We start from the raw sequence: 112973 nt of genomic DNA on the forward strand, positions 1-112973 counted from the left end.
GCTTGACCTTGTCGACGATGGACATTCCCGATCCCCCCGGATCCCTCGTCTCGATCGGTGCGGCGCGGTTGGCGCGCACAGGGGGTTGGCCGGGGATTGGTTGGCCGGGGGGTTGGCCGAGGGTCGGTTGGCCGAGGGTCGGTTGGCCGAGGGTCGGTCGGCCGGGGGTGGGTTACATGGTGAAGGCTTCTATGAGCGTCCAGATGGCGAGGCCGGCCATGCACAGGCCGCCGATGCGCTGGACGGTCTTCAGCGGGACCCTGTTCGCGATGAAGCGGCCCGCCAGGAGGGCCAGGGCCGAGACCGACATGAGGGCGGCGGCGGAGCCGATCGCCGTCGGCAGCCATCCGTTGGTGGCGGCCAGGTTGGCGGTGGTGATCTGGGTCAGGTCGCCCCACTCGCTGATGAACACGGCCGTGAAGGCGGCCACGTAGGACGGCCAGAACCGGGTGACCGTCTGGCCGGCCTTGTCGTCCTCGTCGTCGTCCCCTCCGCCGCGCATCAGCACGATGGCGCCGAAGGCGAACAGGGCGGCCGACACGAGCTTGACGGCCATGCCCGGCAGCAGGCTGAGCAGGCTGCCGGCCCCCACGGCGATCGCGACGTGCACGATGAACGCCGTGGACGTGCCGAACCACACGTAGAGCGGACGCATGCGCGTGCCCATGGCCAGTGAGGCGAACATCGTCTTGTCGGGCAGCTCGGCGAGGAAGATCAAGCCGAACGCGGTGAGGATCGCGAGCGGGTCCAGGGTCATGGGCGGTGCCTTCTTACGGGGCCGGGCCGCGGACTTCGGCCGGCACCCTGGCGGGCGACGGGAGGACCACTCGGCCCGGCACGATCGGACGGCCCGCACGGTCGCACGGGCCACGTCATGCCGTGGCCGAAGGTCTCGTCCACCCCTTCGCGGGGCCCGATGGCCGGGACGTCCAAGGACGTCCAGCGTGTCGACCAGCGGTATTACAGGACTACTCCCCTTCGCCGGGCCCCAGTGTAGCCAAAACATCCGGCAAGGCACTCGACCGGCGTGGCAAAGGAGCCGGTCCCTGAATGGAAGCGTCCCCGTCACCCGGGACGGGTGGCGGGGACGCCGGTCGGGGGAAGCGTGTCAGGCGACGCGGACGCCGCCGGCGAAGGGCCGTCCGGCGAGCGGGCTGATCTTGACCACGTCGCCGGTCTGCGGAGCGTGGACCATCTTGCCGTTGCCGATGTAAAGCCCCATGTGGTGCAGGTCGGCGTGGAAGAACACCAGGTCGCCGGGCCTGAGCTGTGACATGGACACGTGCGTGCCCGCGTTGTACTGGGCGCCGGTGTAGTGCGGGAGGTTGATCCCGACCTGGGCGTAGGCGTACAGGGTCAGGCCGGAGCAGTCGAAGCCCTTGATGTTGGCGCCCTGCGCGGTGCCGTAGGACGGGCCGGACGCGGTGCCGCCGCCCCAGGAGTAGGGCACGCCGAGCTGGCTCAGGGCGGCCCGAACGGCGGTCATGGCCTTGGCGGAGGCGCCGCCCGGGTCCACGTTGGGGATGGGCCCGCCGTTGCCTCGGATGGGAGTGCCGACGCCCAGCTTGGCTTCGACCTTCTTGAGCCTGGCCTGGAGCTCCTTGCGCTTCTTCTTGGCCTCGTCGGTGAGTTCGCGCACCTGCTTCGCGCGCGCTTCGGCCGATTTGCGGGAGCGCTCGGCGGCCTGCATGGTCTGGAGCAGGTGGGCGACGCGGTCGCCGTCCTGGCGGGCGAAGTAGTTGAGCGTGGCCGACCGGTCAAGGACGCTCTGCGGGTCCTTGGCGGAGGCGAAGGCGACGGCAGGGTCCGCCGGGCCGTTCTTGTAGCTGTCCGCTGCGAGCTTGACGATCCTGGCGCGGGCGTCGTCCAGCGCCTTCTTCTGGCGGGCGGCGTTGCCCTCGGCCACCTTGGCGGCGCGCTGGGCCTGCTTCAGCCGCTCGCGCAGGCCGTTGTACTGCTCGCTGAGCTTCTCGGCGTCGTCCGCGAGTTTCTTCTGCTGCGCGGTCAGCTCCCGGCGGGACGGCTCGGGCTCGGCGGAGGCGGGCGCCGGTGCGAGGAGCGCCGCGGCCACGGCGGCCGATATCGCCCATGCCGTGACGGTTCGGGGGGTGCGGGTGCGGCGTTTCGGCGTGCCGATGACGGCAGCGCGTCGCTGCATGCGGTCGTCCTCCTCTGTGCCGCCTACCGGGTCAGCTGACGGGTTCGGGCCAGAGTCGCCCTACCGCCCCCGCGAAGGGAGCGGACTCACCCCAGTGGAGATCGGGTCCCCGGTTCCCGGGCCGATGGGCCACGGGATTCGGCGTCGCCATCGCCGCCCCCGGCGGGGGCTCGTCACGGTGGCTCCTACGCAGCGTAGGAGATAGCCGCCTCATTCGCCACTCAAGCCGCGGATTACAGCAAACGTCCCAGACGCATCAGCAGAGCAGGGCCAGCCGACCGATCGCGAGAGCCGCGCCCGCGAGAGGCACCGCGACCGCCGCCGCCACGAACACCGGCGCCACCACCCGGAACGCCCCACGCGGCTTCACCTGCTCACCGGCCTCCAGCCGCCGCACCCGCGCCGCCAGCGCGTCCATCCCCGCCCCGACCGCCCCCAACTCTCCACACGCGCCGAACGAGCCGGTCTCGACGACCACACCGCAAACGTCACGGGTTCCAGGCCCGCATGACATGCCGCCCGCTTCACGCGACCCGGTCGCGGCAAGCGGGCCGGTCGCGTCGAGCGGGCCGGGCGCGTCGAGCGGGCCGGGCGCGGTGACCACTCCGCCAATGTCGTGGAGTTCGGCTTTGTAAGGGGCGCTGGTCGCTTCGGATGAGGGTTGTGAGCCTGTTGCTGCCAGTGAACCTGGCGCGTTGGGGGCGCCGGGTGGTGAGGCGAGTGTGTGTAGGGCTTTGACGAGGGTTCGTGGGCCGTGGGTGTGTGCCGCTGTGTCGTCCGCTGCCATTTCCAGGAGTAGCGGTAGCCGTGCCTTGGCTCGGCGGACGGTTGGCAGCCAAGGGAGGAGGGCGTGGGCGAGGTCCAGGACGAGCAGCAGTGCGTGGTGGCGTTGCCGGAGGTGGGCTCGCTCGTGTGCGAGGACGGCGCCGAGTTCGGCGGCGCTCAGGGCGTCCTGGGCTCCCGTGCTGACCACGATCGCGCGGCGGCGCGCGGACAGGGAGTAGGCCACGGGCACCGGGTGGTCGAGTACGAGGACGTCCGCGTGCCGGGTGTGCGGGCGGGCGACGAGGCGGAGCATCTCCCAGTGGCGGCGGCGGTGCCGCAGGGCCCGGACCAGGCGCGGCACCCCGCGGGCCAGCCTCGTCCCGCACGCCGCCAGTAGGACCAGGCTCGCCACGGCCGCCGCGATCATCGCCTGGGTCTCGTGGTGGGGCAGGCAGTCGCGCAGCAGCGTCAGCAGGCCGTGTCCGGGCCCCGGCGGCGAGATCAGCGCGACCGCGACGACTCCGGCGCTGGCGATGACGGTGCCCGCGAGCGCGGCCGTCCAGCAGGCGACCGCCGTCCGGGGGCCGAGGGCGCCGGCCCGGATCCGGTCGAGGACCGGTCCGGCCAGGCACCCCAGCAGGACCGCCGAGGCGACGAGCGCGCCGACCAGGACGATCACGGCGTCACGCCTCGTCGCCGTCGGACGTCCGGCGGCGCAGGGCGTCCAGCAGGTGGCGGGCGTCCTCGGCGGGGACGCTCTCGGCGAAGCGGGCGAGGATCGCGCCGTGGTCGGGGGCGTCGGTCAGCGCGTCCAGCATCAGCTCGACGGCGTACTCCTCACGCGCCCTGGTCGGGCCGTAGCGGAAGGCCGTCCCGTCCTGGGTGCGCTGTAGGAGCCCCTTCTGCGCCAGGCGTTCGGCCACGGTCTGGACGGTGTTGTAGGCGAGCGCCTTGTCGGAGTCTTCGTTGAGCTTCGCGAGGAGTTCTCGCACCCGCAGTGGTTCGGGTGCCGCCCAGAGGACGTCCATGATGGAGCGTTCGAGCGACCCGCCCAGTCCGGCCACGCGCTCACCTCCGTCCTGCCCACATTGTGCCGGAGCACCGGTCCGCCGGGTCAGTGGTGGTACTGGTGCACGACGGCGTGGCCCTTGCCCCGGCCGATCATCCACCGGTTCACCGGCGTGGTGATGATGAAGGCGAGCAGGAACGCCACGGCGAGCGCACCCCAGAACAGGGGGTCCGCCAGGCCGGCGTCCATCGCTCCCGGGATCGCCACCATGGCCGCGTTGTCCAGCACTTCCATGACCGCGATCGAGACGGTGTCGGCGGCCAGCGCCACGCCGAACGCGGCGCGCAGCGTCAGCCCCGCCTTGAGGACGCCGCGCATGGTCAGGGCGTATCCGAAGACGAACGCGAGGAAGACCGCCAGGACGATCGTGGCCACGTTCGACCACCCCAGCACCGTCCCGATCACCATGCCGAGCACCTCGCCGATGGCGCAGCCGGTCAGGCAGTGCAGCGTCGCCTGAGCCGCCATCCCCCACGACACCGACCCGACGCCATGCCCGCCATGCCCGCCCGCATGCCCGGCTTGCCCAGGGGTGTGAGACGCCCCACCGGGCGGGTGGGCGGTGTGCGGGGTGTGGGGGGCGGGGCCTTCTCGGTCTTGGGCGGTCATTTCGGGGCTCCTTCAGGTTTCGGGAATCAGCGCGGGGCGCCGGGGGTTGCGCAGGGCACTATACCCCCCTAGGGTAAGCGACCGCTGGATATATACCCCCTAGGGGTAGAAGGAGGAGTCATGTCCGGACGTTCCGCACCGCCCGCCGCGCGCCGCTGGTGGGCGCTGGCGCTGATCGCGGCCGCTCAGTTCATGGTGATCATGGACACGTCGATCATCGGGGTGGCGCTGCCCCGCATCCAGGCGGATCTCGGGTTCTCGCAGGAGAACCTGTCCTGGGTGTTCAACGCCTACGTCGTCGCGTTCGGCGGCCTGCTGCTGCTCGGCGGCCGGCTGTCGGACCTGTTCGGCGCCCGCCGGCTGTTCTCCACCGGGTGGGTCGTCCTGCTCGCCGGGTCCGCCATGGCGGGCGCCGCCGGGAACGTCGGCGTGGAGCTGGCCGGACGCGCCGTCCAGGGCGTCGGCGCCGCGCTCATCGCGCCCGCCGCGCTGACGCTGCTGATGATGCTGTTCGGCTCCGAGCCGCGCGAGCTGACCAAGGCGCTGTCCCTGTACGGCGCGGCGGCACCGGCCGGCGGCACCGCGGGCGTGTTCCTCGGCGGCGTCATCACCGAGTACCTGTCCTGGCCCTGGGTCTTCTACATCAACATCCCCATCGCCCTGATCGCGCTGGCCGCCGCGCCCGCGCTGATGCCCGGCGGCGGGGGCGGCGCCCGCGGTCGGGTGGACGTGCTCGGCGCGCTGACCGTCACCGCGGGCCTGGGCGGCCTCGTCTTCGGCGTCGTCCGCGCGCCCGAGGTCGGCTGGAACGCGTTCGAGACCTGGGCGGTACTGGCCGCCGGGCTGGTGCTGCTCGGGGTGTTCCTGGCGCTGCAGGCGTACCGCCGCGCCCCGCTGATGCCGCTGTCGATCTTCCGCGCGCCGAACCTGGCCGCCGCCAACCTCGCGCAGTTGCTGCTCGGCGGCGCGTGGATCCCGATGTGGTTCTTCCTGAACCTGTACCTGCAGCAGGTGCTCGGCTACAGCGCCTTCCCGTCGGGCGCGGCGCTCGTGCCCATGACCGCGCTGATCATGCTCGGGATGATCGTCCTGGCACCGCGGGTCATGGGGCGCCTCGGCGCCAAGGGCGCCATCGTCACCGGGCTGCTGGTGCTGGCCGCCGGGATGGGCTGGCTGTCGCTGATCCGCCCGGACGGGAACTACTGGGTGGACGTCCTGCCGGCCTCGCTGGTCGCCGCGCTCGGGATGTCGCTGGCGTTCATCCCCTCGCTCGGCACCGCGCTGTCGGCGGCCCGTCCGGAGGAGGGCGGGCTCGCGTCCGGCATCGTCAACACCGGCTACCAGGTCGGCTCGGCGCTCGGCCTGGCGGCCATGACCGCCATCGCCGCCGCCTCCGGCGCGGACCGGCTCGGGGACCTGCCCGCGCTGACCGACGGGTTCTCCGCCGCCTTCACCGGCGCCGCGCTCATCGCGCTCGCCGGCGCGGGACTCGCCGCCGTCACCCTCCGGACCCCCCGTCCGGACGCCGCGGCCGCGGCCGCGCCGCAGGCGGAGGGCGAGAAGACCGCCGGCCGCTGACATGGCCTGCGCGAAACGCGCGACGGCACGTTCACCGCACCCGGTGCGGGGAACGTGCCGTCGTCGTACCGGACGGTCAGCTGTAGAAGTAGCGGGACGAGCGCGTCACGGTCGTCCCCCGCTCGCCCCAGTAGGTCTTGATGTCGGCGCGGTAGTAGGTGTCCTCGTAAGCGGTGGCGAGGCTGCGGCAGGTGCTGCCCGAGTTGCCGTAGTAGTTGTTGTAGTCCGTCCAGGACGGGCTGGGGCCCGACCGGCTGATCGGGACGAGCGTCACCTGCACCCAGCGGGCGCCGTCGGTGTTGTACGCCTGGGCGCAGAACTGGTCGCCGCCGTCGTTGTAGGAGACGGTGCCGTCGCCGACCGAGACCGGCCCGAAGGAGTTGGCCAGCGCCGGCTGCGCGACCGCGATGCTCGCCGCCGCGATGCCGAGGCCCACCACGGCCGTCTTCATCAGTGTCTTCATCGTGCCCCTTCCACCCGGGCGCGAGATGATCGCGCCGCTCGGTGTTGATCTTCGGTCGGCGGATCCGCCGGTGGAAGGGGCCTTCGCCATTGTTCGCCGGGCCGTCACGCCAAGTTCGATCTTGGTCGTGGCGCGGGGGCGCGAGGCCCGGCGCGCAAGGAACGCACGGCGAACGCAACACCAACATTGGGGCGGAGCCGCCCGGAGGAGCTCACGTGCTCAGGCCGGCCGCGTGGCGCATGGCGGTGCGGGCGCGGGCCGGCGCCGAGGCGTCCTCCAGCAGCTGGATCTCCTGGTTGGCGGCCATGGCCAGGCCGGCGATCACCGTGGCGACCTCCTCGGCGGGACGGTGCGGGCCGGGCAGTCCGGCCTGGGCGGCGGCGATCTCCGCCGTGAGCGCCCGGCGCTGGGACGCGACGATCTCGCGCAGCCGGTCGCGCAGCGGTCCCGGCCGCCCGTCCAGTTCGGCCGAGGCGGCGGTGAGGAAGCAGCCGCCGGGGAACGGGCATTCGGCCAGGTAGCCGACCCAGCCGTCGATCAGCCGGCCCAGCCGCTCCGGACCGGGCGGCAGCTCCGTCAGGGGGGCGACGACCGCCGCGCGGAACACCTCGCCGGCCTGGTCGAGCGCGGCCATCTGCAGGCGGTCGCGGGAGCCGAACGGGCCGACCAGCCCCGCCTTGCTCATGCCGAGCCGCTGCGCGAGCGTGCCGAGGGTCAGCCCCTCCAGCCCCACCCGGGAGGCGTCCCGCATCGCGGCCCGCACGATCCGGTCGCGGGTCCGGGCCGCTTCGGCCGCCGAGCGTCGAGGAGACATGCCCCAAGACTAGCGAACGGTCGTACGCTATTTTGGCGTACGACCGTTCGCCAAATGACGAGAGGCCCGTCCGGCATGACCGATCTGCTCCAACTCGACGCCACCGCGCTTGCCCTCCTGGGCCACGATGTCGCCCTTGTCCCCGACTCCGCGATGGGCGAACCGACGCCCTGCGACGGATGGACGGTCGCCGACCTGCTCTGCCACATGAACGAGCGGCACGAGGCCATCGCCCGGACAGCGCTGCCGCCCGTCGAAGCGAGCGAGGACCCGCGCGACGACTTCGCCCGCATCGCCGCCCGCTGCCTCTCCGTGCTGGAGCGGGCCGGTGAGACCGTGGACCTGCCGCAGCGCGGCCCGACGCCGACCGAAATGGTGCTCGGCGTCCACACCGTCGACATGCTGGTCCACCGCTGGGACCTGGCGCGCGCATTGCGGACCACGCCCGCCGTGCCGTCCCGCCTGGCCGAGGCGGCACTGCCCCTGGCCCGGGCCAACACCGCTCCGGGCAGCCCCCTCAACGGACCCGGCGGCGCCTACAGCCCGCCGCTGGCCGAAGACCCGGCCCGTCCTGCGATCGACAACCTCGCCGCCCTCCTTGGCCGCGACCCGGACTGGACGCCGCCGGACGGGGTCAGCGGGTGATGGTGGCCGCGCGCAGGTGGCCGTCACCGGCGCCGAAGTAGACCACTCCATCCGTTACCACCGCGTTGGGGTCGCGGTCGTCCGCCAGCGTGACCTTGCCCAGGGAGGCGCCGTCAGCGGCCTTCAGGAGGTGTAGTTCGCCGGTCTTCGTGCCGACGTAGACCGTCCCGGACAAGAGAGTGGGTGACGAGGTCACCTGAGGAAGCTCACGGCGCCACAACACCGCGCCGGTCTTCGCGTTGAACGCGACCGCCTGCCCATCGTTCCCTTGAGTATCGGCGTTGCCGCTGATGTACACGCCCCCGTCGGAGACCACGGGGCGCGACGAATCCGAGAAGTCGCCGAGGTCGGTGGGGGTGTTCCACAGGAGCGCACCGTTGCCGGGGTCGCGCGCCGAAACGGTGCCGTCCTCACCGAGCCCGTACAGGACGCCGCCGATCACGATGAGCGACTCTGGACGGCTGTGGAGTTCGTCCGAGAAGGGAGCCTTCCACAGGCGCTTGCCTGTTTCGGCGTTCAACGCGTGGAGTTGCGGAGCCGGCTCTTCGTAAGTGCTCGCGACGTAATAGACGACGTTCTCGTGGGTGGTCATCTTCCACACGACCCCGGCTTCGTGGCTCCACGCCATCTTGCCGGTGCCGGTGTCCAGCGCGTACACCAACGACTTCTTTTCATCGGACGTCCGGTGGAAGAAGTACATGTGCCGACCGGACAGCGCTTCGCCGAGAAGCAGCGTCCGGTCGGGGCGTTCCCACAGCCGGCGGCCGGAGGCGGCGTCCAGGGCGAACACGCGGCCACTGTCGCTGTCGCGTGAGGAGTCGGCGTAGGCGCTGAGGTAGATCCTGTTCCCGGCGAGGAACAGGGAGTTGCCGCCACCGTAGGCCCGGTCGTGCGTCCAGCGGGCCTTGCCGGTGCGGGCGTCCACGGCGTGGATGACTCCGTCGCCGTCGCCGAAGTACAGCGTCCCGTCCTTGAGCACCGGCGGCCAGGCCGGCTCCCCGCTGTAGGACCACATCTGCTTCAGGACCGGCGGGGTGGGCTCGGCGGCGCGATCGGTGCGGCCGCCCCGGTCGGCGTCCGGCTCCCCGCCGGTGAGGAACAGCGTGGTGGCGACGGTGACGAGGACGGTGACGGCGGCGAGGCCCGTCAGGACACGTCCCCGCGTGAGCAGCCGCCGGGGAGAGGGTCCTGGGGGCGGGCCCTGGTACGGCGCCGTCACAACGGCGGTGGGCGCGGGAGTGGGCGCGGGAGGCGGCGCGGGGACCGTGCGGGTGATCTCGGTCGTCAGCGGTTCGGGCAGCCAGCCGGCTCCACCGGGCGGCCATGCGCGCGACGCCCGGCCCAGTTCCTCGACCAGAGCGGAGACGGTGGGACGCCGGGCGGGGTCCTTGTCCAGGCAGCGGGCCACGATGTCCGCCAAGCCGGGCGGCACACCGGTGAGGTCGGGGGCCGCGTGGACGACCCGGTAGTTCAACGCGTGGACGGAGCCGCCGCCGAACGGCCCGGCCCCGGTCGCCGCGTACGCCAGGACGGCGCCGAGGGAGAAGACGTCGCTCGCCGGGCCGACCTCGCCGCCCCGCAACTGCTCCGGGGACATGAAGCCCGGCGTGCCGACCATCGCCCCCGTCACCGTCAGGCGGGTGCCCTCGGACGCCAGCGCGATCCCGAAGTCGATCAGGCGCGGACCGTCCGCGGCCAGCAGCACGTTCGACGGCTTGAGGTCGCGGTGCACCACCCCGGCGGCGTGCACGCTCTCCAGTGCCTCCGCGAGCGCCGCGCCCAACGACCGGACCGTCCCGTCCGGCAGCGCGCCGTGCGCGTCGACCGCGGCCTTCAGCGACAGTCCGGGCACGTACTCGGTGGCCAGCCACGGCGGCGTCCCGTCCGGGTCGGCGTCGACCACGGCGGCGGTGAAGGGGCCGCTCACACGGCGGGCCGCCTCGACCTCCCGGACGAACCGGCGCCGGAACCCCGCGTCCTCCGCCAGCCCCGCCCGCACCACCTTCACGGCGACCGCGCGCCCGCCCGGCGACGACGCCAGGAACACCTGGCCCATCCCGCCGCCGCCGAGCCGCCCGGCGAGCCGGTACGGCCCGAGCTGCTCCGGGTCGCCCGCCTCCAGCGGCGCGTACGCCTCCACTCCGCTTGCCCTCTCCATCAGACGGTGCCCGAGAGCACGCGCAGAACGTCGTCTTCCTCGACATAGAGCCGGCCGTCGATGAGGCCCAGGCTCCCGCCCACGTGCTCCTGCCACAGGCGGGTGCCGTTGCGGGCGTCAAGGGCGTAGAGGTTGCCGGCGCCCTCGTCGCTGCCGTCGTCGAACAGCACCTTCCCGTCCTGGACCGACACCAGATTCGCCTCGTCTACGCCCGGCTTGTGCCGCCACAGCGGCTTGCCGGTAGCGGCGTCGAAGGCGCAGACGTAGCCATCGTTCTCGAAGTAGACGACGCCGTCCTCGACGATCGGGGTGCCGGCCCCGCCGGCGATGGCGGGGTCCCAGGAGGCGCCCTCGAATCCCTGCTTCCACGCGTACCGGCCCGTCGCGGCGTTCACCGCGTGCAGTGAACCGTCCCGGACGCCGTAGTAGACGGTTCCGTTCGCGGCGATGGGGGACGTTTCGATCTCGTCCCCGACCTTGAGGCGCCAGAGGTTCGCGCCGGTCTCCGCGTCCACCGCGCGCAGGGTGCCGTCATTGATCACCGCGAAGACGACTCCCCCGGAAACGGCCGGGCCCTTCTTCGAGTAGCCCTCGTAGCGGTTCCGCCACAGCTCCCGCCCGGTGCGGGCGTCGCGCGCGATCAGCCGGACATCCGACCCGTACAGCTTCTCCCCGACCACCTCGATCGACGGATGGATGCCGTTGTCCTTCCACTTCCACAGTTCCGCGCCGTTCGCGGCGTCCCGGGCGTAGGTGTAGTCGCCGGCGCCGTAGTACACGATCGAATCGGTCGCGCCCAGGAACAGCGGGCCCGTCGGGACGCCCACGCCCAGGGAATGCGTGTACTTCCAGCGCAGCCGGCCGTTCTCGGTGTTCAGGGCGTACAGGCCGCCCTTCTGGTCGTCGATGTACGCCGTGCCGCCGATCACCTGCGCCAGGTGCATGCCCTCCTCCAGCGGGAAGGTCCACAGCTCCTTGCGCTTCGGTTGCCCGGACGCCTCGGCCTCGCCGTCGTCACCGGACAGGCGCACCGCGAGGACGACCGCCGCGACAACGACCCCGACCGCCGCCGCGGCGGCCACCGCAGCCAGGACCCGGCGCCGCCCGCGGCTGGGCACCGACGTCCGCCCCACCGAAACAGGCGAAACAGCCCGACCCGGCGGGACGGGGCCACCAGGCGAAACGAATCCACCGGGCGGAACGACGCCGCCGGGCGGAAAAGCACCACCCGGCGGGACGGAACCACCCGGTGGGGCGGGCGTGCCGGGCGAGGGCAGGAGTGGTGCGGAGCGGACGCGGAGGACGTCCGCCGCGACCGGGGCGGGCAGCCAGCCGGCCTCGGTGAAGAAGCCGGCGGCCTGCCCGGTGCCCGCCAGGCGGCTCAGCTCGCCGACCAGGTCGGGGACGGTGGGACGCTCGGCGGGGTCCCTGGCCAGGCAGCGGGCGGCGACGGCCGCGACCGCGGGCGGTACGCCCGCCAGGTCCGGTTCCTCGTGGACGACCCGGTAGTTCAGGGCGTGCGCGTGCCCGGCCCCGAACGGGCCGGTGCCGGTCGCCGCGAACACCAGCACGGCGCCGAGGGCGAAGACGTCGCCGGCGGCGGTGACCTCGTCGGCCACGAGCTGTTCGGGGGCGATGAAGCCGGGCGTGCCGATGACCATGCCGGTCTCGGTGAGCTCGGTGGCCTCGGCGGCCCGCGCGATGCCGAAGTCGATGACGCGCGGGCCGTCCGCCGCCAGCAGCACGTTCGACGGTTTGAGGTCGCGGTGCACCACGCCCGCCTCGTGGACGCTCTCCAGGGCCTCCGCGAGCGCGGCGCCCAGCGCGAGCACCGTGCTCTCCGGCCAGGCGCCGTGCGCGGCCACCGCCGCCTCCAGGGAGACCCCGGGCACGTACTCGGTGGCCAGCCACGGCGGCGTCCCCTCGGGGTCGGCGTCGACCACGGCGGCGGTGAAGAAGCCGCTCACCTGGCGGGCCGCGTCGACCTCCCGGACGAACCGGCGCCGGAACCCCGGGTCCTCGGCCAGCTCGGTCCGCACCGCCTTCACCGCGACCGCGCGGCCGCCCGGCGACAGGGCGAGGAACACCGTGCCCATCCCGCCGCCGCCGAGCCGTCCGGTGATCCGGTACCGCCCGAGCCGCTCCGGGTCGCCCGCCCGTACCGGCGCGACACCGCTCACTCGGCTCCCTCCCCGGCCGCGGTGCCGGGATCCGGCACGGCCGTGCCCGGCGTCAGGCGCATGATCATAGTCGCGGTTCTCCATCGTCGGCGGAGGGATCGGACGGCTCGCCTACAGATAGACGCTACTGTTCGACAGAGAGTTCGCTCGTCTCCGGACGCGGTTCACGAACCCGCCCCGCCGTTGGGAACCGGCACCGGCCGTCAGCCGTCGGGGCCGGTGTCCTCCGGTTCCAGGTCCAGGCCGGAGGCCGCCGCCTGGAGGTCGAGCAGGATCGCGAAGTCCTCGTCCACCCGGCCCGTCCCCACGCTGGCCTGGACGAGCTGTGCCGTGAGCGCCGTGACGGGCACGGGGACGCCGAGGCGGCGGGCCTCGTCGAGCCCGAGGTCGAAGTCCTTGCGCAGCAGGACGGGCGTGAACGTCGGCGTGTAGTCGAGGTTCACGAACGCGGGCGACTTGTAGCGGGTGAACTCCGAGCCGAGGACGCTGCCGTTGAGGAACTCCAGGAACGCGTGCCGGGAGACGCCGCCCTTCTCCGCCAGCACCGTGATCTCGGCCATCGCCTGCGTCACGATCCCCAGCATCAGGTTGTGCGCGATCTTGACCAGCCGCGCGGAGTCGCCGTCGCCGACGTAGGTCACCGACCTGCCGATCCGCTCCAGCAGCGGCGCGGCGAGGTCGTAGGCGTCGCGCGGCCCGGACACGACCAGGCTCAGCCCGCCGCCGGCGGCGACCCCGGCGTTCCCGCTGACCGGCGCGGCGAGGAACCCGGCGCCCCGCTCCGCGCAGGCCGCGCGGACGCGGGCCGACGACTCCGGCGAGACGGTGGAGGAGTCGACGACGGCGCGGGGGACGCGGTCGCCGGCGAGCAGCCCGTCCGCGCCGAGCAGCACGTCCTCCAGGGCGTCGGACGACGACACCATCGTGAAGACGACGTCCTTCCCGCGCAGGTCGGCGATCGACGCGGCCACCGCCGCGCCGTCCGCCCGGAGCGGCTCCGCCTTGGCGAGGGTGCGGTTCCAGGCGGTGACGTCGGTTCCGGCGCGGGCGAGCCGCCCGGCCATCGCCGTGCCCATGCGGCCGGTGCCGATCCAGCCGACCTTCGGTGCCGCCATGCCGACCCGGTACCCGTCAGCGCAGGTCAGGAACGTCCGCCGGGCCACCACGTCCGGTCGCCGAGCCAGGTGACCAGGGCGGGCACCTGGAGCGACCGGACGAGGAGCGTGTCGATCAGGACGCCGATCGCGACGGCGAGCCCGACCTCGGCGACCGTCACGTCCGGGATCTGGGTGAGGGCCAGGAACGTGCCCGCCAGGACGAGCCCGGCGGCGGAGATCACGCCGCCGGTCGCGGTGAGGCCCCGGCGGACCGCCTCCGCCGTCGCGGCGCGGCGGCGCTCCTCGCGGACGCGCTCCATCAGGAAGATGTTGTAGTCGACGCCGAGCGCGACGAGGAACACGAAGATGTAGACGAACAGGTCGGCGGCGACGCCTCCGTGGCCGAGCGCGTGCGTGAACAGCAGCGCGGAGACGCCGAGCGCTGCGGCGAAGGACAGCACGACGGTCGCGAGCAGCACCAGCGGCGCGACGACCGACCGGAGCAGCAGCCCGAGGATCACGGTGATCGCCAGCAGCACGAGCGGGACGATCCGCGCGGTGTCGCCGAGCGCGGCGTCCCGGTAGTCGGCCTGCACGGCGGGCATCCCGCCGACGAGCGATCCGGGCGCCGCGTCGCCGAGCCGGTCGCGGAGCCGGTCGATGACGTCGGCGGCGCCGTCGCCGTAGGGCGGGACGGCGAGTTCGACGCGCAGCGTGCCCCGGCCGGCGAGCGGAGGCGTCTGCTCGACCTTGGCGACGCCGTCCGTCGCGGCGGCGGCCCGTTCGGCGGCGGCCATGGTCGCGGGCGCGGCTCCGGCGGGCAGTACGACGGTGAGCGGGTCGGACGCGCCGTCCGGGTAGTGGTCCGCGAGCACCTGACGGCCGGTGACCGACTCGCTGTGCGGCGGCACCTTGTCGACGGGGTCGGCGCTGACGTGCAGGCCGGTCAGCCCGAGGGCGGCGGAGCCGAGCGCGCCGGTGACGAGGACGGCCACGAGCCGGGGGCGGCGCCCGACGAGTCCCGCGACGGCGCCCCAGAGCCGGTGCCGCCCGGCGCCGTGGTCCCGCCCGGGGGACGGGACGCGCGGCCACAGCACCCACCGTCCGGCGCAGGCGAGCAGGGCGGGCAGCAGGGTCAGCATCGCCGCGAGCGCCACCGCGATCCCGGACGCGGCGACGGGCCCGAGCCCGCGCAGCCCGGCGAGGTCGGCGACCAGCAGGCACAGCAGCCCGGCGGTGACGGTCGCGGCGCTCGCGACGATGGCGGGCGCGGTGCGGCGCAGCGCCTCGGCGAGCGCCTCGTGCCGGTCGGCGTGCCGCGCCAGTTCCTCGCGGTACCGGTCGAGCAGCAGCAGCGCGTAGTCGGTCGCGGCGCCGAACACCAGCACGATGAGGATGGCGGACGACAGGTCGGTGACCGCCAGCCCGGCCCGCGCCAGGCCGTAGGCGCCGCCCCGGGCCACCATCACCGCCAGCCCGGCGGCGAACAGCGGCACCAGCCACAGGACGGGGCTGCGGTAGGTCAGCAGCAGGAGGACGGCGACAATCGCCATGCTGGTCAGCAGCAGCGGGCCGTCCACGTCCCCGCCGTCATTGTCGACGTCGAGCCCGGCCTCGCCGGTCACCAGGGCGCGCAGCCCGGCGGAGTCCGCGTCGGGCATCGCGGTGCGCAGCCGCTCAACAGCCGTCGCGACGGTGTCGTCATCGGCCTGATGCGGCTGGATGCCGACGGTGAACAGTGCCGCCGAGCCATCCGGTGACGTCTGCACCGGCCCCGGTGTTTGCACGCCCGGTACGCCGAGCGCGGCGGCCTCCTCGCGGGCGTCCGCGATCGCCGTGCGGTCGGCGGCGGTCAGGGCCCCGCCGGACGCGCGGTGGAAGACGACGACGGCGGTCTCGGCGTCCGGGTGCGCGGGGTCGGGCTCGGTCAGCCGGGCCACCTCGCTCGACTCGAACCCGCCGGGCAGGTAGGCGGCGGAGTCGTCGCGCTGCACGTCGCCCAGCCGGGACGCGAACGCCGTCGCCGCGATCGCGAGCGCGATCCAGGCGAGGAGCACCGGCCATTTCGCGGCTCTGATCGTCCGGCCGAGGCGGGTGGCCGGGGGCGGTGCGGGACGGGCGGCGCGGGGCGGGTTCTCGGGTTCGGTCTGCGACATGGCGTCCAGTCCAGCCGCCGCGGCCGGGCCGCCGCATCGCCAGAACGAGTGCACCCGGCCGGTGCGGTAGGGCCGGAGAGCCAGCGTCCGGTTCGCTCTTTCGAGTGATGCCGCCGCCCCCGGCCGCTTCCTAGGATCAAGGCGATGACCAGCATGGACACGCCGGTGCTGCGGAAGGCCGCGGCCGAGGCGGCGCTCGCGGCGGCCGCGGTCGCCCCGGCGCTGATCGACCAGGCGACCACCGACACCTCGGCGGCGGCGTGGACGGCGCTGGCCGGCTACGGCGCCGTCGCGCTCGGCTGCCTCGCGCTGCGGCGGCACCGGCCGCTCACCGCGTTCGGGGTGCTGCTGGCCGTCCTCGCGGCGGTGCAGGTCGCCGCCGCGACCGCCGAGGTGAAGCCGAGCGGGCTGACCGTCCTGCCGGTGGCGTTCGCGCTGTACGCGGCGGGGGCGTACAGCGCTCCGCGCCGGTCGGGGGCGGCGCTGCTGCTCGGCGCCGCCCTCGTCGCCGGGGGCCTCGCCGCCAACCACCTCACCGCGCCCGAGGGCTGGCGCGGCGGCTCCGACGTGCTCGCCTACGTCGCCGCGCTCCCGGTCGCGTGGGCGCTGGGCGTGGCCGCGCGCGGCCACCGGGGCATGCTGGCCGCCGCGGAGCAGCGCGCCGCCGGACGCCCGCCGCGAGCAGCACCTGCTCGCCGAACGGGCGGCCGCCGCCGAGCGCGTGCGGATCGCCCGCGACATGCACGACGTGGTCGCGCATTCGCTGACGCTCCTGGTCGTGCACGCCGAGACCGTCCGGGCCCGGTCCGGGGAGCTGCCGCCCTGGGCACGCGAGCGCGTCGACGCGATGGCCGCCGCCGGACGCCAGGCCACCAGCGAGATGCGCGAACTCCTCCAGGTGCTCCACGACGGGGGCACCACCGCCGCGCCTGGCATCACTGCCGCGCCTGGCACCACCGCCGCGCCCCGCGCGCCCGCGCCCACCCTCGCCGGGCTGCCCGCGCTCGTGGACGCCGCCCGCACCGCCGGGAATCCGACGAGCCTCACCGTCACCGGCGACATGGAGGAGCTGCCCAGGACCGTCCAGCTCACCGGCTACCGCGTCGTCCAGGAGGGGCTCGCGAACGCCCGCCGCCACGCGCCCGGTGCGGAGGTCACGGTCCGGGTCGACGCCTGCGGGCACGACGTGAGCATCGAGATCGACAGTGGAGCACCCGACGGGGATGTCACGCGGGCGCCCGGCGCGGGCATCGGCCTGCACGGCCTCGAAGAGCGCCTCGCCGCGCTCGGCGGCACGCTCGACGCGGGCGCCACGCCCGGCGGCGGCTTCCGGGTCGCGGCCACGATCCCGGTCGGAGCCCGCGATGCCGTCCGCTGACCGCCGCATCACGGTCGCGATCGCCGATGACGAGCGCGTCGTCCGCGACGGGCTCCGCGCCATCATCGAGACCCAGCGGGACATCGAGGTCGTCGGCACCGCCGGGGACGGCGACGCCGCGCTGCGGCTCGCCACCGGCACCGGCCCCGACGTGCTGCTGCTGGACGTGCGCATGCCCGGCCGCGACGGCCTGTGGGTCCTCGACCGGCTCGCCCGGCGGGGCCTGCTCGGCCGCACCCGCGTGCTGATGCTCACCACCTTCGACCTGGACGAGTACATCGACGAGGCGCTCGCGACCGGCGCCGCCGGGTTCCTGCTCAAGAGCTCCTCCTACGAGGAGCTGCTCGCCGCCGTCCGCGCCGCCGCGTCCGGCGACGCCGCGCTCAGCCCCGGCGTCGCGCGCCGCGTCATCGACGGCTACCTCGCCCACCGCCGCGCGGCCCGCCCCGCCCCCGCCGACCTGGCCCGCGTCGAGGCGCTGACGCCGCGCGAGCGGGACGTCCTGGCCCTCATCGGCGACGGCCTGAGCAACGCGGAGATCGCCGAGCGGCTCGTCCTGTCCGAGCACACCGTGAAGTCGCACGTCAGCCGGCTGCTCACCAAGGCCGGCTGCCGCAGCCGGGGGCAGGCCGCGGCCCTCGCGCACCGCGCCTCCGTCTCCGGATGCGCAACGGAGCCGCGCACGTCGTCACCGGAGCCGTAGGCCATCGCGAGGGCGCGCGATCTAACCGCGCGGCAAGGCTGATAGAGAGTTACGGGAAGTCCTGTCTTCTGGTGAGTTCTCGCCGTCTGCTGCTACAAATGTAGTAGGCAGCCGAGCCGTCGGCCGCTCGGCGATCACAGCAGAAGAGAGAGGGGCCCATGGTCTTCAAGCGGTTGCTCGGCGCCTTCGGGGTGGGGGGACCTTCGGTCGAGACCGTCCTCGGCACGGCGCAGGCCCGCCCCGGGGAGCACCTGTCCGGCGAGGTCCGGATCCAGGGCGGCGACCACGACGCGCACATCACCCGGGTGATCGTGAGCCTGGTCACCCAGGCCGAGTACGAGCACGGCGACCACGAGGGCGCCGGGACCCGCGAGTTCTACCGGGGCGCGGTCGCGGGACCGCTCCACATCGGGGCCGGGCAGTACCAGTCGGTCCCGTTCCAGCTGCCGCTGCCGTGGGAGCTGCCGGTGACCGAGGTCAACGGGCAGCACCTGCACGGCATGGCCATGGGCGTCCGCACCGAGCTGGAGGTCGCCGGGGCGGTCGACGCCGGCGACCTGGACCCGATCTCGGTGACGCCGCTCCCGTCCCAGCAGCGCGTGCTGTACGCGTTCGGGACGCTCGGCTTCACGTTCAAGAGCGCCGACGTGGAGGAGGGGCACATCGCCGGCCTCCACCAGGAGCTGCCGTTCTACCAGGAGATCGAGTTCTACGCCCCGTCCGAGTACGCCGGGCAGATCAACGAGGTGGAGCTGACGTTCGTGGCCGACCCGCACGGGCTGGCGGTGATCCTGGAGGCCGACCGGCGCGGCACCGCGTTCACCGAGGGCGACGACGTCTTCGGCCGCTACCACGTCTCCCACCAGGACGCCCTGCAGATGTCCTGGGAGCACGAGCTGGAGAACTGGCTGCGGGCCGTCGCCGGCCACGGGCACGCCGGCCACGGATACACAGGGAACGGTTACGCCGCCCCTGGTTTCGCCCATGACTCCCACCACCACGGCGAGCAGCACGGCCGCGGGCCCGGCTGGGGCGGTGTCGCCGCGGGCGCGGCGGGCGGTCTGGCGGCCGGGCTCGTCGCGGGCGCCGTCGTCAACGAAATGCTCGGCGACGACGAGGACGAGCAGGAGGAGCCGTCGGTCGGCGACGCCTTCGCGCAGATGAGCGAGCAGGCCGTGCAGAACGCCTACCAGCAGGCCGCGTTCGAGCAGGCCGTCGAGGACGCCTACGAGAACGCGTATGAAGACGCCTACGAGGAGGCGTACGAAGAGGCGTACGAGGACGCCTCGGAGGACTTCGAGGGCGAGGACTGACCCGCGGCACTTGCTACTACACTTGTAGCAGCAGGGTGAGACGAACAGCGAGTGGAGGAGGATCCGATGGCCTTCTGGGACAAGCTGCGGGAGTCGACCCAGACCATGCAGACGCAGCTGCTCAGTAAGAAGAACGAACTCAAGAGCGGAGCGTTCCGGGACGCGAGCATGGCGATGTGCGCGCTCGTCGCGGCGGCCGACGGCAGCGTCGACCCGTCCGAGCGGCAGCGCACCGCGTCCCTGATCGCCTCCAACGAGGTGCTGCAGAACTTCCCGGCGGACGACCTGCAGCGCCGCTTCAACGACTACGTGTCCAAGCTGACGGCCGACTTCGACTTCGGGAAGGTCTCCGTCCTCCAGGACATCGGCAAGACCAAGAAGAAGCCCGCCGAGGCGCGCGCCGTCATCCAGATCGGCATCGTCATCGGCGGCGCGGACGGCCACTTCGACGACCGGGAGAAGGCCGTCGTCCGCGAGGCGTGCTTCGCCGTCGGCCTGGACCCCGCCGAGTTCGAGCTCTGAGCCGGCCGGGGCCCGCCGTCACCGGAACGCGAGCAGCGACAGCAGGGCCGGCGCGATCACGTGGTCCAACTGGAGGGTCGCGGCCGTCAGCGAGCCGGTGAAGACCCCGTTGCCGAGGAGCAGCAGCGGGCCGGTGACCGCGTTCTTGGCCGGGGGCGTGCCCATCAGCGCCTCGACGCGCTGCACGACCCCCGAGTCGGCGAACGCGGTGACCGGTCCGGCGGCGGGCGGCTGGGCGAGCGCGACCTTCGCCAGCGTCCGGGCGACCAGGGCGCGGTCGCCCGCCGCCTCGGCGGCGTCCTCGTCCGCCCACCGCTCCACCGCGAGCCGCAGCGCCTCGTCCAGCGCCCGGACGGGCGGCAGCACCGCCGCGGCGAGCGCGCCGGCCGCGAGGTAGCGGTGGTGGCGGTGCCTGAGATGGGACGTCTCATGCTCCAGCACGACGTGCAGTTCCGCGGCGGTCAGGTCGCGCAGGAGGCCGCGGGACAGCAGCACCCCGCCGTGCCGGCCCGGGACCGCGACGGCGATCGGGGTGTCGGTCTCCAGCGGCCCGCCCGTGTCGCGCCGCGCGGCGCGCAGCTCCCGCGACCAGGCCGCGACCGTCCGGCCCGCGACCGCGAACCCGGCGGCGGCCAGCACCGCCGCGGGGATCCCGACCGCGTGCGGGACGGGGCTGTCGTCGCCGAAGAGCGCCCATTCGGGGACGTGCGCGGCGGCGGCCGGGGCCAGCGTCGCCGCGTAGTTGATCGCCACGAAGACGCCGGTGCCGAGCGCCGCCACGGCCGTCATCGCCCCGGTCGTCGCGAGCAGCCGCGCCGACCAGGACGGGTGCAGCCGTAACGGGGCGGCGAGTCCGAGCACGAGGCTCAGCGTGACCATGATGGCCAGCGGCAGGAAGGTGAACCAGTTCACCTGCCGCCGTCCGGACCGTCGAGGACCTCGCGCAGCTTCCGCGCCTCCTCGGCGCTGAGCGAGCGCGCGAACCGGCTCAGCACGGTGCCCGGGTCGCTGGCGTGCCGCAGATGGTCGTGCATGCGCCCGGCCACCAGCTCCGACTCGTCCACCGCGAGCCGGTACCGGTAGTGCCGCCCCGCGCGGGTGCGCGAGACGAGCCGCTTCTCGTGGAGCCGGTGCAGGATCGTGTTCACCGTCGTGTACGCCGGCTCGCCGTCGAGGCGCTCCACCAGCTCGGCGGTGCTGGCCGATCCGCCGAGCCCGGCCAGCGCGGCGAGCACCTCCGCCTCCAGCTGCCCGAGCGGCCTGCGCGTCATCTCCGTCAGCCTCCCTTCCGCAGCACGTCCGGCTCCAGGTAGATGAGCCGGGCGATCGGCACGGCCGCGCGGATGCGGGCCTCCGCGTCGTTGATGGCGTCGGCGACCTCGCGGGCGTCGTCCTGCAGGTCCACGGCGATCTTGGCCGCGACGAGCAGCTCGTCCGGCCCGAGGTGCATGGTGCGCATGTGGATCAGCTGCGGGACGTCGGGGCTCGCCACGATCGCCCGCCGGATCTCCCGGACCTGCTCGGCGGTCGCGGACTCGCCGATGAGCAGGCTCTTCACCTCGGTGCCCAGCACGATCGCGATCGCCGCGAGCAGCAGGCCGATCGCGGCGGTGCCGATGCCGTCCCAGACGCCGTTGCCCGTGGCGAGGGTCAGGCTGACGCCGGCGAGCGCGAAGACCAGGCCCGCCAGCGCGCCGGTGTCCTCCAGCAGGATCACCGGCAGCTCCGGCGACTTCGACCGCCGGACGAACTGCACCCAGCTCGCCCGGCCCCGGCTGCGGTTGGACTCCTTGACCGCCGTGCGCAGCGCCGTCCCCTCCAGGACGATCGCGATCAGCAGCACGACGATCGGCACCCACTGCCACTCCTCGATCGGGTGCGGGTCGGAGATCTTGTGCCACGCCTCGTACAGCGCGAACAGCCCGCCCAGGCTGAACAGCACGATCGCCACCAGGAACGCGTAGATGTAGCGCTCGCGCCCGTACCCGAACGGGTGCTCCTCGGTCGCGCGGCGCTCCGCCCGCTTCCCGCCGATCAGCAGCAGCGCCTGGTTGCTGGAGTCGGCGACCGAGTGGATCCCCTCGGCCAGCATCGAGGACGACCCCGTCAGCGCGAACGCCACGAACTTGGTGACCGCGATCCCCAGGTTCGCGCCCAGCGCGGTGACGACCGCCTTCGTGCTTCCCTCGGCGCTCACGTGCTTTCCTCGGCGCTCACGTGCTCCCCTGTTCCCGTCCGGCCGGCTTCCCTGATGGACGTGCGGTCAAGCGTAGGCAGTGATGGCCGGGAGCATGTCCTGCAGGGTCCGGCCCTGGCCGGGTTCGCCGATGGCGTTCATCTTCCACCCGCCGTCCTGCCGGTACACGCTCGCCATGACCATCGCGGTGTGGCGTCCGCCGCCGCTGAGGGTGTACCGCGCCAGCTCCTCGCCGGTGGTCTCGTCGACGAGCCGGCAGAAGGCGTTCTCGACCTCGTCGAAGGTCTGCCCGGAGAACGAGCTGACCGTGAACACCAGCGACGTCACCGGGGCCGGGACGCGCGACAGGTCCACGATCACCGACTCGTCGTCGCCGTCGCCCGCGCCGGTGAGGTTGTCCCCGGTGTGCCGGACGGACCCGTCGTCGCTCGCCAGCTTGCCGAAGTAGATGACGTCCGCCACGCCGCCGTCGGCGAGCAGCACGCACGAGGCGTCCAGGTCGATGTCCTGCTCGCGCTGCTTGCCGAACAGGCCCTTCTTCTTCACCGCGTCCCAGCCCAGGCCCATCCGGACCCTGCTCAGCGTCCCGCCCGGCTTCTCCAGCGAGATCCGCTGCCCCTTGACCATCGACACCGCCACGGCCGATGCCTCCCCTCGTCCCGATGCGCAGCACGCCGGTCCCGGCGCGCGGTCATAAAACTACACGTGTAGCAGCACGCCGCGCCCGCGCCGTGACCTTCGAGACCCCAGCCGCCCAGATATCGGAACGAGATTCCTGTTAATGGAACGACTGCCACCGGATCGTCGACCTTCAGCAGGTGGATGCGGCCCGTTGACGCTCCAGCGGCGGTCAGCATCATGGCCTCGACATCGCGGCGACCGGCTTCGGCACCCCAGAGCCGGGCCGCGTCCGCCGCCCGGACGACGCCTTCAGCGGCCACCTCGAAGCCCAGCTCGCCGCAGAGCAGGTCCAGGTGGGGACGGAAGTCGGTGACGCCGATCAGCACGGCGGTGATGCCGGTGACGAGCGGCGCGGGGTCGGTGCTCACGTGGCCTCTTCTCTCGTCGCCGGACGGTCGGTGCGTTCCGAGTCACCGGCTTCCCGGGCCTGCGCGGCAAGGCGCGCGCCCAGCAAGCGGCCGAGCGTCAGCGCCGGGCCGACGCTCATGCCGCCGACGTAGTTGTCACCGGCGAACACGTCGTTGCCGAGCACCTCGCCCACCGCGTACAGGCCGCCGATGGTGCCGCCCTCGCGGTCCCGCACGGCCAGGTCACTGCCGACCCGGAGGCCGTCCCGGCTGAGGATCGAGGCGCCGACGGACGTCACCCCGTAGAACGGCGGCGTCCGAATGGGCATCGGGAGCGTCGTCCTGCCGTGCTCGGGGTCGTGCCCGGCGGCGACGGCGGCGTTGTAGCGCCCGACGGTGGCGGTCAGCCCGGCCGCGTCCACGCCGAGCCGCCCGGCGAGTTCCTCCAGGGTGCGCGCCGCGACGATCCACCGGCCGCGCCGCAGCTCGGCGGCCATGCGCTCGCGAGTCCAGTCGCCCGCCCCGTTCCTGAGGAGCGGGTCCGCGACCCGGGCGACGGCGTCGTCCCAGACGATGTGCATCGCGAGCCCGGCCTGCTCGGTCAGGGCGAGCTCGCGCCGTTCGGGGCTCGTCACGTCCTCCGCGACGAACCGCTCGCCGGCGCGGTTCACCCAGATCTCGTGGGGCGTCCGGTAGGCGGGCGCCACCTCGATGAACGCCTCCCGGTAGTCGACCGCGAAGCCGGGGCGGCCGGGGTCGGGGATCAGGCCCATGACCGGCAGGAACGTCCCGTTGCCGCTGACGTCGGCGCCCAGCTCGGCGGCCAGGGCCAGGCCGTCGCCGGTGGCGTGGTCGAGGCAGCCGATCAGCGCGTCCTCGCAGCCTGGCGGCAGGAACCGGTTGCGCAGCTCGCGGTTCGCGTCGTAGCCGCCGGTGGCCAGCACGACGGCGCCGCCGTGCGCGGTGAAGTCGCCCTCGCCGTCGCGGGACGCGGTGACGCCGACCACGCGTCCGCCGCCGACGAGCGCGCCGGTGACCCGGGCGCCGGTGACCAGCCGCACCGCGCCGTCCCGCACCCATCGCCGCAGCTCCCGTTCCAGGACGCGCAGCATCGATCGCCCCTGCTCGACGCCCCAGTAGGTGCGGGGCGCCGCGTAGACCTCGTGGCCGTGCACCAGCGCCGGGGTGTCGGGATGGAAGTCGAAGCCGAGGTCCTCCAGCCAGTCGACCGTGCCGCCCTGCCTGCTCACCGTCTCCCAGGAGAGTTCGGGATCGGCCTTGCCGTGGGACAGGCGCATGACGTCCTGCCAGTGCGCGCGCGGGTCGTCGTTAATGCCGCGCGCGGTCTGCCGTCGGGTGCCCGCGCCGCTGATCTCGCCGTTGGCGATGTGGAGCATGCCGCCGAGGACCGGCCGCTTCTCGATCAGGAGCACGCTCGCGCCGCCCGCGGCGGCCTCGATGGCCGCGCAGAGGCCGGCGCCGCCGCCGCCGACCACGACGACGCCGAACCGCCCCAGCTGCTCCACCACCCCGTCACCCCGTTTCAATATGCGGAATGCCGTTTCAGAACCTAGGAGGGCGGTCGGGGGCCTGTCAACGCTCGCGCCGCGCACCGGCGCCGGAGCGGGGTGTTCCGCAGAGCTTCACCGTCCCCTCACACCCGGTTCGGGACGCGGGGCGGGCCCCGGCCCTAGCTTCGCGGGGCAACACACGCTCCGAAACCGAGGTTGTTATGTCGCTACGACATGTGCTGGCAGGCGCCGCCGTCGTGTCCGTGTTCGCCTGGCCCGCGGCCGCGCACGCCTCCCCGCACGCATCGCCGGGCGGCGGGCACGGCGTCCTTCCGCAGAAGACCCACTTCGACCTGCAGGCGCACCGCGGCGGGATCGGCATGACGACCGAGGAGTCGCTGGAGGGCTTCGGCAAGGCGATGCGCCTGGGCGTCACCACGCTCGAACTGGACACCCAGATCACCAAGGACCGGAAGGTCGTCGTCACCCACGACCGGCGGGTCAGCGCGCAGAAGTGCCGCGACACCGCGCCCGCGACGCCCGGCGACCCGATGTACCCCTACGGCGGCAAGTACATCAAGGACCTCACCCTCGCCCAGGTCAAGACCATGGACTGCGGCTACCAGCAGCTCCCCGGCTTCCCGGAGCAGGAGCAGGTCAAGGGCTTCCGGATGGTGGAGCTCAAGGACGTCCTGAACCTGGTCAAGAGCTACCGCGCCAAGCAGGTGAAGCTGAACGTCGAGACCAAGGTCGAGGCGGGCGCCCCCGACGAGACGGCGCCGCGCGAACTGTTCGTCCGCCGGGTGTACGAGGAGATCCACGCGTCCGGCATCGAGCGGCAGGTCACCATCCAGTCGTTCGACTGGGGCGCGCTGAAGGCGATGCACCGGCTCGCGCCGTCCTACCCGCTGGTGGCGCTCACCAACTACGACTTCCTGCAGGTGGGCAAGCCCGGCGCGTCGCCGTGGCTCGGCGGCGTCGACGCCGACGACTACGGCGGCGACTTCGTCAGGGCCGCCGCCGCGATCCCCGGCGTGCGGGCGCTGTCGCCCGTCTACGGCTTCCCGCAGAACGGCACGGTCGGGGATCCCGGCTTCCGCTTCTACGTCTCGAAGACGATGGTCGCCGACGCGCACGCCCGCGGCCTGCGGGTCGTCCCGTGGACGTGCGACGACCCCGCCACCGTCGAGGCGCTCATGGACATGGGCGTGGACGGCGTCATCACCGACTACCCGAACCGGGTCCGCCGGATCATGGCCGAGCGCGGCATGCGGCTGCCCAAGGCGTACCAGCCGCGCTGACGCCCGGCCCGCCGGCTCACCGGGCCGCCGGGTCGGGGGCCTGGGCCTCCGGTCCGGCGGCGAAGCGGGCGCGCAGGGTCTTGCGGTCGAGCTTGCCGACGGCGGTCTTCGGGATGGCGTCCGCGAAGATGATCTTGCGCGGCTTCTTGTAGGAGGCGACCCGCTCGGTCACGTGCTCGACCAGCCGGTCACTGAGCCCGTCGTCCGGCTCGGTGCCCTCGGCGAGGACGACGACGGCGGTGACCGCCTCCACCCACCGCTCGTCGGGCGTGCCGACGACCGCGGCCTCGCGCACCGCCGGGTGCTCCAGCAGGACGTCCTCGACCTCGCGCGGGTAGACGTTGTAGCCGCCGCTGATGATCATGTCGGACGTCCGGTCCTTGAGGAACAGGAAGCCGTCGCCGTCGAGGACGCCGACGTCGCGGGTGTGCACCCAGCCGTCGCGGAAGGTCTGCGCGGTCAGCTCCGGGGCGTCGAAGTACCCGGCGGTGGCGGACGGGCCGCGCACCACGATCTCGCCCGGCTCGCCCGGCGCGGCCTCGCGGCCGTCCTCGTCCAGCAGCCGCAGCTCGATGTCGACGGCGATCTGCCCGCAGGCGGCGAGGCGGTCGCCGGTGTGGTCCTCAGGACGCAGCACCGCGATGCACAGCGGGATCTCGGTCTGCCCGTAGTACTGCCAGAACCGCTCCCGGCCCCACGCGCGCATGGCGCGCTCGATGACGGGGCGCGGCATCGGCGAGGCGCCGTAGATGACGCGGCGCAGCGTGGAGACGTCCGCCGCCGCGAACGCCGGGTGCTCGACCAGCATCTGGATCATGGTCGGCACCAGGTTGACCGCCGTGGCCCCGTAGCGGCCGATCGCGTCCAGGAACGGCTCCGGCGCGAAACCCGGCAGGATGACGGTGCGGCCGCCGCGCAGCCACAGCGGCAGCACGAACACCCCGCTGGCGTGGATGAGGCTCGCCGCGTGCAGCATGACGTCGTCGGCCGTGGCCGGGAACAGGTTGAGCAGCACGTTCCGGCAGATCCCCGCGAAGGACGCCTGGGTGTGCTGCGCCGCCTTCAGCGTGCCGGTCGTCCCGGACGTGAACAGCGTGAGGATGACGTCGTCGGCGGCCACCTCGACGTCGGGCAGGGTCGCGGGGGCGCTCTCGGCCCGCTCCATGAGCGGCGCCTCGCCGTCCAGCGCGGTCTCCAGGCCGAGGAAGCGCACGTCCGGCAGGGCGGCGGCCAGGTCGCGGGCGCGGTCGGTCAGGTCGGCGCCGAACACGACCAGCTCGCAGCGGGTCTCGGTGAGCATCGTGACGTGCTCGGCCACCGACAGCCGCGCGTTGAGCGGGACGCGGTTGATCCCGGCCTTCACGCAGGCGAAGTCGAGCGGCACGCTGAGCAGGCCGTTGTTCACCAGCAGGCCGACGCGCCGGCGGTGCCCGGCGCCCTCCCGCGCCAGCGCGTGCGCAAGTCGGTTGCTCAGCTCGTCGACCTGGCCGAACGTCAGCTCCCGGTCGCCGAACACGACGGCGGTCCGGTCGGTGTGCTGCCGCGCGCCGCGGACGATCAGTTCACGGGTGGTGGGGCTCACGGGGTGGTCTCCTCTCCGGCGAAGCGCCCGTGCCGGCCGGCGCCGGCGACGAAGCGGGCGGCGCCGCTCACGCCCTCGCGCGCCACGACGGGGACGCCGGCGGCGCCCTCGCCGCGCAGCGCCTCGGCGAGGGGCAGGTCGAGGCCGGCGTAGGTCGAGGCGCGGTCGGCCAGCACGCATTCGAACGGGAACGCCGCGATCTGGTCGGCGAGTTCACGGGCGGCGTCGACCGCCTCCCCGGGTTCGACGACCCGGTTGGCGAGGCCGATCGCGAGGGCCTCGTCCGCCTCGACGGGGCGGCCGGTCATGATCAGGTCGAGCGCGCGGCCGAGGCCGACGACGCGGGGCAGCCGGACGGTGCCGCCGTCGATGAGCGGCACGCCCCAGCGGCGGCAGAAGACGCCGAACACGGCGTCGCGCTCGACGATCCGCAGGTCGGCGAGGAGTGCGAGCTCCATCCCGCCCGCCACCGCGTACCCGCTGACGGCCGCGATGAGCGGCTTGCTCAGCGCCATCCGGGTCGGCCCCATCGGGCCGCTGCCGCCGCCGTCGGGATCGAGATCATGGTGGCGGTCGGGGTCGCTCACCGCGGTCAGGTCGGCGCCGGCGCAGAACGTCCCGCCGCTGCCGGCGAGCACCGCGACGCGCTGGCCCGGGTCGGCCTCGAACGCCGCGAACGCCTCCCGGAGCTCGGCGGCCATGGGCCCGTCGACGGCGTTGCGCCGGTCGGGACGGTCCATCCAGATCGTGGTGGTGGTGCCCGCCACCTCGACACGCACGTCCGCCATCGCCACCTCCTGGTCCTACAGTGAAACGACCGCCCCACTTATAACGCATCTTGGCAAGAACAGTCTAGAAGGTGTTGCAAATGCTCGAGCCGACCGCCCGCAAGCTCGTCCTGGACCTGGTGACGGCCAGCCCGCGCACCCGGTTCTCGATCGCGGCGCTGTGCCGGGCCGGGGAGATCGTCGGGCTGAGCGCGCCGAGCGTCCGGATGGCGGCGAAGCGGCTGAACGAGGAGGGCGTGCTGGAGCGCACCGGCCGCGGCGTCTACCTCCCGCGCCCCGAGCGGCTGCGCACCTACCCGCACGTCGAGCACTGGACGGCCCGCGACGGCACCCGCGTCCCGTGGACGGGACGCTGGGCCGCGGTCGAGAACTCCGCCACCGCCCGCAGCGACCGCGCCGCCCTCCGCCACCACGACCGCGCCCTGCAGCTCCTCGGCTTCCACGCCTGGCGCGGCGCGCTGCACGTCCGTCCCGACAACCTCCGCGGCGGCGTGGCGGGGTTGCGCGAGACGCTCGCCGGCACCGGCATGGCCCCCGGCGCCGTCGTCTTCGCGGTCGGCGAACTCGCCCCCGACACCGACCGGGAGCTGCGCGGCCTCTGGGACACCGAGGCCCTCACCGGCGCCCTCACCCGCACCGCCGACGAGCTGACCCGCAGCCGCGACCGCCTGACCGCCCTCAGCCCCGAGGAGTTCGCCCGCGAGTCCCTGCTGCTCGGCAGCCGCGCGATCGCGACGATCCTGCACGACCCGCTGCTCCCTGAGGAACTGTGCGACCCGGCCCCCCACCGGCGGCTGGTCGCGCTGACCAAGACCTACCAGGACGCCGCCCAGAAAGTCTGGGCCCGCCTCCTCGACCTCGACGACCGGGGATGACGGACCGGCCGGCGGCGCGCGCCGCCGGCCGGCCGACCGCCGGTTCAGACCGCCGAGGGGTGCAGGACCTGGTGCTCGAGGGGCGGCTGGTATCCGCTGAGCGTGCGAGCGAACTGCAGGGCCTCGGCCCATTCCTCCTGAGCGCCCAGGATCCACGCCTTGTTCACGATCGCCGCCAGGTTCTCGTCCGCCTTGTCGAGCTTGTCGAGCGTCCCGGTGAGCTCGTCGTCGAAGGTGGCCCACATCGCGCGGACGTCGGAGAGGGTCTGCTCCGCGACCTCCATCGACGTGCCGGCGCTGTGGGTCGCCAGTGACAGTCCGTCCAGCGCGATGATCTGCCGCTGGTCGTCGTCCTTCTGCTGGGTGTCCGCGGCGATCTTGCCGAACTGCGTGTTGATCTTGGACTGCATGACCGCCCACCAGGCGGCCCCGCCCGCGACCGCCAGCAGGCCGCCCGCCGCCACGACGAGGGACCAGCCGCCCGTGACGGGCGCCAGCGCGAGGCCCACCACCCCCACGAACAGCCCCACGCCGATGGTTCCGGCGGCGTAGCAGATCTGCTTGTTCTCCGCCGCGATCTGGTCCTTCAACCCCTGGATCGCGGTGTTCATGTTGTCGATGTCGGTGCGCAGGGCCGCCTCGGCCCGCTGGATGCTCGTGGTCCCGGACATCAGCCGGTCATGGGCGGCCTGCAGGCCGGCGCCCCACTCCTTCATGCGCCGCGCCGACTCGTCCACTTCCGAGATGATCTCCCGTACCTGGCCGCGCAGCCCGTTGAGGAGGTCGAAGACCTCCCTGACGTGCGGGTCCGTGCTGCCGCGGGCATCGGGATAGCGCGACAGGATGCTCACCATCTCGTTGCTGAGCGCCTGGTAGGTCGTGGCGTAGGTGATGACGTGCCCCGGAATGGAGCCGGTCAGCTTCGTGGCGATGTCGTTGATCCAGACGTTGGCGCACACCTTCGCGTCGTTGAGCTCGGAGTTGAGGTCATCGAACCAGGCGGGTTTCTTCGTCGGAACCGTCAGCTGGGTGTTCACCACCGCGTGGCAACTGGCGGTGATGGCGCTCAGGGCGGCCACGCTGGAGGCGGTCTTGTCGTTGGTGCGCTTCGCCTTCTGGTGGGCGGAACCGTCCATCGCGGCCGCCTGCTGCTCCATCGTCGTCGTCACGGTCATGCCGTCTCCAAGGTGTGTGCTTCGGTGCTGATCGTCACCGGTTTCCCGGTCTTCTCGGTCCGGTCGATCCGGTCGGTGAACTCCGCGAGCTGGGCCCAGGTGGCCAGCGCGGGACGCAGGGCGGCCAACTCGGTCAGCTCGCCGGGCCGGGCCCCCGCCCGCAGCGCCGTCGCGACCTGGGCGACCTTGCCGGCCTCGGCGGCCCACATCCGGTCGAGCTTCGGCAGGCCGGCGCGGATCCGGGCCACCGCCGCGTCGAAGTGGTAGATGAGCCGCAGGACGGCCTTGGTCATCGCGGCCGCCTGCGCCTCCTGCGCCATCTCGCCGCGCCGACGCACGATGGCGGCGATCGCCGCATCGATCTCCGCGTCGTTCTTGACCACGTCGTAGGCGGTCTTGCCGACGGTGTAGAGTATTCCGCCGATCGAGAGAAACGGAATTCCACCGCCGGCCGATGCGAGCGTGTAACTGATCGACATAGCGCTCTTGGTGAAATCCCAGTTCTGCCACAGGGCGATCGAGTCGATGTTCGCCTGCAACTGGTCGATCCGGTCCTGCAGCCGCGTGATCTCGGCCGCCAGCGCCAGCATTCCCGCTTCTGTCCTCTGCAGTTCCTCCCAGACCGGCTCCAGCCTTCCGTGGAGAATGGACTGCACGTTGGCCAGGGTCTTCATGTGATCGTCGAACCGGTACTCGGCGATCGTGGTCGCCGTCCGGTATCCGGCAAGGGCGCTGTGCAGTCCGTCCAGCAGGCGCAGCCAGTTCTCGGTGTCGCCGCCCAGCCCCGGGGCGGCCTCGGCCGCGCCGGCGAAGAGCGCGCGGTAGTGCCGGAACGGCGCCAGGATCCCGGACCAGATGTCCGGCCTGTCGAGCTGCCACTTCCCCCCGGCCCCGCCCAGCAGGCCGAGCTCGTCGCGAACCGGCTGGGCCCACCCCGGGTCCGGGCTCAGATAACCGATGGACACGTGCCGGCCGGCATGGGCGAAGGCGTCCACCCGCACAATTGCCGAATACGCCTCAGCCAGATCATCGCAGATATTGTTGACGTCGGGGCACAGCAAAGAATCTCCTCTCCGGACAGTGCGTTCACTGAATGGTCCCGGCGGTCGGCCCGCCGCATTTTCCAGAGCCAGTATCACCGGTACCCACCGGGCCGCGACCGTGAAACCAGATCCTCCGACACGCACTCGCAAAGGGGTGATTACTTTGCCGGCCGCCGGAATTATCGCGAAATGCAGACACCCGGCGCACGGCCAGCCGAACAGAAGGTCGTAAAAGCGCGTGGCGAAATCACATAATCCGTCAGGACCCTTGACGGTCGCGCGGCGGAGAGGATACGGGCCGCTCTCCGGCGGACTCGCCCGCGAGGAAGGACGCGAGGCGGGCCGCCTCCTCGTCGACGGCGTTCTGGTCGCTCTTGGCGAGGGGACGCAGCGGAGAGACGGTGACGGTGTCCGCCTTCACAGTCCAGGTCGCGGCGACGCGGCCGTCCACCAGGACGACCCGCTCGCCGGCGACCGAGAGGCCGCGATGGGCGTCGTCGATGATGCGGCGCCGGTCCTGGTAGCCGAGGATCGCGTTGTCGAACGCCGGCAGGAAGCGCACCGGAGCGGGGGTGTCCGGGTCGGGGCGCGGGGCGTCGGGGAGGTCGAGCAGCTTGCGGCCCCGCTCGTCGCGGAAGACGACCAGCTCGTCCCGCAGCGCGGCGACGGCGGCGGGCAGCCCGGCGAGACCGCACCAGGCCCGCAGGTCGGACGACGTCGCGGGGCCGAACGCGGCGAGGTACCTCCGCACCAGCGCCTGCCCGACCGGGTCGGAGTCGTCCGAAGGCAGCGGGTCGATCTCCCGTCCGAGCCAGGACGAGAGCAGCGCGTTGCGGACACCGCCCTTGGCGCGCCACAGCCCGCGCGGCGGCGTCTGCACCATCGGCAGGAGGGCCGAGACCAGCATCTCGCCCAGCGCGCGCCGGCCCGGCGCGGGCCAGCGGTCGGCGACCGCCTCGACCAGCTCCGCCATGGTGCGTGGCTGCCCATCGTCCATCACCGCCCGGCCTGCCGCCGCGAGCTCTTCCAGGTCCACCCCGTCGAGCTCTTGGCGGTAGACGCCGAGGACACGCTGGCGCAGCATCGCGTCGTGGCGCGCCCGCCAGGCCAGGGCGTCGTCCGCGGCGACGAGGTGGATGGTGCGGCGCATGAGCGGCAGGCGCACCACGCGGCGGCCGGTCAGCAGGCCGGACAGCTCCGCCGGGTCGAACCCGCGCAACCGCGACCAGAGCCCGACGAACGGTTCCTGCGGCTCCTGCGCCTGCAGCCCGCCGAGCCGGGCGACGGCGTCGAGCACCGGCACGTCCGCGCGGTCGAGCAGCAGCTGCCGGGCGAGCGCGGCCCGGTTGAGCGCCCGATCGTCCAGAACCGTCACTGCCGCATCCCCTCTCCGCCTACCGGACGTTTTCCACTCTGGCAGCGATAGCGGCCACTTCCTGACCGCTTCACCGTGGCCGTGTGCGGACAGGTTCCCGGTGTTCTTCTCGAATTGTGCTGGGCGCGTTCCCTGCGAATCTGGGAGCATCACGACGTTCGAAGGACGAAATCACCGAATCGCTCACCATTGCCGGACGATCTCGTCGCCGGTGATCGGCAGGCCGGGTCTCGCCCTCCCCCTGATGCAAGGAGAACCATGTCCACTTCCGTCAAGCTCCAGGTGAACGGCACGCCGGACCAGGTCCGCGCCGTCGTGGAGCAGGCCCTGCAGGCCGAGGGCTTCCGCTTCACCTGGGAGGACCCGGCGCAGGCGATCATCGAGAAGGGCAGCCGCACGAAGGCGCTGCTCCTCGGCGCGTTCGCCACGCACTACAAGTACCGCGTGATGCTCGTCCAGCAGCAGGACGGCACCGTGGTCGTCGACCTCGGCCCCGCGACGACCGGCCTGTCCGGCGGCGCCATCGGCGTCGCCAAGGTGCGCAGGAAGCTCGACGAGGTCGGCCAAGTCCTGTCCGCCGCGTTCCAGCAGGGCGGCACCTTCATCCGGGCGATATGACCCGCGTCCGCGCCGGGACCGGCCCGATCGCGGGCGTCCCGGCGCGGCAGGCCGCCTGCTGCCCGACCCGGCGCACGCGTGGCTGTCCCGCCCCGCCCGTCCCGCCCTGCTCGGGCCGCCGCCGCGTCGGGCTGACCACCAGAAATATTTTTCCGGAGCATTGACATTAATCTCCGGCGTCGTCCATGCTGCCGGACATGGAACGACGGGCGGACGCGCTGCAGCGGCTGCGGCAGGCCCATGAGGAGGTCGTGCTCGCGGCGCTGCGCAGCGAGGGGCCGATGAGCCGCACGCAGCTCACCGCGCGCACCGGCCTGTCCCGCACCACCCTGTTCGCGATCATCTCCGAGCTGATGGCGCGCGGTGCGGTGATCGAGTCCGGGGCCGAGGACGACGGCCGGCCGCGCGGGCGCGGGCGCCCCGCGACGCGGGTGTCGCTCAACCCGGACGCGGGCCTGCTGATCGGCGTCGACCTCGGCCGCCGCCGCATCCGGGTCGCGATCGCCAACGTCGCCCGGCAGGTCATCGCGACCGCCGTGGACGACTCGGCCTCCGACGCCGACGAGAGCGAGCAGGCCGACCTGGCCGTCGCGCTCATCCACAAGGTGTGCGAGGACCGGCACATCGGGCTGCGCGCCCTGGAGGCGGTCGGCGTCGGGCTGGTCGGCGTGATGGACGCCTCCAACCGGCGCTGGCGGGCGGCGGAGCGGCTGGCGGCGGCGTTCGACACCCGCGTCGAGGCCGACAACAACGCCCGGCTGGCGGCGCTGGCCGAGCAGACCTGGGGCGCCGCGCGCTCGACCGAGGACGTCGTGTACGTGCGGTGGTCGGTCGGCGTCGGCGGCGGCTTCATCTCCGGCGGACGGCTGCTGCGCGGCGCGCACGGCGCGTCCGGCGAGCTCGGGCACGTGACGGTCGACCCGGCGGGGCCGCGCTGCCACTGCGGCGGGCGCGGCTGCCTGGAGGAGCTGATCGGCGTGCCGGCGCTGCTGCGCGCGGCGGCCGGGCGGGGCGTGCGGCTGACCGGCACCGACGACCTGCTGGAGGCGGCGCAGGCGCGGACGCCCGCGGTGACCGGGGTCGTCGTGGAGGCGGCCCGGACGCTCGGCCGCGTCCTCGCCGGCACGGTCGCCCAGCTCGATCCCGAACGCGTCGTGGTGGGCGGCGACCTCGCCCAGCTCGGCGGCCTCGTCCTCGACCCGATCAGGGCGGCGATCGGCGAGTACGCCCTGCCCGGCACGCGGCGCACCCTCGACATCGTCCCGGCCGACCTCGGACCCGCCGCGTCGGCGATGGGCGCGATCGCCCTCGTGCTGCGCGACCGGGACCCACGATCCCCCGACCCGACCACCGCGGACGCCTAGGACCAGCGGCCCGAGACCGTCACCGGCAAAGAGCGCCCATTTCTGTAAACCCTTGGGAATTAATGAACGGAGCGTCGTGTCCTCTCGCAACGTCCTGATCCTCATGACCGACCAGCACCGGGTCGACACGCTGGGCTGCTACGGCAACCCCGTGGTCAGCACCCCGGCGCTGGACGGCGTGGCGGCCGAGGGCACCAGGTTCGACCGGTTCTACACGCCGACCGCGATCTGCACCCCGGCCCGCGCCTCCCTGTTCACCGGCACGCACCCGTTCCGGCACGGCCTGCTCGTCAACCCCGAGCGCAACGGCGGCGCCAAGGACGAGGTGGACGACGACTTCCCCAACTTCGTCCGGCCGCTGCTCGACGCCGGCTACAGCGTCGGCCACGTCGGCAAGTGGCACATCGGGCGCGAGCGCGGCCCCGAGTACTACGGCATGGACGGCGAGCACCTGCCGGGCGCGCTGAACCCGTTCCACCACCCGTCCTACCAGGCGTGGCTCAAGGAGAACGGGCACCCGCCGTTCAAGGTCCGCGACGCGGTCTTCGGCAAGGCGCCCAACGACTCCGGGCGCGGCCACCTGATCGCCGGGCGGCTGGAGCAGCCGGCCGAGGCGACCATCGAGGCGTTCCTCGCGGACCGGACGATCGAGCTGATCGACCGGTACGCCGCCGAGGACAGGCCGTTCGTCCTGACGTGCAGCTGGTACGGCCCGCACCTGCCCTACCTGCTGCCCGACGCCTACTACGACCTGTACGACCCGGCGGACGTCCCGCTGCCCGCGTCGATGGCCGAGACCTTCGACGGCAAGCCCGACGTCCAGCGCCGCTACGCCGAGTACTGGTCGGCCGACCACTTCGACGCCGACGCCTGGCGCAAGCTCATCGCCGTCTACTGGGGCTACGTCACGATGATCGACGAGCAGGCCGGGCGGATCCTCGACCGGCTCCGCGAGCACGGCCTCTGGGACGACACCGCGATCGTGTTCACCGCCGACCACGGCGAGTTCACCGGCTCGCACCGGCTGAACGACAAGGGCCCGGCGATGTACGAGGACATCTACCGGATCCCGGGGATCATCCGGGTGCCGGGCGCGCCGGTCCGGACGGTCGACGAGTTCGCCACGCTCATCGACCTGCACGCGACGATCCTCGACCTCGCCGGGCTGCCCACCGGGGAGCCGTGCGACGGCCGCAGCGTCCTGCCGCTCATCAACGGCGAGGACGACCCGCGCCCCGAGGTGGTCGCCGAGTTCCACGGCCACCACTTCCCGTACTCGCAGCGCATGATCCGGGACCGCCGGTACAAGTTCGTGTTCAACCCCGAGAGCGTCCACGAGCTGTACGACCTGGAGAAGGACCCGCACGAGCTGCGGAACGTCTACACGGCGCCCGCCTACGCGGAGGTGCGCCGGGACATGACCGTCCGGCTGTACCGGGAGCTGGTGCGCCGGGGCGACCCCGCCTACACCTGGATGAGCTACATGGCCGACATCGGCACGGGCCGCGCGCCCGACGTCGACGGCGTCGCCGACGAGGTCGCGTGATGGCCGCCGTCGAGAAGAGCAAGGCGCCCACCGGCGTGAAGCCGCCGGAGACCGCGAAGGCGAAGGCCCGCAAAGCGCGGGCGCGCACCGCCGGGCTGACCGCCGCGTCCGCCGTCCTCGGCATCGGCGTGTGGATCGGGCTGTCCAAGAGCGGCATCGACGGGTTCCCCGGCCCGGTGTCGGTCGTCGAGCGCGCCGGGGAGCTGATCGAGCAGGGCACGCTGTTCAGCGACCTGTTCGACAGCCTCCGCCGGGTGCTGATCGGGTTCGTGCTGGGCGTCCTGCTCGCGATCCCGGTCGGGTTCGCGATGGGCTGGTACCCGGTGCTGCGCGGCCTGTTCGAGCCGTGGCTGCAGTTCTTCCGGATGATCCCGCCGCTGGCGATCATCCCGCTGGCGGTCGTGCTGATGGGCATCGACGAGACCCCGAAGATCTTCGTGATCTTCCTGGCGTCGTTCCTGTCGTCGGTCGTGTCGACCTACCAGGGCGTGATCTCGGTCGACAAGACGCTGATCAACGCCGCGCGGGTGCTCGGCGCCCGGGACCGGACGCTGTTCACCGACGTCGTGGTGCCGGCCTCGACCCCGTTCATCCTCGTCGGCATGCGGATCGGGCTCGGCGCGTCCTGGGCGACGGTCGTGGCGGCCGAGCTGATCGCCGCGCAGGGCGGGCTCGGCTACCGGATGCAGCAGGCGCAGCTCTACTACGAGCTGCCCACCATCTTCGTCTCGCTGATCGTGATCGGGCTCGTCGGGCTCGTGATGGACCGGCTGCTGCTCCTCGCCGAGCGGCGGCTCACCGGATGGCAGGAGCGCCGATGACCAAGATCGCCTTCCGGGACGTCACCCACCGGTTCGAGACGTTCACCGCGCTCGACCACGTCTCGCTCAACATCGCCGATGGCGAGTTCGTGACGGTCGTCGGGCCGTCCGGCTGCGGGAAGAGCACGCTGCTCAACCTCGCTGCGGGCCTGCTCGAACCCGGCGCGGGCACCGTCGAGGTGGACGGCGAGCGGGTCAAGGGGCCCGGTCCCGAACGCGGCGTGATCTTCCAGCAGTACGCGCTGTTCCCCTGGATGAGCACCCGCAAGAACGTCGAGTTCGGGCTGAAGATCGCCGGGGTGGCGAAGAAGGAGCGCCGCGCCACCGCCGAGCACTACCTCGACCTCGTCGGGCTCGCCGACTTCGCCGACGCGCTCCCGAAGACGCTGTCGGGCGGGATGAAGCAGCGCTGCGCGATCGCCCGCGCCTACGCGGTGAACCCGTCGGTGCTGCTGATGGACGAGCCGTTCGGCGCGCTCGACGCGCTCACCCGCGTCCAGCTCCAGGATGGCCTGCTCGACACCTGGACCCGCGAGCGGCGCACCGTCATGTTCATCACCCACGACGTGGACGAGGCCGTCTACCTGGCCGGACGGGTGGTCGTGATGGCCGCCCGCCCCGGCCGCGTGCACCGGGTCATCGACGTCGACCTGCCCTACCCCCGCACCGAGGAGATCCGCCTGTCGCCGGAGTTCGACGAGCTCCGCCGCGAGGTCTGGAAGGCCGTCTACCACCAGCCCCCCGCCCCGACCCCCGAAGGGACCACCCGATGAGATCACTGCGACTGCTGGCCGTGTCGCTGCTGCTGGTGCCGCTCGCCGCCGCGTGCGGCGGGGACGACGGCGGCGACGGCGGGACGACCGTCAAGTTCGGCTACACCGCCGACTTCGCCGGCGCGGCCACGCTCGCCGCCGCCGGCAAGCTCGACCTGTGGAAGAAGGCCGGGCTGAAGCCGGAGCTGAAGGTGTTCACCAACGGCCCGCTGCAGATCCAGGCGCTCGGCGCGGGCGACCTCGACTTCGGCTACATCGGCCCCGGCGCGACGTGGCTCCCCGCGTCCGGCAAAGCCAAGATCGTCGCGGTGAACATGCTCGGCCAGGCCGACCGCATCATCGCCACCCCGAAGTCCGGCATCAAGGACATCGCCGGGCTGCGCGGCAAGAAGGTCGCGGTGCCGGAGGGGACGTCCGGCGACATGCTGCTCCAGCTCGCGCTGAAGAAGGCGGGCATGGCGCCGAAGGACGTCGAGCGCGTGCCGATGGACCCGAGCACCGTGGTCACCGCGTTCTCGTCCGGCAAGGTGGACGCCGCCGCGATCTGGTACCCGCTGATCGACACCATCAAGAAGCGCACCCCGGACCTGGTCGAGCTGTCGAAGAACGCCGACTTCTTCCCGGCCATGTCGTTCCCCAGCTCGTTCGTCGCCCGCAACGAGATCGTGAAGGACGACTCCGCGACCGCCCGCAAGGTCGTGAAGGTGCTGCAGGAGGCCAACGACTGGGTGAACGGGCACACCACCGAGGCGGAGGAGACCGCCGCGAAGTTCCTCAAGGTGCCGCCCGCGCAGTTCAAGGGCTCGTCCGCCGTCACGAAGACGTTCACCTCCGCCGAGCTGATCAAGTACTCGGGCGACGGGACGGTGAACGGCTGGTTCAAGGGCCTGTCGGACATCTTCGTCGCGATGGGCAAGCTGCCGTCCTCCCCCGACCCGAAGACCTACTACACCGCCGACCTCTACACGAACGCCGCCGCCGGGAAGTGACCCGGACCCCGGCCGGCGCGCGCCGGCCGGACCGCCGATGAGGAGGCACCACCCCCATGCCCCGTCCCCCCATTCGACGTAAGCGCACCTTGGCGACCGCCGCCGCGGCCGCCCTCACCCTCACCGCCCTTTCCCCGCTCGCCGCCTCGGCCGAGACGCCGGACGCCGACCCCGTCAACCTGGCGCTGGCCGGGACGGCGACCGCGTCCAGCGTCGAACTCGACCGGGACTCGTTCGCGGCGTCCCAGGTCAACGACGGCGACACCGGCACCCGGTGGTCGTCGAAGTACGCCGACGACAACTGGGTGCAGGTCGAGCTGGCCGCCGCCGCGAAGATCGACCACGTCACCCTCGTCTGGCCGAACGCCTGCGCCCGCGACTTCGCGCTGCAGACGTCCGCCGACGGCGTCGCCTGGACGACCGTGACCCGGTCGCAGCGCGACACCTGCCCCCGCACCGACACGATCGACGTCGGGGCGACCGCGAAGTTCGTCCGGATGCAGGGCTTCCAGCGCTGGGCGTCCTACGGCTACTCGATCTCGGAGTTCCAGATCTGGGACCGGCCCGCCCCGCGGACGCTCGGGCTCGTGCCGAAGCCCGTCTCCGTCGCCGAGGCCGACGGGCCCGGCTACCGGCTCGACCCGGCCGCGTCCATCGCCGCGATCGGGGACGGCGCGCAGGCGCCCGCCGCCTACCTGGCGAAGGTGCTGCGGCCGTCCACCGGCTACAAGCTGCCGGTCGTGACCGCGCGGAAGGGGCGCGGGCAGATCGTCGTCAGGGTCGGCTCCGGGCTCGGGCCGTCCGGGCGGCCGGAGGGCTACGCCCTCACGGCGAACCCGGCGAAGGTCACCATCGAGGCGTCCACCGCGAACGGCGCGCTCAACGGCGTCCAGACCCTGCGGCAGCTGTTCCCGCAGTGGGTCGAGTCGCCCGCGAAGGTCCGCGCCGACTGGACGGTGCCGCAGGTCGAGATCACCGACTACCCGCGGTTCGCGCACCGCGGCATGATGCTCGACGTCGCCCGCAGCTTCTACCCGGTGGACGAGGTCAAGAAGTACATCGACGCCGCCGCCCAGTTCAAGATCAACCGGCTGCACCTGCACCTGAGCGACGACCAGGGCTGGCGGATCGCGCTCGACGCCCCGGCGGAGAACCCGTCCGGGATCGAGTATCCGAAGCTGACCTCCGTGTCCGGCCGCACCGCCATGACGTACAACGACGGCGGGCAGCAGATGGGCACCGAACTCGGCGTGACCGGCTTCTACACGAAGGCCGACTACCGCGAGATCGTCCGGTACGCGGGGGCGAGCGGCATGACCGTCGTGCCCGAGATCGACATGCCCGGCCACACCAACGCCGCGCTGCACGCGATCCCGCAGCTCAACAGCGCCGGGTCCAAGCCCGCGCTGAAGCCCGGCGAGACGACCGTCCCGGCGAACGGCACCCCGAACGTCGGCTACTCGTCCTTCGACGCCGCGAACCCGGCGACGTACGAGTTCACGAAGCAGGTCCTCACCCAGATCGCGGAGCTGACGCCCGGCCCGTACCTGCACATCGGCGGGGACGAGTCGCACAGCACCAGCCACGCCGACTACACGACGATGGTGGACGCCTTCACCGGCCAGGTGGACGCGCTCGGCAAGACGGTCGTTGGCTGGAACGAGACCGCCGGGACGTCGCTGCCGCAGGGCAACGCGGTCGTCCAGTTCTGGAACGGCAACCGGAACGCCGTCGCCAACGCGGTCACTTCCAGGGGCGCCAAGGTGATCCTGTCCCCGGCGGGCAACACCTACGTCCCGCAGAAGCAGGACTCCCGGCAGCCACAGGGCGGCACCTGGGCGTGCGGCGGGCCGTGCGGCCTCGACCGGCACTATGGCTGGGACCCCGGCACCTACATCCCCGGCATCTCCGAGGAGAGCGTGCTCGGCGTCGAGTCGGCCCTGTGGGGCGAGTTCATCCGGCGGCTCCCGCAGGCGCAGTACTACAGCTACCCGCGCCTCGCCGCCACCGCCGAGGTCGGGTGGACGCCGCAGTCCAAGCGCGACTACACCGGCTTCACCGGGCGGCTCGCCGCGGTCGGCGGGCGGCTGACGCTCCAGGGCGTCAACTTCTTCCCGACCTCCGACGTGCCGTGGCCGGCGGCCGCGCTCGGCGCCGACCGGACCGTCCCGGCGGGCACGCCGGCCGGTGCGGCCTGGACGGTCACCGCGCCCGCCGCCGGAACGCTCACCGGCACCGTCCGCTGGAGCGACGGCGTCGAGGAGGACGTCACGCTCACCACGTCCCGCGCCGCCAGCATCCCCGACATGCGCGGCAACGCCGCCTTCACCGCCGTCTCCGACCGGACGTTCGACGCGCCCGGGACCTACACCGCGACCCTCACGATCCGGCCGTCGTCCGGCCAGGCGCCCGTGGAAGCGCCGCTGACCCTGACCGTCTCCTGACCCTGACCGTCTCCTAGACCAGTGCGCGGGGACGGGGGACCGTCGCCCGGCCCCGTCCCCGCGCACGCCAGACCTGGAGCCATGACCCCGAACGACCTCCCGGCCTGCTGCGCCGCCTCCCGCTCCGCCTCACCCGGCGCCGCGTGGGAGGCGGCGGCGCTGCCGCAGCTCGCCGTCCCGCGCCCGTCCGCCCCGGCGCCCTCACAGATGATCGCCCTCCCGGGCGGCACCTTCCGGATGGGCAACGAGGACGCCAACGCCAACCCCTACGACGGGGAGGGACCCGTCCGGGACGTGCACGTCGGCCCGTTCCGTATCGACGCGCACACCGTCACCAACGCCGAGTTCGCCCGGTTCGTCGACGCCACCGGCTACCGGACGGAGGCCGAGCACTTCGGCTGGTCCTACGTCTTCAAGGGCCTGCTGAGCCCGGAGGCGGCGGACGCGGCCCCGTCACCGGCCGGGACGCCGTGGTGGCGCGCCATCGAAGGCGCCACGTGGAGCCGTCCCGAAGGGCCGGGCAGCGACATCGGCGACCGCGCGGCGCATCCGGTCGTCCACGTCTCCTGGAACGACGCGTCCGCGTACGCGGCCTGGGCCGGGAAGCGCCTGCCGACCGAGGCCGAATGGGAGTACGCCGCACGCGGCGGCCTCGACCAGGCCACCTATCCCTGGGGCGACGAGCTCGACCCGGACGGCGAGACCCGGTGCAACATCTGGCGGGGCGCCTTCCCCGACCAGCACGACGGGCGTCCCGGACCCGTCGCCGTCGACTCGTTCGAGCCGAACGCCTACGGGCTCTACAACACCGTCGGCAACGTGTGGGAGTGGTGTGCCGACCCGTTCACCCCGTCCGGTGACGCGCGCGCGATGCGCGGCGGCTCGTACCTGTGCCACGACTCCTACTGCAACCGGTACCGCGTCGCCGCCCGCACCGCCAACACCCCCGACTCCAGCACCGGCAACACCGGCTTCCGCTGCGCCGCCGACGCCTGACGCACCTCTAGAGATACGCGCCGCTCTGGGACTCCCAGTAGGTGAGCCCGAGGCGCCGGTGCACCTGCTGGGCCGCGCGGGCGTGCGCGCGGGCGGCGTCCTCATCGCCGAGGGTCCGGGCCAGTTCCGCCAGGACGAGCCGGGTCGAGCCCCAGCAGCACGTGCCCATCCCCGCCACGACGAACTGATCTGCGTACGGGGTGAGGCGCTCGTAGAGGTCGCGGGGGTCGGGGGTGCCGAGGCGGGCGGCGACCAGGCCCCAGACCGGGAGGAGGAAGTCGGCCACCCAGTCGTCGGGGATATCCGTCCCCCAGCGGCCGATCAGGTCGCGGGCCAGCGCGGGACGGTCCGCCTCCACGGCCGCGAGGACGGCGACGGGCCGCAGCGGGACGAGGTGCGGCTCGGCGGCGGCGGCGGTCACCAGCTCGTCCAGGATCTCCGGGACGCGGCCCTGAGCGCGGCGGCACGTGAACGTCGTGACGAGGCGGCGGAAGGCGCTGCCCCAGACCGTCGACCCGAACCGCATGTCGCCGTACCGGGCGAGCAGGTTTTCGGCGTCGTCCCAGCGCGCGTCGAGGGTGCTGCGCGCGGTCTGCGCGATGCGGACCATCGACTCCAGCTGGGGCCCCGGGGCCGCGCTCAGCAGCGCCTCGCACCGGGCCAGCTCCCGGTCCCAGCCGGGCAGGTCGCCGTCGCGGAGCAGGCAGGACATCAGGAAGACCCGCGCCATCACCTCGCCGCTCGCGGGCAGGCCGGGCAGCTCCGCCAGCTCGGCGGCCACCGCGCGGCGCGCGGCGTTGCGGCCGGGCCGGAACGCGGCGAGCAGGTAGTTGTTCATCGCGCGGGCCAGCAGCGGCGCCTCGCCGGTCTCGCGGGCGATGCCGACGGCCGCGGCGGCGTGGCGCTCGCCTTCGGCGCTGCGCGGGCCGTAGTGCAGTTCCAGGGCGAGCGCGCCGAGGAGTTCGGCGCGGGCGGCGTCGGGGAGCGGGCCGTCCAGGAGGTCTTCGATGGCGGTGACCATGGCGGCGTCGACCACGCCGTAGGGGCGCCAGTTCCACAGGGACGGTCCGCCGATCGCCGTGACGGCCGCGATCAGCGTGTCCCGGTCGCCGGTCTTGCGGGCGAGGTCGATCGCCTGCTCCCAGGCGCGGCGCGCGTCCTGCGGCTTCCCGGCGCTGCGGAGCGCCTGCCCGAGTTCGGTGAGCAGCCGCGCGCGCTCGTCGTCCCGTCCGTGCGGGAGGGCTTGGAGTGCCATCGACCAGAAGTCGGCGGCCTCGGTGTAGGCGAGCTGGCCGGACGCGTGCCCTGCCGCGCGCGAGGCGTACTTCACGGCCTTGTCCGCGCCGCCGAGCGCGCGCGCCTGCACGAAGTGGTGCGCCAGGGTCGCCGCCTCGGCGTCCGGCAGGACGGGTTCCAGCGCCTCCCCGGCGCGCAGGTGCAGCCGCGACCGCTCCAGCCGGTCGAGCCCGGCGTAGAGCGCCTCCTGGACGAGGGCGTGCGAGAACCGGTAGTCGGGCCCGGACGGCGGCTCGACCAGCAGCCCCGCCGCGACGGCCGGCTCCAGCGCCGCCATGACCTCGGCGGCCGTCGCGTCGGCCACGGCCTCCAGCAGCCCGACGCCGACGTCCCGGCCGGCGACGGCGGCGGCCCCGAGCATCGCGCGGGTCTCCGCCGGCAGCCGGGCGGCGCGCCGCTCGATCACGATCCCCACCCCGGCCGGCACCGCCGACAGGTCGCCCCCGCCGCCGCGCAGGCGCAGGACTTCCTCCAGGTAGAAGGGGTTGCCGCCCGTCCTGCCGTGGAGCGCGGCGACCAGGCCCGGCTCCTCGGTGATCTTCTGGGCGCGCAGGTAGGACGCCACGTCCCCGGCGGTGAACGGGGGCAGTTCAAGCCGTTCCCCGGACCGCGCCAGCACCGCCAGCGCGTCGCGGAGGTCGCCGGGGTGGTCGCCGGGTTCCGGACGGCACGTGACGAGGACGAGCAGCCGGTGCCGCGCCGCCGCCTCCGCGACGAAGCGCAGCAGGCGGAGCGAGGACGCGTCCGCCCAGTGCAGGTCGTCCAGGACGATCGCCAGCGGCGCTTCTCCGCCGGTCAGCGCGTCCACGACCCGCTCGTACAGCCGGAACAGCGCGTCGCCGGGGTCCTGGCCGGGTTCCGGAGCGGAGAGGGTCTCGGCGCCCGCCCCCGCGTCGCGGAGGATCTGCGTCCATGGCCAGAAGGCCGGGGCGGTGCCGTCCACGCAGCGGCCCCAGGCGACGCGGAAGCCGTGTGCCTCGGCCAGGTCGGCGGCGGCGCGGGCGAGCCGGGTCTTGCCGATCCCGGCCTCGCCGCTGATCAGGACTGCACCGCCCCGGCCGCGTCCCGTCTCGTCCAGCACCGCGGCGACGCGCGCCAACTGCGCGGACCGGGCGACGAGCGAGTCCTCGCGCGCTTCCGCGGCGGGCGGTGCGGGACGGCGCAGCTCCGGCGCCTGGTCGAACACGGCCCGCTCCAGCTCCCGCAGCTCGGGCCCAGGGGTGAGGCCGAGGTCGTCGGCGAGCCGCGTCCGGACGCGGCGCAGCGCGGCGAGCGCGTCGGCCTGCCGCCCGGCCCGGTAGAGCGCCAGCACGAGCAGGGACCAGGCGCGCTCCCGGTACGGCCCGTCCTCGACGAGCGCCTCCAGGCCGGGAATCAGGGAGGCCGCCTCGCCGAGCGCGAGGCGGGCGTCGAAGCGGTCCTCCAGTGCGGCGGCGCGCACCTCTGCCAGCCGACTCACGGCAGGCTGGGCGAACTCCTGGTCGGCGAACTCGCCCACCGGATCGCCGCGCCACAAGCCGAAGGCCCTGTCCAGGATCTCGACGGCCTCCCGGTGGGCTCTGCGCGACAGTGCCGCCCGTCCCTCGTCCGCCAGGGCGGTGAACCGCCACAGGTCGACCCGCTCGGGCGGGACCGCGAGCAGGTAGCCCGGTTCGCGGGTCAGCAGGACGCGGGGCGGGGTGCGCGGCGGCCGGTCCGGCTCCAGCACCTTCCGCAGGTGCGCGATGTAGGCGCGCAGGGTGGGGGTCGCTCCGGCGGGCGGCTCCCCGGCCCACAGCTCGTCGATCAGCCGGTCCAGCGACACCACCCGGCCGGGTTCGAGCGCGAGCATCGCCACCAGCGCGCGCTGCTTGCGCGTCCCCAGGTCGAGGACTCCCCGCTCACCGTCGGCCACGGCGAGCGGGCCGAACAGCCGGATCTCCAGCGCCCCCACAGCCCTCCCCCAGAACACCCGAAAGCTCACATTACGGCACCTCAATCCGACCCCAGCTCGATCCCAATCCCCGGACGCGAAAGTGAGGCCATCGCACCGACGGAAGGACGAACGATGAGCATCGGGGACGAACTGCGGGCCGTGGTGACCGGCACGGTGACGGCGGCGGGCGAGGACGGGTTCGAGCGGGCGCGGCGCGCCTGGAACCTCGCCGTCGACCAGCCCGTCCGGGCGGTGGTCGAGGCCGCAGGCGCCGACGACGTCGCCGCGCTGGTCCGGTACGCCCGGCGGGCCGGGCTGACCATCGCGACCCAGCCGAGCGGCCACGGCGCCGCCGGCAACACCGGCGAGGTGGTCCTGCTGCGCACCGCCCGCCTGGACGAACTGCACATCGACCCGGCCCGCCGGACCGCCCGCGCCGGCGCGGGCGTCCCGTGGGGCCGCGTCCTGGAGGCGGCGAGCCCGCACGGCCTCACCGGCCTGGCCGGCAGCAGCCCGGTCGTCACCGTCACCGGCTACACCCTCGGCGGGGGCCTCAGCTGGTTCGGCCGCAAGCACGGCTTCGCCGCCGCCTCCGTCCGCGCCTTCGACGTCGTCGACGCGACCGGGGAGCGCGCCCGCGTCACCGCCGACGACGACCCCGACCTGTTCTGGGCCCTGCGCGGCGGTGGCGGCGACTTCGCCATCGTCACCGCGATCGAGTTCGACCTGCACCCGGCACCGCACCTGTACGGCGGCCGGATGCTGTGGCCCGGCGCCCACGCCCCCGCCGTCCTGGACGCCTACCGCGACATCACCGCGACCGCACCGGACGAGCTGAGCGCCTGGTACGAACTCCTGCACTTCCCCGGCGCGGACCCGATGGTCGCGGTCGACGCGACCTTCCTCGGCGCGGGCGGCGACGCCGAGGCCCTGCTGCGCCCGCTGGAGAAGATCCCCGGGCGCCTCGCCGACACCCGCGCCGTCCTGCCGCCGGCGGAGCTCGGCTCCATCACCGCCGAGCCCACCGACCCCGGCCCCGGCCTGTCCCGCGCCGAACTCCTCACCGGCCTGGACGACGAGGTCGCCGCCGCCCTGCTGGAACGGCCCGTCGAGCCGCTCCTCAGCGTCCAGGTCCGGCACCTCGGCGGGGCGCTCGCCCGCCCGTCCGGCACACCCGCCGGGCACCTGGACGAGCCGTTCGCCCTCTACATGTTCGGCATCCCCGGCGCGGACGGCGGCGCCGCCGTCCGCGACCGCCAGCGGGAGATCGCGGACGCGCTCGCCCCGCACGTCACGGGCCGCAAGCCGTTCACCTTCCTGGCCCCGGGTGAGCGCGCGGCAGCCGCCTTCACCGCCCCGGCCCTGGAGCGGCTCCGGACCCTCAAGCGGGCCCGCGACCCGCGCGGGACGTTCCGCAGCAACTTCCCCGTCCTCGGCTGACCCGACGCGACAACCGGACACATTGCGCCAATCACCGCCCAATCCGGAACACATGATCGCCGCGCCGCGTCGAACCGGTGTGGTGAGGACGAGGCCGCGGCTCCGGCGCGGCGTTCATGTGGGCTTCGTGTTCGGCGCCGTCGCGCTGGGGCTGATCGCGGTGACCTGGGGCGGCGGCGCGGTCGCCGCCGCCCTGGACCAGTGGGGCAAGCACAAGGTGACCGCGCAGGTGCTGTCCGTCCACGCGCACGAGTACCCGAAGTTCCTCAGCATCCGGTACACCACCCGCGACGGCCGGAAGATCCTCACCGTCATGGACGAGCGGCACGCCGAGGACGTGAAGAAGGGCGCGGAGATCGAGGTCCTCTACGACCCCGACGACCCCGAGGAAGCGCAGCGGTACCAGCGGCTCGGGTCCGCACCGGTCGTGGTGGCCGCCTTCGCGGCCGGCGCGGCGGTCCTCGGCACCGCCGCGTACCGGACGCGAGGCAAGGCCGCCGCCACCTAGCCGATGCAGAACTCGCGCAGCTCGTCGTCCGCGGGTCACATCGGAGGGGCGCTCATATGGGACGGTGGGCGAGGGCGCGCTCCAGGCGCTCCTGGGCGCGGGCCGCCTGCCGGGCGCGGTAGGCGATCGGCATGTACCGGACGCGTTCCGGCAGCAGCGGCGTGCTCCGCCCGATGACCCGCGCGGCGAGCCGCAGCCGGCGCTCGTCCGACGCGGTCCAGGACAGGCCGAGCTTCGCGCGCGCCGCCTCCGGGAGGGTGCCGATCGTGATCAGCCGTCCGAGCCGCCCGCCGGCCTCGCTCAGCGGCGCGACCGCCGGGCGCAGCGGCCGCGGCACGTTCGGCGGCACCCGGCTCATCTGCGCGAGCACCTCGTACGCCACCTTGTGCGGGACGAGGGTGTTCGCCACCATGTCGTCGAAGTACTCCCAGTACTCGGGAATGCTCGCCGGCAGCATCCGCTCCGGCACCCGCAGGATGCGGCCGAGCTGGAGGAACTCGTCGAAGATCTGCTGCTCCTCCTCGGGGGTCATCGGCGCGGGCGCGAAGTACTTCGACGCGGTGACGGCGGCGTAGAAGCCGGTGAGGTGCACCCACGCCCACGGCTCGGCCGACAGCGCGTGGTGGCGCCGCCCGTCCTCGTCCACCGCGCTGAGCGTCTTGTGCATCTCGCGCAGCCGCCGCCCCTCCTCGATGGCGGTGCGGCCGCCGTACACCCAGGTCTGCACCGAGGCGAAGCTGCGCGCCGCGCGGCCGAGCGGGTCGGTGCGGAAGCTCGACCGCCGGTCGACGACGGTCCCGATCGCCGGATGCATGACCTGCAGGATGAACACGCTGTTGCCCGCGATCGCCGACGTGTAGAGCCCCATCTGCTCCCACAGCAGCGACCCCGGTCCGAACGGGACGGGCTCGCCGGGGCGCTCCCTCTCGGCCCCGCCGTCCGGGTCGGCGGGCGGGCTCGCGGGCGTCCCATCGGTCACCGTCATCTGCGCTACCTCCTGACGAAGCGACTGAGTTAAGCTAAACGCGAATAAGTAGTCGCTTACAAGTCGCGTTTCGGGAGGACCGGCCGATGGCCTCCTCACCTGGGCTGTCGCCCCGCAGGATCCCCGCGCAGGACCGGTCGCGCCGCACCGTCGAGCGCATCCTGGAGGCCGCCACTCGCGTTCTGTCCGAGCGCGGCTACGACGGCGCGTCCACCAACCGGATCGCCAAGGCCGCCGGAATCAGCAACGGATCGCTGTACCAGTACTTCCCCAACAAGGACGCGATCGTCATCGCCGTCCTCGACCGGTTCGCCGACCATCTCGCCGACCGGCTCGGCGCCGAGATCGAGACCACGATGAGCCTGCCCTGGGCGGACGCCGGGCGGGCGCTGCTGGACGTCCAGATCCGGCTGTTCGAGGAGAACGCCGACCTGCTGCGCATCATCGTCGAGCAGGTGCCGCGGCTCGGCCCGTTCGACAAGCTCGCGGCGCTGCAGCGGCGCCTGACCGACCTCGTCCGCGTCTACCTGCTGCTCAACCGGGCCGAGTTCCGCCCCGACCTCGACATCGACGCGACGCTGTGGATCATCACCGAGACCGCCGGGCTGCTGTCCATCAAGTACGTCCTGGACCGGCCGCCCATCCCGCACGAGCGGATGGTGGACGAGCTCGCCGACCTCGTCATCGGCTACATCCGCGGCTGACCGGGCGCGATGGCCCGCGCCGTTCGGGGCACGTCCATGATGGAGGGCCGAAGATCGGGAGGGCGGACGTGGCCGAGTGGCTGTCTCCGGAGACGCTCAACACCATCACGCGCTATCTCGACCTGGCCGGGGTGCTCGCCTGCGGGCTGCTGGGCGGCGTGGTCGCGCGCGCCGAGGGCCTCGACCTGTTCGGCTACCTCGTCGTCGGCACCATCTCCGGGCTCGGCGGCGGCATCATCCGCGACACCCTGCTCCAGCACGGCACCCCGGTGGCCCTGACGGACGCCGCCTACCTGCCGACCGCGTTCGCGGGCGCGTTCCTCGCGTTCCTGATCAGCCTCAGCGAGGAGCAGTGGGACCGGCTCTTCACCCCGCTGGACGCCGCCGTCATCAGCTTCTGGGCGGTGGCGGGCGCGCAGAAGACCCTCGCCGCCGGGCTCGGATGGTTGCCCGCGGTGCTGCTGGGCACCATCACCGCCGTCGGGGGCGGCGCGGTCCGCGACCTGCTGCGCGGCCGGGTGCCGAGCGTGCTCGGCGGCAACGCGCTCTACGCGACCGTGGCCGTGGCCGTCGCCGCCGTGTACACCGTCTGCTTCTACCTGAAGGCGCCGACGATCGGGATCATCGTCGGGATCCCGCTGGGGCTGGCCTTCCGCATGATCGCCCACCGCCGCGGCTGGCAGCTTCCCGGCGGGCTGGCGCTGGAGCAGTCCACCGCGCTGCGCAGGGTCCGGCGCAGGAGGCGGCGCGGAACGCGAAGGGGGGAGAGGCCATGACCACCGACACCGTCGACACCGTCCTCGCCGGGCTGGACGACGCCCGCCCGCACCTGGAGGACTTCTACACCGACCTCCACGCGCACCCTGAACTCGGCCTGGCCGAGCACCGCACGGCCGGACGGGTGGCCGAGCGGCTCCGCGCGTGGGGGTACGACGTCATCGACGGCGTGGGCGGCACCGGCGTGGTGGGCGTCCTCGCCAACGGCGACGGCCCGACCGTGCTGCTGCGCGCCGACATGGACGCCCTCCCGGTCAAGGAGGACACCGGCCTCCCCTACGCCTCGACCGCGACCGTCACCGGCGACGACGGGCGGCCCCAGCCCGTGATGCACGCCTGCGGGCACGACGTCCACGTCACCTGCCTGCTCGGCTTCGCCCGCCTCATGGCGGACGCGCGGGACGCCTGGCGGGGCACGATCGTCCCGCTGTTCCAGCCGTCCGAGGAGAACTCCGCCGGTGCGAGCGCCATGGTGAAGGACGGCCTGGCCGACCGGATCCCGCGTCCCGACGTGGCGCTCGCGCAGCACGTCCTGCCCTACCCGGCCGGGTACGTCGGCGTGCGGCCCGGCCCGTTCCTGTCCGCCGCCGACAGCCTGCGCATCACCCTGTACGGGCGCGGCGGCCACGGCTCCATGCCGCAGGCGACCGTCGACCCCGTCGTCATGGCGGCGATGTGCGTGCTGCGGCTGCAGACGATCGTGTCCCGCGAGCTGACCCCCACCACCCCGGCCGTGGTGACCGTGGGCGCCGTCCAGGCCGGGTCGAGCCCCAACGTCATCCCCGACACGGCCGTGCTGCTCGTGAACATCCGCACCTACGACGACGCGACGCGGCGGCACGTCCTCGACGCGGTGAAACGCCATGTCGACGCCGAGGCCGCGGCCTCCGGCGCGCCGCGCGAGCCGGACATCGAACGCTTCGGCACCTTCCCGCCGACCGTCAACGACGCCGACGTGGCCGGACGCCTCGCGCGGGCGTTCGCCGCCCGCTTCGGCGACGACTCCCACGAGATCGAGTTGCAGACGGCCAGCGAGGACTTCAGCGAGATCCCCAAGGCGCTGGACGCGCCGTTCGCCTACTGGGGCATCGGCGGGATCGACCCCGCCCGCTACGCCGAGGCCGCCGAGCGGGGCACCGTCCAGCGGGACGTGCCCGTGAACCATTCGCCTCAGTTCGCCCCCGTCATCCAGCCCACGCTGGACACCGGCGTCACCGCCCTCACCGTCGCCGCCCTCGAATGGCTCGACACGCATTGACACTCGACACGCATTGACACGGGACGGCCCGCGCCCGGGGTGCCGGGCGCGGGCCGTCCGTCCGTCCGCGGGCGTCAGCAGGTCAGGTTGCCGCCGGCCGGGACGCCGAGGATCTGCGTGAACCGCTGGTAGGCGTTCACACGGCTCTGGACCTGCGCCGGGTTCCTGCCGTCGCACTCCAGGGCGCCGTTGATGCTGCGGATCGTCTCGCCGAAGCCGCGTCCGTTGACCATGGCGCTGTGCCCGGTCATGGTCCCGGGACCGTTCTGGGTCATCCAGTACCAGAGCCCGGTCTTCCACGCCACGGACGCGTCCCGCTCGACGAGCCACGGGTTGTTCAGCAGGTCGATGCCGAGGGCGTCGCCCGCCGCCTTGTAGTTGAAGTTCCAGCTCAGCTGGATCGGACCGCGGCCGTAGTAGGCCGCCTGACCGGCCGGGCACCCGTACGGCTGGCTGGCGTCGCAGTAGTGCGGGTAGTTGCCGGTGTTCTGCTCGACGATGTAGACGAGACCGCCGGTCTCGTGGTTGACGTTGGCCAGGAAGGCCGCCGCCTCCTGCTTCTTCACCGTGTCGCCGCCCGTGGTGGCGAAGGCGGGGAACGACGCCATCGCCGCGGTCAGGCCGCGGTAGGTGTAGAAGGAGTTGCGGCTCGGGAACATCTGGTTGAACTGGGCCTCGCTGACCACGAAGCCGGAGGGGTCGGGCGGGTCGGGCGGCTCGGTGGAGCCGCCGCCGCACGTCCCCTGGTCCGTCCAGACGTAGGCGCTGCCGGGAGTCTCGTTCTGCGTCCACCACCGCGCCGCCCAGTTGTGCCCGTTGTAGGACACGGTCGCCCCGCCGGTGTATGCGGTCGAGGCGCTCCAGGCCGCCGCGCAGTCCGCGGCGGCGGCGGGCGAGGCGGGCAGGACGGCCGGCAGCACCCCGGCCGCGAGCAGCACGGCGGCGAGCGCCGTCAGGAAGCGGTGCACCTGGTCACTCCCCCGTCACTGGACCTGGACGTCGACGCAGGCGTAGAAGGCGTTGGCGGTGTCGGCGATGTTCCAGACCGCGAGCACCTTCTGCCGCCCGCTGACGCCGCCGAGGTTGACGCTGTGGGAGACGCTGGACGGCGGCTGCTGGTTGTGGCCGTCGACGACCGCGACGCGCCGGCCGCCGACGTAGTACTCGTAGTTGAGGGTGCGGTGCCGGGCGGTGAACGTCCAGGTGAAGGTCACCGTGTTGCCGACGGTCGTGGCGCGCCACGGCAGGCTGTCGTCGTCGAGCTCGCGGAAGCGGGCGTTGCCGCCGCTGCAGCTCTGCAGGCCCTTCGGCCCTTCGACGCTCTGCGGCTCCCACTGGATCGAGCCGCACTGGACGATGCGCTGCGCGCACTGGGCCTGCCGGCTCATCGGGGCCGAGACGTAGCCGTGGGCGAGGGCGGCGGTCGCCGGGAGGACGACCGCGACGAGGGGGGCGACTCCGAGGCCCGCCGCGACGGCGGCGAACCTGCGTGCTGACTTCTTCATGGCGGGGGGTCCTTGGGTGAGCGGGGTGGTCATGGACGCGCGGCTGCCACCCGGCGATGGAGGGGAGCGGGGCATGGGAGACTCCATCGGATAGGAAACTTTCCTATCGGTTAGGCGCACGGTAACCCGCCGTCCGCCTCCGTTCAACCCTCCGTCGGGACGGCCGCTCCGGGCCCGGCATGACCAGCCCAGGCAGGAAACCGAACCAGGCCGGCGCCCTTCCGAAGATTGGCGGGATCTGCCGACGGACGAGCCGGGGTTCGGCACTTTTCCCGCGCGCACGAGGAAGCCGGCCGTCGCGCCGACGGCCGGCCGGGTGAAGGGGGGAGCGTCCTCGTCAGCGCACGTAGATCTGCGGCTGCGCCGGAGCGGACATGCGGTCCCCGAGGAAGAAGCTCGGGTGCGGCGGCTGGTTGTAGGCGGTGTTCTGCCAGGCCAGGCCGGTCCGGTACTGGGTGTCGTGCAGCAGCGTGTAGATCTTGCGGTCGGTGACGTCCCGGGTCGTGTAGATCCGGAGCCGGGTGTCGTCACCGGACGGCCAGACGACCTCCTCGCGCCAGTCGCCGAGGATGTCGCCGCTCAACGACGGGACGGCCTTGGTGCCGTTGTTGGAGTGCACGCCCGACCCCGTCAGCAGCCGGGTGTCGCCGGACGACCCGTACTTGTCGATGTGCGTCCCGTCCAGCAGCTCGCGCACCGGGTCGGCGTCCCACCAGGCGAGGAAGTTGGCGGACGACGGCTTGCGCCCCGCGTTGTTGCCGGTGACGCTGCGCAGCTCGGACACCGAGGACGACCAGAACTCGGCGCCGATCCGTCCCGTCCAGATGTCGCCGGCGACGCCCCGGCCGTTGTCGCAGCACGCGGACGTCTGCCACAGCACCTGCCCGTTGTGCGGGTCGATGTAGAGCGACGACGGCTGGCTGGACGACTCGCTGACCTTGAAGTACTCCAGCCCCGGCCGCGCCGGGTCGAAGTCGCCGAGGTGCTGGGCGTCGCCGTGGCCGGTGCGGGTCGTCCACAGGCCGTAGCCGTTGTCGTCCACCGCCATCGCGCCGTAGACGATCTCGTCGCGGCCGTCCTGGTCGATGTCGCCGACGGACAGGCTGTGCGAGCCCTGCCCGTCGTAGCCGCGCCCGGTGTTCGTGGAGCTGTTGGTGTCGAACGTCCAGCGGCGGGTGAAGTGCCCGTCCCGCCAGTCCCAGGCGGCGATCACCGTGCGGGTGTAGTAGCCGCGCGCCATGATCAGGCTGGGCCGGGAGCCGTCCAGGTAGGCGGTGCCGGCGAGGAACCGGTCGACGCGGTTGCCGTACGAGTCGCCCCAGGACGCGACGTTGCCGCGCGCGGGCACGTAGTCGACGGTCTGCAGCGCGGTGCCCGTCCGCCCGTCGAACATGGTGAGGAACTCGGGGCCGCTGAGGATGTAGCCGCTGGAGTTCCGGTGGTCGGCGGAGGCGTTCCCGATGACCCGGCCGGTGCCGTCGACCGTGCCGTCCGCCGTCTTCATGGCGATCTCGGCGCGGCCGTCGCCGTCGTAGTCGTACACCTGGAACTGGGTGTAGTGCTGGCCGGCGCGGATGTTGCGGCCGAGGTCGATCCGCCAGAGGCGGGTGCCGTCCAGCCGGTACGCGTCGATGAAGACATCGCTGGTGTAGCCGCTCTGGGAGTTGTCCTTGGAGTTGGAGGGGTCCCACTTGAGCACGATCTCCAGGCGCCCGTCGCCGTCGAGGTCGCCCACGCTCGCGTCGTTGGCGCTGTAGTCGGAGCCCGGCCGCTGGATCGGGACGTCCAGGTACCCGTCGCCGAAGCGCAGGGACGCCTCCGACGCGGCGCCCTCGCTCCCGTTCACGATCGGCCGGACGGTGTACGAGGCGTCCGCGGGCGCGCCCTGGTCCCAGTAGTTCGTCGAGCCCGTGACGGTGGCGACCCGCGACGACCCCCGGTACAGGGCGAACGCGGTGGCGGACGGGTCGGTGCCGAGCAGCCGCCATCCGACGTAGTTGCCGTCGCCGGAGCGGACGCTGATCAGCCCGCGGTCGAGGTCCTCGGCCTGGCGGGCGGCGGCGGCGAGCGACGCGGGCGCGGTGGCGACCGCGCCCGGCACGGCGGCGGCGACCGCGCCGGCGAGGACGGCGGGCAGCAGGGGCAGGCGGCCTGTGACTCTCACGGCGACTCCCTCGGGGGGTGAGGCGGGGGCTTTCCACGCATCAGAAAGCGCTTTCAGTCGAACGTAAGGACGCCCCGCGCACCCCGTCAACGCCCCTTTCACAATCACCACCACCCATGTACTACGGTTCGTAGTACATGGGTCCGGACACCGCGAGCGACAGGGAGCGCGCCGACGGCGGCATGCGGCTGCTGAGGTCGGCGGCGTTCGCCGGCGTGTGCACGGCCGTGTCGGCGTCCGCGCACGCCGCGGCCTCCGGAACCGGGCTCCCGTGGTGGACGCTCGCGGCCGGGTGGGCGGGCACGCTCTGCCTGGCGGCTCCGCTGGCCGGGCGGGAGCGGTCGCGGCCCGCCATCATCGCGATGCTGCTGTGCGGGCAGATGGTCCTGCACGCGGTCTTCTGCGCGGGCCAGCAGCGGGCGATGCGGGACGCCCCGGCGATGCCCGGCCACCACGGCGGCGGCGTGGAACTGATGCCCGGCCCGGACATGTTCGCCCTGCACCTGGCCGCCGCGTTCCTGCTCGGCTGGGTCCTGCACCGCGGCGAGCGCGCCGCCTGGCGGATGGTGCGGCTCTCGCGGCGGACGGCCGGCGCCCTCGCCGGTCCGCTGGCCGCGCTCCTGACCGCGCTCTTCGCGCGGCTCCCCCTGCTCCGCCCCCTGGACGCGCGCGTCACGGCGCGCCGCCGCACCGAGGACGAGACCGGACGGGGCGAGACCCCGCTGCTGGACCACGCCGTGGTCCGGCGCGGCCCGCCCGTCCCGGCGACGGCCTGAGCCGGCCCTGGTACGCCGCGCCCGGAGGCGCGGCGTGCTCGCCCATGCGTCGCCGACGCTCCTCACTCCCTCTCCTTGGAGGCTTCATGCGTGCCCTTCTGCACGCCTCCCCCCGGACGGCCGTGCCCGTCCGGCTCGCCGCCGCGGTCGCGGCGGTCTCAGCGCTCTCGCTCGCCGTGTCCGCGTGCGGCGGTTCCCCGGCCGAGAGCCGCCCGGCCGCCGCGACGACCGCGTCCCCGTCCTCGTCCTCGTCCGGTACGGCGATCAAGCTCGACCGGCCGCTGGCGAAGCCCGCCCTGGCGCTGACCGACGACCGCGGCCGCCCGTTCGACCTGGTGAAGGCGACGGCCGGCAAGCCGGTGCTGCTGTACTTCGGCTACACCCACTGCCCCGACGTCTGCCCGACGACACTGGCCGACATCGCCAACGCGGTGAAGGAGCTGCCGGCGGCCGACCAGCGCAAGCTCCAGGTCGTCTTCGTGACCACCGACCCGGCCCGCGACACCCCGAAGCGGCTCCGCTCCTGGCTCGCCGCGTTCGACGCGCGCTTCATCGGGCTGAGCGGCGACTTCGCCGAGATCCAGCAGGCGGCGCGGGCCCTCGGCATCGCCGTGGAGAAGCCGGTGAAGAACGCCGACGGGAGCTACGAGGTCACCCACGGCGCCCAGGTGCTGGCCTTCTCGCCCGCCGACGACAAGGTCCACCTCGTGTACACGTCCGGGACGACGACGCGGCAGTACGCCGCCGACCTCCCGAAGCTCATCGGGGGGACGGTATGAGGCGCCCGGCCGCCGCGCTCGCGGCCCTCGCCCTCGCCGCCGCCGGAACCGCCGCCTGCTCCTCGGACGCCGAGGAGGCCCCGGACGGCCCGCGCCTCACGGTGAGCGGCGCGTACGTGAAGGAGCCGCCGATGAGCGACATGGCGGCCGGCTACTTCACGATCGCCAACACCGGACGGGATGACGACACCCTGACCGGCGTCACCAGCGACCTCGCGAAGCACGTCACCGTCCACACCACGAAGCCGAACGGGGCGATGGCCGAGGCCGGTCCGCTGACCGTCCCGGCGGGCGGCCGGCTGGTGCTGAGCACCGGCGGCTACCACGTGATGTTCATCGGGCTGGCCCGCAAGCCGGTGACCGGCGAGACCGTCACGATGACGCTGCGGTTCGCGACCTCGTCCCCCGTCACCGTGCAGGCGCCGGTGCGGCCCGCGTCCTACCGGCCCGCCCGATGACCGCGCCGAAGGGGATCACCCGGCGGCGGCTGCTCGGCACGGCGGGCGGCGCCGGGGCCGCCGGGCTGGCCGCCGGCGGTCTCGCGGGGTACCGGCGCCCCGGCGACGCAGAGACGCCGATCACCGCCGTCGGCGGCACGGCCGTCCCGTTCCACGGGCGCCACCAGGCCGGGATCCTCACGCCGCTCCAGGCGTGCGGGCATCTCGCCGCGTTCGACCTGCGGCCCGGCGCGGGCCGGGCCGCCGCGGCGGCACTGCTGCGCCGCTGGTCGGCGGCGGCGGAGGCGATGGCGGCCGGGCGGCCGCCCGCCGGAGACGACCAGGTCGCCCGCGACGCCGGGCCGTCCTCGCTGACCGTGACGTTCGGGTTCGGCCGCTCGTTCTTCGGCAAGACCGGCCTGGCGGACCGCATGCCGGACGCCCTGGTGGAGATGCCGCCGTTCTCCGCCGACGCGCTCGACCCGGCGCGCGGCGGCGGGGACCTGTGGGTGCAGATCGGCGCGGACGACCCCCTCGTCGCCGTGCACGCGCTGCGCATGCTGGAGAAGGGCGCGGCGGGGACGGCGGAGGTCCGCTGGATGATGAGCGGTTTCGGCCGGGCGCGGGGAGCGACGGGGCGGCCGATGACGATCCGCAACCTGATGGGCCAGCTCGACGGCACCGGCAACCCGGACCCGTCCGACCCCGGCTTCGACCGGGCGGTCTTCGTGCCGGACGCCACCGGCCCGCACGCGTGGATGAACGGCGGCTCGTACGCGGTCGTCCGGCGCATCCGGATGCTGCTGGACGCGTGGGAGCGGCTGCCCGCCGCCCGGCAGGAGCGGGTCATCGGCCGCCGCAAGTCCGACGGCGCCCCGCTGTCGGGCGGGACGGAGGAGACCCCGGTGAACCTGGCGGCGCTCGGGCCGGACGGGTCGCTCGCCATCGCCGGGGACGCCCACGTCCGGGTGGCCGCGCCGGCGTCCAACGGCGGCGCGACCATGCTGCGGCGCAGCTTCTCCTACCACGACGGCCTCCGCCCGGACGGCGCCCCCGACGCCGGGCTGCTGTTCATCGCCTGGCAGGCGGACCCGACGGCCGGCTTCATCCAGGTGCAGCGCAAGCTGGACGGCGCGGACGGCCTCACCCGCTTCCTGCGGCACGAGTCCAGCGCGATCTTCGCCGTGCCCGGCGGCGCCCGTCCCGGCGGCTATGTCGGGCAGGCGCTGCTGGAGGCTTGACCTTCGAGCCGGGTCGAAGGTCTAGCGTCGGGGCATGACGACGATGCGGATCTCACAGCTGGCCGAGCGCAGCGGCGTCCCCGCGACGACGCTGCGGTTCTACGAGGACGCGGGGCTGCTGGCCCCCGGCCGCAGCCCGGCCGGCTACCGGATGTACGGGGAGGACGCGGTCGCGCGGCTGGCGTTCATCGGCTCGGCCAAGCACCTCGGCCTCCCGCTGGAGGAGATCGGGGAGCTGCTCGGGGTGTGGGAGGACGGTGCGTGCGCGGACGTGAAGGCCGATCTTCGTCCGCGCATCACCGCCCGCCTGGCCGAGGCCGAGCACCGGCTGGCCGAGCTGTCCGCGTTCACCGATTCGCTGCACGGCGTGCTCCGGAACCTGGACGCGCTGCCCGACCGGGCGGTCCCGTGCGACGCCGAATGCGGCTTCCCGGACGGGCACACGTCCACTGACACGCCCGCCGAGCCGCCGATCGCGTGCTCGCTGACCGGCGAGGGCATGGCCGAGCGCGTGGCCGCCTGGCGGACGGTCACCGAGGGCGCCGTGCGGACGGAGTTCCCCGGCGGGCTGCGGCTGGCGCTGCCCGCCGACCGGGCCGCCGCCGTCGCGGAGCTTGCGGCGGCCGAGCAGCGCTGCTGCCCGTTCTTCGATTTCCGGCTCCGCTTCGCAGGCGAGATGATCGAGCTGGAGGCACGGGCCCCGGCGGACGCCGCGGCCCTGCTCACCGACCTGTTCGCCTGAGAAAGACCACCGTCGCCCGACGCCCGCCGTGGCGCCCGCTCCGGAGGAGGCCCGTGCTCGTCGCCCGCTCGATCGCCCTGTTCGTCCTCGCCGCCGTCCTGGAGATCGGGGGCGCGTGGCTGGTCTGGCAGGGCGTGCGCGAGCACCGGGGCTGGACCTGGATCGGCGCGGGCGTCATCGCGCTCGGCCTGTACGGCTTCGCCGCCACGTTCCAGCCCGACGCCCACTTCGGCCGCGTCCTCGCCGCCTACGGCGGGATCTTCGTCGCCGGGTCGATCGTGTGGGGCGCGGTCGCGGACGGCTACCGCCCGGACCGCTACGACATCGCCGGCGCCCTCGTCTGCCTCGCCGGCATGGCCGTGATCATGTACGCCCCGCGCGGCGACTGACCCCGCCGCACACCCCGCGCCCCGGCGGCTAGGAGCCGCCCAGGTAGTCGGCCTTCAACTGCGCCTTGTGGATCTTGCCGACGGGCGTCAGCGGGACCTCGGCGGTGATGGCGAACTGCCGGGGCACCTTGTAGTCGGCGAGGTGCTCGCGGCAGTGGGCGGCGAGCTCGTCGGCGGTGGGCGGCTCGGCGCCGGGGCGCGGGACGATGTAGAAGCGGCCGACCTCGCCGAGCACCGCGTCGGGGACGCCGATCCCGGCGGCCATCGCGACCTTCGGGTGCGCGGTGAGGACGTTCTCGATCTCGACCGGGTACACGTTGAACCCGCCCTGGATGTACATCTCCTTCTTTCGGCCGCGCAGGACGAGGTGGCCGTCCGGCTCCATCTCGACCATGTCGCCGGTGGCGAGCCAGCCGTCCGGCAGGAACACCTCGGCGGTCTCGTCCGGCATGTCCCAGTAGCCGGCGGTGACGCAGCCGCCGCGGATCTGGAGCTCGCCGGCCTCGCCCGCCGGGAGGACGGCGCCGTCCGGGCCGGTGACGCGGCCCTCGAAGTCGCCGATGATCACGCCGAGGGTGCGGGCGACGGTCTCGGGGTCGTCGTCCACCCGGGACAGCACGCACGCGCCGGACGTCTCCGACAGCCCGTACAGGCCGTAGAGGGGCACGCCGGGGAAGGCGCGGCGGATCGACTCGGCGAGCGCCGGCTCCACGTTCGACCCGCCCGCCATGCACAGCCGGACGGACGAAACGTCGTGGTCGGCGAAGTCGGGCCGGCCGAGCATCAGCACGTACATGGTCGGGACGGCGCCGAGGAACGTCACCCGGTGGCGTTCGATCGCGCGGAGCGCGCCGTCCGGGGAGAAGGCGGGCAGCAGCGCCACCGACCCGCCGCTGACCAGCGCGGCCATGATGGTGCAGGTGATACCGCCGACGTGGTTGAACGGCAGGTGCCCGAGCAGGACGTCGGTGTCGCTCATCGCGAAGTGGTCGGCCTGCGCGCGCGCCGACGCGAGGATGCTCCCGTGCGTGATGACCGCGCCCTTGGGCCGCCCGGTGGTGCCGGAGGTGTAGAGGATCACCAGCGGGTCGGACGGCTCGACCGCGTCGCGCGCCGCCGCCAGCGCCGCCGGGTCGGCGGGCGTCGCGGCCAGCGCGTCGAACCCTTCGCCGAAGTAGACGTAGTCGGTGACGTCGGGCGCCTGCGGACGGAACTCCTCGAAGAACGCCGCGAAGTCGAAGCCGGAGACCGCGGGCTCGCTGACGACCATGCGCGCGCCGCTCCGGCGGAGCATGTACGACAGCTCCTGGTCGCGGTAGCGCACGTTGAGCGGGACGATGACGGCGCCGATCCGCGCCGCGCCGAAGAACACCGCGAGCCACTGCGGGGTGTTGAGGCCGAGGAGGCCGATCCGGTCGCCGCGCCGGACGCCGCGGGCCAGCAGCCCCGCCGCGACCCGGTCGGCCAGCTCGCCGAACTCGGCGTAGGCGATGGTCTCGTCGCCGTCGTGCAGGAACGCCTTGCCGCGCGCCGCCGCCTCGTCCAGCGCGGCCCCGACCGTGCTCGCCAGCATGATGCCGCCTCCCCTTCGACGCGCCGCCCACGACGCGTCCGATCCCGTCTCGTCCTCAACGATCACGTACTGGGAGCTTTCAGCCGACACCCTCAGTGCTTGCGGCCCACCCCCGCATAGAACCAGATCGGGAGGGCCTCTTCCAGGGTGATGGACCGTTCCGGGCGCCACAGCGGCGCCCAGACGATGCCCGGGTCGAGCAGCTCGAAGTCGCCGAACAGGCCCGCCACCTGCTCCTGGGTGCGGGGGGTGCCGGGCGCGGACGTCCGCTTGTAGACCTCGACGACCTTGGCGACCACGTCGGGGACGCCGTCGGCCGAGGCGTGGGTCAGCGCCAGGTGGCTGCCGGGGGCGAGCGCGTCGCGCAGCTCGGCCATGATGCCCTGCGGGTCGTCCTCGTCCGGGATGAAGTGCAGGGTCGCGACGAGCAGCAGCGCGATCGGCTTGCCGAAGTCGAGCAGCCGCCGGACCTCGTCGTTCTCCAGGATCTCGCGGGGGTCGCGGGCGTCGGCCTGGATCATCCGCGTGCCCGGGGAGTCGGCGAGGATCGCCCGCCCGTGCGCGACGACCTGCCCGTCGTAGTCGACGTAGGCGACGCGGGCGGCGGGGTTCACCGACTGCGCGATCTGGTGGACGTTCTGCTGCGTCGGCAATCCGGTGCCGATGTCGAGGAACTGGTCGATGCCCTGCTCGGCCAGGTACCGCACGGCGCGGCCGAGGAAGGCCCGGTTCTCCCGGAGCAGGGTCAGCAGCGTCGGATCCGCGGCGATCGCCTCGTCGGCGGCGGCGCGGTCGGCGGCGTAATGGTCCTTCCCGCCGAGGTAATAGTCGTACATCCGCGCGATGTTCGGGACGTTCGGGTCGAAACCGCTCGGCTGCGGGCGCTGACCTGCCACCAGTTCTCCTCACAGCCGCGGGCGCGGGCCCGCGGCCATACCAGGCTACGCGATCATGAACGTTCCTCATGCCGAATCGGTTCCGGCGGGGTCTCGTCGAAGATCAGCCAAGTGCGGGTGGAGCGGACCCCTTCCACGGCGTGGATGCGGGCGAGGACGACGTCGCGCAGCGAGGCGTTGTCGGGGGTGCGGACGAGCATGACCAGGTCGACGTCGCCGCCGACGAACGCGATGTGCTCGATGTGCGGCACGTCGCGGAGCCGCGCGGAGACCTTCCGCCAGGAGTTCTGCTCGATGTTGACCAGGACGTAGGCCGCCGTGCCGAGCCCCGCCCGGACGGGGTCGACCCGCGCGGTGAACCCGGTGATGACGCCGTCGGCGACGAGCCGCTCCACCCGCGTGTAGGCGTTGGAGCGGGAGACGCTGACCCGCTCGGCGAGGGCGCGCATGGACATCCGGCCGTCCGCGCGCAGCTCCCGGATGATCGCCTGGTCGAGGTCGTCGAGCGGGGCCGCCGAATGTCCGGTTTGCCCGTGACTGGGTACCGGTTCAGGAGACAGGTGGTCCATGAGAGCTCCGCTGGTTGGCCGAATGTCCTGGATTTGGGCCGTCTATTGAGACCTATGGCTGACCTGGTTCATATTCCTAGCACCGATCGAGTGCGGAGGTGGAGGCGGATGACGGGTCGGGTGGAGGCGCTGCTCCCCTCGGCGGAGCCCGTGCGGTTCCTGACCGACGGCGGCGCGGCGGTGCGCGGCAAGCAGCCCTACCCGGTGCCGGACCCGGAGCTGCTGCGCCGGGCGCACCGGGCGATGGTCGTCGGGCGGCGGTTCGACGCGCAGGCGACCGCGCTGACCAAGCAGGGCCGGCTGGCGGTGTACCCGTCCAGCCACGGGCAGGAGGCGTGCCAGGTCGGCTCCGTCCTCGCCCTGGAGGACGGCGACTGGTACTTCCCCACCTACCGCGAGTCGATGGCGCTGGTGACGCGCGGCATCGACCCGGTCGAGGTGCTCTCGCTGCTGCGGGGCGACGCCCACTGCGGGTACGACCCCGTCCGCCACCACACCGCGCCGCAGTGCACGCCGCTGGCGACGCAGACCGTCCACGCGGCGGGCGTCGCGTACGCGGAGCGGCGCAAGGGGACGGGACGGGTCGCGCTCGCCTGCGTCGGCGACGGCGCCACCAGCGAGGGCGACTTCCACGAGGCGCTGAACTTCGCCGCCGTGTTCAAGGCGCCGGTGGTGTTCCTCGTCCAGAACAACCAGTACGCCATCTCGGTGCCGCTGGAGCGGCAGACCGCCGCGCCCTCCCTCGCCCACAAGGGCATCGGGTACGGGGTGCGGTCCGAGCGGGTGGACGGCAACGACCCGGTCGCGGTGCTCGCCGTGCTGGCGGCGGCCGTCGAGCACGCCCGCGCCGGGCATGGACCGTTCCTGGTCGAGGCGCTCACCTACCGGCTCGAATCGCACACCAACGCCGACGACGCCTCCCGCTACCGGACGGACGCCGAGGCGGACGAATGGCGCGGGCGCGACCCGATCACCCGGCTGGAGCGCTACCTGCGCCGCCGCGGGCACCTCACCGACGCGGACGTGGCGGCGGCGTCGGCGGAGGCCGAGGAGTTCGCCGCGCGGCTCCGGGACCGGATGAACGCCGACCCCGAACTCGTCCCGCTGGGGATGTTCGAGCACGTCTACGGCACCCCGACCCCGCAGCTGGACGAGCAGCGGGCGCAGCTCCGCGCCGAGATCGAGGCCGAGGAGGCGCTGTCATGATCACGATGGCCCAGGCGCTGAACACGGCGCTGGCGGACGCCCTCGACGAGGACGAGCGCGTCCTGGTGTTCGGCGAGGACGTCGGCACGCTCGGCGGCGTCTTCCGCGTCACCGACGGCCTCGCCGCCAAGTTCGGCGACGACCGCTGCTTCGACACCCCGCTCGCCGAGTCCGGCATCGTCGGGTTCGCGGTCGGCATGGCGATGGGCGGGTTCCGGCCCGTCGTGGAGATGCAGTTCGACGCGTTCGCCTACCCCGCGTTCGAGCAGATCGCCTCGCACGTGGCGAAGATGCGCAACCGCACGCGCGGGCGGGTCACGCTGCCGATCGTCATCCGCATCCCCTACGCGGGCGGAATCGGCGGCGTCGAGCACCACTGCGACTCCAGCGAGGCGTACTACGCGCACACCCCCGGCCTGAAGGTCGTCACCCCGGCCACGGTCGAGGACGCGTACTCCCTGCTGCGCGAGGCGATCGACGACCCCGACCCCGTCGTGTTCATGGAGCCGAAGAAGCTGTACTGGTCGAAGGCCGACGTCGGGCGGCTGGACCGGACGGAGCCGTTCGGCCGCGCCGCCGTCCGCCGCCCCGGCCGGGACGCGACGCTCGTCGCGTACGGGCCGAGCGTGCCGGTCGCGCTGGAGGCGGCGGCCGCCGCGAAGGACGAGGGCTGGGACCTGGAGGTCGTCGACCTGCGGACGATCGTCCCGTTCGACGACGCGACCGTGGCCGCGTCCGTGCGGAAGACGGGCCGCTGCGTCGTGGTCGGCGAGGCCGCCGGGTTCGCGGGCGTGGGGGCGGAGATCGCGGCCCGCGTCCAGGAGCGCTGCTTCCACAGCCTGGAGGCGCCGGTGCTGCGGGTGACCGGGTTCGACATCCCGTACCCGCCGCCGATGCTGGAGCACCACCACCTGCCGAGCGTCGACCGCATCCTCGACGCCCTGGACCGCCTCCAGCGCGACGACCGCCCCGACACCCGTTACCTGGGTGGTGTGGCGTGAGCGCGACGGTCTTCAAGCTTCCGGACCTCGGTGAGGGGCTCACCGAGGCGGAGATCCTGGAGTGGAAGGTGTCGGTCGGCGACACCGTGACGACCGACCAGATCATCGTCGAGGTCGAGACGGCGAAGGCGGCGGTGGACGTCCCGGTCCCGATCGCCGGCACGGTCGCGGAGCTGTTCGCCGAGGCGGGCACGGTCGTGGACGTGGGCTCCCCGCTGATCGCGATAGCCGCCGAGAACGCCGCGCCCGCTGCCGCCCCCGATACCGCCCCCGACGCCGCCGCCGAGCGGTACCGGGAGGAGGAGCGGGCCGGTTCGGGCAACGTCCTGGTCGGCTACGGGACGACCGAGACGCGCCGCTCCCGCCGCCGCGCCGCGCAGCCGGCCCCGGCTCCCACCCGTCCGGCGGCGGCGAAGGACGAGGCGCCGCGCGTGATCTCCCCGGTGGTGCGCCGCCTCGCCAAGGACAACGGCGTCGACGTCGCCGCGCTCACCCCGACCGGCCCCGGCGGCGTCATCCTCCGCCGGGACGTCGAGCAGGCGATCGCGGGCGCCGCCCCTCCCGCCGAGGACCGCCGGGACGCCGCCGACGTCGTGCGCGTCCCGCTGAAGGGCGTCCGGCGGACGATGGCCGAGAAGCTGTCCCGCAGCCGCCGCGAGATCCCGGACGCGACGACCTGGGTGGACGTGGACGCGACCCGCCTGGTGAAGCTCAAGAAGAAGATCGCGAAGGCCGACCCGGACGCCGGCGTCGGCATGCTGGCCCTGTTCGCCGCGATCTGCGTGGCGGGGCTCCGCCGCTTCCCCGAGCTCAACGCCTACGTGGACACCGAGCGCGAGGAGATCGTCCGGCTGCCGCACGTCCACCTCGGGTTCGCGGCGCAGACCGAGCGGGGCCTGGTCGTGCCGGTCGTCCGGGACGCGCACCTGCTGTCGCTGGCCGACCTCGCCGCCGCCCTGCGGGCACGGACGGAGGAGGCCCGCGACGGGCGGCTGTCCCCGAGCGACCTCACCGGCGGCACGTTCACCCTCAACAACTACGGCGTGTTCGGCGTGGACGGCTCGACCCCGATCATCAACCACCCGGAGGCGGCGATGCTCGGCGTCGGCCGGATCGCCGAGAAGCCCTGGGCGCACAAGGGGAGGGTGCGGCTGCGCCAGGTGACGCAGCTGTCGTTCACGTTCGACCACCGGGTCTGCGACGGCGGCGTCGCGGGCGGGTTCCTGCGGTTCGTCGCCGACTGCGTGGAACGCCCCGAGATGCTGGTCAGTCGCCGGTAGCCGCCGCGCGGCGGCGCAGCCCGTCGAACGCGACCTTGCAGAGCGCGTCGGCGATCTCCCCCCCACTGGCGCCGCCGCGCGGCCTGTACCACTCGATCAGCGAGTTGACGAGGCCGAACAGAAGCCGGGCGGTGATCGCCGGGTCGATGTCGGCGCGGATGTCGCCCTCCGCCTCGGCCTGCGCGACCAGCGCGGCGACCAGGTGGTCGAACTCGCGGCGGCGGGCCAGCGCCCGCTTCTCGACGGCGGTGTTGCCGCGCACCCGCAGCAGCAGGGTGACGAACGGCTGCCGCTCGACGAGGACGGCGACGCTGGCGCGCACGAGGTGCTCCAGCCGGTCGATGGCGCGGCCCTCCACGGCGGCGGTCTCCTCGGCGGCGGCGAACAGCCCGTCGAGCGCCCGGTCGACGGCGAGCTGGAGCAGCTCGTCCTTGCCGGCGACGTGGTGGTAGATCGCGGACTTGCCGATGCCGAGCCGCTTGGCGAGCTCGTCCATGCTGGTGCCGTCGTAGCCGCGCTCGTTGAACACCTTGACGGCGACCAGCAGCAGCGACTCCTTGTCGTAGCCCGGCCGCCCCCGCCGGTTCGCCCGCCCGCCGCCCGTGTTGCCCACGGACCCATTATCGCAGCGCCGAACGCCGTTCAGCTCTTCTCCCGGGCCCCGTCACCGGGTTAATATCTGACTGAACGGACGGTCAGTAATTCGAGGAGGCCCGATGGCTCCGCTGCCCAGTTACGTGTCCGGTGCGTGGCACGTCCCGCCGGACGAGGGCGCGCCGCTCACCGACGCCGTGACCGGGGCGGAGGTCGCCCGGATCTCCTCGGCCGGCATCGACATGGGCGCCGCGCTGGAGCACGGCCGCCGGACGGGCGGCCCGGCCCTGCGGGAGCTGACGTTCCACCAGCGCGCCGCCCTGCTGAAGCGGCTCGGCCTGCACCTGCGCGAGCACCGCGACGAGCTGTACGCGCTGTCGGCCCGCACCGGCGCCACCCTCGCCGACTCGCGCATCGACGTGGACGGCGGCATCGGCGTCCTGCTGGCGTACGCGAGCAAGGGCAAGCGCGAGCTGCCGAACGACACGGTCCTGGTCGACGGGGACGTGGAGCCGCTCAGCAAGGGCGGCACCTTCGCCGGACGGCACGTCTGCACGCCGCTGCAGGGCGTCGCCGTGCAGATCAACGCGTTCAACTTCCCCGTCTGGGGCCCGCTGGAGAAGCTCGCGCCCGCGTTCCTCGCCGGGATGCCGAGCCTGGTGAAGCCCGCGCCGCAGACGGCGTACCTGTCCGCGCGGCTGGTCGAGCTGATCGTCGAGTCGGGCATCCTGCCGGAGGGCACGCTCCAGCTCGTCTGCGGCGACCCCGGCGACCTGCTCGACCACCTGACCGAGCAGGACGTCTTGGCGTTCACCGGGTCCGCCTCCACCGGGCGGCTGCTGCGCGCGCACCCGGTCGTGACCGGGCGGTCGGTCCGGTTCAACGCGGAGGCCGACTCGCTGAACTGCGCGATCCTCGGCCCGGACGCCCGCCCCGGCACGGCCGAGTTCGACCTGTTCGTCAAGCAGCTCGTCACCGAGATGACGGTGAAGGCGGGCCAGAAGTGCACGGCCATCCGGCGGGCGCTCGTGCCGTCCGACCTGATGGACGACGTGGCGCAGGCCGCGAGCGAGCGGCTCGCGCGGGTGAAGATCGGCAACCCGTCCGACCCGGACGTGCGGATGGGCGCGCTCGCCACCCTCGAACAGCGCGAGGAGGTCCGCCGGCAGCTCAAGAAGCTCCTCGACGCGGGCCGGATCGTGTTCGGCGACCCCGAGAACGTCGAGGTCGCCGGCGCCGACGCCGAGCGCGGCGCGTTCATGTCCCCGGTCCTGCTGCGCGTGGACGACACCGCCCGCGCCGAGCCGCACGAGGTCGAGGCGTTCGGCCCGGTCAGCACCCTGCTCCCCTACGACGGCGCCCCCGAGCAGGCCGTCGCGCTCGCCGCGCGCGGCCTCGGCAGCCTGGTCGGCTCGGTCGTCACCGCCGACCCCGTCTTCGCGCGCCGCGTCGTCCTCGGCGCCGCGCCGTGGCACGGGCGGCTGCTCGTCCTGAACGAGGAGGACGCGAAGGAGTCCACCGGCCACGGCTCCCCGATGCCGGGCCTCGTGCACGGCGGCCCTGGGCGCGCGGGCGGCGGCGAGGAGATGGGCGGGATGCGCGGGGTCATGCACCACATGCAGCGCACCGCCGTCCAGGCCGGGCCGTCGATGCTGTCCGCGATCACCGGCCGCTGGACGCCGGGCGCACCCCGCACCGAGACCGGCGAGCACCCCTTCCGCAAGCACCTCGAAGACCTGAAGGTCGGCGACACGGTCGTGGCCGGTCCGCGCACCGTCACCCTCGCCGACATCGAGCACTTCGCCGAGTTCACCGGCGACACCTTCTACGCCCACATGGACGAGGAGGCCGCCAAGGCCAACCCGTTCTTCGGCGGCCGGGTCGCGCACGGCTACCTCGTCGTGTCGTTCGCGGCGGGCCTGTTCGTCTCGCCCGAACCCGGCCCCGTCCTCGCGAACTACGGGCTGGAGAACCTGCGGTTCCTCGCCCCGACGTTCCCCGGCGACGAGCTGACGGTGAAGCTCACCGCCAAGCAGATCACCCCGCGCGAGAACGCCGAGTACGGGGAGGTCCGCTGGGACACCGAGGTCACCCGGCAGGACGGCGCCGTCGTCGCGCAGTACGACGTCCTGACGCTGGTCGCCAAGCGCCCGGAGGAGACGGCATGACGCAGGAGCACTTCGAGCGGACCATCCAGCGCGACCAGCGGATCGAGCCGCGCGACTGGATGCCCGACAAGTACCGGTCGACGATGATCCGGCAGATCGCGCAGCACGCCCACTCGGAGATCATCGGCATGCAGCCGGAGGGCCTCTGGATCACCCGCGCGCCGTCGCTGCGCCGCAAGGCGATCCTGCTGGCCAAGGTGCAGGACGAGGCGGGCCACGGCCTCTACCTGTACTCGGCGGCGGAGACGCTCGGCGCCGACCGGTCCGACCTCACCGCCAAGCTGATCTCCGGGAAGCAGAAGTACTCGTCGATCTTCAACTACCCGACGCTGACGTTCGCGGACGTCGGCGTGATCGGCTGGCTGGTGGACGGCGCCGCGATCTGCAACCAGGTGCCGCTGTGCCGCAGCTCCTACGGCCCGTACGCGCGGGCCATGATCCGGATCTGCAAGGAGGAGTCGTTCCACCAGCGGCAGGGCTACGAGCTGCTGATGACGCTCATGCGCGGCACCGACGCCCAGCGGGAGATGGTGCAGGACGCCGTGAACCGCTGGTGGTGGCCGTCCCTGATGATGTTCGGGCCGCCGGACGCCGACTCCACGCACACCGCGCAGTCCATGGCCTGGAAGATCAAGCGGCACACCAACGACGAGCTGCGGCAGCGGTTCGTCGACATGACCGTCCCGCAGGCCGAGGCGCTCGGCGTCACGCTGCCCGACCCCGACCTGCGCTGGAACGAGGAGCGCGGCCACCACGACTTCGGCGAGATCGACTGGTCGGAGCTGAAGCGCGTGATCAGCGGCGACGGCCCCTGCAACGCCGAGCGGATCGAGCGGCGCCGCAAGGCCCACGAGGACGGCGCCTGGGTGCGCGAGGCCGCCGCCGCGTACGCCGCGAAGCACGCGAACCGGCGTACCGGGAGGGAGGTGGCGTGATGGAGAAGGACTGGCCGCTCTACGAGGTGTTCGTCCGCGGCAAGCGCGGCCTGAACCACGTCCACGTCGGCTCGCTGCGCGCCCCCGACGCCGAGATGGCGCTGCGCAACGCCCGCGACCTGTACACGCGGCGGAACGAGGGCGTCAGCATCTGGGTAGTGAGGTCGGAGGACGTCACCGCGTCCAGCCCCGACGAGAAGGACCCGTTCTTCGCACCCAGCGGCGACAAGGTCTACCGCCACCCGACCTTCTACGACATCCCCGAGAACGTCCCCCATATGTGAGGCTTCTGATGTCGTCCGACAATCCGTTCGAGGCGCTCTCCGAGGAGAGCGACGACAGCCGCTGGGCGTTCGGCACCGGGTTCGACGACCCGCTCGCCGGGATCGACCCGTCCGTGCCGGACGGGGTCGACCGCGACGCGCTGGCCGCGTACTGCCTGATGCTGGGCGACGACGCGCTCGTCATGTCGCACCGCCTCCAGGAGTGGTGCACGCACGCGCCCGAACTGGAGGAGGAGGTCGCGCTCGCCAACATCGCGCTCGACCTGCTCGGCCAGGCCCGGCTGCTGCTGGCCCGCGCCGGCGTCGCCGAGGGCAAGGGCCGCGGCGAGGACGACCTCGCCTACTTCCGGGACGCGTCCGAGTTCCGCAACGTCGGCCTCGCCGAGGCGGAGAACGGCGACTTCGCGTACTCGACCGTCCGGCTGCTGCTGTTCGCGACGTGGCGGCTCGCGCTGCTCGACCGGCTCACCGCGTCCGCGGACCCGGTCCTCGCCGCGATCGCCGCGAAGAGCGTCAAGGAGGTCGCCTACCACCGCGACCACGCCGCGCTGTGGACGGTCAGGCTCGGCGACGGGACCGACCTCTCCCACGAGCGCGCGCAGGCCGCCCTCGACGGCCTGTGGCCGCTGACCGGCGAGCTGTTCGCCACGCACGAGACCGAGCGCCTGCTGTCCGGCGCCGGGGTGGGCGTCGACCCGGCCGACGTCCGCGACGAGTGCGACGCGGTCATCGGGGAGGTGCTGGCCAGGGCGACCCTGCGGCGCCCCGAGCCCGTGCCGCCCCACCTGGCCGGACGGGACGGCGCGCACTCTCCCGCGCTGGCCGCCCTGCTCGTCGAGATGCAGGGCCTCGCCCGCGAGCATCCGGAGGCGGAATGGTGAGCGCCCGCGCGGTCGCCGAGACCGTCACCGACCCCGAGCTGCCGATGCTGACGCTCGCGGAGCTCGGGGTGCTGCGCGACGTCCGGGAGGAGCCCGGCCGCGTCGAGGTGACGATCACCCCGACCTACACCGGCTGCCCGGCCCTGGACGCGATGCGCGCCGACCTGCGGCGCAGGCTCGCCGACGCCGGGTACGCCGACGTGGAGGTCCGGACCGTCCTCGACCCGCCGTGGACGACCGACTGGATCAGCGAGCCCGGCCGCCGCAAGCTCCGCGAGGCCGGGATCGCGCCGCCCGGCGCGGCGCCCCGCCGCGCGCCCGGCCCGATCCCGCTCACGCTCGGCCCGACCCGGGGCGTCCCGTGCCCGCGCTGCGGCTCGTCCGACACCGTCGAGCTGTCCCGGTTCGGCGCGACCGCCTGCAAGTCGCTGCGGCGCTGCGAGTCCTGCCGCGAGCCGTTCGAGCACTTCAAGGAGATCTGAGTGACGCTCACCGAGGTCGCACCCCGCCGCACCGGCTTCCACGCGCTGCGCGTCGCCGGCGTGGAGCGGCTGTGCGACGACGCGGTCGCGGTCACCTTCGAGGTGCCGCCGGACCTGGCGGACGCGTACGCGTTCCGGCCCGGCCAGTTCCTCACCCTGCGCCGCGTGATCGACGGCCGGGAGGAGCGCCGCTCCTACTCGATCTGCGCGCCCGCCGGGGCCGCGCCGCGCATCGGCGTCCGCGAGATTCCGGACGGCCTGTTCTCCGCGTGGCTGGTGCGCGACGTGCGTCCGGGCGACGTCGTCGAGGTGCTGCCGCCGTCCGGCACTTTCACGCTCGGCACGCGGGCCGGGCACCATGTGCTGATCGCCGCCGGGTCCGGGATCACGCCGGTGCTGTCGATCGCGGCGTCCGCGCTCGCGGACCCGGACGGCCGCGTCACCGTCCTGTACGGCAACCGGAGCAGCGGCACCGTCATGTTCGCCGACGAGCTGGCCGACCTGAAGGACGCGCACCCCGACCGCTTCGAGCTGGTGCACGTCCTGTCCCAGGAACCGCGCGAGGCGGAGCTGTTCAGCGGCCGCCTGGACGCCGGCCGGCTGCGCACGCTGCTTCCCCTCCTCGTCCCCGTCTCCGACGTGGACCACTGGTGGCTGTGCGGGCCGCTCGGCATGGTCACCGACGCCCGCGACGTCCTCCAGGGGTTCGGTGTGCCGCGCGAACGCGTCCACCAGGAGCTGTTCTACGTGGACGAGCCGCCGCCCGAGCCGATCCGGAGGCAGAACGCCCCCACGGGCCCGGCCTGCGAGGTCACGGTCGTCCTGGACGGCCGCTCGACGACCCTCACCCAGCCCCAGGACGCGACCGTCCTCGACTCCGCGCAGCGCGTCCGGCCCGACCTGCCGTTCGCGTGCAAGGGCGGCGTGTGCGGGACCTGCCGGGCCAAGGTCGTGGAGGGCGAGGTCGACATGCGCCGCAACTTCGCGCTCGACCCGGCGGAGGTCGAGGCCGGCTACGTCCTGACCTGCCAGTCGGTCCCGGCGACCGCACATCTCACCGTCGATTACGACGCCTGACACGCCGAGACGGCCGGATCCGGCAGAACCCTGCGCTGACCTGGCATAACGGTGCATTCTTGGACGTCCAGATCGACTACCGGGAGCACCGCATGCCCATCAGCCTGGACAAGGTCCAATCGACCGCACCCGGCCTGGTCAGCCTCTACAAGGCCGCCAAGGTCAACCTCGAGAAGCGCGGGCTCGGCGGGGAGCGCGCCGCCGTCTACCTGGTGCTCGACCGGTCCGGGTCGATGCGCCGCTACTACAAGGACGGCGCCGTCCAGCACCTCGCGGAGCAGGCGCTCGCGCTCTCCGCGCACCTGGACGACGACGGCGTGGTCCCCGTCGTGTTCTTCGACAAGGTCGCGCACCCGCCGGTGGATGTGAGCCTCACCCGCTACCAGGGCCGGATCAACGAGGAGCACGAGCGCCTGGGGCACATGGGCACCACGAACTACGCCGCCGCCATGCAGGCCGTCATCGACCACTACCGGGCCAGCGGGGCCAGCGCGCCCGCGTACGTCATCTTCCAGACCGACGGGTCGCCGGACTCCCGGACGGCGGCGGAGAAGACCCTGTGCGCCGCGTCGACGCTCCCGATCTTCTGGCAGTTCGTCGGGTTCGGCGACGACGAGTTCAAGTTCCTGCGCAAACTCGACGACCTGCCCGTCCCGCGCAAGCGCGCGATCGACAACGCCGACTTCTTCCCGGCCGGCCCGGAGCCGAGGAGCATCGCCGACGACGACCTGTACGGGCGCCTGATGAACGAGTTCCCGTCGTGGCTGACGGAGGCCCGCGCCGCCGGCATCCTCCGCTGAGGAGCCGGACGGCGCGGTGCTCCCGCCGCGCCCGGTCACTCGGGGGCGCAGACGAGGTCGCGGGCCGGCAGGCGGCCGGTGGCGAGGTAGTCGTTCGTCCGGTCCCGGACGCACGCGTTCGGGTAGCCGCGCTGGTAGGGGGCGTGGACGTTCGCCCGCAACGTGATCATCCGGCTGCCGGGCAGCATCCGGTGCGCGACCTCGTTGCTGGCGTAGGTGGTACGGGTGTCCCCGGTCGCGGCGACCATCAGCGCGGGCAGAGGCCCGACGCCCCGGACCGGCGGCTCGGCGGGACGCACCGGCCAGAACGCGCACGGGCTGATGCCGTGGCCCACCGGCGCGAACAGGGGGCTGTCACCGCGATGCCGCTGGACGTCCCGCCAGTAGACCTCGGGGTCGCGCGGCGCCGCCACGTCCCCGCAGATGATGGCGCTCTGGCCGCTGCCGTACCGCGACTCCGCCCCGGTCAGCAGGAAGGTGAGTTCCGCGTCGAGGTCGGGGGTGGGCTGCGCGGGACGTCCCGCGGCGGCGTCCGCCAGCACCCGCACCGACGCGGCGAGGCTCGCCCGCGCCGCGTCCTCGTCCGTGCCGAGGTTGTCGAACAGCACCACTGGCAGCATCGTGTCGTCCAGGCGGTGCCGGCCGACGGCGAGCGGCGCGCGGGCGGACGCAGCGTAGATCCGCTCCACGGTCGCCAGGACGTCGCCGCGCGTCTCCCCGAGCCCGTACGTCGCGTGCCGCTGCGCCGCCCACGCCGCCCAGTCGCCGAGAGCCCGGTCGTTCGCCCGTCCCATGGTGGCGATGACGCGCGGCCCCCAGGACAGCGTGTCCTGCGAACTGTCGAGGACGACCCGGTCGAGCCGTCCGGGGAACATCGCCGCGTAGACCTGGCCGAGGTAGGTGCCGTAAGAGGCGCCGTTGTAGGACACCTTCCGCTCACCGAGCACGCCGCGGACGACGTCCATGTCACGGGCGATGTTGCGGGTGCTGATGTACGGGAGCACGTCGCCGTTCGTCCGCGCGCACCGCTGTGCCAGGTCCTTGGCGAACGCGACGGACCGGTCGAACGAGCGGCGCGTCGCGCCCGCGCCCTTGATCCACGTGCCGGCGGGCCAGCCGCAGTCGACCCCGCCGCTCCGGCCGAGGGAGCGCGGATCCATGCCGACGAGGTCGTAGCGCGGGCCCGCCGCGCCCATGACGCCGCGCATGTAGGGCGGCAGGTCGAGCGACGGCCCCGGCCCGCCGCCGTTGAGGATCATCGTCCCGACCCGGCGCCGGGTGTCGGACGCCGCGAGCCGGGAGATCGCGACGGTCATCGTCCGGCCGTCCGGGCGGGCGTAGTCGAGCGGGACGGTCACGTCGGCGCACCGCGCGCCGGCCTTGTCGAGTTCGGCGCCGACCTCGTCGTCCGGGCCGAGCGTGCACGCCTTCCACGTGAGCCGCTGCTGGTAGAAGCGGTCGAGGCCGTCGCCGCGCTGTCCGGCCGGGGCCGCCGAGGCGGCCGGGGCGAGCAGCGCCAGCGCGGCGGCCGTTCCGGTCAGCGCCGCCGCCCATCGGATCGTCCTCATGCCGCCTCCTCGCACAGGGCGGCCTGGACGACGTCCAGTTCGCCGGTGAACGCTTCAAAGGTCGACGGGTTCTCGTTGAAGGCGACCGCGACGCGGCGTCCGGACGGCGCCGTGCCGGAGATCGCGGTGAAGCCGTCGATGTCGCCGGCGTGGCCCCACCAGTCGCCGCCGCAGCGCAGCGGCGTCCCGATCAGGCCGAGGCCGTACCGCGCGCCCTCCCACACGCGGTCGGGGTCGGCGGGGACGGCCCGCTTCATCTCCGCGAGCATCGCCGGGGGCAGCAGCCGCCCGCCCATCAGGGCCCCGAAGAACGCGCTGACGTCGCGGGGGCTGGAGATGAGCGCACCGCCCGCCCCGCCCGCCGACACGTTCATCTCGGTGTAGTCGGTGTAGGAGCCGTCCTCCTCGCGGACGTAGCCGCGCGGGTGCGGGCCCCGGATCCGGGTCTCGTCGCCGGGCCAGTAGGTGTCGTGGAGCCGCAGCGGCTTGATGATCCGGTTCGAGACCTCGTCCTCCACCCCGTGCCCGCTGACCTTCTCCACGATGAGCCCCGCGATCACATAGTTGGTGGTGGAGTAGTGCCACCCGGGGCCGGGAGGCGGCAGCGTGAGCGCCCGCGCGACCAGCTCCTCCGGATCGAAGTGCCGGAAGCGGAAGTCGTCGGTGCTCTCGAAGGTGTCCATGTGGTCGGGCAGCCCGCTGGTGTGCCGCAGCAGGCTCCGCACGGTGATCTTCCGTCCGTCGTAGCCGCCGCGGTCGAGCAGGCCCGGGAGGTAGCGCTCGACGGGCGCGTCCAGCCGGACGCGGCCCTCCGCCGCCAGCGCGAGGACGGTGGCCGCCGTGAACGTCTTGGTGATGCTGCCGATCCGCCCCCGCAGGCCGGCGCTCATCGGGCGGCCCGTCCGCCGGTCGGCGACGCCGCTCGCGTGCGTCCACGTCCCGCAGCGTGGGTCGTCGACCCGCACCGCCGCGCCCGTCAGGCCGTGGACGCCCGTCATGCGCTCCAAGGCGGTCCGCAGGACGTCGTGGTCGCCGCAGCGCGCGCGGGCGGCCCGTGCCGGCGGCGCCGCCGCGGTGGCGGCGATCGCGGCGGCTCCCAGCAGCAACGCGATGATCCGGTGCATTCTGGTCATGTCCTCGAACGCTAAGCGGGCGCGCTCCCCGGCACACTGGTGTGATCTCCCTGACCGGGGGTGGGGCCAGCCCCCCGTCCCGGCGGACGCTGGGGGATTCCGGTCATCGGGACAGGGGTTGGCGGCGCATTCCGGTCCTTCTACGATCGGCGCACCCATTAGTCGCCCTCGCGGCGGCGCCGACCGGGCCAGGCGCGGGCCCTCGACTGGGGTCGTCCGCGCGTGCGCGGACGCCGCTGAGAGGAAGACATGGACCAGACCGCTGACTACGTCGTGGTGGGGGCCGGGAGCGCCGGGTGCGTGCTGGCGCGGCGCCTGGCCGACTCGGGGGCGAGCGTCGTCCTGGTGGAGGCGGGCGGCCCGGACCGGACGCCGCTGGTCCGCAAGCCGGGGCTGATCGCCGTCTTCCACAACGTCCCGCAGCTGAAGAAGAAGCTGGACTGGGGCTTCTACAGCACCCCGCAGGGCAGCGCGCTCGACCGGAAGATCCCGCAGACCCGGGGGAAGGTCCTCGGCGGCTCCGGGTCGATCAACGGGATGCTGTTCGTGCGGGGGCACCGCAAGAACTACGACGACTGGGCGGCGGACGGCTGCCCCGGCTGGGGCTACGAGGACGTCCTCGCCAGCTACAAGCGCATGGAGAACTGGGAGGACGGCGCCAGCGAGCTGCGCGGCGCCGGCGGCCCCATCCAGGTGACCCGGCAGCGCGACCTGACGCCCGCGTCCGAGGCGTTCATCGAGTCGCTGATCGAGACGGCCGGGGTGAAGCGGAACGACGACTACAACGGCGAGGAGCAGGAAGGCGCCGGCATCTTCCAGCAGAGCGTCGACAAGGGCCTGCGCTACAGCTCGTCCGTCGGCTACCTGGACGACCACGGCCTGTCGAACCTGACCGTCCTGACCGGCGCGACCGTCGGCCGCGTGACGATCGACAAGGGCCGCGCGACGGGCGTCGAGGTCGTCACCAAGAAGGGCAGGGGCACGATCCGGGCGTCGAAGGAGGTGATCCTCGCGGCGGGCGCGTTCGGGTCACCGCACCTGCTGATGCTGTCCGGCGTCGGCCCCGCCGCGCACCTGCGGGAGCATGGCATCGAGGTCCACGCGGACCTGCCCGTCGGCGACAACCTGCACGACCACATGTTCGTGCCGATGACGTTCATCATGGACACGGCCCGGCACCGGGGCACCGCGCCCTACTTCGCCAAGGGCGTCGCGAAGGAGTGGACGAAGGGCGGGACGTGGGTGGCCCGCAGCGTGTTCGAGGCGGTCGGGTTCGTCCGCAGCGGGCAGGCCGGGGACGTCCCCGACATCCAGATCCACGCGCTGCCGTGGTCGTACCCGTTCCCGAACCAGGACGCCCCGGTGCGGCACAAGGTCGACAAGCGGCCCGCGCTCACGATCATGCCGACGCTGATCTATCCGAAGAGCCGCGGCACGGTCCGGCTGGCGTCCGCGGACCCGGCCGCCGCGCCGGTGATCGACCCCGGCTACCTGTCCGACCCCGACGACGCCCGGCTGCTGCTGGACGGCATCGAGCTGGTCCGCGAGGTGATGAACAACAAAATCATCGCTGGGGACGTCAAGGCGGAGCTGTCGCCCGGGCCGTCCTACACCGGCCGTGCCGCGCTGGCGAAGGAGCTGCCGAACCGCGCCACGACCGTCTACCACCCGGTCGGCAGCTGCCGGATGGGGTCGGACGAGCGCGCCGTCGTCGACCCGGCGCTGCGGGTCCGCGGCGTCGAGGGGCTCCGGGTCGCGGACGCGTCGATCATGCCGAGCATCATCGGCGGCAACACCAACGCCCCCAGCATGATGATCGGCGAGCACGCCGCGACCCTGATCCTCGGCGCCTAGCCGGTATCTACCGGCCGGCCGGGAAGCGGGCGACCCAGCGCCGCTGCCAGGGCGTCTCCACGGCGCGCGGGTGATGGTGCTCGCGCGCCCAGGCGACCGCCCCGGACGGCTCGACCCCGGCGAGGACGGCCAGGCAGGCGACGACGGTACCGGTGCGCCCGATGCCGCCGCCGCAGGCGACCTCCACCGCCTCGCCGACCCTGGCCCGCTCGTGCAGGGCGCGGATCTGCCGGACGGCCTCGTCGCGGTCCCGCGGGAGCCGGAAGTCGGGCCAGTCGAGCCACGCCGACTCCCAGCGCAGCTCCTGTTCGTGGCGGCTCCGCAGCTTCGCGGTGCCGAGGTAGAGACCGAACGCGGGCTCGGGCCCGCCCGGCGCCGGGTTGCGGAGCCCGCGTCCCCGGATCCAGGCGCCGTCCGGCAGCCGGATCGCGCCGTCGAGCGGGGCGGTCACCGGGTCACCGCCTGGCGGCGGGCGCGGTGGTTGGCGACGTTGAGCCGGTTCCCGCACCGCTCGGGCATGCAGAAGCGGCGGCGCCCGGCACGGCTGGCGTCGGCGAACACGCCCGCGCAGCCGGGGGCCTCGCACGCCCGGAACCGCTCGTGGCCGAGCGCCCGGACGAGGCCGAGCAGCGCGACGCCCGCGACGGCGGCCAGTTCCCCGACGAGCGAGGCGTCCCGGACCGTCGGCACGTACCACTGCCACCGGCCGGACGGGTCGCGGCGCAGGACCGGGGCGAGCCCGGCGTGCCCGGCGAGCAGCGCCGCGCCCTCCACCGCCCGCTCCTCGGTCTCGGCCTCCAGCACGGCGCGCACCTCGCGCCGCAGGAAGCGGACCTTCTCGACGTCTCCGGCGTCGGGCGTCCGGAATCCAATCGACGGTGGAAGGAGCCGGGCCAGCGCGTCGGCGTCCGCGAGCGCCTCGCTCCCCCGCACCTCGGGCGAGGTCGCCACCAAGGCGTTCACGACCTCGACGCCCTTCGCGTAATCAGCGAGAGGGATGAGCATCAGATGTCCTCCTGTAAGGCTTACAAGAGAACAATAACCCTTACTCGGTCGTGACGTCGAACTGGAGACCGCCGTTCACCGCGGACACCTCCACATGCCGCCCGTGCTCCAGATCGCCCGACAGCAGCAGATCGGCGAGCTGGTCGTCCACCTCCCGCTGGATCGTGCGGCGCAGCGGCCGGGCGCCGAACTCGGGCTGGTAGCCGCGCTCGGCGAGCCAGTCCACCGCCTCCTGCGTGAAGTCGACGTCGACGTCCTGCGCGCGGAGGCGGCGGCGCGTCTCGTCCAGCAGCAGGTCGGTGATCTGCCGCAGCTGCCCCGCCTCCAGCCGCCGGAACACGATGATCTCGTCGATCCGGTTGAGGAACTCGGGCCGGAACGACTCGCGCAGCCGCCGCATGATCCGGTCGCTGAGCGCGCTGCCCTCCCCGCCCGGCGTGCCGAACCCGATCTCCGTGGTGCCGGTGATCAGCTCCGAGCCCAGATTGCTCGTCATGATCACCACGGTGTTGCGGAAGTCGACGGTGCGGCCCTGCGCGTCCGTGAGCCGGCCGTCGTCGAGGAGCTGCAGCAGGACGTTGAACACGTCCTGGTGCGCCTTCTCGATCTCGTCCAGCAGGATCACCGAGTAGGGCTGCCGCCGGACGGCGTCCGTCAACTGCCCCGCCTCCTCGTACCCGACGTATCCGGGCGGGGCGCCCATCAGCCGGCTGACCGTGTGCCGCTCCTGGAACTCGCTCATGTCGAACCGGATCATCCGGTCCCGGGTGCCGAACAGCGCCTCCGCCAGCGCCTTCGCCAGCTCCGTCTTGCCGACGCCGGTCGGGCCGAGGAACAGGAACCCGCCGATCGGACGGTCCGGGTCGCCCATCCCCGCGCGCGACCGCCGGACGGCCCGCGCCACCGCCGCCACCGCGTCCTCCTGCCCGACGACGCGCTGGTGCAGATGCTCCTCCAGCCGCGTCAGCCGCTCCCGCTCCGCCTCCGTGAGCTGCGTGACCGGCACCCCGGAGATGCGCGACACGACCTCGGCGATGTCCTCCGTCGTCACCTCGGGGACGGTCACGGGGGCGTCGTCGTCGCGCGCCGACTCCAGGTCCTTCTCCAGCCGGGCGATCTCGTCGCGCAGCTCCGACGCCTTCTCGTAGTCCTCGTCGGAGACGGCCTGGTCCTTCTCCCGGCGCCGCCGGTCGAGCCGCTGCTCCAGCTCCCGCCGGCTGCCGTCCCGCGTCCCCGAGCGCAGCCGCACCCGCGCGCCCGCCTGGTCGATCAGGTCGATCGCCTTGTCCGGCAGGAACCGGTCGGGCAGGTACCGGCTGGACAGGTCCACGGCCGCGACCAGCGCCTCGTCGGTGAACCGCACCGCGTGGTGCGCCTCGTACCGGTCCCGCAGCCCGCGCAGGATCTCGATGCTGTCGTCGACGCTCGGCTCGCTCACCAGGATCGGCTGGAACCGCCGCTCCAGCGCCGCGTCCTTCTCGATGTTGCGGCGGTACTCGTCGATCGTCGTCGCGCCGACCACGTGCAGCTCGCCGCGCGCCAGCGGCGGCTTCAGCATGTTCCCGGCCGACACCGCGCCCTCCGCGCCGCCCACGCCCACGATCGTGTGGATCTCGTCGATGAACACGACCAGCTCGTCGGCGTGCTCGCGGATCTCGTCCACGACCTTCTTCAGCCGCTCCTCGAAGTCGCCCCGGTACCGGGTGCCCGCGACCACGCCGCTCAGGTCCAGCTGGACGATCCGCTTGCCCCGCAGCGTCTCCGGCACATCGTCGTCGACGATCCGCTGCGCGAGCCCCTCGGCGATCGCGGTCTTCCCCACCCCCGGATCACCGATCAGCACCGGGTTGTTCTTGGTGCGCCGCGACAGCACCTCGACGGTCTCCTCGATCTCCTGGTGCCGCCCGATCACCGGGTCGATCCGCCCCTCCCGCGCCAGCGCGGTCAGATCGCGGCCGAACTCGTCCAGCGTCGGCGTCTCGGACGGCTGCCCGCCGCCCCCGCCGGGCGGCTGCCCCGGCCCGCCGCCGGTCGCCGCCTGCTGCAGCGAATCCGGCGTCACATGCTCATGGTCGAGAATGCGCCCGGCGCTGGACCCCCGGTCGAGCGCCAGCGCGAAGAGCACATGCTCAGGCCCGATATAGGACGACCCGAGCGCCCGCGACACCTGGTGCGAATCCAGCAGCGCCCGCTTCGCCGACGGCGTCAGCTCCGGCGGCACGTCCCGCGGCTCCCCCCGCCGCGCGTGCCCCTCGATCTCCTCCTTGATCTTGTCCGGGTCGGCGCCGGCCCGCGCGATCCACTGCCGCGTCCCCTGCTGCCGCGTCGCCGCCCACAGCAGATGGTCGGTGTCCAGATCGACGCTGCCCCACTGCGCCGCCTGCGCCGCCGCGTCCCGCACCAGCTCCCGCGCCGGCTCGCTCATCAGCCGCGCGATGCTGATCCGCTCCTGCGGCCGCCGGTGCGCCCGCGACCCGAAGAAGCGGGCGAGCATCTCCTCGAACGGATCCCTCCCGCTGGGCCCGTACCATCCCGAGGTCATCTCGGAACCCCCCGGTCATCGAATGACACGTCCTGGCAACGGTCAAACACGTGCCCATGGCACGCTCCCGGAAACCCCTCGTCACCGGCCTTCCCGCCGCTCGACGCCCCGGCGCATCGCCTCCAGGAAGACCTTCGCGGTGAGACCGAGGAACACCAGGTCTCCGGCCATCTGCACGGTCGTCAGCACCCGCGCCGCCTGCGACACCGGAACGATGTCGCCGAAGCCGACCGACGAGAAGACGGTCATGGTGAAGTAAAGAGCGTCCACGTGCGAGAGCCGCTCGGAGAACTCGGGCGACGCCCCGTTCCCCATCAGGCAGTAACTCGTGGAGAACGCGACGATGAACAGCGCGGCGGACGTCATGAGCGCCTCAACGGCACGCAACCGCGGCGCCGGATGCCGCACGATCGCCCGCGCCTGCCACCCGACGACCCCGGCGAGGACCGCCAGGACCGCCCCCAGCACCACCCCGCTGAAGGCCGTGAACGTCTTGTCCAGCGGCGCCACGAAGTAGGCCGCCAGCAGGAACGCCGTAGTCAGCCCCGACCGCAGGACCGTCCACAGCCCGAGCCGGCGCCCTTCCCACCACGAAGGGTCGTCCACCCCGTCCTCATTCCCGGGACCGCGCCCTCCGCACAAGATCCCGCGCGGCTTCCGGCCACCGCTCGTGCTCGAACCCGAACCCGGTGTCGAGCAGCCGCCCCGGCACCACCCGCCGGCTCTTGAGCAGCAACTCCGTATCCGACCGGATCACGAGCGCCCCGATCTCCGCCATCCACGCGGTGGCGGGCAACCCGACCGGCATCCCCCAGGCCGACCGCAGCGCCCGCATGAACACCCGCTGCGGCAACGGCCCCGGCGACGCGAGATTCACCGCCCCCGCAATGTCGTCCCGCCCGATCAGGAACTCGACCGCCCGCACGAAGTCCCTGTCATGGATCCAGGACACGAACTGCGCACCCCCGGCAACCGGCCCCCCGAGCCCGAGCCGAGCCATCCACGACAGGACGTCGAACACCCCGCCCCGATCAGGACTCATCACCATGGCCGCCCGCAGAGCGACCTTCCGAGTCTCCGGCGTCTCGGCCAACTCCTGCGCCCGCTCCCAGTTCCGAGCGATCTTGACGCTGTATCCCCAGTACTTCGGCACCCCCGCCTCGCCGCCACCGATCACCCCACCGGCCTCGTCATTGGCCGCATCGAACCGGTGCGCGTAGATCGTGGCCGTGCTCATCTGCAACCACACCTTGGGCGGCCGGACCGCACCCGCGATCGCCTCCCCCACGACCTGAGCGGAGTGGACACGCGAATCCATCATTTCCTGCAGGTTGGCGGGCGTGTAGCGACAACTCACACTCCGCCCGGCCAGGTTGATCACGACATCACTGCCGTCGACCACCTTCGCCCAGGACCCGAGCGTCCGCCCGTCCCACCCGACCTGACGCGCCCCCACAGGCGTCCTGGTCAGCACCACGACCTCATGCCCCGCCGCCGTCAAGGCACGATCCAACACCGCCCCGACCTGCCCGGTCCCCCCGGGAATCACGACCCGCATCCCACTCCCTCCACCGATTACAACGACCCTAACCCCAAAAACTGAACACGTTCAATTACCTCCGGCCGTCAACACAGAGCCGACGAAGACCGTCCCGAAAACTGGCAGACACTCGCCACGCCGGACTGTGAGCCGGTGAGCACCCACCATCAGCCGTTCAGCCAGGTCAGCGCAACGACCACGGCCCCAACCAACAAAGAAGGCAGCGCCGCACCAGCGCCCTCGCATCACCACAGGCCAGGCAGACCTGGCTCGCAGCCGACGCGCGCACTCTTACGCCGCCCAGGCGAAACAGCCGCAGCCATAGCCACGCCACGCGCCGCCGAGCCCCGGCCGCCCTTCTCAACACCGCTGTGCACCAGACCGCCAGCCCACCGTCCGCTAGCTGGATGCGGTCATGATCTCGGTGCAGTCGGACGATGAGCGCTTGCCGCCCAGGACCGGGGTTCGCTGCTGATCCCTGGCGCAGGACTTTGATGGCGGCAGGGTCTGTTGCTCGGTGTGCGATGGGGCGCAGCCTGCGGTGCGGTTGCGGGATAGCGGGCGCACCATGGCAACGTGCGCGCCCCATGACCGAACCACCCGTTCCCTGACATGCCCTGGAACAGGCGGTGGGCAACAGGCAGCAGCCTCCTACGAGCTGCAGAGTCCGGCTATTCGTTGGACGGTCGTCGGGCTTTGGCGCGGCGGGGCCGTCACGCGGCTTGGCTTGTCGGGAGTGGACAGCTGGCCGAGGTGGTGGTCCACGATGGCGGACCTTTGGCCCGACCGGCACCGGGGGGAGGCAGCCGGTAGGTGTAGCGGCCGTCCGGTGGCTTGGTGATGTGGATGCGGTCGGGGTGGGTGTGTTTGTAGCGGTTGTGCCATCCGCAGGTGAGTTCGAGCTCGTCGATGTCGGTGGGGCTTCGGCCGAGCGCCCAGCCGTTGATGTGGTGGCGGCGCAGGATGCGGAAACGGTGGGTGCACCTCTTCGTGAGCGCCGGCGTCCCCCGGCCGAACTCGGTGCGTCGAAGCCAGGCCCGCAACGTCCCGGGGCCCTCGTGGGCGAACTCCTCCAGCACCGGCTGGGGAAGCCGTCCCTTGATCTTGACGCGCGCCGCATCGACGCCACGGTGCGTCCGGACCGTGCCGTCATGGGGGTGATCGACCGGCACGGCCTCCGACGGGGAAGTCCCGTCCTCCGCCAGCCAACGGTCGAGGTCGGCGGCCACCCTGCGCGGATCCTTCGCCCGAAGGCACAACCTCGCTGAGACGTGCAGACATCAGGTGACCTGGGCGATTGATCAGGCCCGGCACGCGGTTCGTGCCGCGTGGCACATCACATGCTCCTCTACCTCGGACGGGGTGCGAGATGGGCTGGTGCGAGGCCACGCCGGTCCGGTGGTCCAGCCGGTCCTGGCGCTGGTCGCGGTACGGGACGTGCCCAACTGCCACAACTTCTGGCAGGCGGTGGGTTCGCGGTTTCACCGCTGGCGAGCGTGCACGGACTGATGCTGCTGGGCTGATCAGCTGGCAGGTTGGTGTGGGCGATCAGGCCCTGGAGCGTTCGCCCTGGCGGGTGGTCGACCAAGCTGCACAGCGCGCGGCCGCTCCGGGCCTGCGAACAAGGTCCAAAGCCGTTGGCCGGGGTCCTGGCCCGTTGCTCAACCGGCCGACCAGGTCGGTTATCGGCTGCGGCCCACTCGAGTACTGCGAGCGTCATGCAGTCGAGCGTGCACATCAGGCCACAGCGCGAACCGGTTGTTCAGCCCGTGCGCGATCTCCGGCACCGACATGATCCGGGCGCGCGCCGTGGCCAGCTCCACCGCGAGCGACAGCCCGTCCAGGTGTCGGCACAGCTCCTCGACCGTGCCGGGCTGCAGTCCCACGCCGGACGCGCGGCCTCCACATCAGCGCCGTCAACGAAGGGCTTTGATGGGGGCAAGGCTCCCCTGCTCGGTGTGCGAGGGGACGCGGCCTGCGGTGCTACTGCGGAGGTCAGCGGGCACATCTTGGCAACGTGCGCGCGCCCCATGACCGAACCGCCCGTTCCCTGAAATGCACTGGGAACAGGCGGTGGGCAACAGGCAGCAGCCTCCAACGAGCTGCCGATTTCGGCTATTCGTTGGACGGTCGTCGGGCTTTGGCGCGGCGGGGCCGTCAGGCGGCTTGGCTTGTCGGGGGTGGACGGCTGGCCGAGGTGGTGATCCACGATGGCGGGCCTATGGCCCGACCGGCACCGGGTGGGTGGAGGCGGTAGGTGTAGCGGCCGTCCGGGTTCTTGGTGATGTGGATGCGGTGTGGGTTGGTGTGTTTGTAGCGGTTGTGCCAGCCGCAGGTGAGGGCGAGTTGGTCGATGTCGGTGGGGCTTCGGCCGAGGGCCCAGCCGTGGACGTGGTCGACCTCGCACAGCGTCCCGGGGACATCGCAGCCCTCGACCGCGCAGGTGGAGTACAGGGTCTCCAGGACCTGGCGCTGTGGGGCGGTGGCGAACCGGACCCGATGGCCCAGGTAGAGCGGGGTGTTGCCGCCGCCGAGCAGGAGGGGTGAGACTCCGGCTGCGAGTGCGATGCGGCGGGCTTGGGCGGCGGGGATGGGGGTTCCGTCGGTGAGGCGGGCGGGGGCTTGGCCGCCGGTGAGGGTGTCCAGGTCGCAGATGACGGTGACCTTGGTGGCCTTGTGCCCGCCCGACAGCACCGTGGTGAGTGCGGCGGCCGTCCGCTCGGAGAGGTCGCGATGGTCGTCGGTTCCGGCGGGCTTGGCCAGCGGCCCGAGGGTGCCGTCCCAGATGGCGGCGTCTTCGGCGTTCAGCCAGCCCTTGATGTAGCGGCCACCGTCCAGTGAGCGGGTCGAGTCGATCCAGGACCGCTCGTAGCCGCGCGCCACGTCTTCGGGGGCCTGTTCGGTGCCGTCGCGTTCGGCGATGACATCGCGGATCCGCTTACCGAAGCTGGCGACTTTCCCGGCGGAGAAGCCCTGGTCGACCATGCCCAGCAGGATGCTCTCGGCCGCGGGGCAGTCATCGTCGTCGAGTCGGGTGATGGCGTCGGCGATGGTGGCGGCATATCCGGCCGACAGGTCACCTGTTGTCCAGCGCTCGGTCATCTCGGGGACGCGGTGGCGCTGGCGGGCCAGGGTGAGGCGTTCCTTGGCGCGGGACTCGCGCATGCCCAGCCGGGACCGCAGCCACGATCGGGTGGAGGGGTATCCCCACCGCTGCACTTCCCGGGTGCCGTCCACCACGCCGATGAACCCGGCGAGGGCGGCTTCCTGCAGGTCGGTGGCGGTGGCGAGGGTTTTGGTGAGTTCCAGGCACGCCGCTGCTGATTCGGGGGCGGGGCGGGAGGCGAGTTCGGCGGCGATCGCCGATGCCGCGTTCACCAATTCCATGGTGGACGCGGCGTCGAGGTCGACCGCGATTGAACTCATACTCTTATGATATCCGGCCGGACGCTACTTCGTCCTTTCGAGTCGAAATTCGACCATGATTCTTTTGGGCTTCCTTGATCGACTCTCGCCTGTTTTCTCGAAAGGCTCATTTCGGGCATTTCGATTTGAAGCTCTGCACTTGCGCGCTTGCTTGCGTGTTGTGTGTTTCTGGTTGGGGTGGGGGCGGCGCGTCGGGCAGAGGGCAGGCGGAGCCTGCCCGACGAAAGCTGCACTCAGGGGCCGCAGAGGCTCCGAAGTCAAGGGTGGGACGGAGTCCCATCGCGAAGCGACGCCGAAGGCGCCCTTGACTTTGGAGGGGCGGCCCCGTACGCAGCGCCGCCCCCACCACAATTCGCGGCATGAGAAGAGACCGACTCGTTCAGACCTTGATCGAACAAGCCAGGACGAGATCACGCATCGGAGCAATCCGAGAAACGATCGCGGAACATGAGAACGATTTCCGGCCGCCCACACGCCTTCACCGTTCACCCCATCCTGCCCGGCGGCGCCATCGGTCCATTCACCAAGCAACGAATCCCCAAGCCATTACCACCGGCTACCCGACAGGAAGCGCGAGAGTCCCTGGAGTCTTCGGATTGGTGCGGACGGTGACCGGGAGAACGGCGCGATTCCCCAAGTAGTTCAGGTCGCTGGACGCGACGACCACGCGCAGCCGGTGACCGGCCCGGAAGCGGTGGACGATGCCAGGCAGCGCGACGGTCACCGGCTTGCGGACGTCGGTTACTCGCACCGGGGAGACGAGCCGGCGCGCCAATGTGGCGGTGCCGTCCGGGGCCACGTCGTAGAGCTTGGCGAAGAGAACCAGTCGACCGTCCACACCCCGCGTCTGCGACCAGGCGGCGGCGGGCGACGTGAGCCGCACCGAGAGAGTGGGCGAGCCGACGACGTCCAGGTTTTGGGTCAGCGGAGTCGAGGTCCAGGCGGCGAAGGTGCCCGGTGCGTCGGCCGGTGGGATGTCGTTCAGCGCGTCCTGGAACAGCGACAGCTCAGAGAACGACGTCGGCCAGGCACCCAGCGGGTTGCTGTAGGACGCCCGGCCGCTCACCACCTTGGACTTGGACGAGACCAGGCGGTCCTTACCGGAGAGGTAGAGCCGCTGCGAACGAACGGGCGTGCTCGCGTAGGCAGGAGTGGCATCCCCGTCATAGGAGACCCAAGGACGGAAGTAAGCGAACGCCGGGCCGGCACCAGTCGAAGAACCCTTGAGGTAGTGCGCGAACCAGGCGAGAGCCCGGCGGCCGACGTAGTTCGCGGTCGGGTTCTCCAAGTCCAGGTCACCGGCGGCGTTGGGCCCGCTGTGGCCGCCGGAGTGCCAGATCATCTTGACCGGCGTGCCCTGCGCCTTGAGGTCCCGGTACGTCTCGGCGGCCTCCTGCAAGTTGAAGAGGGTGTCGGTCTGGCCCTGGACGAGCAGCGTCGGCGCCTTGATCCGCGAGACATAGGACGCGACCGAGGCCGCCCGCAGGTAGGCCAGGCTGTTCGAGCGCGGCGTACCGAAGATGAGGCTTTCCGCGACGGCCTGGCAGAGGGCGGTCGGGAAGTTGGGGCAGCCCATGAGCCGGGACGGATCCGCCTGCGCCTCACTCACACCCCGGTAGGCGCCCAGCGCGAAGAAGCCGAGGCCCCCCAGCAGTTTCGTCGCGCCAGGTCCAGCAGAAGCCAGCCGTCCGGACGATGCCAACTCGTTGTTGGGAGCCAGGGAGTAGCGCAGGTCATGCCAGGTGTCGATGGGGACGAGCGCGTCGATCCGGCCGTCCATGCCGGCGGCGGCGAACTGGGCACCACCGCCGTACGAGCCACCGATCATGCCTACGCGGGGGTCGCCGGGACCGTCCAGCCGGACGGACGTCACGCGCGTCCCGTCCGAGGACGCGACCTTCCCGGCGAGGAAGCTCACCAGGTGGCGGGCGGCGACGCCGTCGTAGTCGGGATGGTCGAGGGTGATGCGGCACGTGCTCCCGCCCGCGCCCAGCCCGGAGTAGGCGAGCACGACGTATCCCTGCCGCACGAACGCCTTCGCCGTCCCGGCCAGGTCGTCCTTGGAGCCGCCGAAGCCGTTCGTGGTCAGCACGGCCGGGGCCCGACCCGTACCGGCAGGCTCGTACAGGTCGGCGACAACCCTGCACGGCTGATCACGGCCAGGTCCGACCTTCACGTCAAGGCTGACGGATCGCATCGAGTACCCGGCCGCCGAAGCGGCGGGGACGGCGACCAAGGTCGTGGCCAGCATCGGAACGGGCAAGGCTGCGGCGAAGCCCAACCGCAGACGCAAAGGCAGACGCGGACGCAGGCGCAAAGACAAAGGCACACGCGGGCGCAGACGCATACGGCAGCTCCAGGGGGGAGAGGAGGAAGCGGCGAAACCTTACCAAGTGGTAAGTTTTGGCGCTAGATCCATAGAGGAGGCAGTGTGCGCACTTTCCCGGACGGATTTCTCTGGGGCGCGGCCACCAGCGCCCACCAGACCGAGGGCAACAACACCGCCAGCGACTTCTGGGCGCTGGAGAACAGGCCCGGCGGGTTCCTCCCCGACCGCAGCGGGGACGCCTGCGACTCCTACCACCGCTGGCCGGAAGACCTCGACATCGTCCAGAGCCTCGGCCTCAACGCCTACCGTTTCAGCATCGAATGGGCGCGCATCGAGCCCGTGGAAGGCCACATCTCACGAGCCGAACTGGCGCACTACCGCCGCATCATCGAGGGCTGTCTGGAGCGGAGCCTCACACCGGTGGTGACACTGCACCACTTCACCACTCCCCTCTGGTTCCAAAAGGCGGGCGGCTGGACGTCCCCAGAGGCGACCGAGAGGTTCCGGCGCTATGTACGGGCCGTCCTGCCGATCCTGGACGGCGTCGAATGGGTCTGCACCATCAACGAGCCGAACATGCTCGCGATGATGGCGAACATGGTGAAGGCGGAGAAGCGCGAGGAGAACGTCGCCGGCGCGATGCCCCCGCCCGACCAGGCCATCGCGGACGCGCTCATCACCGCGCACCGCGCCGCCCGCGAGGAGCTCACCAGCTTCAAGGCGGGCTGGACGGTCGCGAACCAGAATTTCGAGCCGGTCGACGGCGCCGACGCCGAATGCCGGGAATGGGCCTGGTCCCGCGAAGACCAGTTCCTCGACGTCGCGGCGGACGACGACTTCATCGGCGTCCAGGCGTACACACGCGTCCTGATCGGCCGGGACGGCGCGCTGCCCGTCCCGGCCGACGCCCGGCGGACCCTCATCGGCTGGGAGTTCCATCCGGCGGCGCTCGGCAACGCCGTCCGGCACACGGCGGACCGCATCCCCGGCGTGCCGATCCTGATCACCGAGAACGGCATCGCCACCGCCGACGACGCGGAGCGCGCCGAGTACACCGACGCCGCCCTGACCGGCCTGCACGCGGCGATCGAGGACGGCATCGACGTGCGCGGCTACCTGCACTGGTCCCTGCTCGACAACTACGAGTGGGGCACCTACGCGCCGACGTTCGGCCTGGTGGCGGTCGACCGGACGACGTTCACCCGGACGGTCAAGCCCAGCGCCCGCCACCTCGGCGACCTCGCCACCGGCCGCACGGCCCTCTAGGCGACACCGCCGGAGACGGCGGCGACGAGTTCGTCCACGACGTCCGGGGTCAGGCCGATCCCGAAGGTGCTGAACTTGGCCAGCGGGATGCCCCGCACCAGCGTGAACAGCGCCGGCGGCAGATCGGCCGACTCCGACAACCGCGTCCCGATCCGCTCCCTGAGCACCGGCCCCCCGACCGGATGATCGAGCCATTCGCCGAGCGTCGACATCCGGCTGAGCGCGTCCACATGCCCGTCCCCGGCGGCGGTCACCGCGCGCCGCAGCCGGATGTCGCGGGACGAGGCGCCGACCTCCACTGTGAAGGGCCCCACGTCGATCCGCCAGCTGCCGCGCGACACCGACCACCACGCGATGTCGCGTCCGGTCAGCGTGAACGACACCCGCGTCCCGGCGCCGGGCTCCAGCTCGACCTTGGCGAAGCCGCGCAGCTCGTGCCGCGGACGGGTCGGGTGCTCCTCGTCGAAGGCCACGTACAGCTGGACGACCTCGGCGGCGGCCCGCTCACCGACGTTCGTGACGGTGCACTCGACCGCCCACGCGTTCGGACCGGTCTCGGTGACGGCCAGGTCGGTGTACTCGAACCGCGTGTACGTCAGGCCGTGGCCGAAGGGGTAGGCGACGTCCACGTCCAGCGTGTCGTAGTACCGGTAGCCGACGTACCGCCCCTCGCCGTACGCGACGTGGCCGTCTCCGCCCGGGAAGTGCAGGTGGGACGGGACGTCCGCGAGCCGGTGCGGGATCGTCTCGGTCAGCCGCCCGGACGGGCTGCACGCGCCGAGCAGCAGGTCGGCGATCGCCGAGCCGCCCGCCTGGCCGGGCAGCCACGCCTCCAGGATCGCGTCCGCGTCGTCCGCCCAGCCGCTGACCGCCACGACGCCGCCGTTGGCGAGCACGACCACGACCCGCGAGCACGCCCGCGCGACGGCGCGCAGCAGCCCGACCTGCACCTCGGGCAGGTCGATGGACGTCCGGTCGAAGCCCTCCGACTCCGCCTCGCCCGGCAGCCCGAGGAACAGCACGGCGACGTCGGCCTCGGCGGCGAGTTCGACCGCCTCCCGCTTCAGCGGCTCGTCCGGCGCGCCGTCCAGCCGGTACCCGGCGGCGAATCCGAACTCCGGCCCGGCGTCCCGCAGCGCGTCCCAGGCCGAGTCGAGCCGCGTCGGGACGACGTGCGAGCTGCCGTAGCCCTGGTAGCGCGGCGTCCGCGCCAGCTCCCCGATCACCGCGACGCGCGCGGACGGCGTCAGCGGCAGCACGCCGTGCTCGTTCTTCAGCAGGACGGCCGACCCGCGCGCCGCCTCCCGGGCGAGGTCGTGGTGGGCGCCGGCGTCCCAGTCCTCGTACCGCTCGGCGGCCGCGACGCGCCGCGCCAGCGCATGGACCCGCGCGGCCGACCGGGTGACGGCCGCCTCGTCCAGGCGCCCGTCCCGGACGGCGTCCACGATCTGCTGGTCGGTGCGGGTCGGCGGCATCTCCAGGTCGAGCCCGGCGGCGACCGCGGCGGCCCGGTCGTTGACGGCGCCCCAGTCGGACACGACCAGCCCGTCGAAGCCCCACTCGTCCCGCAGGACCTCGGTGAGCAGCCAGTGGTTCTCGCTCGCGTACACCCCGTTGATCTTGTTGTAGGACGACATGACCGTGTAGGGCGCGGCCTCCCGCACGATGTACTCGAACGCGGCGAGGTAGATCTCGCGGAGCGTCCGCTCGTCGACGTCCGCGCTGATCCGCATCCGGTCGGTCTCCTGGTTGTTGACCGCGAAGTGCTTGACGCAGGCGCCGATCCCGCGCGACTGGATCCCGGCGACGAGGGCGGCCCCCATCACGCCCGTGACGTGCGGGTCCTCGGAGAAGTACTCGAAGTTCCGGCCGCACAGCGGGGACCGCTTGATGTTGACCCCGGGCCCGAGCACGACGTCGGCGCCGAGCGCGGACGCCTCCCGCGCCAGCGCCGCGCCCACCCGCCGCGCCAGCGCCGCGTCCCAGGACGAGCCGAGCGCGACCGCCGGCGGGAAGCAGGTGGCGGGGACGCTGTTGGTGAGCCCCAGCGCGTCCCCGGACCCCTTGACCTGCCGGCGGATGCCGTGCGGGCCGTCCGCGAAGGTGACGGCGGGCACCGCGTCGCGGACGGCGGTCGACCGCCAGGTGCTGCTCCCGGACGTGAGCGACGCCTTCTCCTCCAGCGTCAGCTCCGCGACCTCCTCCAGCGTCGGCTCCGCGACGTCGTTCAGCGTCGGCTCCGCGGCGGATGCCGGCTCGGACTGGGTCATGTGACTCCTCGGCTCATGGTTCGGCTTGTGTCGGCGAGTCGCCGGAAGAAACGGCGTCCGGCCCGGGAACGGCATCCGCGCCCGGAACTACGTCCGCGCCCGGAACGGCGTCCGCGCCGGGGACGGCGTCCGCGCCGGGGACGACGTCTTCCGGGGACGGGAAGTCGATGGTGAGGCCGAGCTGCCGCAGGAACGCGACGACGGACGCGTGCATGTCGACGGCCTCCGGTTCGAGGAGCCACTGCGTCTGCAGCCCGTCCATCAACCCGAGCAGCTGGCTCGCGACGAGCGCGGGGTCGTGCGCGAGCGGCGGATCGGCCTGGGCGAACAGCGCGGTGAGCGCCTGCGTCAGCCGCTCCCGCAGCACCCGGTACCGCTGGACGAAGTAGTCGTGCGCCGGATGCTCGGGGTCGGCGGCCTCGCCGGAGATCTTCACGTAGAGGCCGACGAGCCCGGGCGTCTGCATGTTGCGCCAGACGATGCCGACGATGATGCCGAGCAGCTTCTCGGGACGGTCCCGCACGGCGGGTTCGAACAGCAGCCGGGCGTCCACCCGGTCGCGGCGCCCGAGCACCTTGATCAGCAGGCTCTCCTTGCCGGGGAAGTGGTGCAGCAGCCCGGCATGGGTGAGCCCGGCGTGCGCGGCGATGTCGCGCAGCGACACCGCGTGGAACCCCGACTTGGAGAACAGCTCCGTGGCCGAGTCGAGGATGCTCGCCCGGGTCCGCTCGCCCTTCGTCAGCTTGCGGGGGGTCTGTTCGGTCATCGGCAGGGGCCTCTCTGGATCTCCGGCTTGGTGGGCACGCCGGAACCGGCGGCGCCGCCTCGGCCGCTCGCGGCACGGGTTCCGGGTGCAGCGCCAACGGTACGGCCTGCGTCCCGGCCTCGACCGCAACGAAACCGGCCGCCCGGCACGGAACTGACCAGGCGGTAGGTTTCGTCGGGACAAAACCTACCACGTGGTTAGTTTTGGTTGTATGCTCGCCGAAATCTCGGTCGAAACCCCGTCGAATCGGCTGTTCTGCCCGGACATCGGAGTGGGTCATGAAGAAGATCATCAAAGGCACCGCCCTGCTTGCGGCGTGCGTCACCGCGACGGCGCTCACCGGCTGCGCCGACTCCGGCGGCGGGAAGTCCGGCGGCTCGGCGAACCTCGACATCGCCACGCTGACGCTCCCGCAGAGCCTCGACCCCGCGGACGCCACCGGCAGCGCGCTGCCGTTCTTCCAGGCCGTCTACGACACGCTCCTCAAGCGCGAACCCGACGGCACGTACAGCCCGATGCTCGCCACCAAGTGGGAGTACAGCGCCGACCGCACCCAGCTCAAGCTGACCCTGCGCGACGACGTGAAGTTCGACGACGGCTCCCCGTTCGACGCGGCGGCCGTGAAGGCGAACATGGAGCGCTTCGCCAAGGGGACGGGCGCCTCCGCCAAGACGCTCGCCGACGTCAAGTCCATCGAGGTCGTCGACAAGACGCACGTGACCGTGCACCTCGCCCAGCCCAACCCGGCGATGCTGTACTACCTCAGCGACGCCGCCGGCCTGATGGCGAACCCCGCCGACTTCGCCGAGCCGGGCAACCCCCTGAAGACCAAGCCGGACGGCACGGGCCCCTACGACCTCGACTCCAAGCGGACGGCCATCGGCACCAAGTGGGTCTACACGCGGGCCTCGAACTACTGGGGCGCCAAGCTCCCCTACAACGAACTCACGTTCCACTACTTCAACAACGAGACCGCAGTCGTCAACGGCCTCAAGACCGGCCAGATCAACGCCGCGCTCCTCCAGGCCGCCGACCAGCAGTCCCGCATCGAGTCGGACCCGAAGGTGAAGACGACCAAGCAGGAGTTCGACTTCCAGGGCCTGCTGCTCTTCGACCGCGACGGGAAGATCGCGCCCGCGCTCGGCGACGCCCGCGTCCGGCAGGCGCTCAACCACGCGATCGACCGCAAGACGATGCTCGACAAGCTCCGCCAGGGCCGCGGCCAGATCACCGACCAGATCTTCGGCACCCAGACCGCCGCCTACGACCAGCGCCTCGACTCCTCCTACCCGCACGACCCCGCGAAGGCCCGCGAGCTGCTCAAGCAGGCCGGGTACGCGGACGGGTTCAGCCTCAAGCTGCCGCGCATCACCGCGATCGTCCCGGACGCGCTCGCCGCGTCCCTCCAGTCCGACCTCCAGGCCATCGGCGTGAAGGTGACCTGGGACGTCATCGACCCGTCCCAGATCCAGAAGATCTACACCGACCGCAAGTACCCGGCGATGGTGATGAACATCGGGCAGTCCCCGAACGACTGGGTCGCGATCGGCGGGCTCGTCCTGCCCGGCGCCGGCAACATGTTCGGCACCACCGACGCGACCGTGCAGGGGCTGCTGCCGAAGATCCAGAAGGCGTCGCCGGAGGAGGCGAAGGCCGACCTGAAGGCGCTGAACGAGCACCTGGTCAAGGAGGCGTGGTTCGTGCCGTTCTACCGGATGACGTACCTCCACGTGTCGGACGGCTCGGTGAAGGTCACGCCGCAGGCCGGGATGGCGGTGCCGTCCGTCTACAACTACGCGCCGGCGAAGTGACGCGGTTCCTCGCGCGCCGGGCCGCGGCGGGGGCGGTGCTGCTGTTCGTGATCTCCGTCCTGTCCTACCTGCTGCTGTCGGTCCCGGACAACGACGTCGGGCGGCAGATCCTCGGCGGGCAGGCGCCGCAGGACCTGGTGGACGCCAAGAACGCCGAACTCGGCCTCGACCGGACCGTCCTCGTCCAGTACGCCGACTGGCTGGCGCACGCCGTCCGCGGCGACTTCGGGACGTCCTGGTTCACCGGCGAGGACGTCGTCCAGGCGATCTCGACGCGGCTGCCGGTCACGCTCAGCCTGATGGCCGGGGTCACGCTGGTCACGGCCGCCCTGTCGCTGCTGCTCGGGGTGTGGGCGGGCGTCCGGCGCGGCGCGGTCGACCGGTTCGTGCAGGTGCTCGGCGTCATCGGGTACGCGCTGCCGGGCTTCCTCGTCACGCTGGTGATCGTGGTCGTGTTCGCGGTGCGGCTGCGCTGGTTCCCCGCGATCGGCTACACCGGGCTGACCGAGTCGCCGTCCGGCTGGCTGGCCACGGTCACGCTGCCGATCGCGTCGCTGTCGGTCGCGGGCGTCGCCGGCGTCTCGCAGCAGGTGCGCGGCGCGGTCATCGACGTGCTGCGGCAGGACTACGTCCGCACGCTGCGGGCGCGCGGGCTGCCGCCGTCCCGGATCCTGTTCCGGCACGTGCTGCGCAACGCGGCGGCGCCCGCGCTGACCGTCCTCGGCCTGCAGTTCGTCGGCCTGCTCGGCGGCGCGGTGCTGGTCGAGCAGATCTTCGGGCTGCCGGGGATCGGCAGCATGACCGTCACCTACACCACCCGCGGCGACATCCCCGTGATCATGGCGCTGGTCATGGTCACCGTGATCGGCGTCATCGCGGTCAACCTGCTGGTGGACGTCATGATCGGCTGGCTGAACCCGAAGGCGAGGGTCTCCTCATGAGCGAAGCGGGCCGGGGGGCGCGGGGGGTCGTCCCCCCGCGAAGGGCACCGCGGGCCGTCGGGAGGGTGCTGCGGAATCCGCTGGGCGCGGTGTCGGCGGCCGTGCTGCTGGTCATCGTCGTCGCGGTGGTCCTCGCGCCGGTGCTGAGTCCGCAGGACCCGAACGCCGCGAACCTGCGCGACTCATTCGGCGGCCCCGGCGCCGGGCACCCGCTCGGCTTCGACTCCGCCGGACGGGACGTCCTGGCGCGGCTGCTGCACGGCGGCCGCAACACCCTCGGCGGCGCGGTGATCGCACTGCTGGTCGCGCTCGGGCTCGGCGTCCCGTCCGGGCTGGTGGCGGGCTACCGGGGCGGACGGTTCGACGCGGCGGCGACCTGGGTCGTCAACCTCGTGATGGCGCTGCCCGCGATGGTGGTGCTGCTGGCGTCCCGCGCGATCCTCGGCTCCACGGTGTGGGTACTGATGATCGTCCTCGGCGTGCTGGTGTCGCCGTCCTTCTTCCGGCTGGTGCGCGGCATCGTCGCGGGCGTCCGGAACGAGCTGTACGTGGACGCGGCGCGGGTGTCCGGGCTGACCGACCCGCGGATCGTCGCACGGCACGTGCTCATCGTGGTGCGCGCGCCGATCATCATCCAGACCGCGCTGGTCGCCGGGCTCGCGATCGGGCTGCAGGCCGGGCTGGAGTTCCTCGGCATCGGCAGCGGCGACACCCCGACCTGGGGCGCGATGCTGAACGAGGCGTTCCAGAACATGGAGCGCGCACCCTCGATGATCGTGTGGCCGGGGCTGGCGCTGGGGCTCACCAGCGCGTCCCTGGTGCTGCTGGCGGGGGCGCTGCGCGACGCGCTGGAGGACCGCGGCGCACCGCCCCCGGCCCGCCGCCGTCCCGCCGCCGCCGCGGCCCCGGCACCGCCCGAGACCGGCGGCGCCGGTTCCGCGCTGCTGTCGGTGCGCGGCCTCGCGGTCGCCTACGGGCTCGCCGACGGGACGTCCAAGCAGGTCGTGCACGGCGTCGATCTCGACGTGCGGGAGGGCGAGATCGTCGGGCTGGTGGGCGAGTCCGGCTCCGGCAAGACGCAGACGGCGTTCTCGATCCTCGGCATCCTCCCCGAGGGCGGGCACGTCAGCGGCGGCAGCGTCATCGTGGACGGGCGGGAGGTCGTCGGCCTGCCCGAGCGCGAGCACCGGGCGCTGCGCGGCGACGTCATCGCGTACGTCCCGCAGGAGCCGATGAGCAACCTCGACCCGTCCTTCACGATCGGCGCGCAGCTCGTCGAGCTGATGCGGTACAAGCTCGGCCTCTCCAAGGCGGACGCGAAGCGCCGCGCGCTCGACCTGCTCCGGACCGTGGAGATCGCCGACCCGGAGCGGACGTTCGGCGCGTACCCGCACGAGATCTCCGGCGGGATGGCGCAGCGCGTCCTCATCGCGGGAGCCATCTCGTGCGACCCGAAACTGCTGATCGCGGACGAGCCGACGACCGCGCTGGACGTTCTGGTGCAGGCGGAGGTGCTGGCGCTGCTGCGCCGCCTCCAGCGGGAACGGGGCCTCGGCGTGCTGCTGGTCACGCACAACCTCGGCGTCGTCGCGGACGTGTGCGACCGCGTCGCCGTGATGCACGACGGCCGCATCGTCGAGACGGGCCCCGCCGGGCGGGTGCTGACGGACCCGCGCGACGACTACACGCGGCGGCTGCTGGACGCCGTCCTGGACGACGCCCCGACCCGCGCTCCCTGGCGCCCCGTGGACCTGGTGAAAGGCGGGCAGGTGTGACCGTGAACGATGAACTGCTGACGGTCGAGGATCTGCGGGTCTCGTTCCCCGGGAAGGGGCGGCGGGCGCCGCGCAACGAGGTGCTGCGGGGCGTGTCGCTGGACGTCCGTCCAGGTGAGACGGTCGGCCTGGTCGGCGGGTCCGGGTCGGGCAAGACGACGATCGGGCGGGCGATCCTCGGGCTCGTCCCAGTCGAGTCGGGCGCGATCACGTTCGCGGGCGAGCGCATCGAGCGGGCGTCGGCCCGGCGCCGGCGCGCGCTGAGCCGCGACATCCAGGTCGTCTTCCAGGACCCGTACACCTCGCTGAACCCGTCGCTGACCATCGGCGACACGCTGTCGGAGCCGCTGCTCGCGCAGGGCCGCACCCGCGCGGACGCGCGGCAAAAGGTCGGCGAGCTGCTGGACCGCGTCCGGCTCCCGGCGGACGCCGCCGACCGGCTGCCGCGCGAGTTCTCCGGCGGGCAGCGGCAGCGCGTCGCGATCGCCCGCGCGCTCGCGATCGGCCCGAAGCTGATCGTGTGCGACGAGCCGGTGTCGGCGCTCGACCTCACCACGCAGAAGACCGTCCTCGACCTGTTCCTGGAGTTGCAGGAGCAGACGGGCGTCGCGTACCTGTTCATCTCGCACGACCTGGCGGTGATCCGGGTCGTGAGCCACCGGGTCGCGGTCGTCCACCAGGGCGAGATCGTGGAGGCGGGCGCCGCGGCCGAGGTGACGTCCCGGCCGCGGCACTCCTACACGCGGGCGTTGATGAAGGCGGCCTCCTACGGCGCGAACACGGTGGCGGAGCGGTAGTAGCCGGTGAGCCCGAGGCGCTCCCATCCGGCGCCGTGCCCGGCGACGCGCCGCCGGTAGTCGTCCCAGCCGGTGCGGTCGGGCGTCCACGCCTTCTCCGCGATGCCCGCCAGCCGGGGGAGCAGCAGGAACGCGAGGTCGTCGAAGTCCTTGACGGTCTCGCACCAGATGGCCGCCTCGACCCCGGCGAGGCGGGTGCCGTCCGGGATCTCGGTCAGCGTGCCGGGCGTCCAGTCGAACAGCTCGCGGCAGGTGCGGGTCGGGTAGGAGTCGTGGCCGACCTCCGTCCGGCGCCCGGTCTGGGCGGCGTCCACCGAGTCGTCGGCGTACTGGCGGTCGAGGTACAGGAAGCTGCTGGCGGAGGCGAGCACGGGCGTCCCGGCCGCGACCGCCTTCGGGACGTCGTCCGCCGCCTGCGCGAACGTCTCCGCGACGACCTCCAGCAGCGCGTGGTGCTCGGCCGGTGTCTTCGCGCGGGCCGCGTCGAGGTCGAACTCGTCGCCGGCGCCGATCCACGCCTGCGCGATGTCGTGCGGCGTCAGCGCGCCCGACCGGGCGGTCTCCTGCCAGCCCGCGACCTTCTTGCCCGTCGCCCGCGCGATCTCCAGCGCACGCGCGACGAACTGCTCGTACAGGTCGTCCGGCATGCCGAACGCCTCGTCCCCGCCGAGGTGTAGGTACGCGCCGGGGGTGAACGCGGCGACCTCCCCCAGCACGTCTTGGACGAACCGGAAGGTCACCTCGGCGCGCGGATCGAGGTAGGCGAGGTACTTGTGCGGCGGCTCCGCGTCCCCCTGAAGCTCCGGGTAGGCGCGGACGGCAGCGAGCACGTGGCCGGGCATGTCCAGTTCGGGCACGACGGTGACGTACCGGGCGGCCGCGTAGGCGACGATCTCCCGGTAGTCGTCCTGCGTGTAGTGCGGGAGGTCGCCGGTCAGCCGCGGCCACGCCTCGATCTGCAACCGCCACGCCTGGCTGTCGGACAGGTGCAGGTGCAGCACGTTGAACTTGTAGAAGGCCAGCAGGTCGATGACCTTCTTGACCTGCTCGACGGTGAAGAACCGCCGCACCACGTCCAGCGACAGACCGCGCCACGCCCACGCCGGGCCGTCCGCTATCCGCGTCCCGGACGCCGTGAAGCCGCCGCCGTCCTGCTCTGGCCGGAGCAGTTGCGCGAACGTCGTGGCACCCCGGAACAGCCCCTCGGCCGAGGACGCGGTGACAGTGGCGCCGCGCTCACGCACGTCCAGCTCGTACAGCTCGCGCCCGGCGTCGCCTTCGTCCAGCGGGTCGATCCCCTGGACGGGCGCGACGTCGGCGACCGGCGGGTCCCGCAGCAGCACGAGGTTGAGGTCGCCCTCTCCGCCGACCTGGAGGACGGGTTCGGCGCCGTGCAGCGTGCGGAGCACGTCCACGACGACCTCGCCCAGCCCGCGCAGGCCGTCGGACGGCACGGCGACCCGGGGTTCGGCGCCCAGCCGGAGCACCGCTCCTCCGACCGGCGTCACTCGCTGGGGCAGGGGCACGAGACCGGCGATATCACTCACCCCCATTTTCTACCACGTGGTAAGTAACGGGGTCACGCGTGCTCGGCGGGCTGCACCAGCGGCCGCAGCAGCGTCGCCTGGACGCGCTGGTCCTCGCTGACGCCCGTCATCGGGTACTTCTGCGCCGTCTGGAGATGCCCGCGCAGCAGCCGGGCGACGCCCTCGGCGTCACCGTCCTCGATGAGCGAGAGCGCCTGCGCGTGCTCGTCCAGGGCCTGGCGGCGCAGCGCGGGCTCCGGGAAGAACCCGGCGCGGGTCGCGTGCTCGGACCAGTCGCGCTCCTGCGCCGTCCACAGCGTCTCCAGCGCGCCCGCCACCACGAACAGCGTCTCGTTCCCGCACAGCCGGACGATCGCCTCGTGGAACTCGCGGGACGCCGGCGTCGCGCGCTTCTCGTCCCCCGTCTCGACGGCGTGCACGAGGCTCTCGTGCGCGCGCCGCAGCTCCGGGACGACGGCCGTGTGCCGGTCCGGGCGCTGCGCGCACAGCGCCGCGCAGAACGGCTCGATCTGCTGGAGCGCGAACCCGACGTCCGGCAGCGCCGCCTGCCGCGACTCCAGCACGAGCGCCAGCATGTAGGCGACGCTGTCGCGCTTCGGCGCGTGCACCACCGAGCCGCCGGTGTTGCCGCGCCGGACGGTGATCAGCCCCTCGGTCTCCAGGATGCGCAGCGCCTCCCGCGCGGCGAGCTTGCTGACCCCGAACTCCTCCAGCAGGTCCGACTGCTTGGGCAGCAGGCTGCCGTCGGGCAGCTCGCCGCGCAGGATGCGGGCCCGCAGCGTGTCGGCGAGCAGGTCCGCGACCCGCGGCTGGCGCATCTGCGCGCGCGGCTCCGGGGTGCCGGTGTCCTCCACCGTGTCCGTGTCCTCTCGGATGTCGTCTCATCGGATCTCGTCATGCGCGTCTCATCTTCCACCCGGCGGCGACGCCGCGTGCGAGTCCGCGTGCAGCACCGCCTCCGCCTCCCCGGCCGTGACGCCCATGGCGCGCTGGTAGGCGGCGTCCAGCTCCCGGCCGCCGTCCACGGGCCCCGTCACCTGGCCGCGCAGCAGCACGTAGCCGCGGTCGAGCCGGTCGCGGATCGCGCCGATGGACGGCTCGACGACCACGACCACGGTGCCCTCCTCGGCGAGCCGCCGGGCGGTGTCCATCAGCTCCGCCACGATCAGCGGGGCGAGGCCGGTGGACATCTCGTCCAGCAGCAGCGCCTTCGGCGAGCCCATCAGGGCGCGGGACACCGCGAGCATCTGCTGCTCGCCGCCGCTCAGCACCCCGGCGAGCGCGCGGGCGCGCTCCCGCAGCACCGGGAACCGGTCGAGCGCCGTCTCGACCTCGGCGCCCTTCAGCCCCAGCGTGTCGGCCATGACCTGGAGGTTCTCCCGGACCGTCAGGCGCGGGAAGATCTGCCGCCCCTGCGGGACGATCGCGAGCCCGCGGCCGGCGCGGCGGGCGGCGCTCAGCCCGCTGATGTCCTCCCCGTCCAGCGTCACCCGGCCGGTCGCCGCGACGGACCCGTACGCGGCGAGGAGCAGGCTCGACTTCCCCGCGCCGTTCGGCCCGACCAGGCCGGTGACGGCGCCGCCGGTGAAGGTGAGGGACGCGTCCGCGACGGCGACGGACTCCCCGTACCGCACCGAAACGCCCTGCAAGGTCAGCTCATGGGGCAACGGTCTCACCACCCGTTCCGAAGTAGACGTCCTGCATCTCGGGGCTCGCCAGGCACTCGGCCGGGTCGCCGTCGAACACCACCGTGCCGGAGCGCAGCAGCATGATCCGGTCGACCAGGGACGCGACGATGTCCACGTTGTGGTCGACGAGGATGATCCCGCAGCCCGCCGCGCGCACCTTCCGGACCGCCGCCGAGATCGCCGCGATGCCGTTGGCGTCGGCGCCCGCGAACGGCTCGTCCAGCAGCAGCACCGACGGGTCCTGCGCGAGCGCCCGCGCGACCTCGACGAGCCGCTGCTCGCCGAGCGTGAGGTCGCCGCAGCGGCGGCTCAGGTCGCCGAGTTCGAGGGACTCGGCGACATGCCGCAGCGTCCCCTCGAACCGGGACCCGGCCGGCCGGACCGCGCCCGCGGCGAGCCCCGCGATGAGCCCGCCGACCCCGGCGAGCTTGCGCGCGGCGGCGCCGAGCAGGATGTTCTCCCGGACGGTCAGGTCGTGCGCGAGGTGCGGGTGCTGGAACGTCCGCGCGAGCCCGGCGCGGGCCCGCCGCGACGGCGGCCCGCTGAGCTTGCGGCCCCGGATCGTGAGCGTGCCCCGGTCGGCGGGCTGGGCGCCGTCGAGCAGGTCCACCAGCGTCGTCTTCCCGGCGCCGTTCGGCCCGATCAGGCCGAGCACCTCGCCGCCGGACAGCCGCAGGTCGACGCCGTCGACCGCGTGGACCCCGCCGAAGCTCTTCCCGAGCCCGCGGCCTTCGAGGAGAAAGGTGCCGGTCATCGTGTCCCTCCCGTACGCGTGAGCAGGCCGCGCAGCAGCCGGGCGCCCTGCCCGGCATAGCCCAGGATGCCGCGCGGCGCGATCAGCAGGACCGCCAGCACCGCGACCCCGAAGATCAGCGACCCGGCGCGCTCGAAGATCTGCAGGTTGAACGTCAGCTCCACGACCAGGACCGCGCCCAGCACCGCGCCCCACGCCGACCCCTGCCCGCCGAGCAGCGGCATGAAGATCGCCAGCATGACCAGGTGCAGGGTGAAGGTGTCCGGCCCGATCGTCTGGTTGGCGGTGGTGAACAGCCCGCCGCCGACGGACGCGATCGCCGCGCCCGCGCCGAGCACGGTCAGCCGCAGGGCCGGGACGCCGATCCCGGCCGCCTCGACCGCCGCCGGGACGTCCCGCGAGCTCTGCAGCGCGACGCCGAACGGGGACCGGCGGATCCGGTCGACGGCGACCGCCGTGATCCACACGACCAGCAGGGTGAGGGCGATGAACGTCCGCCGGTCCAGTTCCGTCCCGAAGAAGGTGAGGGGGCGGATGGAGCCGATGCCGAGCGCGCCGCCGGTGAGGTCCTTGGCGTCCAGCAGGAAGCTCTGGAACGCCATGCCGAACAGCAGCGTCACGGCCGCGAGGTAGAAGCCGGACAGCCGCCGCGTCGCGAACCCGAGCGCGACCGCGAGCACGGCGGACGCGATGGCGCCGAGCAGGTACGCGACGGGCAGCGGCCAGCCGGTCTTCGTCGCGACGAGCCCGACCGCGTACCCGCCGATCGCGACGTAGGCGCTGTAGGCCAGCGACAGCGCGCCCGCCAGATTGAACGGCAGGTACATGCCGAGCGCCAGCAGCGCGTACGTCGCGCCGAGCAGCGCGAGGTCCTGCCGGAACAGGTCGCCGCCCGCCCAGGCGATGACGCCGAGCGTCAGCACCAGCGTGCCGAGGATGCGCGCCGTCTCCGCCGACCGGACCCACCCGAGCGACCCGGCCGCCCCCTTCTGCACCGATACCGCACTCATACGCGAACCTTCCGAACGAACAGCCCATTGGGCCGCAGGGCGAAGAACAGGATGGCCACCGCGAGAACCGCGTAGTCGAGCGAGGCGCTGCCCAGGTAGTAGGGGACGAAGGTCTGGGCGAGCGCCAGCAGGAGCCCGCCGGCCAGCGGCGCCCACACCGAGCCCGTCCCGCCGATGACGAGGGCGAGGAACCCCGACAGCGCCCACCCGAAGCCGGACTGGAAGCTCACCCCCGCCTTCGCGGAGAACAGCTGCCCGGCGAGCCCGACGACGAGGCCGGCGAGCGCGAACGCGACCAGCCGCACCCGTCCGACCGGCATCCCGAGGGTGCGCGCCGCCTCCCGGTTGCTGCCGACGGCGCGCAGGATGCGGCCGTACTTGGACTTGCGCGTCCACACCCACACGCCGGTGAACGAGACGAGCGTGCAGGCGACGAGGACGAGCGTCTGCCCGTCCACGGTGACGAAGCCGAGGTCGAGGTCGAAGCCCGGCAGCCACGACCGGCCCGGCATGAGCTGGCGCCCGAACAGCGTGCCCGCGAGCTGCTCGACCGCGAACAGCACCGCGACCACGGCGATGAGGGACGGCAGTTCGCCGCCGCCGGTGCGCGCGTCGATCGGCCGCACCAGCGCGATCTCGGTGACGACCGCGAGCACGGCGGCGATCGCGATGCCGAGCACGGCCGCGAAGCCGAGCGGCCAACCCTGCTTCGCCATCAGCCAGGACGCCGTGAGGCCGGAGAACATCGCGAACGGCCCGAGCGCGAAGTTGAAGAAGTCGGCTCCTTCGAGGACCAGGTAGTAGCCGAGGGCCACCAGTCCGAAGAAGCACCCGATCTGGACGACGGAGACCCACAGTTGCGCAGACATCCCGCTCCTTCTGAGCTGCTTCTGTGGGATCTTATGTTTAAAAGAAAGCTATGACAATGATAACTTCGGGGCAGCTTGGGAGACCGGGGAGGCAGCTGTGACCAGTCCGTTCGACGCGGCGACCGCCGAGGAGTACCGGGCGGCCGGATGGTGGGGCACGGCGACCGTCGCCGACCACGTCCGCCGCCACGCGGCCGAGCGCCCCGCCGCCACCGCCTACACGACTCCGGACGACACCCTCACGTGGGCCGAGTACGAGCGGAACTCGACGACCCTCGCCCGCCACCTCGCCGCCCTCGGCCTACCGCCCGGCGACCGCGTCGCCGTCCTCCTCCCCGACGGCCCGGCCTGGCACGTCGCCGCCGTGGCGGCGGAGAAGGCCGGCCTCGTCCTGGTCGGCGTGGGCGCCCGAGCGGGCCACCGCGAGCTGCGCCACCTCCTGGAACGCACCGGCTCCCGCGCCCTGATAACCCTCGCGACCCACCGCAACGAACCAGCCTCCGCCCTGGTAGGGGCCCTACGCGCGGACGACCTCCCCCTGGACCGGCACATCGTCATCGACCGCCTGGGGGTCCCCGCCGACCCCCGCCCCGGCGACATCACCGGCCGCGCCCTGGGCCCGGACGACCTGTCCATCCTGAACTCGACGTCCGGCACGACGGGCCTGCCGAAATGCGTGACCCACACGCAGAACCGCTGGTTCTACTTCCACGAACTGGCCCGCCGCGCCGGAGACCTGAACCCGTCCGACGTCTTCATGGGCGCCGTCCCGTCCCCGTTCGGCTTCGGCCTCTGGACGGCGCACTTCTCCCCTGCCGCGCTGGGCGTCCCGACCGTCCTCATGGAGAAGTTCGACGCGCACACCGCGCTCGACCTGATCGAACGGCACCGGGTGACCGTCCTGCACTGCGTGAGCACGCAGTTCATCATGCTGCTCAACGCCCAGGCCGAACGCGAACGCGACCTCTCGTCCCTGCGCTGCATGTTCACGGGCGGCGAGGCCGTCCCCTACGACCGGGCGGCCCGGTTCGAGGAGACGACGGGCGCGAAGGTCCTGCAGTTCTACGGCTCGAACGAAACGGGCGCCCTCAGCCACACGAGCCTGACCGACACCCGCGAACACCGCCTGCGCACCGCCGGCCGCGTCATCCCCGAAATGCAGGTGCGCCTCTTCGACCCGTCCGACGGCTCCGACATCACCGGCTCGGGCCGCCCCGGCCAACCGGCCTGCAAGGGCCCGGCGACCTGCCCCGGCTACTACGACGACCCCGAGGCGAACAAGGCGCTCTACACCCCCGACGGCTGGATGCTCATGGCCGACATCGTCGAGATCGACGACGACGGCTACCTCCGCGTCGTGGGCCGCCTGAGCGACCTCATCATCCGAGGCGGCAAGAACATCAGCGCGGCCGCCGTCGAGGAAGAGGTGGGCACCCACCCCTCAGTGGCCCTGGCCGCCGCCGTGGCGATGCCGGACGAGGTCTTCGGCGAACGAGTCTGCGTCTACGCCGAACTGCACCCGGGCACAAAGCTCACCCTGGAAGACCTGACCGCCCACCTCACCGACCGAGGCGTCTCCCGCGAATGGCACCCGGAACACCTCATCGTCCTGGACACCCTCCCCCGCTCCTCCGGCGGCAAGGTGGCCAAGGGCGCCCTACGCCAAGACATCCGCACCCGCCTCACCCCCTGACCAGCGCTCATCCGCACTCGGTCAGCACCAGAACGGCACGCCGAGCAGCATCAGGATCAGCGCCGCCAAGCGCGTCCAGCAGCCCGTCCAGCTCAGTCGCCGAGATGTGGACACCTCCGACGGCCCGCCAAACACCGTCCCCGTCCCGCCCGATCGTCCACTCCGGGAAGAGGTGCTGAACCAGCAGCAGCATCACGCGCTCGTCCATCGCCCGCTCAGCGAAGCGTGGCCCACGTGACCTTGCCACCCTCGTCGAGCGGCCGGACGCCCCAGTCGTGGACGAGTTCGGCCACCAGCAGCAGCCCCCGTCCGGAGGAGGCGGCGTAGTTCTCCGGCTGGATCTCCGGCCGCCCCTCCCCGTCGTCCCGCACCTCCACGACGGGACGGCCGTCACGCCCGTCCCGGAACACCCGAACGACGATCTGCCCCTTCCCGTGCAGGTAGCTGTTGGTGACCAACTCGCACACCACGAGCCGGCCCACGTAGTCGTCCGCGATCCCCCACTCGGCGAACCAGGCGGCCAGAAACCGCCGCGCAAGCCGGGGTGCCTCTTTGTCAGGGTTGAGGACGATCGTTGGGGTTTCTGGGGCCTGCGCGACTGCGGACATCGAGATCACCTCGGAGAACTTCGTGGGTTTCTGCAGCCGAGCGTCCTCCGCAGAGTGATGCTTGGAGACGCAAAGCACCTGGTAGCAAGCATCACCGCAACTTTGCGTGCATCACCGGTTATCGTCGGTCATCCATCGGAGGGGGACATGCCACAACGTCCGAAGCGCCTGACGCCTTCACGCGGCCCGCTGGACCTGTTCGGCTCCGAAGTGCGGCGCTACCGAACGCTCGCGGGCCTGTCCCTCGCTCAACTCGCCGAACTGATCCCCTACGCACCGTCCACCATCGGGGACGTCGAACGAGGCAGTTCCGGCTGCGATCGCGGCTTCGCCGAAGAGTGCGACCGCGTACTCGACACCCGCGACGCGCTCGCGCATCTCCACGACGGCCTGTTCGACGGACGCTCGGCCGCGTTCCCCGAGTACTTCGCCGAATGGCCGGACCACGAAGGCCAGGCGGAAGTCCTGCGGTCCTATCAAACAATGCTCGTCGATGGCCTACTGCAGACGCCCGCCTATGCGGAGGTGCTTCTGCACGGAGACGAGACGAAGGTTCAAGGCCGCCTGGCTCGGCAGGCGATTCTCACCCGCAAGGAACCAGCTCCGCCCAGGATCATCTGCCTGCTGCCTGAAACGGTGCTCTGGCATCGGGTCGGGACCGCAGAGACCATGCGGGAGCAGTTGTTGCACCTTGCGGACATGATCTCTCCGCTCGTGTCCCTTCAGATCATCCCGGACGGCGCCCCGCACTCCGGCCACCTCGGATCCTTCAGCATCGCCCGCCTGCCGAGCGGAGAGTCGGTCGCATACTGTGAGGGCGAACCACACGGAAGGATCATGGACGGCTGTTCCGTGATCGAACGGCTGAACGAACGGTTCATGGACCTTTCGACCTACGCGCTCTCAGCCGACCAGTCGGGGGCGTTGATCAGACAGACGGCGGAGGAACGATGGAAGAACTGAAAACCACCTGGAGAAAGGCCAGTCACTCTGGCAACGACGGCGGCCACTGCGTCGAACTGGCCGACCTTGGTGAAGTCGTCGGCCTCCGCGACTCCAAAGACCCCGACGGCCCGAAACTCCTGGTTCCCCGCGCCGAGTTCACCGCACTGGTCACAGCCTTGAAGCACTGACACCAGCGGTCATCCAGAAACCCAAGCCCCCTGGAAGGAGGGAACGAAGTGGAACCGAGCAAGATCAGGTGGAGGAAGTCCAGCCATTCCGGCAACGACGGCGGCGACTGCGTAGAACTGGCCGACCTTGGTGAAGTCGTCGGCCTTCGTGACTCCAAAGACCCTGACGGCCCGAAACTGGTCATGCGGCGCGCCGAGTTCTCTGCCCTCCTGACATCCCTGAAGCGTTAGCTCGATCGCGTAGGAGCCCCGGCCTCTTCGAGAGTCCGGGGCTTCTGTGCGATGAGTCTCAGCCTCGTCGAGGGTGTGGGCCTACCAGTCGATTCGGTGCTCTTCGGTGTCGAGCCAGACGTACTGGCCAGCGGGGGTGACGGTCAGGCCCCAGCGGTCGGCGGTGGGTCGGTCGAGGGCGTCCCACCAGTGGTAGGCGTCCTCTACCTCCTGCCACAGGTCGCGATCGCCGAACTGCCGGACTGGGAACACCGCCGCACCCGGCTCGACGTCCACGCGGGCCCATGAACCCGACCACGGATCGACCAGCCACACCGTGTACGCGCCGCCGTCGTGGTGGGTGACGATCAGCTTGCAGTGCGGCACCTTCAGTCCGATCGCCAGCGACGCGTCATACTCGCCCAGCACGGAGTAGGGGTGCGTGTGCGTGGACGACCTGCGGGTCTCGACCGCCTCGTCCACGTCCCGATCCAGTGAGGCGCGCTTGCCGCGCTGGGCTCGCAGACGCATGAACGCCACGTTCCCGACGATCCGGCCTCGCATGGTGGCGTCCGGTGACACCACGAAGGACACCAGCGCGCCGTTGTGGAAGTCAGTGGTCCATGGCACCAGGACCCGACCGCCCGGACGTGTCTGCTCCGCCCAAGCGTGCGGCACCCGGGCGGCCGACGCCGTTGCGATGACCCGGTCGAACGGCCCCGACGCCGGATGGCCCAGTGCGCCGTCGCCCACCGCGACCGTGAGTTCGTGACCCGCGGCCCGCAGGGCACGGCGGGCACGCTCGGCCACCGCCGCGTCCACCTCCACCGATGTCACCCGGTCGGCTCCGATCCGTTCGGCCAAGAGCGCGGCATTCCACCCCGTGCCCGTGCCGATCTCCAGCACGTTCATGCCCGGTTCGACCTCCAGGGCCGCGAGCATCCGCGCGACGACGTCGGGGCGGCTGGCCGAACTGGTGATCTCGCGGCCGACCCGCCCCGGCAAGGACGGGACGCCGTCGTCAACCTGGGTGATCACTGCCTCGTTGGCGTAGCACAGCTTTAGCCACGCGGCCTCGTCGTCCGCCCGGTCCACCGGCACCAGAAGGTCGCCGTCCTCGACCCACACCGTGTCAGGGACGAACCGGTGCCTGGCGACCGCTTCGAACGGTCCGCGCCACTCCGGAACCAGGTCGCCGGCCTCGGTGAGTACGCCGATCAGCCGGGCGGAGAACTCCGCCGCGTCGGCCACCTACTTGCCCCCCTTCTCGTGTCTGCCTCCGCCTTTCGGGTCGTCCTTCTCCGCAGGGGGGATCGGCTTCTCCCACTGGCCGTCCTTGTCTTTCTTGTCCTCGTGCGAGCCCATTCGAACCTCCCGCTTCTCAACGCGTTGTGCGTTGACAACTACGCTAAGTCAGCGGACTCCATGAACAGTATGGGTGTGGCAATGTGTGACACGGCCGTCAGACCAGCGCGTCACGCACTCTAGTGATCAACTCGTGGGCGGCCGCGCCCGTGACGGCCGACCCGGTGAGCTCCATGAAGGCGGCAGCGTACTGGGCGATCTCGATGGGACGGGTGATCGTCAGCCGCCCGGTCACGGTCTCGACCGAGACACGCTCCCGGTCGAACATCCAAAAGCCCTCGACCGGCCAGAATTCCCGATCGGCGGCCGCCGGAATCACCCCCAGCGACACGCTCGGCAGTTTCGCCACCTGGAGAAGGTGTGCGAGCTGGTCGGCCAGCACCTCTGCTCCACCCAACCGAACCCACAATGCCGATTCCTCCATGAGGAAGGCGAACCGGTGATCGCCTTCGCTCAGCACCCGCTGCCGCGCGATGCGGGCGGCTACGGCGTCGTCGAGATCGGCGGGCGGCGTCCCCCGGAATGCGCCGATCTTGCTGAGCAACGCCCGGACGTACCCGGAGGTCTGCAACAGTCCCGGGACGATACCGGGCTCGTAGATCCGGAAGAGTCGCGTCCGTTCGTACAACGGCATGCGGGACTCCTGCAGGCGCCGAAGTCCCGACCGCTGCAAACGCCTCCACTCGACGAACGCGCCCTCGACGGCCCGCAGCGTCGCGATGAGGTCGGACGCTTGGTCGTCAGCCCCGCACACCTCGCACCAGATGCGGATGTCCTGCATGTTGGGGGCACGAGCGGCATGCTCGATCTTGCTGACCTTCGTGCGGTCCCAGCCGGCGGCAGCCGCAAGGGCGCGACCGGTCAGACCCGCGTCGAGTCGAATCTCTCGCAGGCGATCGGCCAGCGCCTGCCGGGCGTCGTGCGCGCTGGACGACGGTGACGTGGTGGACACGGCGGAAATCTATGGCGTGTCAGCCTGGCCGATAGTCCGCATGGTCGATACCGCGCTCCCATACGGCTTCGAACGCCGACGAGCAGAGTTCGACCACGGCCGGGGCCTTGGTGGTCTCCTTCGGCTGCGGCCGCCCGTCGCCGTCGAAGTGGTTCCACAGGACCAACTCCGCATCGAACAACCAGAAGTCGGTGCCCGGCAGGCAGAGGTCGACCGCCTGCCGCCGGGGCAGCCAGCGGACCTGCTCACCCGCGTACACGTTGGTGAACGTGCCGTCGTACTCGAACCGGATGTACTCGCTCACCGGCTCGGAAACGATGCGCGCCCGGCGGAGCCGAACACCGCGCGCGGTCACCTCCTGGACGAGAGTGAGCCACGGTCTCCACCATGACGCAGGGTCGCCGGGGTCATCCCGATATCCCGCCTTCCATGCCTTGAACTCCTCGTCCTCCCGGTCCACTGCATAGACGTCGCGCATCTCAAGGTGGACGGCGCTGACCCGGGCGGAAGCCAGAAGGTCAGCAGGCGTGGGGGTCGCGCTCATTCACCAACTCCCTGAGCAGTGGTAGAAGACGGCCTGGGATCCGGACCACGTCCTCGTCCGGCGGGATGCGGTCCCGACCGGAGGTCTCCAGGAGTTCGGCCACCACCGCAGGGGTGCCTTCCCTCCATCCCTGCACCACCACGCTGCCGTCATCGTCGTCGTACCAAAGTGAAGGCGAGTCGCCGTCCTTGCTGTCCGGATCTTTGCCGAGGAAACGCAGCGCCATTCCGCACTCCCTGGTCGCGGGTGCCCCAACACGGCACGGGGTACCACGTTCATCCTCGGCAGTGGGCTTGAGCAAGCACCTGGCAATGCCGTCTTGGCTTGCCAGACGCGGAGAGCCACATCACCGTCACGTCATCGCAGAAGGAGGCCACCGCCGAGGTGACTGCTTGGCACGCATCCCGTCGCAGACGGCGAGCGGGGCCAAAAAGCAGGTGAGGGCGTTGCCTCTTCACTGAGACGATCGCGAGACCGCTGATCATCTCTAGAGGAGTCCTCATGGCCCGTGCCGTCACCTTGATCCGTTCCGCGTCGCTCTCGGACGTCGCCGAGTACGCGTACGCGGCCACCGCGCCCGCCGACGCGCGGCTCATCTTCCTCGCGGGGTCGTGCCCGCTGAACGCGGACGGCTCCACGGCCGCGATTGGCGACTACGCGGGGCAGGCTGCCAAGTGCATCGACAACCTCCGGACCGCCCTCGCGGACGCCGGCGCCTCACTGGAGGACGTCATCAGCACGCGCGTCCTCGTCGCGTCCACCCGCCAGGAAGACCTGGTGACGGCCTGGCAGGTCGTCCGCGACGCGTTCGGTGACCACGACGTGCCCAGCACCCTGATGGGCGTGACCGTCCTCGGCTACCACGACCAGCTGGTGGAGATCGAGGCCGTCGCAGCGGTCATCGACTGACGCAGGACGTGCTCAGCGGCGGGCGCTCTTGCCGTGTCCGGCCTTCGGGCCTCCTGGACTAGCAGGAGGCCCGAAGGCCGGTGAGCGGTCAGGACGGGGGATCCAAGAACAGGGTGGTCTCCCAGAAATTGCCGTCCGGAAGTCGCGCCGTGAGGGTGGAGTACGCGAAGTCGCTCACCACAGACGTCGTTCCTTGGACGGTGGCCGAGGACTGGCCCGCCGGAATGGTCACCTCAGCGGGGAGTTGGACGACCGGGTCGCTGCTCTCGAGCTGGATGGTGATCGGCACGCTCGTGGCAGTCCCGAGGCTGACTGTGCCCACGAAAGGCTCCCCGCCCGTGATGGTCATCAGCTCGGTATCGAACCCGACTAGACCGGGATGCACGCGGACAGTGTGACTCCGCGTCCCAACTCCTTCGATATTCGCCGTGATGGTCACGTCGCCGTCGATATTGGACGGCATCGAGACCTCGACCCGAGACGCTCCGGTGTAGCCCTCCGGGTACTGCCGAGGACTGGGCGGGTACCGGAGCTTCGGATTGTCGGAACTGAAGGTGACCGTGATCCCACCGTGCGGCACGGGGTTCGGCAGGTCCAGGGTCATGTTGTAGTAGGAGCCGCCGTACGTCTCGGCCGGACCGGTGAAGCTCCAGTCGCCGGGATCGTAGTTCCACGCGAGAAGCTTGATGGTGGTACTGAGAGTCTGGCCGGCGAGCTTGGCGGTCACGGTGACGTCCGCATCCTCAGGAATGCGCGTGCTCGTCACGCGCGGAACGCCCATGCCGAGGGCACCGCTGGGAATCGTGATGCTGGCCGGAAGCTTCAGAGCCGGGTTGTCGCTCTCCAACGAGACGACCGTCCCGCCCTCGGGCGCCGTTCCCTTGATACCGACGGACATATAGATCATGTCGCCGCTGAAGAACGTCGAACGGCCGCCGAAGTCGACGGACCTCAGTCCGGGTTGGAGGGTGACCGGTTGCGTCAACGTCTGGCCGCGCAGCTTCGCCGTCAGTGCGACGGGGAGGTAACGGTCGATGTAGTCCGGCTGGTGCGTCCGGATCGGGAAGGCCGCCTCGGTCGCTCCCGCCGGCACCACGACCGTTTCCGGCACGCTCACCCAGGACGTGTCCGCGGATGTCAGCGACACGACGAGCGGAACCGGCGACGGGCAGTTCACCTTCAGGACGCCCTGTGCCTCTCCCCCCGAAGGGATTTTCTCGCTCGGCAGATCCAGTGCTTTGAGCCACGGACCGCAAGCGGTGGGCGACACTTCGGCGACGGCCGGTGACGCCAGCCCCGAGAATGCGAGCATGACGGCCGCCAACGCGACAAGTACCGCCCTCCATCTTCCTAAACGATTCACGATCCCCGCCCTCTCCGAAACAGTGCATGAAAGGTTTCCGAACCAAGATCGTAAGCCGGAGGGCGCCGTGGAGTTGTCACATCTTGGTAGCGATGGATTTACCACCGTTTGTTCAGCGGTGGTGGGTGCGGTAGCGGCCTGGGGGTGTGCCGAACTCTCGTTTGAAGGCGTTGGCGAAGGCGTACTCCGAGGCGTATCCGACGCGTTTTGCGATCGCGGCCAAGGGGACGTCTTCGCGGGTCAGGATGCGCGCTGCCGTTGTCAGGCGCCACCAGGTGAGGTAGCCGAGTGGGGGGCGTCCGACCAGGGTCGTGAAACGGCGTGCGAATGCGGCTCTGGACAGGCCCGCCGTTTTGCCCAGTTCCTCGACCGTCCAGGGCCTCGCGATGTCGTCGTGCATGGCGCGCAGCGCCGCGCTGACGCCGGGGTCGCCGAGGGCGCCGGCCCATCCGGTATCCGGCCGCTCCTCGTACCAGGCCCGCAGGATGAAGAGCAGCAGCGTGTCGAGCAGGGCCGGGACGGCGGCGTCCGTGCCGGGGCCAGGACGTTCCAGCTCGGCGGCGAGCAGGTCGATCGCGGCCCGGAGGTGTGGATGCCGACCGGTCACAG

At 72.4% G+C, this 112973-nt stretch carries 107 protein-coding genes and 1 riboswitch (1 of these 108 running past the window's edge); of the genes, 48 read left to right on the forward strand and 59 right to left on the reverse strand.

Features of this window, described 5'->3' with window-relative positions:
- Positions 1–172: 172 nt before the first annotated feature.
- From AB0K34_RS00005 to AB0K34_RS00025, 5 genes are all read right to left on the reverse strand, one after another.
- Positions 173–757, reverse strand: a complete 585-nt coding sequence (locus AB0K34_RS00005) for a TMEM165/GDT1 family protein (protein WP_138642280.1) — start codon at positions 755–757, stop codon at positions 173–175.
- Positions 758–1108: 351 nt separating this feature from the next.
- The gene (locus AB0K34_RS00010; protein WP_301175593.1) at positions 1109–2158 is read right to left on the reverse strand and encodes an NlpC/P60 family protein; all 1050 of its coding nucleotides are present in this window, start codon (positions 2156–2158) and stop codon (positions 1109–1111) included.
- A gap of 5 nt (positions 2159–2163) precedes the next feature.
- A riboswitch (cyclic di-AMP (ydaO/yuaA leader) is annotated at positions 2164–2312 on the reverse strand.
- Between the two features lie 102 nt (positions 2313–2414).
- Entirely contained in the window at positions 2415–3602 is a 1188-nt protein-coding gene (locus AB0K34_RS00015; protein WP_301175592.1) for a M56 family metallopeptidase, read from the reverse strand.
- A 4-nt stretch (positions 3603–3606) separates the two neighbouring features.
- Complete coding sequence (locus tag AB0K34_RS00020) at positions 3607–3987, reverse strand: BlaI/MecI/CopY family transcriptional regulator (RefSeq protein ID WP_301175591.1); 381 nt, start codon at positions 3985–3987, stop codon at positions 3607–3609.
- A 50-nt stretch (positions 3988–4037) separates the two neighbouring features.
- A complete protein-coding gene (locus tag AB0K34_RS00025) occupies positions 4038–4460 on the reverse strand; it encodes a DUF4396 domain-containing protein (protein WP_301175590.1) in 423 nt (140 codons plus the stop codon).
- Positions 4461–4721: 261 nt separating this feature from the next.
- Between AB0K34_RS00025 and AB0K34_RS00030 the strand changes: the two genes are divergently transcribed.
- Positions 4722–6179: an MFS transporter gene (locus AB0K34_RS00030; protein WP_301175589.1), complete on the forward strand. Its 1458-nt coding sequence runs from the start codon at positions 4722–4724 to the stop codon at positions 6177–6179.
- 76 nt (positions 6180–6255) lie between these two features.
- Here AB0K34_RS00030 and AB0K34_RS00035 read toward each other — a convergent pair whose 3' ends face one another.
- Positions 6256–6642: a hypothetical protein gene (locus AB0K34_RS00035; RefSeq protein ID WP_138641797.1), complete on the reverse strand. Its 387-nt coding sequence runs from the start codon at positions 6640–6642 to the stop codon at positions 6256–6258.
- 211 nt (positions 6643–6853) lie between these two features.
- On the reverse strand, positions 6854–7456 hold the full coding sequence (locus AB0K34_RS00040; protein ID WP_301175588.1) for a TetR/AcrR family transcriptional regulator: 603 nt from the start codon (positions 7454–7456) through the stop codon (positions 6854–6856).
- Positions 7457–7510: 54 nt separating this feature from the next.
- Here AB0K34_RS00040 and AB0K34_RS00045 point away from each other — a divergent pair, with 54 nt between their 5' ends.
- Entirely contained in the window at positions 7511–8101 is a 591-nt protein-coding gene (locus tag AB0K34_RS00045) for a TIGR03086 family metal-binding protein (protein WP_301175587.1), read from the forward strand.
- On the opposite strand, the gene AB0K34_RS00050 is transcribed toward AB0K34_RS00045, so the two are convergent.
- The 5 genes from AB0K34_RS00050 to AB0K34_RS00070 all read right to left on the reverse strand — a co-directional run bounded on the left by AB0K34_RS00050 (position 8091) and on the right by AB0K34_RS00070 (position 16219).
- On the reverse strand, positions 8091–10259 hold the full coding sequence (locus AB0K34_RS00050) for a serine/threonine-protein kinase (RefSeq protein WP_301175586.1): 2169 nt from the start codon (positions 10257–10259) through the stop codon (positions 8091–8093). The genes AB0K34_RS00045 and AB0K34_RS00050 overlap by 11 nt on opposite strands.
- Positions 10259–12439: a serine/threonine-protein kinase gene (locus AB0K34_RS00055; protein WP_301175585.1), complete on the reverse strand. Its 2181-nt coding sequence runs from the start codon at positions 12437–12439 to the stop codon at positions 10259–10261. Before AB0K34_RS00055 ends, AB0K34_RS00050 begins: the two co-directional genes overlap by 1 nt.
- Before the next feature lie 203 nt (positions 12440–12642).
- Positions 12643–13554 (reverse strand): NAD(P)-dependent oxidoreductase, encoded by a 912-nt coding sequence (locus tag AB0K34_RS00060; RefSeq protein ID WP_301175584.1) that lies wholly within the window; start codon positions 13552–13554, stop codon positions 12643–12645.
- A gap of 26 nt (positions 13555–13580) precedes the next feature.
- Complete coding sequence (locus AB0K34_RS00065) at positions 13581–15692, reverse strand: MMPL family transporter (RefSeq protein WP_301175583.1); 2112 nt, start codon at positions 15690–15692, stop codon at positions 13581–13583.
- Positions 15693–15970: 278 nt separating this feature from the next.
- The gene (locus tag AB0K34_RS00070) at positions 15971–16219 is read right to left on the reverse strand and encodes a hypothetical protein (protein WP_138639253.1); all 249 of its coding nucleotides are present in this window, start codon (positions 16217–16219) and stop codon (positions 15971–15973) included.
- Positions 16220–16413: 194 nt separating this feature from the next.
- On the opposite strand from AB0K34_RS00070, the gene AB0K34_RS00075 reads away from it, so the two are divergent.
- The 4 genes from AB0K34_RS00075 to AB0K34_RS00090 all read left to right on the forward strand — a co-directional run bounded on the left by AB0K34_RS00075 (position 16414) and on the right by AB0K34_RS00090 (position 19608).
- Positions 16414–17070: a histidine kinase gene (locus tag AB0K34_RS00075; RefSeq protein WP_274704644.1), complete on the forward strand. Its 657-nt coding sequence runs from the start codon at positions 16414–16416 to the stop codon at positions 17068–17070.
- Positions 17057–17773 carry a response regulator transcription factor gene (locus AB0K34_RS00080; RefSeq protein WP_138639251.1) on the forward strand — a complete coding sequence of 239 codons (717 nt, stop codon included), beginning with the start codon at positions 17057–17059 and terminating at the stop codon, positions 17771–17773. The genes AB0K34_RS00075 and AB0K34_RS00080 overlap by 14 nt, the downstream gene beginning before the upstream one ends.
- 158 nt (positions 17774–17931) lie before the next feature.
- Positions 17932–19086, forward strand: a complete 1155-nt coding sequence (locus AB0K34_RS00085; protein ID WP_301177981.1) for a sporulation protein — start codon at positions 17932–17934, stop codon at positions 19084–19086.
- 66 nt (positions 19087–19152) lie between these two features.
- Positions 19153–19608 carry a tellurite resistance TerB family protein gene (locus tag AB0K34_RS00090; RefSeq protein ID WP_138639249.1) on the forward strand — a complete coding sequence of 152 codons (456 nt, stop codon included), beginning with the start codon at positions 19153–19155 and terminating at the stop codon, positions 19606–19608.
- 18 nt (positions 19609–19626) lie between these two features.
- On the opposite strand, the gene AB0K34_RS00095 is transcribed toward AB0K34_RS00090, so the two are convergent.
- The 6 genes from AB0K34_RS00095 to AB0K34_RS00120 form a co-directional block, all read right to left on the reverse strand.
- Positions 19627–20520: a M56 family metallopeptidase gene (locus AB0K34_RS00095; RefSeq protein ID WP_138639248.1), complete on the reverse strand. Its 894-nt coding sequence runs from the start codon at positions 20518–20520 to the stop codon at positions 19627–19629.
- Positions 20517–20879 carry a BlaI/MecI/CopY family transcriptional regulator gene (locus AB0K34_RS00100; protein WP_138639247.1) on the reverse strand — a complete coding sequence of 121 codons (363 nt, stop codon included), beginning with the start codon at positions 20877–20879 and terminating at the stop codon, positions 20517–20519. The genes AB0K34_RS00095 and AB0K34_RS00100 overlap by 4 nt, the downstream gene beginning before the upstream one ends.
- A 5-nt stretch (positions 20880–20884) precedes the next feature.
- Positions 20885–21805, reverse strand: coding sequence for a cation diffusion facilitator family transporter (locus tag AB0K34_RS00105; protein WP_138639246.1), 921 nt, complete (start codon positions 21803–21805; stop codon positions 20885–20887).
- Between the two features lie 66 nt (positions 21806–21871).
- Positions 21872–22444 (reverse strand): TerD family protein, encoded by a 573-nt coding sequence (locus AB0K34_RS00110; RefSeq protein WP_138639245.1) that lies wholly within the window; start codon positions 22442–22444, stop codon positions 21872–21874.
- Positions 22384–22854, reverse strand: a complete 471-nt coding sequence (locus AB0K34_RS00115; protein ID WP_364544104.1) for a hypothetical protein — start codon at positions 22852–22854, stop codon at positions 22384–22386. The genes AB0K34_RS00110 and AB0K34_RS00115 overlap by 61 nt, the downstream gene beginning before the upstream one ends.
- The gene (locus AB0K34_RS00120) at positions 22851–24362 is read right to left on the reverse strand and encodes an FAD-binding protein (protein ID WP_364544107.1); all 1512 of its coding nucleotides are present in this window, start codon (positions 24360–24362) and stop codon (positions 22851–22853) included. The genes AB0K34_RS00115 and AB0K34_RS00120 overlap by 4 nt, the downstream gene beginning before the upstream one ends.
- 203 nt (positions 24363–24565) lie before the next feature.
- Here AB0K34_RS00120 and AB0K34_RS00125 point away from each other — a divergent pair, with 203 nt between their 5' ends.
- Positions 24566–25645, forward strand: a complete 1080-nt coding sequence (locus tag AB0K34_RS00125; RefSeq protein ID WP_364544110.1) for a glycerophosphodiester phosphodiesterase family protein — start codon at positions 24566–24568, stop codon at positions 25643–25645.
- A 16-nt stretch (positions 25646–25661) separates the two neighbouring features.
- Here AB0K34_RS00125 and AB0K34_RS00130 read toward each other — a convergent pair whose 3' ends face one another.
- Entirely contained in the window at positions 25662–27227 is a 1566-nt protein-coding gene (locus AB0K34_RS00130) for an AMP-binding protein (RefSeq protein WP_364544112.1), read from the reverse strand.
- Positions 27224–28015 carry a crotonase/enoyl-CoA hydratase family protein gene (locus AB0K34_RS00135; protein WP_138639240.1) on the reverse strand — a complete coding sequence of 264 codons (792 nt, stop codon included), beginning with the start codon at positions 28013–28015 and terminating at the stop codon, positions 27224–27226. Before AB0K34_RS00135 ends, AB0K34_RS00130 begins: the two co-directional genes overlap by 4 nt.
- Before the next feature lie 80 nt (positions 28016–28095).
- Here AB0K34_RS00135 and AB0K34_RS00140 point away from each other — a divergent pair, with 80 nt between their 5' ends.
- The gene (locus tag AB0K34_RS00140; RefSeq protein ID WP_364544115.1) at positions 28096–28890 is read left to right on the forward strand and encodes a hypothetical protein; all 795 of its coding nucleotides are present in this window, start codon (positions 28096–28098) and stop codon (positions 28888–28890) included.
- Between the two features lie 44 nt (positions 28891–28934).
- Here the strand turns inward: AB0K34_RS00140 and AB0K34_RS00145 are convergent, their stop codons facing one another.
- The 3 genes from AB0K34_RS00145 to AB0K34_RS00155 all read right to left on the reverse strand — a co-directional run bounded on the left by AB0K34_RS00145 (position 28935) and on the right by AB0K34_RS00155 (position 32483).
- A complete protein-coding gene (locus AB0K34_RS00145; RefSeq protein WP_364544118.1) occupies positions 28935–30065 on the reverse strand; it encodes a hypothetical protein in 1131 nt (376 codons plus the stop codon).
- Positions 30062–31126: a hypothetical protein gene (locus AB0K34_RS00150; RefSeq protein ID WP_364544120.1), complete on the reverse strand. Its 1065-nt coding sequence runs from the start codon at positions 31124–31126 to the stop codon at positions 30062–30064. The genes AB0K34_RS00145 and AB0K34_RS00150 overlap by 4 nt, the downstream gene beginning before the upstream one ends.
- 241 nt (positions 31127–31367) lie before the next feature.
- Positions 31368–32483, reverse strand: a complete 1116-nt coding sequence (locus tag AB0K34_RS00155) for a winged helix DNA-binding domain-containing protein (RefSeq protein WP_364544123.1) — start codon at positions 32481–32483, stop codon at positions 31368–31370.
- 258 nt (positions 32484–32741) lie between these two features.
- Between AB0K34_RS00155 and AB0K34_RS00160 the strand changes: the two genes are divergently transcribed.
- From AB0K34_RS00160 to AB0K34_RS00195, 8 genes are all read left to right on the forward strand, one after another.
- Positions 32742–33101, forward strand: coding sequence for a hypothetical protein (locus AB0K34_RS00160; RefSeq protein WP_138639237.1), 360 nt, complete (start codon positions 32742–32744; stop codon positions 33099–33101).
- A gap of 197 nt (positions 33102–33298) precedes the next feature.
- On the forward strand, positions 33299–34465 hold the full coding sequence (locus AB0K34_RS00165; RefSeq protein ID WP_364544125.1) for an ROK family transcriptional regulator: 1167 nt from the start codon (positions 33299–33301) through the stop codon (positions 34463–34465).
- A gap of 76 nt (positions 34466–34541) precedes the next feature.
- Complete coding sequence (locus AB0K34_RS00170) at positions 34542–36011, forward strand: sulfatase-like hydrolase/transferase (protein WP_364544127.1); 1470 nt, start codon at positions 34542–34544, stop codon at positions 36009–36011.
- On the forward strand, positions 36011–36832 hold the full coding sequence (locus tag AB0K34_RS00175; RefSeq protein WP_301174252.1) for an ABC transporter permease: 822 nt from the start codon (positions 36011–36013) through the stop codon (positions 36830–36832). Before AB0K34_RS00170 ends, AB0K34_RS00175 begins: the two co-directional genes overlap by 1 nt.
- The gene (locus tag AB0K34_RS00180) at positions 36829–37605 is read left to right on the forward strand and encodes an ABC transporter ATP-binding protein (protein ID WP_364544130.1); all 777 of its coding nucleotides are present in this window, start codon (positions 36829–36831) and stop codon (positions 37603–37605) included. The genes AB0K34_RS00175 and AB0K34_RS00180 overlap by 4 nt, the downstream gene beginning before the upstream one ends.
- On the forward strand, positions 37602–38594 hold the full coding sequence (locus tag AB0K34_RS00185; RefSeq protein WP_364544133.1) for an aliphatic sulfonate ABC transporter substrate-binding protein: 993 nt from the start codon (positions 37602–37604) through the stop codon (positions 38592–38594). Before AB0K34_RS00180 ends, AB0K34_RS00185 begins: the two co-directional genes overlap by 4 nt.
- 56 nt (positions 38595–38650) lie before the next feature.
- A complete protein-coding gene (locus AB0K34_RS00190; protein ID WP_364544136.1) occupies positions 38651–41038 on the forward strand; it encodes a family 20 glycosylhydrolase in 2388 nt (795 codons plus the stop codon).
- Between the two features lie 81 nt (positions 41039–41119).
- Entirely contained in the window at positions 41120–42034 is a 915-nt protein-coding gene (locus tag AB0K34_RS00195; RefSeq protein ID WP_364544139.1) for a formylglycine-generating enzyme family protein, read from the forward strand.
- Positions 42035–42041: 7 nt separating this feature from the next.
- On the opposite strand, the gene AB0K34_RS00200 is transcribed toward AB0K34_RS00195, so the two are convergent.
- Entirely contained in the window at positions 42042–45293 is a 3252-nt protein-coding gene (locus AB0K34_RS00200) for a BTAD domain-containing putative transcriptional regulator (protein ID WP_364544142.1), read from the reverse strand.
- Positions 45294–45377: 84 nt separating this feature from the next.
- On the opposite strand from AB0K34_RS00200, the gene AB0K34_RS00205 reads away from it, so the two are divergent.
- Together AB0K34_RS00205 and AB0K34_RS00210 are read left to right on the forward strand one after the other, a co-directional pair.
- Entirely contained in the window at positions 45378–46685 is a 1308-nt protein-coding gene (locus tag AB0K34_RS00205; protein WP_364544144.1) for an FAD-binding oxidoreductase, read from the forward strand.
- Between the two features lie 82 nt (positions 46686–46767).
- A complete protein-coding gene (locus AB0K34_RS00210; RefSeq protein WP_364544147.1) occupies positions 46768–47193 on the forward strand; it encodes a DUF3592 domain-containing protein in 426 nt (141 codons plus the stop codon).
- Positions 47194–47245: 52 nt separating this feature from the next.
- On the opposite strand, the gene AB0K34_RS00215 is transcribed toward AB0K34_RS00210, so the two are convergent.
- On the reverse strand, positions 47246–48178 hold the full coding sequence (locus AB0K34_RS00215; RefSeq protein ID WP_364544150.1) for an oxygenase MpaB family protein: 933 nt from the start codon (positions 48176–48178) through the stop codon (positions 47246–47248).
- 86 nt (positions 48179–48264) lie between these two features.
- On the opposite strand from AB0K34_RS00215, the gene AB0K34_RS00220 reads away from it, so the two are divergent.
- From AB0K34_RS00220 to AB0K34_RS00230, 3 genes are all read left to right on the forward strand, one after another.
- Positions 48265–48882: a TetR/AcrR family transcriptional regulator gene (locus AB0K34_RS00220; protein WP_364544152.1), complete on the forward strand. Its 618-nt coding sequence runs from the start codon at positions 48265–48267 to the stop codon at positions 48880–48882.
- A 68-nt stretch (positions 48883–48950) separates the two neighbouring features.
- On the forward strand, positions 48951–49658 hold the full coding sequence (locus AB0K34_RS00225) for a TRIC cation channel family protein (RefSeq protein ID WP_138640298.1): 708 nt from the start codon (positions 48951–48953) through the stop codon (positions 49656–49658).
- Positions 49655–50917, forward strand: a complete 1263-nt coding sequence (locus AB0K34_RS00230; RefSeq protein WP_364544156.1) for an amidohydrolase — start codon at positions 49655–49657, stop codon at positions 50915–50917. Before AB0K34_RS00225 ends, AB0K34_RS00230 begins: the two co-directional genes overlap by 4 nt.
- Before the next feature lie 74 nt (positions 50918–50991).
- Here the strand turns inward: AB0K34_RS00230 and AB0K34_RS00235 are convergent, their stop codons facing one another.
- From AB0K34_RS00235 to AB0K34_RS00245, 3 genes are all read right to left on the reverse strand, one after another.
- Positions 50992–51885, reverse strand: a complete 894-nt coding sequence (locus AB0K34_RS00235; protein ID WP_364544159.1) for a glycoside hydrolase family 19 protein — start codon at positions 51883–51885, stop codon at positions 50992–50994.
- Positions 51886–51900: 15 nt separating this feature from the next.
- Entirely contained in the window at positions 51901–52422 is a 522-nt protein-coding gene (locus AB0K34_RS00240; RefSeq protein WP_301174241.1) for a lytic polysaccharide monooxygenase auxiliary activity family 9 protein, read from the reverse strand.
- A gap of 337 nt (positions 52423–52759) precedes the next feature.
- Complete coding sequence (locus AB0K34_RS00245) at positions 52760–54586, reverse strand: rhamnogalacturonan lyase (RefSeq protein WP_364544162.1); 1827 nt, start codon at positions 54584–54586, stop codon at positions 52760–52762.
- Between the two features lie 137 nt (positions 54587–54723).
- On the opposite strand from AB0K34_RS00245, the gene AB0K34_RS00250 reads away from it, so the two are divergent.
- The 6 genes from AB0K34_RS00250 (at position 54724) to AB0K34_RS00275 (ending at position 58950) form a co-directional block, all read left to right on the forward strand.
- Complete coding sequence (locus tag AB0K34_RS00250) at positions 54724–55362, forward strand: hypothetical protein (protein ID WP_364544165.1); 639 nt, start codon at positions 54724–54726, stop codon at positions 55360–55362.
- 86 nt (positions 55363–55448) lie between these two features.
- Positions 55449–56141 (forward strand): SCO family protein, encoded by a 693-nt coding sequence (locus tag AB0K34_RS00255; RefSeq protein ID WP_301174238.1) that lies wholly within the window; start codon positions 55449–55451, stop codon positions 56139–56141.
- The gene (locus AB0K34_RS00260) at positions 56138–56599 is read left to right on the forward strand and encodes a copper chaperone PCu(A)C (protein WP_364544168.1); all 462 of its coding nucleotides are present in this window, start codon (positions 56138–56140) and stop codon (positions 56597–56599) included. Before AB0K34_RS00255 ends, AB0K34_RS00260 begins: the two co-directional genes overlap by 4 nt.
- The gene (gene efeB, locus AB0K34_RS00265; protein ID WP_364544171.1) at positions 56596–57819 is read left to right on the forward strand and encodes an iron uptake transporter deferrochelatase/peroxidase subunit; all 1224 of its coding nucleotides are present in this window, start codon (positions 56596–56598) and stop codon (positions 57817–57819) included. Before AB0K34_RS00260 ends, efeB begins: the two co-directional genes overlap by 4 nt.
- Before the next feature lie 34 nt (positions 57820–57853).
- Positions 57854–58561, forward strand: coding sequence for a heavy metal-responsive transcriptional regulator (locus tag AB0K34_RS00270; RefSeq protein WP_364544174.1), 708 nt, complete (start codon positions 57854–57856; stop codon positions 58559–58561).
- A 53-nt stretch (positions 58562–58614) separates the two neighbouring features.
- The gene (locus AB0K34_RS00275; protein ID WP_301174234.1) at positions 58615–58950 is read left to right on the forward strand and encodes a YnfA family protein; all 336 of its coding nucleotides are present in this window, start codon (positions 58615–58617) and stop codon (positions 58948–58950) included.
- 28 nt (positions 58951–58978) lie between these two features.
- Here the strand turns inward: AB0K34_RS00275 and AB0K34_RS00280 are convergent, their stop codons facing one another.
- The 3 genes from AB0K34_RS00280 to AB0K34_RS00290 form a co-directional block, all read right to left on the reverse strand.
- Positions 58979–60523: an AMP-binding protein gene (locus AB0K34_RS00280; protein WP_364544177.1), complete on the reverse strand. Its 1545-nt coding sequence runs from the start codon at positions 60521–60523 to the stop codon at positions 58979–58981.
- A 92-nt stretch (positions 60524–60615) separates the two neighbouring features.
- Positions 60616–61419 (reverse strand): SAM-dependent methyltransferase, encoded by an 804-nt coding sequence (locus AB0K34_RS00285; protein WP_301174232.1) that lies wholly within the window; start codon positions 61417–61419, stop codon positions 60616–60618.
- A 53-nt stretch (positions 61420–61472) separates the two neighbouring features.
- The gene (locus tag AB0K34_RS00290) at positions 61473–61988 is read right to left on the reverse strand and encodes an Lrp/AsnC family transcriptional regulator (RefSeq protein ID WP_301174231.1); all 516 of its coding nucleotides are present in this window, start codon (positions 61986–61988) and stop codon (positions 61473–61475) included.
- Between the two features lie 108 nt (positions 61989–62096).
- Here AB0K34_RS00290 and pdhA point away from each other — a divergent pair, with 108 nt between their 5' ends.
- From pdhA to AB0K34_RS00305, 3 genes are read left to right on the forward strand one after another with little or no spacing between them, the layout of a single operon-like run.
- Positions 62097–63194 carry a pyruvate dehydrogenase (acetyl-transferring) E1 component subunit alpha gene (gene pdhA, locus AB0K34_RS00295; RefSeq protein ID WP_364544181.1) on the forward strand — a complete coding sequence of 366 codons (1098 nt, stop codon included), beginning with the start codon at positions 62097–62099 and terminating at the stop codon, positions 63192–63194.
- Positions 63191–64195 (forward strand): alpha-ketoacid dehydrogenase subunit beta, encoded by a 1005-nt coding sequence (locus AB0K34_RS00300; RefSeq protein ID WP_364544184.1) that lies wholly within the window; start codon positions 63191–63193, stop codon positions 64193–64195. Before pdhA ends, AB0K34_RS00300 begins: the two co-directional genes overlap by 4 nt.
- The gene (locus tag AB0K34_RS00305; protein ID WP_364544187.1) at positions 64192–65475 is read left to right on the forward strand and encodes a dihydrolipoamide acetyltransferase family protein; all 1284 of its coding nucleotides are present in this window, start codon (positions 64192–64194) and stop codon (positions 65473–65475) included. The genes AB0K34_RS00300 and AB0K34_RS00305 overlap by 4 nt, the downstream gene beginning before the upstream one ends.
- Here the strand turns inward: AB0K34_RS00305 and AB0K34_RS00310 are convergent.
- Positions 65462–66088: a TetR/AcrR family transcriptional regulator gene (locus AB0K34_RS00310; RefSeq protein WP_138636469.1), complete on the reverse strand. Its 627-nt coding sequence runs from the start codon at positions 66086–66088 to the stop codon at positions 65462–65464. The genes AB0K34_RS00305 and AB0K34_RS00310 overlap by 14 nt on opposite strands.
- 103 nt (positions 66089–66191) lie before the next feature.
- On the opposite strand from AB0K34_RS00310, the gene paaZ reads away from it, so the two are divergent.
- Genes paaZ through AB0K34_RS00345 form a run of 7 tightly spaced genes read left to right on the forward strand, consistent with a single transcriptional unit; the run spans position 66192 to position 72696 of the window.
- Complete coding sequence (gene paaZ / locus AB0K34_RS00315) at positions 66192–68237, forward strand: phenylacetic acid degradation bifunctional protein PaaZ (RefSeq protein WP_364544190.1); 2046 nt, start codon at positions 66192–66194, stop codon at positions 68235–68237.
- Positions 68234–69172 (forward strand): 1,2-phenylacetyl-CoA epoxidase subunit PaaA, encoded by a 939-nt coding sequence (gene paaA, locus AB0K34_RS00320; RefSeq protein ID WP_364544193.1) that lies wholly within the window; start codon positions 68234–68236, stop codon positions 69170–69172. Before paaZ ends, paaA begins: the two co-directional genes overlap by 4 nt.
- Positions 69172–69456 carry a 1,2-phenylacetyl-CoA epoxidase subunit PaaB gene (paaB, locus tag AB0K34_RS00325; protein WP_138636472.1) on the forward strand — a complete coding sequence of 95 codons (285 nt, stop codon included), beginning with the start codon at positions 69172–69174 and terminating at the stop codon, positions 69454–69456. Before paaA ends, paaB begins: the two co-directional genes overlap by 1 nt.
- 8 nt (positions 69457–69464) lie before the next feature.
- Positions 69465–70337, forward strand: coding sequence for a 1,2-phenylacetyl-CoA epoxidase subunit PaaC (gene paaC, locus AB0K34_RS00330; protein WP_364544196.1), 873 nt, complete (start codon positions 69465–69467; stop codon positions 70335–70337).
- Positions 70331–70819 (forward strand): 1,2-phenylacetyl-CoA epoxidase subunit PaaD, encoded by a 489-nt coding sequence (gene paaD / locus AB0K34_RS00335; protein WP_301174224.1) that lies wholly within the window; start codon positions 70331–70333, stop codon positions 70817–70819. Before paaC ends, paaD begins: the two co-directional genes overlap by 7 nt.
- Positions 70820–71896: a 1,2-phenylacetyl-CoA epoxidase subunit PaaE gene (gene paaE / locus AB0K34_RS00340; protein ID WP_301174223.1), complete on the forward strand. Its 1077-nt coding sequence runs from the start codon at positions 70820–70822 to the stop codon at positions 71894–71896.
- A gap of 59 nt (positions 71897–71955) precedes the next feature.
- A complete protein-coding gene (locus AB0K34_RS00345) occupies positions 71956–72696 on the forward strand; it encodes a VWA domain-containing protein (RefSeq protein ID WP_364544200.1) in 741 nt (246 codons plus the stop codon).
- Between the two features lie 35 nt (positions 72697–72731).
- On the opposite strand, the gene AB0K34_RS00350 is transcribed toward AB0K34_RS00345, so the two are convergent.
- Positions 72732–74264: an alpha/beta hydrolase gene (locus AB0K34_RS00350; RefSeq protein WP_301174221.1), complete on the reverse strand. Its 1533-nt coding sequence runs from the start codon at positions 74262–74264 to the stop codon at positions 72732–72734.
- Positions 74261–75397: a serine hydrolase domain-containing protein gene (locus tag AB0K34_RS00355; protein WP_364544203.1), complete on the reverse strand. Its 1137-nt coding sequence runs from the start codon at positions 75395–75397 to the stop codon at positions 74261–74263. The genes AB0K34_RS00350 and AB0K34_RS00355 overlap by 4 nt, the downstream gene beginning before the upstream one ends.
- Before the next feature lie 249 nt (positions 75398–75646).
- On the opposite strand from AB0K34_RS00355, the gene AB0K34_RS00360 reads away from it, so the two are divergent.
- Entirely contained in the window at positions 75647–77251 is a 1605-nt protein-coding gene (locus AB0K34_RS00360; protein WP_364544206.1) for a GMC family oxidoreductase N-terminal domain-containing protein, read from the forward strand.
- Positions 77252–77258: 7 nt separating this feature from the next.
- Here AB0K34_RS00360 and AB0K34_RS00365 read toward each other — a convergent pair whose 3' ends face one another.
- From AB0K34_RS00365 to AB0K34_RS00405, 9 genes are all read right to left on the reverse strand, one after another.
- A complete protein-coding gene (locus AB0K34_RS00365; protein ID WP_364544209.1) occupies positions 77259–77702 on the reverse strand; it encodes a protein-tyrosine phosphatase family protein in 444 nt (147 codons plus the stop codon).
- Positions 77699–78256, reverse strand: coding sequence for a CGNR zinc finger domain-containing protein (locus AB0K34_RS00370; protein WP_364544211.1), 558 nt, complete (start codon positions 78254–78256; stop codon positions 77699–77701). The genes AB0K34_RS00365 and AB0K34_RS00370 overlap by 4 nt, the downstream gene beginning before the upstream one ends.
- Positions 78257–78296: 40 nt before the next feature.
- Positions 78297–80798, reverse strand: a complete 2502-nt coding sequence (locus tag AB0K34_RS00375) for an ATP-dependent Clp protease ATP-binding subunit (RefSeq protein WP_364544214.1) — start codon at positions 80796–80798, stop codon at positions 78297–78299.
- Between the two features lie 81 nt (positions 80799–80879).
- Complete coding sequence (locus tag AB0K34_RS00380; RefSeq protein WP_364544216.1) at positions 80880–81404, reverse strand: potassium channel family protein; 525 nt, start codon at positions 81402–81404, stop codon at positions 80880–80882.
- A 7-nt stretch (positions 81405–81411) separates the two neighbouring features.
- A complete protein-coding gene (locus AB0K34_RS00385) occupies positions 81412–82356 on the reverse strand; it encodes a DUF1731 domain-containing protein (protein ID WP_364544218.1) in 945 nt (314 codons plus the stop codon).
- 695 nt (positions 82357–83051) lie between these two features.
- Positions 83052–83567 (reverse strand): hypothetical protein, encoded by a 516-nt coding sequence (locus AB0K34_RS00390; protein WP_138642256.1) that lies wholly within the window; start codon positions 83565–83567, stop codon positions 83052–83054.
- A 453-nt stretch (positions 83568–84020) separates the two neighbouring features.
- Positions 84021–84224, reverse strand: a complete 204-nt coding sequence (locus tag AB0K34_RS00395; RefSeq protein ID WP_138642257.1) for a hypothetical protein — start codon at positions 84222–84224, stop codon at positions 84021–84023.
- Positions 84225–84495: 271 nt separating this feature from the next.
- Entirely contained in the window at positions 84496–85764 is a 1269-nt protein-coding gene (locus tag AB0K34_RS00400; protein WP_301174213.1) for an HNH endonuclease signature motif containing protein, read from the reverse strand.
- Positions 85765–86320: 556 nt separating this feature from the next.
- The gene (locus AB0K34_RS00405) at positions 86321–88111 is read right to left on the reverse strand and encodes a CocE/NonD family hydrolase (RefSeq protein ID WP_138635868.1); all 1791 of its coding nucleotides are present in this window, start codon (positions 88109–88111) and stop codon (positions 86321–86323) included.
- An 84-nt stretch (positions 88112–88195) separates the two neighbouring features.
- Here AB0K34_RS00405 and AB0K34_RS00410 point away from each other — a divergent pair, with 84 nt between their 5' ends.
- Positions 88196–89359 carry a family 1 glycosylhydrolase gene (locus AB0K34_RS00410; protein WP_364544223.1) on the forward strand — a complete coding sequence of 388 codons (1164 nt, stop codon included), beginning with the start codon at positions 88196–88198 and terminating at the stop codon, positions 89357–89359.
- On the opposite strand, the gene AB0K34_RS00415 is transcribed toward AB0K34_RS00410, so the two are convergent.
- Entirely contained in the window at positions 89356–91629 is a 2274-nt protein-coding gene (locus AB0K34_RS00415) for a glycoside hydrolase family 3 C-terminal domain-containing protein (protein WP_138635866.1), read from the reverse strand. The genes AB0K34_RS00410 and AB0K34_RS00415 overlap by 4 nt on opposite strands.
- A 13-nt stretch (positions 91630–91642) precedes the next feature.
- Positions 91643–92395 (reverse strand): TetR/AcrR family transcriptional regulator, encoded by a 753-nt coding sequence (locus AB0K34_RS00420; protein WP_138635865.1) that lies wholly within the window; start codon positions 92393–92395, stop codon positions 91643–91645.
- A 278-nt stretch (positions 92396–92673) separates the two neighbouring features.
- Between AB0K34_RS00420 and AB0K34_RS00425 the strand changes: the two genes are divergently transcribed.
- From AB0K34_RS00425 to AB0K34_RS00440, 4 genes are all read left to right on the forward strand, one after another.
- On the forward strand, positions 92674–94206 hold the full coding sequence (locus AB0K34_RS00425) for an ABC transporter substrate-binding protein (RefSeq protein ID WP_364544227.1): 1533 nt from the start codon (positions 92674–92676) through the stop codon (positions 94204–94206).
- Entirely contained in the window at positions 94203–95147 is a 945-nt protein-coding gene (locus AB0K34_RS00430) for an ABC transporter permease (protein WP_138635863.1), read from the forward strand. The genes AB0K34_RS00425 and AB0K34_RS00430 overlap by 4 nt, the downstream gene beginning before the upstream one ends.
- A 65-nt stretch (positions 95148–95212) precedes the next feature.
- Positions 95213–96922 (forward strand): dipeptide/oligopeptide/nickel ABC transporter permease/ATP-binding protein, encoded by a 1710-nt coding sequence (locus tag AB0K34_RS00435; protein WP_364544229.1) that lies wholly within the window; start codon positions 95213–95215, stop codon positions 96920–96922.
- Between the two features lie 2 nt (positions 96923–96924).
- Complete coding sequence (locus AB0K34_RS00440) at positions 96925–97719, forward strand: ATP-binding cassette domain-containing protein (protein ID WP_364544231.1); 795 nt, start codon at positions 96925–96927, stop codon at positions 97717–97719.
- On the opposite strand, the gene AB0K34_RS00445 is transcribed toward AB0K34_RS00440, so the two are convergent.
- From AB0K34_RS00445 to AB0K34_RS00470, 6 genes are read right to left on the reverse strand one after another with little or no spacing between them, the layout of a single operon-like run.
- Positions 97689–99272 carry a family 20 glycosylhydrolase gene (locus AB0K34_RS00445; protein WP_364544233.1) on the reverse strand — a complete coding sequence of 528 codons (1584 nt, stop codon included), beginning with the start codon at positions 99270–99272 and terminating at the stop codon, positions 97689–97691. The genes AB0K34_RS00440 and AB0K34_RS00445 overlap by 31 nt on opposite strands.
- 26 nt (positions 99273–99298) lie before the next feature.
- Entirely contained in the window at positions 99299–100120 is an 822-nt protein-coding gene (locus AB0K34_RS00450; RefSeq protein ID WP_364544235.1) for an FCD domain-containing protein, read from the reverse strand.
- 51 nt (positions 100121–100171) lie between these two features.
- Positions 100172–100933: an ATP-binding cassette domain-containing protein gene (locus AB0K34_RS00455; RefSeq protein WP_364544237.1), complete on the reverse strand. Its 762-nt coding sequence runs from the start codon at positions 100931–100933 to the stop codon at positions 100172–100174.
- Positions 100923–101708 carry an ATP-binding cassette domain-containing protein gene (locus AB0K34_RS00460; RefSeq protein WP_138635859.1) on the reverse strand — a complete coding sequence of 262 codons (786 nt, stop codon included), beginning with the start codon at positions 101706–101708 and terminating at the stop codon, positions 100923–100925. Before AB0K34_RS00460 ends, AB0K34_RS00455 begins: the two co-directional genes overlap by 11 nt.
- The gene (locus AB0K34_RS00465) at positions 101705–102718 is read right to left on the reverse strand and encodes a branched-chain amino acid ABC transporter permease (protein WP_364544240.1); all 1014 of its coding nucleotides are present in this window, start codon (positions 102716–102718) and stop codon (positions 101705–101707) included. Before AB0K34_RS00465 ends, AB0K34_RS00460 begins: the two co-directional genes overlap by 4 nt.
- Complete coding sequence (locus AB0K34_RS00470; RefSeq protein WP_138635857.1) at positions 102715–103587, reverse strand: branched-chain amino acid ABC transporter permease; 873 nt, start codon at positions 103585–103587, stop codon at positions 102715–102717. The genes AB0K34_RS00465 and AB0K34_RS00470 overlap by 4 nt, the downstream gene beginning before the upstream one ends.
- 97 nt (positions 103588–103684) lie before the next feature.
- Here AB0K34_RS00470 and AB0K34_RS00475 point away from each other — a divergent pair, with 97 nt between their 5' ends.
- Complete coding sequence (locus tag AB0K34_RS00475) at positions 103685–105280, forward strand: class I adenylate-forming enzyme family protein (protein ID WP_364544243.1); 1596 nt, start codon at positions 103685–103687, stop codon at positions 105278–105280.
- A gap of 7 nt (positions 105281–105287) precedes the next feature.
- On the opposite strand, the gene AB0K34_RS00480 is transcribed toward AB0K34_RS00475, so the two are convergent.
- Positions 105288–105488, reverse strand: a complete 201-nt coding sequence (locus tag AB0K34_RS00480; RefSeq protein WP_364544246.1) for a hypothetical protein — start codon at positions 105486–105488, stop codon at positions 105288–105290.
- Positions 105489–105495: 7 nt separating this feature from the next.
- On the reverse strand, positions 105496–105888 hold the full coding sequence (locus tag AB0K34_RS00485) for an ATP-binding protein (RefSeq protein ID WP_364544249.1): 393 nt from the start codon (positions 105886–105888) through the stop codon (positions 105496–105498).
- Positions 105889–106035: 147 nt separating this feature from the next.
- Here AB0K34_RS00485 and AB0K34_RS00490 point away from each other — a divergent pair, with 147 nt between their 5' ends.
- Genes AB0K34_RS00490 through AB0K34_RS00500 form a run of 3 tightly spaced genes read left to right on the forward strand, consistent with a single transcriptional unit; the run spans position 106036 to position 107252 of the window.
- The gene (locus AB0K34_RS00490) at positions 106036–106851 is read left to right on the forward strand and encodes a helix-turn-helix transcriptional regulator (RefSeq protein WP_364544252.1); all 816 of its coding nucleotides are present in this window, start codon (positions 106036–106038) and stop codon (positions 106849–106851) included.
- Positions 106839–107021, forward strand: coding sequence for a DUF397 domain-containing protein (locus AB0K34_RS00495; protein WP_364544254.1), 183 nt, complete (start codon positions 106839–106841; stop codon positions 107019–107021). The genes AB0K34_RS00490 and AB0K34_RS00495 overlap by 13 nt, the downstream gene beginning before the upstream one ends.
- A 48-nt stretch (positions 107022–107069) precedes the next feature.
- A complete protein-coding gene (locus AB0K34_RS00500) occupies positions 107070–107252 on the forward strand; it encodes a DUF397 domain-containing protein (protein WP_364544257.1) in 183 nt (60 codons plus the stop codon).
- 81 nt (positions 107253–107333) lie between these two features.
- Here AB0K34_RS00500 and AB0K34_RS00505 read toward each other — a convergent pair whose 3' ends face one another.
- From AB0K34_RS00505 to AB0K34_RS00520, 4 genes are all read right to left on the reverse strand, one after another.
- The gene (locus tag AB0K34_RS00505; protein WP_364544259.1) at positions 107334–108482 is read right to left on the reverse strand and encodes a methyltransferase domain-containing protein; all 1149 of its coding nucleotides are present in this window, start codon (positions 108480–108482) and stop codon (positions 107334–107336) included.
- Between the two features lie 211 nt (positions 108483–108693).
- Positions 108694–109548, reverse strand: a complete 855-nt coding sequence (locus AB0K34_RS00510) for a helix-turn-helix transcriptional regulator (RefSeq protein ID WP_364544262.1) — start codon at positions 109546–109548, stop codon at positions 108694–108696.
- A 19-nt stretch (positions 109549–109567) separates the two neighbouring features.
- On the reverse strand, positions 109568–110092 hold the full coding sequence (locus tag AB0K34_RS00515; protein ID WP_364544265.1) for a DUF6879 family protein: 525 nt from the start codon (positions 110090–110092) through the stop codon (positions 109568–109570).
- Positions 110067–110318 (reverse strand): hypothetical protein, encoded by a 252-nt coding sequence (locus AB0K34_RS00520; RefSeq protein ID WP_364544268.1) that lies wholly within the window; start codon positions 110316–110318, stop codon positions 110067–110069. The genes AB0K34_RS00515 and AB0K34_RS00520 overlap by 26 nt, the downstream gene beginning before the upstream one ends.
- A gap of 275 nt (positions 110319–110593) precedes the next feature.
- Here AB0K34_RS00520 and AB0K34_RS00525 point away from each other — a divergent pair, with 275 nt between their 5' ends.
- The gene (locus AB0K34_RS00525) at positions 110594–111001 is read left to right on the forward strand and encodes a Rid family hydrolase (RefSeq protein ID WP_364544270.1); all 408 of its coding nucleotides are present in this window, start codon (positions 110594–110596) and stop codon (positions 110999–111001) included.
- An 88-nt stretch (positions 111002–111089) separates the two neighbouring features.
- Here AB0K34_RS00525 and AB0K34_RS00530 read toward each other — a convergent pair whose 3' ends face one another.
- Together AB0K34_RS00530 and AB0K34_RS00535 are read right to left on the reverse strand one after the other, a co-directional pair.
- Positions 111090–112313, reverse strand: coding sequence for a hypothetical protein (locus AB0K34_RS00530; RefSeq protein WP_364544273.1), 1224 nt, complete (start codon positions 112311–112313; stop codon positions 111090–111092).
- A 163-nt stretch (positions 112314–112476) separates the two neighbouring features.
- Positions 112477–112973, reverse strand: the 3' portion of a protein-coding gene (locus tag AB0K34_RS00535; RefSeq protein WP_364544276.1) for an AraC family transcriptional regulator. The gene runs 397 nt beyond the window's last position; only the last 497 of its 894 coding nucleotides appear in the window; its start codon lies off the right edge, out of view — the gene reads right to left on this strand; the stop codon is at positions 112477–112479.

The sequence above is a fragment of the Actinomadura sp. NPDC049382 genome, from assembly GCF_040677125.1.
GTDB lineage: Bacteria > Actinomycetota > Actinomycetes > Streptosporangiales > Streptosporangiaceae > Spirillospora > Spirillospora geliboluensis.

Bases quoted from the DNA above. Each gene is read 5' to 3' on its own strand.
- AB0K34_RS00005 (WP_138642280.1), bottom strand. From the start codon at position 757: ATGACCCTGGACCCGCTCGCGATCCTCACCGCGTTCGGCTTGATCTTC.
- AB0K34_RS00010 (WP_301175593.1), bottom strand. From the start codon at position 2,158: ATGCAGCGACGCGCTGCCGTCATCGGCACGCCGAAACGCCGCACCCGC.
- AB0K34_RS00025 (WP_301175590.1), bottom strand. From the start codon at position 4,460: ATGGCGGCTCAGGCGACGCTGCACTGCCTGACCGGCTGCGCCATCGGC.
- AB0K34_RS00030 (WP_301175589.1), top strand. From the start codon at position 4,722: ATGTCCGGACGTTCCGCACCGCCCGCCGCGCGCCGCTGGTGGGCGCTG.
- AB0K34_RS00035 (WP_138641797.1), bottom strand. From the start codon at position 6,642: ATGAAGACACTGATGAAGACGGCCGTGGTGGGCCTCGGCATCGCGGCG.
- AB0K34_RS00040 (WP_301175588.1), bottom strand. From the start codon at position 7,456: ATGTCTCCTCGACGCTCGGCGGCCGAAGCGGCCCGGACCCGCGACCGG.
- AB0K34_RS00045 (WP_301175587.1), top strand. From the start codon at position 7,511: ATGACGAGAGGCCCGTCCGGCATGACCGATCTGCTCCAACTCGACGCC.
- AB0K34_RS00050 (WP_301175586.1), bottom strand. From the start codon at position 10,259: ATGGAGAGGGCAAGCGGAGTGGAGGCGTACGCGCCGCTGGAGGCGGGC.
- AB0K34_RS00060 (WP_301175584.1), bottom strand. From the start codon at position 13,554: ATGGCGGCACCGAAGGTCGGCTGGATCGGCACCGGCCGCATGGGCACG.
- AB0K34_RS00065 (WP_301175583.1), bottom strand. From the start codon at position 15,692: ATGTCGCAGACCGAACCCGAGAACCCGCCCCGCGCCGCCCGTCCCGCA.
- AB0K34_RS00080 (WP_138639251.1), top strand. From the start codon at position 17,057: ATGCCGTCCGCTGACCGCCGCATCACGGTCGCGATCGCCGATGACGAG.
- AB0K34_RS00085 (WP_301177981.1), top strand. From the start codon at position 17,932: ATGGTCTTCAAGCGGTTGCTCGGCGCCTTCGGGGTGGGGGGACCTTCG.
- AB0K34_RS00090 (WP_138639249.1), top strand. From the start codon at position 19,153: ATGGCCTTCTGGGACAAGCTGCGGGAGTCGACCCAGACCATGCAGACG.
- AB0K34_RS00100 (WP_138639247.1), bottom strand. From the start codon at position 20,879: ATGACGCGCAGGCCGCTCGGGCAGCTGGAGGCGGAGGTGCTCGCCGCG.
- AB0K34_RS00125 (WP_364544110.1), top strand. From the start codon at position 24,566: ATGTCGCTACGACATGTGCTGGCAGGCGCCGCCGTCGTGTCCGTGTTC.
- AB0K34_RS00135 (WP_138639240.1), bottom strand. From the start codon at position 28,015: ATGGCGGACGTGCGTGTCGAGGTGGCGGGCACCACCACCACGATCTGG.
- AB0K34_RS00140 (WP_364544115.1), top strand. From the start codon at position 28,096: ATGCTCGAGCCGACCGCCCGCAAGCTCGTCCTGGACCTGGTGACGGCC.
- AB0K34_RS00145 (WP_364544118.1), bottom strand. From the start codon at position 30,065: ATGACCGTGACGACGACGATGGAGCAGCAGGCGGCCGCGATGGACGGT.
- AB0K34_RS00160 (WP_138639237.1), top strand. From the start codon at position 32,742: ATGTCCACTTCCGTCAAGCTCCAGGTGAACGGCACGCCGGACCAGGTC.
- AB0K34_RS00165 (WP_364544125.1), top strand. From the start codon at position 33,299: ATGGAACGACGGGCGGACGCGCTGCAGCGGCTGCGGCAGGCCCATGAG.
- AB0K34_RS00175 (WP_301174252.1), top strand. From the start codon at position 36,011: ATGGCCGCCGTCGAGAAGAGCAAGGCGCCCACCGGCGTGAAGCCGCCG.
- AB0K34_RS00180 (WP_364544130.1), top strand. From the start codon at position 36,829: ATGACCAAGATCGCCTTCCGGGACGTCACCCACCGGTTCGAGACGTTC.
- AB0K34_RS00185 (WP_364544133.1), top strand. From the start codon at position 37,602: ATGAGATCACTGCGACTGCTGGCCGTGTCGCTGCTGCTGGTGCCGCTC.
- AB0K34_RS00190 (WP_364544136.1), top strand. From the start codon at position 38,651: ATGCCCCGTCCCCCCATTCGACGTAAGCGCACCTTGGCGACCGCCGCC.
- AB0K34_RS00195 (WP_364544139.1), top strand. From the start codon at position 41,120: ATGACCCCGAACGACCTCCCGGCCTGCTGCGCCGCCTCCCGCTCCGCC.
- AB0K34_RS00205 (WP_364544144.1), top strand. From the start codon at position 45,378: ATGAGCATCGGGGACGAACTGCGGGCCGTGGTGACCGGCACGGTGACG.
- AB0K34_RS00215 (WP_364544150.1), bottom strand. From the start codon at position 48,178: ATGACGGTGACCGATGGGACGCCCGCGAGCCCGCCCGCCGACCCGGAC.
- AB0K34_RS00220 (WP_364544152.1), top strand. From the start codon at position 48,265: ATGGCCTCCTCACCTGGGCTGTCGCCCCGCAGGATCCCCGCGCAGGAC.
- AB0K34_RS00230 (WP_364544156.1), top strand. From the start codon at position 49,655: ATGACCACCGACACCGTCGACACCGTCCTCGCCGGGCTGGACGACGCC.
- AB0K34_RS00240 (WP_301174241.1), bottom strand. From the start codon at position 52,422: ATGAAGAAGTCAGCACGCAGGTTCGCCGCCGTCGCGGCGGGCCTCGGA.
- AB0K34_RS00250 (WP_364544165.1), top strand. From the start codon at position 54,724: ATGGGTCCGGACACCGCGAGCGACAGGGAGCGCGCCGACGGCGGCATG.
- AB0K34_RS00255 (WP_301174238.1), top strand. From the start codon at position 55,449: ATGCGTGCCCTTCTGCACGCCTCCCCCCGGACGGCCGTGCCCGTCCGG.
- AB0K34_RS00260 (WP_364544168.1), top strand. From the start codon at position 56,138: ATGAGGCGCCCGGCCGCCGCGCTCGCGGCCCTCGCCCTCGCCGCCGCC.
- efeB (WP_364544171.1), top strand. From the start codon at position 56,596: ATGACCGCGCCGAAGGGGATCACCCGGCGGCGGCTGCTCGGCACGGCG.
- AB0K34_RS00270 (WP_364544174.1), top strand. From the start codon at position 57,854: ATGACGACGATGCGGATCTCACAGCTGGCCGAGCGCAGCGGCGTCCCC.
- AB0K34_RS00280 (WP_364544177.1), bottom strand. From the start codon at position 60,523: ATGCTGGCGAGCACGGTCGGGGCCGCGCTGGACGAGGCGGCGGCGCGC.
- AB0K34_RS00290 (WP_301174231.1), bottom strand. From the start codon at position 61,988: ATGGACCACCTGTCTCCTGAACCGGTACCCAGTCACGGGCAAACCGGA.
- pdhA (WP_364544181.1), top strand. From the start codon at position 62,097: ATGACGGGTCGGGTGGAGGCGCTGCTCCCCTCGGCGGAGCCCGTGCGG.
- AB0K34_RS00300 (WP_364544184.1), top strand. From the start codon at position 63,191: ATGATCACGATGGCCCAGGCGCTGAACACGGCGCTGGCGGACGCCCTC.
- paaZ (WP_364544190.1), top strand. From the start codon at position 66,192: ATGGCTCCGCTGCCCAGTTACGTGTCCGGTGCGTGGCACGTCCCGCCG.
- paaA (WP_364544193.1), top strand. From the start codon at position 68,234: ATGACGCAGGAGCACTTCGAGCGGACCATCCAGCGCGACCAGCGGATC.
- paaB (WP_138636472.1), top strand. From the start codon at position 69,172: ATGGAGAAGGACTGGCCGCTCTACGAGGTGTTCGTCCGCGGCAAGCGC.
- paaC (WP_364544196.1), top strand. From the start codon at position 69,465: ATGTCGTCCGACAATCCGTTCGAGGCGCTCTCCGAGGAGAGCGACGAC.
- paaD (WP_301174224.1), top strand. From the start codon at position 70,331: ATGGTGAGCGCCCGCGCGGTCGCCGAGACCGTCACCGACCCCGAGCTG.
- AB0K34_RS00350 (WP_301174221.1), bottom strand. From the start codon at position 74,264: ATGAGGACGATCCGATGGGCGGCGGCGCTGACCGGAACGGCCGCCGCG.
- AB0K34_RS00355 (WP_364544203.1), bottom strand. From the start codon at position 75,397: ATGACCAGAATGCACCGGATCATCGCGTTGCTGCTGGGAGCCGCCGCG.
- AB0K34_RS00360 (WP_364544206.1), top strand. From the start codon at position 75,647: ATGGACCAGACCGCTGACTACGTCGTGGTGGGGGCCGGGAGCGCCGGG.
- AB0K34_RS00370 (WP_364544211.1), bottom strand. From the start codon at position 78,256: ATGCTCATCCCTCTCGCTGATTACGCGAAGGGCGTCGAGGTCGTGAAC.
- AB0K34_RS00375 (WP_364544214.1), bottom strand. From the start codon at position 80,798: ATGACCTCGGGATGGTACGGGCCCAGCGGGAGGGATCCGTTCGAGGAG.
- AB0K34_RS00385 (WP_364544218.1), bottom strand. From the start codon at position 82,356: ATGCGGGTCGTGATTCCCGGGGGGACCGGGCAGGTCGGGGCGGTGTTG.
- AB0K34_RS00400 (WP_301174213.1), bottom strand. From the start codon at position 85,764: ATGAGTTCAATCGCGGTCGACCTCGACGCCGCGTCCACCATGGAATTG.
- AB0K34_RS00405 (WP_138635868.1), bottom strand. From the start codon at position 88,111: ATGCGTCTGCGCCCGCGTGTGCCTTTGTCTTTGCGCCTGCGTCCGCGT.
- AB0K34_RS00415 (WP_138635866.1), bottom strand. From the start codon at position 91,629: ATGACCCAGTCCGAGCCGGCATCCGCCGCGGAGCCGACGCTGAACGAC.
- AB0K34_RS00420 (WP_138635865.1), bottom strand. From the start codon at position 92,395: ATGACCGAACAGACCCCCCGCAAGCTGACGAAGGGCGAGCGGACCCGG.
- AB0K34_RS00425 (WP_364544227.1), top strand. From the start codon at position 92,674: ATGAAGAAGATCATCAAAGGCACCGCCCTGCTTGCGGCGTGCGTCACC.
- AB0K34_RS00445 (WP_364544233.1), bottom strand. From the start codon at position 99,272: ATGGGGGTGAGTGATATCGCCGGTCTCGTGCCCCTGCCCCAGCGAGTG.
- AB0K34_RS00460 (WP_138635859.1), bottom strand. From the start codon at position 101,708: ATGACCGGCACCTTTCTCCTCGAAGGCCGCGGGCTCGGGAAGAGCTTC.
- AB0K34_RS00465 (WP_364544240.1), bottom strand. From the start codon at position 102,718: ATGAGTGCGGTATCGGTGCAGAAGGGGGCGGCCGGGTCGCTCGGGTGG.
- AB0K34_RS00470 (WP_138635857.1), bottom strand. From the start codon at position 103,587: ATGTCTGCGCAACTGTGGGTCTCCGTCGTCCAGATCGGGTGCTTCTTC.
- AB0K34_RS00480 (WP_364544246.1), bottom strand. From the start codon at position 105,488: ATGGACGAGCGCGTGATGCTGCTGCTGGTTCAGCACCTCTTCCCGGAG.
- AB0K34_RS00485 (WP_364544249.1), bottom strand. From the start codon at position 105,888: ATGTCCGCAGTCGCGCAGGCCCCAGAAACCCCAACGATCGTCCTCAAC.
- AB0K34_RS00490 (WP_364544252.1), top strand. From the start codon at position 106,036: ATGCCACAACGTCCGAAGCGCCTGACGCCTTCACGCGGCCCGCTGGAC.
- AB0K34_RS00495 (WP_364544254.1), top strand. From the start codon at position 106,839: ATGGAAGAACTGAAAACCACCTGGAGAAAGGCCAGTCACTCTGGCAAC.
- AB0K34_RS00515 (WP_364544265.1), bottom strand. From the start codon at position 110,092: ATGAGCGCGACCCCCACGCCTGCTGACCTTCTGGCTTCCGCCCGGGTC.
- AB0K34_RS00520 (WP_364544268.1), bottom strand. From the start codon at position 110,318: ATGGCGCTGCGTTTCCTCGGCAAAGATCCGGACAGCAAGGACGGCGAC.
- AB0K34_RS00525 (WP_364544270.1), top strand. From the start codon at position 110,594: ATGGCCCGTGCCGTCACCTTGATCCGTTCCGCGTCGCTCTCGGACGTC.
- AB0K34_RS00530 (WP_364544273.1), bottom strand. From the start codon at position 112,313: ATGCTCGCATTCTCGGGGCTGGCGTCACCGGCCGTCGCCGAAGTGTCG.